89 protein-coding genes, 1 pseudogene and 1 other annotated feature (2 of these 91 only partly in view) are annotated in these 115,343 nt (G+C 49.5%); of the genes and pseudogenes, 81 read left to right on the plus strand and 9 right to left on the minus strand.

What is annotated here, in order from left to right; all coding sequences use genetic code 11:
- The 9 genes from NST26_RS15945 to NST26_RS15985 all read left to right on the plus strand — a co-directional run.
- Positions 1-454, plus strand: partial view of a hypothetical protein gene (locus NST26_RS15945; protein WP_339314312.1) — the 3' portion only. Its footprint begins 809 nt before the window's first position; 454 of the gene's 1,263 nt are visible here — the last part of the coding sequence; its start codon lies beyond the left edge, outside the window; the stop codon is at positions 452-454.
- A 118-nt stretch (positions 455-572) separates the two neighbouring features.
- Complete coding sequence (locus tag NST26_RS15950) at positions 573-1,562, plus strand: alpha/beta fold hydrolase (RefSeq protein WP_340979442.1); 990 nt, start codon at positions 573-575, stop codon at positions 1,560-1,562.
- A 256-nt stretch (positions 1,563-1,818) separates the two neighbouring features.
- Positions 1,819-3,288, plus strand: coding sequence for an N-acetylmuramoyl-L-alanine amidase (locus tag NST26_RS15955; protein WP_340979443.1), 1,470 nt, complete (start codon positions 1,819-1,821; stop codon positions 3,286-3,288).
- Positions 3,289-3,412: 124 nt separating this feature from the next.
- Entirely contained in the window at positions 3,413-4,660 is a 1,248-nt protein-coding gene (locus NST26_RS15960; protein ID WP_340952836.1) for an MFS transporter, read from the plus strand.
- 77 nt (positions 4,661-4,737) lie between these two features.
- Entirely contained in the window at positions 4,738-5,424 is a 687-nt protein-coding gene (locus NST26_RS15965; RefSeq protein ID WP_339314320.1) for a response regulator transcription factor, read from the plus strand.
- Complete coding sequence (locus tag NST26_RS15970) at positions 5,411-6,400, plus strand: sensor histidine kinase (protein WP_340952834.1); 990 nt, start codon at positions 5,411-5,413, stop codon at positions 6,398-6,400. Before NST26_RS15965 ends, NST26_RS15970 begins: the two co-directional genes overlap by 14 nt.
- Before the next feature lie 82 nt (positions 6,401-6,482).
- Positions 6,483-7,166, plus strand: coding sequence for an ABC transporter ATP-binding protein (locus NST26_RS15975; protein ID WP_036726914.1), 684 nt, complete (start codon positions 6,483-6,485; stop codon positions 7,164-7,166).
- Positions 7,163-9,826, plus strand: a complete 2,664-nt coding sequence (locus NST26_RS15980; RefSeq protein WP_339314324.1) for an ABC transporter permease — start codon at positions 7,163-7,165, stop codon at positions 9,824-9,826. Before NST26_RS15975 ends, NST26_RS15980 begins: the two co-directional genes overlap by 4 nt.
- A gap of 310 nt (positions 9,827-10,136) precedes the next feature.
- Positions 10,137-11,807: a hypothetical protein gene (locus NST26_RS15985; RefSeq protein ID WP_339314326.1), complete on the plus strand. Its 1,671-nt coding sequence runs from the start codon at positions 10,137-10,139 to the stop codon at positions 11,805-11,807.
- 12 nt (positions 11,808-11,819) lie between these two features.
- Here NST26_RS15985 and NST26_RS15990 read toward each other — a convergent pair whose 3' ends face one another.
- The gene (locus tag NST26_RS15990; RefSeq protein WP_340952830.1) at positions 11,820-14,111 is read right to left on the minus strand and encodes a helix-turn-helix transcriptional regulator; all 2,292 of its coding nucleotides are present in this window, start codon (positions 14,109-14,111) and stop codon (positions 11,820-11,822) included.
- 303 nt (positions 14,112-14,414) lie between these two features.
- On the opposite strand from NST26_RS15990, the gene NST26_RS15995 reads away from it, so the two are divergent.
- The 44 genes and pseudogenes from NST26_RS15995 (at position 14,415) to NST26_RS16210 (ending at position 69,446) form a co-directional block, all read left to right on the plus strand.
- On the plus strand, positions 14,415-15,341 hold the full coding sequence (locus NST26_RS15995; protein ID WP_051478139.1) for an ABC transporter permease: 927 nt from the start codon (positions 14,415-14,417) through the stop codon (positions 15,339-15,341).
- A gap of 15 nt (positions 15,342-15,356) precedes the next feature.
- The gene (locus tag NST26_RS16000; RefSeq protein ID WP_209870928.1) at positions 15,357-16,226 is read left to right on the plus strand and encodes a carbohydrate ABC transporter permease; all 870 of its coding nucleotides are present in this window, start codon (positions 15,357-15,359) and stop codon (positions 16,224-16,226) included.
- 42 nt (positions 16,227-16,268) lie between these two features.
- The gene (locus NST26_RS16005) at positions 16,269-17,837 is read left to right on the plus strand and encodes an extracellular solute-binding protein (RefSeq protein WP_340952827.1); all 1,569 of its coding nucleotides are present in this window, start codon (positions 16,269-16,271) and stop codon (positions 17,835-17,837) included.
- Positions 17,838-17,922: 85 nt separating this feature from the next.
- Positions 17,923-20,979, plus strand: coding sequence for a CBM96 family carbohydrate-binding protein (locus tag NST26_RS16010; RefSeq protein ID WP_340952825.1), 3,057 nt, complete (start codon positions 17,923-17,925; stop codon positions 20,977-20,979).
- Between the two features lie 49 nt (positions 20,980-21,028).
- Positions 21,029-21,805, plus strand: a complete 777-nt coding sequence (locus tag NST26_RS16015) for a glucosamine-6-phosphate deaminase (RefSeq protein WP_340952823.1) — start codon at positions 21,029-21,031, stop codon at positions 21,803-21,805.
- A complete protein-coding gene (locus NST26_RS16020) occupies positions 21,802-22,965 on the plus strand; it encodes an N-acetylglucosamine-6-phosphate deacetylase (RefSeq protein WP_340952821.1) in 1,164 nt (387 codons plus the stop codon). The genes NST26_RS16015 and NST26_RS16020 overlap by 4 nt, the downstream gene beginning before the upstream one ends.
- Before the next feature lie 787 nt (positions 22,966-23,752).
- Complete coding sequence (locus NST26_RS16025; RefSeq protein ID WP_340952820.1) at positions 23,753-25,639, plus strand: DUF4838 domain-containing protein; 1,887 nt, start codon at positions 23,753-23,755, stop codon at positions 25,637-25,639.
- Between the two features lie 34 nt (positions 25,640-25,673).
- A complete protein-coding gene (locus NST26_RS16030) occupies positions 25,674-27,233 on the plus strand; it encodes a glycoside hydrolase family 3 protein (RefSeq protein ID WP_340979444.1) in 1,560 nt (519 codons plus the stop codon).
- 278 nt (positions 27,234-27,511) lie between these two features.
- Positions 27,512-29,389 (plus strand): beta-L-arabinofuranosidase domain-containing protein, encoded by a 1,878-nt coding sequence (locus NST26_RS16035; protein ID WP_340952814.1) that lies wholly within the window; start codon positions 27,512-27,514, stop codon positions 29,387-29,389.
- 256 nt (positions 29,390-29,645) lie between these two features.
- Complete coding sequence (locus NST26_RS16040) at positions 29,646-30,206, plus strand: TetR/AcrR family transcriptional regulator (protein ID WP_340980850.1); 561 nt, start codon at positions 29,646-29,648, stop codon at positions 30,204-30,206.
- A gap of 20 nt (positions 30,207-30,226) precedes the next feature.
- Positions 30,227-30,979 carry a (S)-benzoin forming benzil reductase gene (locus NST26_RS16045; RefSeq protein WP_340952812.1) on the plus strand — a complete coding sequence of 251 codons (753 nt, stop codon included), beginning with the start codon at positions 30,227-30,229 and terminating at the stop codon, positions 30,977-30,979.
- The gene (locus NST26_RS16050; protein ID WP_340979445.1) at positions 30,963-31,982 is read left to right on the plus strand and encodes a hypothetical protein; all 1,020 of its coding nucleotides are present in this window, start codon (positions 30,963-30,965) and stop codon (positions 31,980-31,982) included. Before NST26_RS16045 ends, NST26_RS16050 begins: the two co-directional genes overlap by 17 nt.
- 594 nt (positions 31,983-32,576) lie before the next feature.
- Complete coding sequence (locus tag NST26_RS16055) at positions 32,577-33,956, plus strand: helix-turn-helix transcriptional regulator (protein ID WP_340979446.1); 1,380 nt, start codon at positions 32,577-32,579, stop codon at positions 33,954-33,956.
- A 180-nt stretch (positions 33,957-34,136) separates the two neighbouring features.
- Positions 34,137-34,352, plus strand: coding sequence for an aspartyl-phosphate phosphatase Spo0E family protein (locus NST26_RS16060; RefSeq protein WP_340952806.1), 216 nt, complete (start codon positions 34,137-34,139; stop codon positions 34,350-34,352).
- On the plus strand, positions 34,327-35,004 hold the full coding sequence (locus NST26_RS16065) for a response regulator transcription factor (protein ID WP_036726867.1): 678 nt from the start codon (positions 34,327-34,329) through the stop codon (positions 35,002-35,004). The genes NST26_RS16060 and NST26_RS16065 overlap by 26 nt, the downstream gene beginning before the upstream one ends.
- Entirely contained in the window at positions 35,001-36,011 is a 1,011-nt protein-coding gene (locus tag NST26_RS16070) for a sensor histidine kinase (RefSeq protein WP_340952805.1), read from the plus strand. Before NST26_RS16065 ends, NST26_RS16070 begins: the two co-directional genes overlap by 4 nt.
- Positions 36,012-36,102: 91 nt before the next feature.
- Positions 36,103-36,816 carry an ABC transporter ATP-binding protein gene (locus tag NST26_RS16075; RefSeq protein ID WP_340952804.1) on the plus strand — a complete coding sequence of 238 codons (714 nt, stop codon included), beginning with the start codon at positions 36,103-36,105 and terminating at the stop codon, positions 36,814-36,816.
- Positions 36,813-37,598: an ABC transporter permease gene (locus NST26_RS16080; RefSeq protein WP_340952802.1), complete on the plus strand. Its 786-nt coding sequence runs from the start codon at positions 36,813-36,815 to the stop codon at positions 37,596-37,598. Before NST26_RS16075 ends, NST26_RS16080 begins: the two co-directional genes overlap by 4 nt.
- On the plus strand, positions 37,595-38,344 hold the full coding sequence (locus NST26_RS16085) for an ABC transporter permease (protein WP_340952800.1): 750 nt from the start codon (positions 37,595-37,597) through the stop codon (positions 38,342-38,344). The genes NST26_RS16080 and NST26_RS16085 overlap by 4 nt, the downstream gene beginning before the upstream one ends.
- 249 nt (positions 38,345-38,593) lie before the next feature.
- Positions 38,594-40,840 carry a hypothetical protein gene (locus tag NST26_RS16090; protein ID WP_340952798.1) on the plus strand — a complete coding sequence of 749 codons (2,247 nt, stop codon included), beginning with the start codon at positions 38,594-38,596 and terminating at the stop codon, positions 40,838-40,840.
- Positions 40,841-40,952: 112 nt separating this feature from the next.
- Positions 40,953-42,677: an ABC transporter permease gene (locus tag NST26_RS16095; RefSeq protein ID WP_340952796.1), complete on the plus strand. Its 1,725-nt coding sequence runs from the start codon at positions 40,953-40,955 to the stop codon at positions 42,675-42,677.
- A gap of 11 nt (positions 42,678-42,688) precedes the next feature.
- Positions 42,689-43,975 carry an ABC transporter ATP-binding protein gene (locus tag NST26_RS16100; RefSeq protein ID WP_340952794.1) on the plus strand — a complete coding sequence of 429 codons (1,287 nt, stop codon included), beginning with the start codon at positions 42,689-42,691 and terminating at the stop codon, positions 43,973-43,975.
- Positions 43,962-44,354 carry a GNAT family N-acetyltransferase gene (locus tag NST26_RS16105; RefSeq protein ID WP_340952791.1) on the plus strand — a complete coding sequence of 131 codons (393 nt, stop codon included), beginning with the start codon at positions 43,962-43,964 and terminating at the stop codon, positions 44,352-44,354. Before NST26_RS16100 ends, NST26_RS16105 begins: the two co-directional genes overlap by 14 nt.
- A 179-nt stretch (positions 44,355-44,533) precedes the next feature.
- A complete protein-coding gene (locus NST26_RS16110) occupies positions 44,534-46,273 on the plus strand; it encodes an ABC transporter ATP-binding protein (protein ID WP_340952789.1) in 1,740 nt (579 codons plus the stop codon).
- A 149-nt stretch (positions 46,274-46,422) separates the two neighbouring features.
- Positions 46,423-47,169, plus strand: a pseudogene (locus NST26_RS16115) (SDR family NAD(P)-dependent oxidoreductase).
- Positions 47,170-47,214: 45 nt separating this feature from the next.
- On the plus strand, positions 47,215-47,562 hold the full coding sequence (locus tag NST26_RS16120) for a winged helix-turn-helix transcriptional regulator (RefSeq protein WP_340952787.1): 348 nt from the start codon (positions 47,215-47,217) through the stop codon (positions 47,560-47,562).
- 374 nt (positions 47,563-47,936) lie between these two features.
- Positions 47,937-48,773, plus strand: a complete 837-nt coding sequence (locus NST26_RS16125) for a class I SAM-dependent methyltransferase (RefSeq protein WP_340952785.1) — start codon at positions 47,937-47,939, stop codon at positions 48,771-48,773.
- Between the two features lie 92 nt (positions 48,774-48,865).
- Positions 48,866-49,897, plus strand: coding sequence for a hypothetical protein (locus NST26_RS16130; RefSeq protein WP_340952783.1), 1,032 nt, complete (start codon positions 48,866-48,868; stop codon positions 49,895-49,897).
- A gap of 23 nt (positions 49,898-49,920) precedes the next feature.
- Positions 49,921-50,223 carry a MazG-like family protein gene (locus NST26_RS16135; protein WP_340952781.1) on the plus strand — a complete coding sequence of 101 codons (303 nt, stop codon included), beginning with the start codon at positions 49,921-49,923 and terminating at the stop codon, positions 50,221-50,223.
- Positions 50,224-50,245: 22 nt separating this feature from the next.
- A complete protein-coding gene (locus NST26_RS16140; protein WP_340979447.1) occupies positions 50,246-50,830 on the plus strand; it encodes a GNAT family N-acetyltransferase in 585 nt (194 codons plus the stop codon).
- Positions 50,831-50,978: 148 nt separating this feature from the next.
- Entirely contained in the window at positions 50,979-51,167 is a 189-nt protein-coding gene (locus NST26_RS16145) for a hypothetical protein (RefSeq protein ID WP_036726849.1), read from the plus strand.
- 114 nt (positions 51,168-51,281) lie between these two features.
- A complete protein-coding gene (locus tag NST26_RS16150; protein WP_340979448.1) occupies positions 51,282-52,838 on the plus strand; it encodes a glycine betaine uptake BCCT transporter in 1,557 nt (518 codons plus the stop codon).
- A gap of 414 nt (positions 52,839-53,252) precedes the next feature.
- Positions 53,253-54,200, plus strand: coding sequence for an ABC transporter permease (locus NST26_RS16155; RefSeq protein ID WP_339256981.1), 948 nt, complete (start codon positions 53,253-53,255; stop codon positions 54,198-54,200).
- A 13-nt stretch (positions 54,201-54,213) separates the two neighbouring features.
- The gene (locus NST26_RS16160; RefSeq protein WP_339256983.1) at positions 54,214-55,083 is read left to right on the plus strand and encodes a carbohydrate ABC transporter permease; all 870 of its coding nucleotides are present in this window, start codon (positions 54,214-54,216) and stop codon (positions 55,081-55,083) included.
- Between the two features lie 64 nt (positions 55,084-55,147).
- A complete protein-coding gene (locus NST26_RS16165) occupies positions 55,148-56,734 on the plus strand; it encodes an extracellular solute-binding protein (protein ID WP_209871004.1) in 1,587 nt (528 codons plus the stop codon).
- 91 nt (positions 56,735-56,825) lie between these two features.
- Entirely contained in the window at positions 56,826-58,565 is a 1,740-nt protein-coding gene (locus tag NST26_RS16170) for a sensor histidine kinase (protein ID WP_339256986.1), read from the plus strand.
- Positions 58,562-60,187 (plus strand): response regulator transcription factor, encoded by a 1,626-nt coding sequence (locus NST26_RS16175; protein ID WP_339256988.1) that lies wholly within the window; start codon positions 58,562-58,564, stop codon positions 60,185-60,187. Before NST26_RS16170 ends, NST26_RS16175 begins: the two co-directional genes overlap by 4 nt.
- 99 nt (positions 60,188-60,286) lie before the next feature.
- On the plus strand, positions 60,287-62,503 hold the full coding sequence (locus tag NST26_RS16180) for an FAD-dependent oxidoreductase (protein ID WP_339256990.1): 2,217 nt from the start codon (positions 60,287-60,289) through the stop codon (positions 62,501-62,503).
- Positions 62,504-62,520: 17 nt separating this feature from the next.
- On the plus strand, positions 62,521-63,729 hold the full coding sequence (locus NST26_RS16185; protein ID WP_339256992.1) for a GDSL-type esterase/lipase family protein: 1,209 nt from the start codon (positions 62,521-62,523) through the stop codon (positions 63,727-63,729).
- Between the two features lie 188 nt (positions 63,730-63,917).
- Positions 63,918-65,381 carry an alpha/beta hydrolase family protein gene (locus NST26_RS16190; RefSeq protein WP_339256994.1) on the plus strand — a complete coding sequence of 488 codons (1,464 nt, stop codon included), beginning with the start codon at positions 63,918-63,920 and terminating at the stop codon, positions 65,379-65,381.
- A 230-nt stretch (positions 65,382-65,611) separates the two neighbouring features.
- Positions 65,612-67,033: an MDR family MFS transporter gene (locus tag NST26_RS16195; protein ID WP_339256996.1), complete on the plus strand. Its 1,422-nt coding sequence runs from the start codon at positions 65,612-65,614 to the stop codon at positions 67,031-67,033.
- Between the two features lie 36 nt (positions 67,034-67,069).
- Positions 67,070-68,242 (plus strand): FAD-dependent oxidoreductase, encoded by a 1,173-nt coding sequence (locus NST26_RS16200; RefSeq protein ID WP_340979449.1) that lies wholly within the window; start codon positions 67,070-67,072, stop codon positions 68,240-68,242.
- Positions 68,243-68,296: 54 nt separating this feature from the next.
- Entirely contained in the window at positions 68,297-68,983 is a 687-nt protein-coding gene (locus tag NST26_RS16205) for a TetR/AcrR family transcriptional regulator (RefSeq protein WP_340979450.1), read from the plus strand.
- 37 nt (positions 68,984-69,020) lie between these two features.
- Complete coding sequence (locus NST26_RS16210; protein ID WP_340979451.1) at positions 69,021-69,446, plus strand: SRPBCC family protein; 426 nt, start codon at positions 69,021-69,023, stop codon at positions 69,444-69,446.
- Between the two features lie 360 nt (positions 69,447-69,806).
- Here the strand turns inward: NST26_RS16210 and NST26_RS16215 are convergent, their stop codons facing one another.
- The 3 genes from NST26_RS16215 to NST26_RS16225 form a co-directional block, all read right to left on the minus strand.
- On the minus strand, positions 69,807-70,223 hold the full coding sequence (locus tag NST26_RS16215) for a VOC family protein (RefSeq protein ID WP_209874168.1): 417 nt from the start codon (positions 70,221-70,223) through the stop codon (positions 69,807-69,809).
- 73 nt (positions 70,224-70,296) lie between these two features.
- Entirely contained in the window at positions 70,297-72,063 is a 1,767-nt protein-coding gene (locus NST26_RS16220) for a sensor histidine kinase (protein WP_340979452.1), read from the minus strand.
- Positions 72,060-72,785 (minus strand): response regulator transcription factor, encoded by a 726-nt coding sequence (locus NST26_RS16225; RefSeq protein WP_340979453.1) that lies wholly within the window; start codon positions 72,783-72,785, stop codon positions 72,060-72,062. The genes NST26_RS16220 and NST26_RS16225 overlap by 4 nt, the downstream gene beginning before the upstream one ends.
- 209 nt (positions 72,786-72,994) lie before the next feature.
- Between NST26_RS16225 and NST26_RS16230 the strand changes: the two genes are divergently transcribed.
- Both NST26_RS16230 and NST26_RS16235 read left to right on the plus strand, forming a co-directional pair.
- Positions 72,995-74,035, plus strand: a complete 1,041-nt coding sequence (locus NST26_RS16230; protein ID WP_340979454.1) for a M23 family metallopeptidase — start codon at positions 72,995-72,997, stop codon at positions 74,033-74,035.
- A 77-nt stretch (positions 74,036-74,112) separates the two neighbouring features.
- The gene (locus NST26_RS16235; RefSeq protein WP_340979455.1) at positions 74,113-74,790 is read left to right on the plus strand and encodes an MBL fold metallo-hydrolase; all 678 of its coding nucleotides are present in this window, start codon (positions 74,113-74,115) and stop codon (positions 74,788-74,790) included.
- A gap of 20 nt (positions 74,791-74,810) precedes the next feature.
- Here NST26_RS16235 and NST26_RS16240 read toward each other — a convergent pair whose 3' ends face one another.
- Together NST26_RS16240 and lpdA are read right to left on the minus strand one after the other, a co-directional pair.
- Positions 74,811-75,374: a GNAT family N-acetyltransferase gene (locus NST26_RS16240; RefSeq protein WP_339257012.1), complete on the minus strand. Its 564-nt coding sequence runs from the start codon at positions 75,372-75,374 to the stop codon at positions 74,811-74,813.
- Positions 75,375-75,407: 33 nt separating this feature from the next.
- Positions 75,408-76,784 carry a dihydrolipoyl dehydrogenase gene (gene lpdA, locus NST26_RS16245; protein ID WP_340952755.1) on the minus strand — a complete coding sequence of 459 codons (1,377 nt, stop codon included), beginning with the start codon at positions 76,782-76,784 and terminating at the stop codon, positions 75,408-75,410.
- 162 nt (positions 76,785-76,946) lie between these two features.
- On the opposite strand from lpdA, the gene NST26_RS16250 reads away from it, so the two are divergent.
- Positions 76,947-77,537, plus strand: a complete 591-nt coding sequence (locus tag NST26_RS16250; RefSeq protein ID WP_340952754.1) for a TetR/AcrR family transcriptional regulator — start codon at positions 76,947-76,949, stop codon at positions 77,535-77,537.
- 59 nt (positions 77,538-77,596) lie between these two features.
- Positions 77,597-77,840: a binding site (T-box leader), on the plus strand.
- A 69-nt stretch (positions 77,841-77,909) separates the two neighbouring features.
- A complete protein-coding gene (locus NST26_RS16255) occupies positions 77,910-79,775 on the plus strand; it encodes an alanine--tRNA ligase (RefSeq protein WP_340952752.1) in 1,866 nt (621 codons plus the stop codon).
- A 55-nt stretch (positions 79,776-79,830) separates the two neighbouring features.
- On the opposite strand, the gene NST26_RS16260 is transcribed toward NST26_RS16255, so the two are convergent.
- Complete coding sequence (locus tag NST26_RS16260) at positions 79,831-80,187, minus strand: winged helix-turn-helix transcriptional regulator (RefSeq protein ID WP_017688258.1); 357 nt, start codon at positions 80,185-80,187, stop codon at positions 79,831-79,833.
- Between the two features lie 135 nt (positions 80,188-80,322).
- On the opposite strand from NST26_RS16260, the gene NST26_RS16265 reads away from it, so the two are divergent.
- The 6 genes from NST26_RS16265 to NST26_RS16290 all read left to right on the plus strand — a co-directional run bounded on the left by NST26_RS16265 (position 80,323) and on the right by NST26_RS16290 (position 86,153).
- Complete coding sequence (locus NST26_RS16265) at positions 80,323-80,979, plus strand: ABC transporter permease (RefSeq protein WP_340952750.1); 657 nt, start codon at positions 80,323-80,325, stop codon at positions 80,977-80,979.
- An 11-nt stretch (positions 80,980-80,990) separates the two neighbouring features.
- The gene (locus NST26_RS16270) at positions 80,991-81,896 is read left to right on the plus strand and encodes a glycine betaine ABC transporter substrate-binding protein (protein WP_340952747.1); all 906 of its coding nucleotides are present in this window, start codon (positions 80,991-80,993) and stop codon (positions 81,894-81,896) included.
- 13 nt (positions 81,897-81,909) lie between these two features.
- Positions 81,910-82,680: an ABC transporter ATP-binding protein gene (locus NST26_RS16275; protein ID WP_340952745.1), complete on the plus strand. Its 771-nt coding sequence runs from the start codon at positions 81,910-81,912 to the stop codon at positions 82,678-82,680.
- Positions 82,677-83,303, plus strand: a complete 627-nt coding sequence (locus NST26_RS16280; protein ID WP_340952742.1) for an ABC transporter permease — start codon at positions 82,677-82,679, stop codon at positions 83,301-83,303. Before NST26_RS16275 ends, NST26_RS16280 begins: the two co-directional genes overlap by 4 nt.
- A gap of 3 nt (positions 83,304-83,306) precedes the next feature.
- Positions 83,307-84,707, plus strand: coding sequence for an ester cyclase (locus NST26_RS16285; RefSeq protein ID WP_340979456.1), 1,401 nt, complete (start codon positions 83,307-83,309; stop codon positions 84,705-84,707).
- A 597-nt stretch (positions 84,708-85,304) separates the two neighbouring features.
- Positions 85,305-86,153, plus strand: a complete 849-nt coding sequence (locus NST26_RS16290; RefSeq protein ID WP_340952737.1) for a hypothetical protein — start codon at positions 85,305-85,307, stop codon at positions 86,151-86,153.
- Between the two features lie 206 nt (positions 86,154-86,359).
- Here the strand turns inward: NST26_RS16290 and NST26_RS16295 are convergent, their stop codons facing one another.
- On the minus strand, positions 86,360-87,964 hold the full coding sequence (locus NST26_RS16295; protein ID WP_340952736.1) for a M4 family metallopeptidase: 1,605 nt from the start codon (positions 87,962-87,964) through the stop codon (positions 86,360-86,362).
- A 522-nt stretch (positions 87,965-88,486) separates the two neighbouring features.
- Here NST26_RS16295 and NST26_RS16300 point away from each other — a divergent pair.
- From NST26_RS16300 to NST26_RS16335, 8 genes are all read left to right on the plus strand, one after another.
- Positions 88,487-89,455 carry a LacI family DNA-binding transcriptional regulator gene (locus NST26_RS16300; protein WP_209874150.1) on the plus strand — a complete coding sequence of 323 codons (969 nt, stop codon included), beginning with the start codon at positions 88,487-88,489 and terminating at the stop codon, positions 89,453-89,455.
- Between the two features lie 224 nt (positions 89,456-89,679).
- On the plus strand, positions 89,680-90,597 hold the full coding sequence (locus tag NST26_RS16305) for an ABC transporter permease (RefSeq protein WP_340958055.1): 918 nt from the start codon (positions 89,680-89,682) through the stop codon (positions 90,595-90,597).
- Positions 90,598-90,610: 13 nt separating this feature from the next.
- Positions 90,611-91,507, plus strand: a complete 897-nt coding sequence (locus tag NST26_RS16310; RefSeq protein WP_209874147.1) for a carbohydrate ABC transporter permease — start codon at positions 90,611-90,613, stop codon at positions 91,505-91,507.
- A 111-nt stretch (positions 91,508-91,618) separates the two neighbouring features.
- Positions 91,619-93,244 (plus strand): ABC transporter substrate-binding protein, encoded by a 1,626-nt coding sequence (locus NST26_RS16315; RefSeq protein ID WP_340952733.1) that lies wholly within the window; start codon positions 91,619-91,621, stop codon positions 93,242-93,244.
- 25 nt (positions 93,245-93,269) lie between these two features.
- Positions 93,270-95,741, plus strand: a complete 2,472-nt coding sequence (locus NST26_RS16320; protein ID WP_340952730.1) for a PfkB family carbohydrate kinase — start codon at positions 93,270-93,272, stop codon at positions 95,739-95,741.
- A complete protein-coding gene (locus tag NST26_RS16325) occupies positions 95,738-98,017 on the plus strand; it encodes a GH32 C-terminal domain-containing protein (RefSeq protein ID WP_340952727.1) in 2,280 nt (759 codons plus the stop codon). The genes NST26_RS16320 and NST26_RS16325 overlap by 4 nt, the downstream gene beginning before the upstream one ends.
- A 194-nt stretch (positions 98,018-98,211) precedes the next feature.
- Positions 98,212-103,953 carry an S-layer homology domain-containing protein gene (locus NST26_RS16330; protein ID WP_340979457.1) on the plus strand — a complete coding sequence of 1,914 codons (5,742 nt, stop codon included), beginning with the start codon at positions 98,212-98,214 and terminating at the stop codon, positions 103,951-103,953.
- A 111-nt stretch (positions 103,954-104,064) separates the two neighbouring features.
- On the plus strand, positions 104,065-105,486 hold the full coding sequence (locus tag NST26_RS16335; protein ID WP_340979458.1) for a glycoside hydrolase family 32 protein: 1,422 nt from the start codon (positions 104,065-104,067) through the stop codon (positions 105,484-105,486).
- A gap of 153 nt (positions 105,487-105,639) precedes the next feature.
- Here NST26_RS16335 and NST26_RS16340 read toward each other — a convergent pair whose 3' ends face one another.
- Positions 105,640-106,314: a FadR/GntR family transcriptional regulator gene (locus tag NST26_RS16340; RefSeq protein ID WP_340979459.1), complete on the minus strand. Its 675-nt coding sequence runs from the start codon at positions 106,312-106,314 to the stop codon at positions 105,640-105,642.
- Between the two features lie 215 nt (positions 106,315-106,529).
- Here NST26_RS16340 and NST26_RS16345 point away from each other — a divergent pair, with 215 nt between their 5' ends.
- From NST26_RS16345 to NST26_RS16390, 10 genes are all read left to right on the plus strand, one after another.
- A complete protein-coding gene (locus tag NST26_RS16345) occupies positions 106,530-107,486 on the plus strand; it encodes a sugar kinase (protein ID WP_340979460.1) in 957 nt (318 codons plus the stop codon).
- A gap of 31 nt (positions 107,487-107,517) precedes the next feature.
- On the plus strand, positions 107,518-108,183 hold the full coding sequence (locus tag NST26_RS16350) for a bifunctional 4-hydroxy-2-oxoglutarate aldolase/2-dehydro-3-deoxy-phosphogluconate aldolase (RefSeq protein ID WP_340979461.1): 666 nt from the start codon (positions 107,518-107,520) through the stop codon (positions 108,181-108,183).
- Position 108,184: 1 nt separating this feature from the next.
- Entirely contained in the window at positions 108,185-109,333 is a 1,149-nt protein-coding gene (gene dgoD / locus NST26_RS16355) for a galactonate dehydratase (RefSeq protein ID WP_340979462.1), read from the plus strand.
- A 147-nt stretch (positions 109,334-109,480) separates the two neighbouring features.
- Positions 109,481-109,936, plus strand: coding sequence for a GNAT family N-acetyltransferase (locus NST26_RS16360; protein ID WP_340979463.1), 456 nt, complete (start codon positions 109,481-109,483; stop codon positions 109,934-109,936).
- Between the two features lie 195 nt (positions 109,937-110,131).
- Positions 110,132-111,076, plus strand: a complete 945-nt coding sequence (locus NST26_RS16365) for an aldo/keto reductase (RefSeq protein ID WP_340979464.1) — start codon at positions 110,132-110,134, stop codon at positions 111,074-111,076.
- 21 nt (positions 111,077-111,097) lie between these two features.
- Positions 111,098-111,484 carry a MerR family transcriptional regulator gene (locus NST26_RS16370; protein WP_340979465.1) on the plus strand — a complete coding sequence of 129 codons (387 nt, stop codon included), beginning with the start codon at positions 111,098-111,100 and terminating at the stop codon, positions 111,482-111,484.
- Positions 111,485-111,726: 242 nt separating this feature from the next.
- Positions 111,727-112,692: an ABC transporter permease gene (locus NST26_RS16375; protein ID WP_340979466.1), complete on the plus strand. Its 966-nt coding sequence runs from the start codon at positions 111,727-111,729 to the stop codon at positions 112,690-112,692.
- A 13-nt stretch (positions 112,693-112,705) separates the two neighbouring features.
- Positions 112,706-113,587, plus strand: a complete 882-nt coding sequence (locus NST26_RS16380; protein ID WP_340979467.1) for a carbohydrate ABC transporter permease — start codon at positions 112,706-112,708, stop codon at positions 113,585-113,587.
- A 36-nt stretch (positions 113,588-113,623) separates the two neighbouring features.
- On the plus strand, positions 113,624-115,117 hold the full coding sequence (locus NST26_RS16385) for an extracellular solute-binding protein (protein WP_340979468.1): 1,494 nt from the start codon (positions 113,624-113,626) through the stop codon (positions 115,115-115,117).
- 60 nt (positions 115,118-115,177) lie between these two features.
- On the plus strand, positions 115,178-115,343 hold the 5' portion of the coding sequence (locus tag NST26_RS16390) for a sensor histidine kinase (RefSeq protein ID WP_340979469.1). 1,688 nt of this gene lie beyond the right edge of the window; only the first 166 of its 1,854 coding nucleotides appear in the window; its start codon is at positions 115,178-115,180; its stop codon lies off the right edge, out of view.

A 115,343-nucleotide genomic window follows, 5' to 3' on the forward strand; every position in this document is an offset into this window, starting at 1 on the left:
CTCTGAAAGACTTTTTGAATACCAATATGCTTCTGGAGAAGTGAACGAATTGCCGTTAGCTGCCAAGAGGGAAAAAGAACAAGCGCCGTGGGCTTGGACTCATTATATCCTGGAGGGAGATACGCTCACTATACTTCACACATCAGAGGAGGCGGTGACACTCAACCGTTATGACCTGTCAATCAAGATGGCTCTCCCCCAAGTGACTATACATGCGAGCCAACTCGGCAAGGGGAAAATCAGCCAGACCCAGGCGGCGAACGGCCGTGTGTATCTGCTGCTGCAAACCGGGAGCGATGTTATCAGGAACTACAGCATGCCAATTACAGCGGTAGCTGACATAACTGACGGCCATATTCTCTACAAAGGTACACCAGCGCTGGTCAAAGCCAATGGGAGACCCGTTAACCAGTTGGATGATGTCAGCTTATTGAATATGAGTATTACGCGATAAGTATCCCCCTGTTCATACTCCGTTCATATTCCCGTCATGTTGAGGACATCTTAAGCAGGTACACTCTACATATACCGCTAAGGCGAATCTACAGATAGAAGGACAGGAGAAGATGGACATGGCAGGAACCGCTGAAATAAATAAACCTGAAAAGGGACGCAAGAAACGGAGATTATGGTTGAAAATATTAGGTGGCATTATCGGAGTGCTCGTGCTGTTCATAGGCATCACCTTTATCGTTAATGTCATCAGTAACGGGATAGAGAAGAAGAAGATCGAATCGTACGGGCAATACGTCAATGTAGACGGGAAAAAGATGAATGTGCTGATTCAAGGCAGCGGTGAACAGACCATAGTTCTCTTGCCGGGGCAAGGAACCGCTTCGCCTGTGCTTGATTTCAAGCCGCTGATAGACCAATTGACGCCTTCGTACAAAGTCGTAGCCATCGAGCCTTTCGGCTATGGCCTGAGCGATGGGACGGATAAAGAAAGAACGACAGAGAATATCATCAGTGAAATTCATGAGGCTGTGCAGCAGCTTGGTCTGAAGCGTTACATTCTGATGGGACATTCCATTACAGGACTCTATGCTGTATCGTATGTAAATGCTTATCCGGATGAAGTTCAAGCCTTCGTAGGAATTGACAGTAGTGTGCCCAATCAGCCAGGCATGGATGTGAAATTGCCGCTGAAGGCCATGAAGTTTGCTAAAGATTCAGGTGTAATGCGGCTGCTAACGAAGCTCAGCGGAGATTCGTTTAAATCGCTTGACTATGATGAGCATACCAAAGAGCAGATGAAACTGATCACCAATGTACACGGCAATAACTCCACACTGATGAATGAGCTTAGCCACCTTGGTTCCAATTTCAAAAACGGCTCAAAGCTGAAATACCCGCAGGATTTGCCGGTCTTGCTGTTCGCACAATCCAATAACGAGAACAACAAGCAGTGGATTCCGCTGCATGAGGAGCAGGCGAAGCAGTCTTCACAGGGTAAATTGATCCCAATGGTAGGCTCCCATTACCTGCACCATACGAAGTACAAAGAAATCGTCGAGGAATTCAAGGAATACATGAAGACCGTTCAATTGAAGCAAGCCCAGTAGGGAGAATGGAATACTATAGTGCGGCGCCCCTCGGGGTGCCGTTTTTTCGTAGAAAGATAAGAATTTATATGCTTCGCGCTATAATTATCCTTCTATTTCTCGCTGAAACGGTACCGTCCTTTAAAAGGATGGCAAACCCGTTTCCACTTGATATAACTAATTATAAATGCTCAATTTCGCAACCTATTCCAATTATTGGAGTCTAATTTAAGAATCAGCAATTCTACAAATTAGATGAAATGGATGAGATGCACTTATGAAAAAATGTAGTTGGTTCTTCCTTTTGGCTGTTCTATTCTTATGCTTCCCGCTCAACGGGCAGGCCAGTGCCGCTGTGAAGACAAGTCCGACCATAATACTGGACGGGCAAGCGATCCCTATGCAAAAGAAAGACAAAGTCGAATTGATCAACGGCAGTGTGATGGTTCCCTTGCGGATCATTGCGGAGAATATGGGAATGGGGGTTCTCTGGAATCAACAGGTTGGAACCGTAACCATCCCGAAGGAATCCGGCAGTATAGTGCTGACGATCGGCCAAAAGAAAGCCCTGATCGATGGGGCCTCCCATTCGCTGGCCACCGCTCCCCGGAATCGTAACGGAACCACGCTGGTTCCGCTAAGGTTCATCAGCGAAGCCATGGGTGTCCAGGTGAGCTGGGACAACAGTCTCAAGGTGGTGGGCTTGACTTCAGCCCCGCTTCCGCCGGAGCAGCCGGCCATCACTCCTGCTCCGGCAAGCCCTGAAGTCCCGGACCAGCCGGTGCCCCTGCCCGCCGCAGCCGCGGCGACTTCCACCGTCCATAGTCTCAGCTTCAGTGATGACCGCCTGATGCTTGCTTTTACCGGCGATGTCCAGCCGTCTGTACATACCGGAAACGAACCGCTGCAGATTGTAGTGGAGCTGCCCCGGACGAACTTTTCCGCAGATTTCTTACAGACGGTATCGTGGGATAGCCGCACCCAATCCGGCGAGCAGACCGTTACCGGCGTTCCCAATGTCAACAAGCTGTATTACGGGCTATTCGAACCGGACGCCGCCACCTTGCGGATTGTGATTGCGCTCTCTGCGGATACGAAGTATACCAGTTACATCGAGGAGGATGCCGCCTCCCGGCTCCTGGTCGTCGATCTGAGCTCTGCCACAGCCGAATTGCCTCCGGCAGTGCCGGTCCAGCCGGGCAACGGGAAGAAGACCGTTGTTATTGATGCCGGCCATGGGGGTGCGGACCCGGGAACGATCGGCATTACGAAGAAGCTGGAGAAAGATTTCAACCTTAGCGTCGCCTTGAAGGTGGAGCGCCTGCTGCTGCAGGAGCCGGCGTTCAATGTTGTGATGACACGCCGTGAGGATACCTATCCGCCCAACAAGCAGCGGGCAGAGATGGCCAATGAGCTGCAGGCCGATGCCTTCGTCTCCATCCATGGCAATTCTGTCACAGGGTCGCCCAAGGTGCGGGGAACCGAAACCTATTATTACAGCCAGGAGAGTAAAGCCTTCGCCGATATCATGCATCGACATCTGCAAGGGACCACCGGCTTTCCGGACCGCAAGGTTAAATACAATAAATATATCGTATTGAAATATTCCAACATGCCCGCTACGCTGCTGGAGGTTGGTTTCTTGTCCAATGCCGCCGAGGAAGCCATCCTGTTCTCCGACGATTTCCAGAACCGGGTAGCGGCTGCTATCGTAGCGGGGCTGAAGGAATATTTCGGGATCGCTTGACCCCGTCTGTTCCTGCATTTATAGCTTTCAAGATCGCGGTCCGCTCCTTATAATATAGAGAGTGAAAGGAGAACCCCGCCTTAAGAAGCTGAGCGTATTTTATCGATAAATAGGGGGTTAAACGTTGAATCAGCATGACCAAAGCGCAAATCCGCCAAGCCTGTTCCGTAATCGCTTTCTGCAGACGATTTTATTATCCAGTGTGCTGCTGCAGATCGGGATCTGGGTGCGTAATTTCGCCATTCTGCTCTATGTTGCGGAGCGGACCAATAATGATCCCTACGCCATTTCGCTGATCAGCGTAGCTGAATTTGCGCCTATCTTTGTTTTTTCCTTCATTGGAGGAACCTTTGCGGACCGGTGGCGCCCGAAGCGGACGATGATCTGGTGCGATTCCCTGTCTGCGGTATCGGTGTTCGCCGTTCTGCTCAGCATTCACTTCGGTTCGTGGGAATCCGTGTATCTGGTCGCCTTCATCTCGGCCATTCTGTCGCAGTTCTCCCAGCCTTCCAGTATGCGGTTATTTAAGTTCCATGTACCAGAGGAACAGCTGCAGCAGGGGATGGCGCTCTTCCAATCGCTGATGGCCATCTTCATGGTTCTCGGACCGATGTTAGGCACTTTCGTATACAGCACCTTCGGCCTTGAGATCTCCATTGCCGTAATGGGCGTTGCTTTTCTGCTGTCGGCGCTCGTGCTTATTCGTCTGCCGGAGGATCATATGGAAGCCGGGACAGTTGCGGCGAAAGGGCAATTCCGTAAGGACTTCACCGAAGGCTTCCGGTATGTCTGGCAGAGCCAGGTGCTGCGGATGCTCGGACTTGCGTTTGTACTGGCGGGACTTGCCGTGGGCGCAGCCCAGGCACTGAATCTGTTCATCGTTACAGAGCGGCTTGGCCGAAGCAAGGAGTTCCTGCAATACATGCTTATGGTCAACGGTGCAGCCATGCTGATCGGGGGAGGGCTCGTAGCCGCCTTCGCCAAAAAAGTTCCGCCCCAGCTGCTGCTCGCCATGGGGATGCTGGCAGGTGCCGTATGTACGACCATTGTCGGGTTCTCGACAAGCATTCCGCTCACGCTGACCATCCAGTTCCTGAACGGGCTGATGTTCCCTTGTATTCATATCGGGATCAGTACGATGATTCTGAGATGGTCTAATAGCTCCATTGTCGGCCGGGTCAACGGGGTGCTGAATCCGATGTTCGTCGGGATGATGGTGGTGTCCATGTCGCTGTCGGGTGCGCTGAAGAGCGCTTTGCCGCTTAGTACCATTTACAGCGGAGCCGGACTCCTGTTCCTCCTGGGTGCACTTATGATGTTACCGATCATGAAGCATAAGGCGCCGGATCAGGCGCAGGCTGCCCAGTATTAATTTAATGATTTCTTTACAGGTACTCTTAATAAGAGTACCTTTTTATACATAACAGGCTACAACGGAGGCCCTTAAATATGACACAAATATTGCTGGTTGAAGACGATCCGGCCATTGCGCGCAACCTGGTGCTGCTGCTTCACTCGGAGGGGTTCACCGTCACGCACGCGCCTACGCGCAAGGAAGCAGCGGCTGCGCTTGACGGACATACGTTTGACCTGGCGCTGATTGATATCTCATTGCCGGACGGCAATGGCTTTACGGTATGCACGGAGATCAAGGAGGAGCAGGACATTCCCGTCATCTTCCTGACGGCTTCGGGCGACGAGGCGAGTGTGGTGACCGGGCTGAATATGGGGGCGGACGACTACATCACCAAGCCGTTCCGGCCACGGGAGCTAATCGCGCGGATGGGCACGGCTCTGCGAAAAAGCGGGCGCTCCGGGTCCGCTTTTGATCTCGGCGGGCTGCATGTTGATCCGGCCAGCGGAGTTGTGAAAAAAAACGGCCGGGAGGTATTCCTCTCCGCGCTGGAATACCGGCTGCTGCTCGTATTTGTGAACAATCCCAGAACCATTATTACACGGGGCAGACTGCTGGATGAATTGTGGGACGCGGCCGGCGAGTTCGTCAATGACAATACGCTGACTGTTTATATCAAGCGCTTGCGGGAGAAGATCGAGTGCGATCCGGCAAGCCCGAAGATCATCCTGACGGTGCGGGGGACGGGATACCGGCTGGGGGGCAGCGATGCTGCGCAATAGAGAGGTCCGGCAGTTTGCCGTGGTGTTCGTCCTCCTCGCCGCCGCCGCTGTAACGGCTGGATTCGTCATGAACACGGCAGCGGGCGTCCTGGCCATAGGCTGCGCTGCTGCTTTTGGCATAGCGTTCGTTGGATTTACCCGGGCCAGATACAGGAGCCTGGCGAGATTGTCCGATGAAATTGACCGGGTGCTGCATAATGCGGACCATCTGTTCATCGCTAATTCGGAAGAGGGCGAGTTATCCATCTTACATAGCGAGATTACCAAAATGACGCAGCGCATCCGCGATCAGAACCGCGAGCTGATCAAGGAAAAGGGTCATCTTGCCGATTCCCTGGCTGATATCGCCCACCAGCTCCGTACCCCGCTCACCTCGGTGAACCTGATTATGACGCTGCTTGCGAATAGTCCTGCGGAAGACGAGCGGAAAGCTTTTATACGGGAGACCGAGGAGCTGCTGATGCAGATGGATTGGCTGATTACCTCTCTGCTCAGGCTATCCCGCCTGGATGCGGGTATTGTTGTATTTCAAAGCGGGCCTATCGCCGTTAACGACCTGCTCCGCACCGCTGCTCGTCCGTTCCTGATCCAGATGGAGCTGCGCAATGTAGACTTAAGGATCGATTGCCCTTCAGGAGTAGTGATCCAAGGCGATCCGGCCTGGCTTCCGGAAGCGATCCAGAATATCCTGAAGAATTGCCTGGAAAGCGCAGGGGAGAATGGGAAGATTGAGCTGGTCTGCACAGACAATCCGCTGTATACCGAGCTGATAGTACATGACAACGGCCCGGGCTTCAGCAAGGAAGAAATCCCCCGGCTGTTCGATCGCTACTATCGCGGCAGTAACCCTAAGCATGCAGGGTACGGAATCGGCCTCGCCCTCTGCAAAATGATTATCACCCGGCAGGGAGGAACCGTTACCGCACATAATCATCCGCAAGGCGGTGCGCTCTTCAGGCTTCGTTTCCCTAAGTGACGGATCTCTCACCTGAAAGTCACAGAGATGTAAGCTTGCGGCTCTATGATAGGGACAGATCAGGTGAAGGGAGAATTGCAGCATGGAGTTTTTGAGAATTGACAAGCTGAGCAAGGTCTACGGGAAGGGAGATAACCGGGTTACAGCGCTGGACGAGGTGTCTCTGACGATTGAGAAGGGGGAGTTCACGGCGATCATCGGCTCCTCCGGCTCCGGGAAGTCTACCTTGCTTCACATCATCGGCGGAGTTGATGTGCCGACAAGCGGCAATGTTTATCTGGACGGACAGGATGTATATGCGCAGAGCAATGACAAGCTGGCGATCTTCCGCAGGCGGCAGGTCGGGCTGATCTACCAGTTCCACAATCTGATTCCCACGCTGGATGTGGTCGAGAATATCACCTTGCCGATTCTGATGGACAAACGCAAGGTCAACGAGGAGCGGCTCAACGATTTGCTTGAGCTGCTGGGGCTGACGGACCGGAGAACGCATCTGCCGAATCAGCTCTCGGGCGGACAGCAGCAGCGGGTATCCATCGGACGCGCACTGATGAATGCCCCGGCGGTCATGCTGGCGGATGAACCCACAGGCAGCCTCGACAGCCGGAATGGACATGAGATTATTAATTTGCTGAAATTAAGTAATCAGAAGTATAGGCAGACCCTGCTCATCGTTACGCATGACGAGAATATTGCCCTCCAGGCAGACCGGATTATCGGCATCTCGGACGGCCGGGTTGTGCGGGACGAACGGGTACGGCCATGAATATTTTCAATAAGGTTACCCTCCAGAGCCTCAAAAAAAGCCGCACGCGGACCATTGTAACGATTATCGGAGTAATCCTATCCACCGCTATGATCACTGCTGTCTCCACCTTCGCCGTATCCTTGCAGAGCTATATGATCAAGGGCTCCATTGCCAAATACGGCGGCTGGCACATCGGGTTCCCGGCTGTGGATTCCTCCTTCCTGCAGGAACGGACACACGATCAGGCCGTAGCCCGTACAGCATCCTTCGAAAATATTGGCTATGCAGCACTTAGCGGCGGCAAGAACCCGGATAAGCCTTATCTGTTCATTGCTGGCGTAAGTGAAGACGAAGCTTCCCCTGGTACCTTGCCCGTCACTCTGGTCTCCGGCCGAATGCCGGATAACAGCAGTGAGATTCTAGTCCCGTCACATCTGGCGGCGAACGGCGGGATCAAGTTCGCGGAGGGCGACACGCTCACACTGGGTGTGGGAGACCGGATGAACGGCAACCAGCGGCTGAACCAGCATGATGCCTATCAGGCGGATAAGGCCGCTGAAGCTTTGGTGCCCCGTGCAGAGCGAACCTACAAGGTCGTCGGAATCTGCGCAAGGCCTGCTTTTGAGGAATCCGCTGCACCAGGCTATACCCTGATTACCAGAGCCGATCCGTCAGAGCGGGTGGACAGCTTCAGCTTATATGTTACCCTGAAGCATCCGCGTGAAGTGAAGGCTTACGCAAGCAGCACCGCTTCAGGCCATACTTACATCTACAACGATAATGTGCTGCGCTTCATGGGCGTCTCAAGCAGCGGGTTGCTAACTGCTCTACTGTACACGGTTGGTGGGATCGTCGCTTTTATTATTGTGACCGGTTCGATCTTCATGATCTACAACGCCTTCACCATCTCCCTGAATGAGCGCACACGCCAGTTTGGCATTCTCTCATCGGTGGGAGCCACAGCGAAGCAGCTGCGTAACTCTGTGCTGTTCGAAGGTCTGTGTATTGGTGCGGCCGGAATACCGGCTGGCATTCTCTTGGGAATAGGCAGCATGGGACTTGTGCTAATGGCCGTATCCAGGAACTTCGGGAATATTCTCTATTCCGGCGTACCTCTGAGCTTGAAGGTGTCTGTTCCGGCCATTACGTGTGCGGCAGCACTAAGTATGGTTACGATTCTGATCTCGGCCTACATTCCGGCCAGGAAGGCGGCAGGCACTCCCGTGATGGAGAGTATCCGCCAGACGAACGAGGTCAAGGTTGAAGCCAAGGCCTTGAAGACGTCCAGCCGGGCGCAGCGTATCTACGGTCTCGAAGGCACCCTTGCACTTAAGAATTTCAAAAGAAACAAGAAACGCTACCGCAGCATTGTGCTGTCGCTCATGTTAAGCGTCGTGCTGTTTATATCGGCCAGCGCTTTTGTCACTGATTTGAAGCAGATGTCGGAACAGGCAGTAGCGTTCACCACCTATGATATCGGCTTCGCCACACCAACGATGAAAGACAGTGAAATGCTGGCGCTCTACGACAAGCTCAGAACCGCAGGCGGCATCTATGAGAGCTCTTACCAGACGCTGCTGAAAGTGACGGGGACAACCCAGGCAAGCGAGCTCTCGGATGCCTATTGGGGCACAGAGGGGGACTCGGGGAAAGCAGTCAATGATGGAAAAGCAGGAAATGCAGGAAAAACAGATGCTCCTTCGCCGGGCCGGTCGGATGAGCAGGCAACGCTGCCCGTAGATCTGCAGTTTCTGGATGACAAGGCCTATCTGAAGATTCTCGAAGGGCTGGGCTTGTCCGCAGCGGAATATACAGGTCCGGACGCCAAGTTCCTCGCCTTTGCCAAATCGATGAGTCCTGCCGACGATAAGCGGCTGAAGGAGTTTGACGAGTTCCTTAATTTGTTCAAGCGTTCATCCTCTACCCTGACCATTGCCCCTGAATCAGAGGGAGGGTCGAAGACTGGGCAGGGGCATGACGTAACGGTTACGTTCGTAGAGACTGTACCGCCGGATACCCTGCCGGTTACAGGAAGCCCCGCCTCTAGTCAACCGTTCTTCTTCCGGATAATCGCTCCTTATTCACTCATCGGCAAGTTTGAGACGGCGGACAGTCCGCCGGCAGTGAAGGGCCTGACCTTTCGTTCCAAGCATCCGGCACAGTCGGTCGCGGAGATGGAGAAGACGATCCAAGGTGCGCAAATTACGGATGAGTATAAGCTGTACAATGTGTATGCGATGATGGATGAGAGCCGCAATACGATATTCATCATCAACGTGTTCGCCTATACCTTCATTATCATGATCTCACTGATCGCGATTGCCAATGTGTTCAACACGATCTCGACGAACATTAAGCTGCGCCGCCGGGAGCTGGCGATGCTCCGCTCAGTGGGGATGTCCGACCGCAATTTCCAGAAGATGATGAATTTCGAGTGTGCCTTCTATGGCATGAGGGCGCTCTTGTTCGGGCTTCCCGCCGGGCTGGCCTTCTCCTGGCTGATCTACCGGGGCATGCTCATCGGCGGGGCGGACCAGATTGACTATGTCTTCCCTTGGGTCAGCATCGGAATCAGCGTGTTCAGCGTGCTCCTGATCGTATTCGTCACCATGCTGTATTCGGTCAGCACAATCAAGCGGGAGAATATCATTGATGCGCTGCGGGATGATATGACTTGATAGCAAGTAGGTTAGAACTTCACGCATGGGTAGGGACATGGGCGCGTGTCGTTACACTTAGCGGCAAACAGTTGGATTTTGTACACTTGCTGATATACGAATGAATCTTGGCGAGCTCGGATAGCTGAGCCAATTCAGCCGGTTTCGGCGCAGGACGGTATAGCCGCGCCCTTGCGGGATTGCAATTTTAAAAGAGACCTGTCTAATGTCTAGGGATTAGTGCAGGTCTCTTTTTATTACACAGGGAAATATGCAACTATCTCCCATTTTTGTCGTCCTATAATTATAGAAGAAAGAAGGAGGTTTCAATGTGATAAAGCGAAAACTTGTAGTCCCAGCAGTAGCTATTTCTTTTATTCTATCGTTGGCGGGCTGTACCGGCGGGGATAACAATGACCAAGCCCTACAAGGTAACAACTCTGTTCATCCCGTGTCCAGCCCCAATGACGACAGCAGTACGCAGACCCTAACAAACTACGACTTTGAGTCAGTCAAGAAAATCACGGTCACCAAATTACTCAACATGGCACCGGAGAATCCTCAAGATCCCATGGAATACACAGATCAAGAATCTATAGAAGTGATTACCCGCGCGATCCAAAGTGCAGCCCCCTTACCAGGGGTTCTAAATGTGACTGATGCCAACTACGATATCTTTATGGAATCCGCAAAGAAGAAATATGCGTTTCAGCTATGGATCAACGAGGAGAGCGAACAAGCCATGATTATGGATATGAGAGATACGCATACCGGATATACGCTGACTAAGGAAGCTACGGCTGAATTGAAGAAGAAGGTGTTCGCAGAATCAAGCTTGGAAGATCTGACGTTCAGAGCCGTGAGGAACTCTGCCGGAGATCTTGTGGCCAGGCCGATCGGTCTGCCGGAAAATAACTATTCGCTAAGCGGAGGCCCTGCCGTTGAATTACAGGGGATAAAATATAATACCGTGCATCTCTTTTACGGAGACCATAACGCAATCAACGCATTAATATCTCATGATCCTTCTACGGATGAAGTAGGTGTAAGATGGAGCGATACATTGAACTCATCAGACAATCGCTGGAATAATTCATTTATGAGCAGTTACAATATGCTATTTCCAATGGATGAAGACCATCTGTTGTTTCTGGAATCGGAGCTGACGGAGAAGGCAGGACAATACCACTTGTCCGCTTACAATGTAACCACGGGAGCTATTGAACGTCTCCGCGAAGACTTTTGGCCGCTTACACCTGATTACGATTATATCTATAAGCAAGAATGGAGAGCGGATGAGCAAAAGCTATTCCTGCAAAGCTACCTTGGCAATGTATGGATCTTTGATCTGAAAACAGGCAAGGATGATGTGCATCTATTGAAATATCCTGTCATCCCTCATTCGACGAGTGGAGCGCCTTCTCTCTTTCTTGCTCCAACGTTGGAGCGGTTTGTCCATGATGATGAGAGCGGACAATTGACATTCTACAATAATAAAGGCGTTCCGTTACGCATGGTAGCATTGCCGGCGAATCAATATGTGCCATCTGAGAAAATAAAGTGGAACCCGGCGGGGACCATTGCCTGGATGGATCAATCCTTGGATGACCGCAAGCGAATCCTGGATATCGATATTGATTATTTAAAAATAGCTCCGCAGGTCATACACTTCTACGATAAGGACGGGCTTCTTATTGCTTCCATTCAAGCGCAAGATAGCAATGATGATTCGGCAGTGGAGGTTACAGGATGGAGGGATGCTAATATTGCAGTGATTAAATCCTATACTTTAGAGCCTTCGCCCACGGGCTATTCAGCGCCGAAGGCGAAGGATACTTCTTACTTTCTCTATGATGTAAAAAACAACAAGAAGAAGGGAAGCTCTTCTAATTCTATACCGCCTGATACAACGGTTATTTCAGATCGTGAAGCCGTAGGCACGGGGAATAACGGAAACATTATTGTTAGTAATACGGAGATAATTTATAAAGACAGGAACTGAGATTCTCCCTCCTCATTCCTCCCCGGCCACCGAACCCAGCCCCTGATTATCCCCGCCAACCCGCTTCCGGTACTCGCCCGGAGTCAGGCCAGAGGCACGCTTGAACATACGGATGAACGAGTTCACATTCTGGTAGCCGACCTGAAGCGCGATATCCTGGATGCGCAGGTCGATATTCACCAGCAGCTCCTTGGCCCGCTCAATGCGCAGCGTGTTCAGGTATTCGCTGAAGTTGATGCCGGTCTTCTCCTTGAAGATGCTCGACAGATAGCCGGAGGTCAGATTCAGCTTGTCGGCTACGATATTGAGATTGATGTCTTCCCCGTAATGCTTCTCCAGATACTCCAGCACGAAGCTGATGACCGGGTCCCGGGTCTCCGAGCCGCTGCGGACCGCCGCAAGCACAGGAGTCACCAGCTCCCGGAGCCATTCACTATACTGCTGCGTGGAATAGAAGGCGGCGAACGGCTCACCGGACAGGGCCGCGACCAGCCCCATTTCAAGCTCCGGCAGATTCAGCTTCATGACGGTCTTGCTTGTCTGTTCTGCCACTCCCGCAGCAAAAGCCCGGAAATCCTCCGCAGCGGCATCCTTATTCTGCAGCTGCTCCAGCTGGCGGTCCAGCCACCCGAACACCGCCTCTTCGCTGCCGGACTGCAGCAGGTTATGCAGCTCTTCCCCATGGGTGACCTTCAGATGAAACGCCTTAGCCGACGAGGCCCGCGGCTCCACGATGATCTGTGTCTCCCCGTTCAGTCTGCGTTCCTTCAGCAGCTCGGACAGGTTGTGGTAAGCATCGGTAAACGGGGTTTCCCCCGAATACACCGGGCTGACCGCTATCGTGAGGTAGAGGGAATGCTCCTCTGCCAGCAGCTCCTGCAAAGTGCCCAGCACCTGAAGAATGGCGCTCTGCGGACCGGGATCGAAGAGCAGCAGCAAGAGCAGATCCTGCTCCGGCTGCAAGGCGACGTTCTCGGATTCCTCCCCGGTGAAGAGGCGCTGAATCAGCTGCCATAACGCCAGCGTATGCTTCTCAGGCTCCTCCGGCAGGCGGGTGAAGCTGAGCTTGAACAGGATGGAGGCATACGGGCGTTCGGAATGCAGGGCATCCTCCAGCTCATTCAGACTTGCGTTCAGCGGAATATTTTTCACCTTATGAGTATAAGCATACTGGCGGACCAGCGAATTCTTGTGCGCCAGATCGTTCTGGATGAACCGGTTGTTCTCCAGGATGGAGCTTAGGCGGTCGCCGATAATGGCGAACTCCTTGACGCTGCTCACCTTGCCGGGGACGCTGCCCGATTTGCGGTCGAACGCGGCGATCAGGCGCTGGAGCGGCTGGTTCAGCCGGTAGCTGAACAGGAGCGAGAACAGAAGGCTGACCAGCACCGCAGCAGCGAGCAGAACTGCGAGCAGCAGCCGCATGCCGCGCAGCCCGCTCGCGATGGCGGCAACCTCGGTGACCCGGACGTAGGTGAAGCCGGTCTGCGCCCCTTTTTGATAGAAATAATAGTTATCCCCGATTCGCTCATGCGAGCTTGTAGTAACGGCATACTCCAGCGCCGGCAGCTCCGTCTCTGCGGTGGAGAAGAGCAGCCGGTCCTGCGCATCCATTATATAGAAGGGATTCTTCCCGGCATCCCCGTACGCCTGCTCCAGCCGCTGCGGATTCAGCATCACAATGCCGTAGACCTCTTCATAAGGAATAGCCTTGATCATAACCGGCATCAGCCGCCCGAGCGCACGCGTGGAGCTCATTGTTGTTTCCGTAAAAGAGGCGGCAGGGAGGACCTTCAGATACTGGTTGTCCATGGTCTGGGCGCTCCAGAAATCCGCCGGATACTCCCCGCTGTAATAATATTTGCCGAACATGTCGGCCGCGCTACTCAGTCCCTCTTTCTCAAGAACATAGTCCTCCGCCTTGAAGTACAGAATGAAATTCTCAATATGCATAAAAGGATTCCCGTACAGCGTCATCAGATCCGACTTGACCTCGCTGAGAATATCATACCGCCGGTTCTCCTTCAGATGGCTGAGAATGCCCAGGTTGGCTGTCCACGTATCTGACTGGGTCAGCGCCAGAATCATATTCTGCGTCAGCCGGAAGTGATTCTCGTACCCTTCCACCGTCTGCTTTAGACTCTGCTCGTTCTGCCGGACCACCTCCTGATAGACCTTCCCGCTAAGATATAGATGAGAGAACAGATTGAATGAAGCCAGAAGCAGGATGACGCTCAGGAAGCTGAGCATGAGCTTGACGAACAGGCCGCTAAGGGCAAATTGGCTGGTAAGCGGTCTCTTCATATGTATTCCCCCTTCAGGTGCAGCCGCTTGGTTATCGTTTTATCCTATCATAGCGGCACAAAGCTGACACGCACAATATGCACTTTTGCTGATTTATACGCTATTCTAGGGAAATACGCAAATAGGGCGAAAAGATATATAACATGCTGATAGCGCTTCCCAAAGACTTGCCGCTATAATTCGGAGACAAACCCCGGAAACAGAGGGGAAGTTAGCTGACATTCAGCGAGCTGCATCATTAAGAACAAGAGGGGAATGCCTATGGCTCAAACGAGTGTAGTACAAGACAACTTGCGAAAGGAAATGAAAGATCCTTACCGGCGTCAAGGGCGTCTGCTGCGGACCTGGAACCATAACAAAACACTATGGCTGCTGTTCCTGCCGTGCCTGCTGTACTATCTGATTTTCCGGTATGCGCCAATGTTCGGCCTCGTCATTACGTTTAAGGATTATAATCTGTTTAAAGGAATCTGGGCCAGCGACTGGGTGGGGCTGAAGTATTACCGGATGTTTTTTGAGAATCCTGACTTTTGGCCGCTGATGAAGAACACCCTGCTCCTGGGTCTGTACAAGCTGGTGTTCGGTTTCCCTGCTCCGGTGATCCTGGCGATTCTGCTGAATGAAGTCCGTAAGGCTGCGTTCAAAAAATTCGTGCAGACGGTCAGCTATCTGCCGCATTTCATCTCGAATGTCATTGTGGCGAGCATGGTGATTATGTTCCTGTCGCCGACAGGAGGCCTGATTAACAATCTGCTGGGCACGTTCGGAATCGGACCGATTAACTTCATGAATGAGCCGGGGATGTTCCGGGGGATCTATGTTCTCTCGGAGATCTGGCAGCATATCGGCTGGGAGACCATCATCTATCTGGCGGCATTAACGGCGATTGATCCCCAACTCTATGAAGCAGCCGACATGGACGGGGCCAGCCGGATGCGCAAAATCTGGCATGTTACGCTGCCCGGCATCTCACCGGCGATTGTCATCACGCTGATTCTGAATATCGGCAAGGTGCTGGAGATTGGCTTCGAGAAGGTATTCCTGATGCAGAACCCGGCGATCTATGATACAGCTGACATCATCAGCACGTATGTGTACCGGGTCGGGATGGAACAGGGGAACTTCAGCTATGGTGCGTCCATCGACCTGTTCATGGGCATCATCAGCCTGATCTTCATCTATAGCGCCAATTACATCAGCCGCCGTGTCAGTGAGACAAGTCTATGGTAGAGAAGAGGTGTGGTGATGAGATCACCGAGAATATCCTTGTTTAATATTGTCAGCACGTTCTTTCTGCTGATCGTTGTGGTGATTACGCTCTATCCGTTCCTGCACATGCTGGCGGTGTCTCTGAGCAGCGATATCAATGTCATCAAGAACACGGTCTCGTTCTGGCCCAAGGGCTTCAATGTGAAGATGTACGAGCTGGTGCTTGGAGACCCGAAGATCTGGACGGCCTATAAAAACACGCTGATCTACACCGTGCTCGGCACGCTGATCTCGCTGGTGGTTACGTCTACCGGGGCCTATGCGCTCTCCCGCCGGGATATGGCGCTGCGCAAGACCTTCACGATGCTGATCGTCGTGACGATGTTCTTCAGCGGCGGGATGATCCCGACCTTCCTCGTGGTCCGCTCCCTGAATATGGTGGATACCGTATGGGGCATGGTCCTGCCGGGCGCGGTCAGCACCTGGAATCTGATTCTGATGCGTACTTTCTTCTCGGGCATTCCCAAGGAGCTGGAGGAATCCGGGCGCATCGACGGGTTGAATGATATCGGGATATTCATGCGTATCATCATTCCGCTGTCGAAGGCTTCCTTCGCCACTATTGCTTTATTTTACGCAGTGGGCATGTGGAATAACTTCATCTATCCGCTCCTGTATCTGCGCACTCCGGATCTGTTCCCGCTCCAGGTGCTGCTCCGCAATCTGGTGCTGGCGGGAAGCGCAAGCTCGGGGGATGTGACCGGGATCGGGGGAGACAACCAGGTCGTTGAAGAGTCGCTCAAATATGCAACGATTATGGTCTCTACGCTGCCGATACTCACGGTATATCCGTTTGTTCAGAAGTATTTTGTCAAAGGCGCCATGATCGGTGCAGTGAAGGGCTGAACCGGTCTGAACCATAACTACTACTTAAGGGAGAGATGAAGAATGAACAAATGGAAGTCTGTAATGCTACCCCTCGCGGCAGCGGCAATACTGGTGAGCGGCTGCAGCGGGGGCAATAACAATTCCGCTTCGCCTGCGGCTACGGCTGCACCTGGAGGAGAAGCTTCTCCGGCCACTTCGGAAGCGAAGCAGGCCCACACCTTCACCGCACTGCTGGACAACAATGCCACCTTCCCTTATTCCAAGGACTGGCCGGTCTGGGGCTGGATCAAGGATCAGACCGGGGTCACGCTGGAGGTGCAGACTCCTTCCGGGAAGCTGGCTGAAGCGCTGAATCTCGCGGTGGCCTCTAATGCGCTGCCGGATCTGATGTATATGCCCAACCGCAAGGAATCGAACAAATTCGGCCAGCAGGGAGCACTCGTGGACCTGATGGAATACATGGACAAGCTGCCGAATCTGACCGCCTGGATGAAACAATATCCGGATGAGGCGAAGGCGGCGCTCTCCGCTGACGGCAAAATGTATATGTTCCCGAACCAGGGCTTCGGGGAGACGAACCGGATGATCTGGATGTACCGCCAGGATGTTTTTGAGAAGGAAGGCATTCAGGCTCCCAAGACTTATGATGAGCTGCATACGGCTCTGAAGACGCTCAAGACGAAATACCCGGACAGTTACCCGTTGTCGCTCCGTTACGGACAGATCCCGGATGAGATGAACACGAATATGACGGTCAACTATGGAACGGGCGAAGGGGCGTACTACGATTTTGATGCAAAAGAATGGCGCTATGGGCCGACAGAGGACAGCTACAAGGAAATGGTCGGCATGTGGAAGCAATTCTATGATGAAGGGCTGATTCCGCCGGACTTCCTCTCGCTGCAGACCAAGCAGTGGCAGGACATGGTGTCTACCGGCAAGTCTTTTGTAACCGTAGATTATATCAGCCGTGTGGACTTCTTCAATAATGCGATGCGCAAGGAGAACCCTGAATTCAATATGCAGTTCATGGCTCCTCCCGCAGGGCTTGAGGGCGGCAAGCAGCTCAATCCTTACTTCCATTACATGGAGGGCGGTCTGACGGTAGCTTCCACCTCCAAGAATATCGAAGATATCATGAGTTATATGGACTTTTTCTATTCGGAAGAAGGCCGCACGCTCAGCAGCTGGGGTGTGGAAGGTGAGACGTATGTGAAGGAAGGCGATACGATCAAGTTCAAGCCGGAATTCACCGATGTGATTGAAATGCGGAAAGCAACGGGACTTCAGACCAGCGGAACCTATACGTGGATTGACTTCAATGCCCATCTGTCCCTGTTCTCGGATGACCTGAAGCACGCCTATGAAGAAGCCGTCAAATACGATCCGGCCAACATGCAGCCGCGTCCGGCCTTCACCGAGAAGGAGAATGAAGTCATCTCGATCACCGGACAGGCGATCAAGAAGCACCGTGATGAGAGCTTTGCCAAATTCGTGACCGGCTCCCGTAAGCTGGCGGACTGGGATAAATATGTTGAGGAGATCAACAATCTGGGCGTGGACAAGCTGCTGGCAACGTACAAGGAAGCGTATGACCGTGTTCAGAATATTCAATTGAGCAGCAACTAACCGGGTACTGACCGCAGGGAAGAACCGCTGAAGCACAGGCAAGGCATTCAGGGTAATCGCGTGACCATTAAAGGAGGCGCCGCTTATGAAGCAATGGCTGCAAGGCTCTGGCAAACGGCTTGGATGGATTCTATCGGTGGTAGGTCTGATTCTTGTACTCTCAGCAGTAGCGGTTCCGGGCGCAGCCCGGGCCGCAGGCACCATTACACTGGATGAACCGCCCGGGGGATATGTCTCCTCCGGCGGGCCGGTGGAGGTCAGTGGTACCTATAGCGGACTGTACGATGTCCGGCTATATGTGAACGGGACGGCCCAGTTCGAAGCGCTGCTGGATGACCCGGACGGGGATGACAGCGGCACCTGGTCTTATACGCTCGACACCTCACGTTACAACGGTTCGGTGGAGCTGGTGGCCCGCGGGCTGGATACCACCACCCGCTATGGGGTGTGGAGTCCGTCCGTCACCCTTGAGGTGAACAACCCGGCAGGCGTTGCGCCAGTGGTGACGATTACCGGACCGGACGAAGGGATTGCTGTGACCGGACAGGTGGCGGTCACCGTTCAGGCAGAGTCGATTACGCCAGTCTCGGCTGTGCAGGTCCGGGTGAACCGGGGACCGTGGCAGCAGGCCGCTTATAACGGCACGGAATATGTATATGCCTGGAATACGGCGGGCATCGGTGACCGCACGATCAGCCTGGAAGCCCGGGCCACGAATGCGCCCGGACGCTACGGCTACAGCCCGACCGTCTATGCGCAGGTCGGTGCGGGCACACATGAAGCGGCAGTGCCTCTGCCCGATCAGGACCGGGCCATGTGGATCTGGGAGCCGGAGAGCTATAAGCTGCTGCTGAATCCGGGTTCGCGGGAGGTGCTGGAGTCCTTCGTTACGGACACCGCAACCTTCGGATCAGAGCCGGTGACGACGCTGTATCTGGCTGTGGGCAACTACGCGGGCTACCGGGCGCTGGAGGAGCAGGAGGATGAGCTACGCTCCTTCATGCGCTGGGCGCATGAGCGGAACTTAAGCGTCCATGCCCTTGTCGCGGGCGGAACCTCCCCGGCTTATATGGGTGCTTATGAGCGCTACCATAGTCATGCTGTACGGGAGATCGAGCAGATTATCAACTACAATCTTGCGGTGGATGCGGATGAGAAGTTCGATGGAATCAATGTGGACATCGAGCCGTATATCTCCCCGGACTTCAAAGACCCAAGCAAGTTCCTGCAAAAGGAGTACCTGGATGGTCTCCAAAAAATGATTGACCGCCGGGATACAGCCGGTATCCAGCTGCCCTTCGGCCCTGCTGTCCCTAAATGGTATGATTCCTCCGAGCAGGGGGCGAATATCCAGTGGAATGGCACGACAAAATGGCTGTCCGAGCATATCCAGGATATCTCCGATTATATCTCGATCATGGATTACCGGGATTCCGCAGACGGCACAGCGGGCATCATTGCCGGCGCAGCTGGAGAGCTGGCTTATGCCGAGGCGATCGGCAAGCCGAATTCCGTAGTCATCGGGGTAGAGACGCTGGATATTGCTAACAGCGGTGACCCGGAGACCATTACCTTCCAGGAGGAAGGTCGCAGCCACATGGAAGCAGAGCTGGACAAGGTCTACGCCGCTTCCGGGCAGAGCAGCGCTTTCGGCGGAATCGCTGTCCATCATTATGATTCCTACCGGGCATTACCTTCATATTGGGGACCGGGCGGCGTCTTCTGGACAGCGCCGGAAGACCATGAAGCACCATCTGCACCTGCGGGTACGCCAACCGCTGTTGCCAGTGACTATCAGAGCATAAGGCTGAATTACGGAATGGCTACTGACAACTTGGAGGTAGACCGCTACATTATCTACCGCAGCACAGTACCCGGCTTCACGCCAACCTCTGCGGATATTGCCGGACTCGCCCGGGGCCTGAATTATCAGGACAAGGGACTGCTCCCGGATACCACTTATTATTACCGCATCGCCGCCCGTGATCTGGCGGGCAATATCGGGCCGGTCTCCAGCGAAGTGTCAGCTGTTACTGGAAGCACAGCGCTTAGGCCGATGATTGTGACGGATATGCAGCTAGCCTACACCGGGACTGCGGCTTCCGCTACCATGAAAGTGCGCGACTATACTACCGGGGTGGTGCTTGAAGGAGCAGTTATAGAAGGCCGCTTCACGTATTCGGCGGGCCGTTACGCGGCGGCAGTTACAGGAGCGGATGGGCGGGCTGCCTTCACTTCAGAGGCTATTCTGTCGGGGCGTCAAGCCGGATTCGAGCCGAGAAGAGTTCAGGCAGCCGGTTATTACTATGCCAGCGCCCATGACCTGCCGCATACTTCCGCATTACTGTCGCATGGCGGGCTTAGTGGATTAACGTTATCGGCAGGAGTGTGGGATAAGCCTTTTGCTGCAAGTGACAATGCCTATACCGTTACAGTCAACAGCAACGTAACCGTGCTACAAGTCACACCGGTTACCGTCAAGGCCTCGGATGCGGTACTTGTAAACGGAATGCCCGTGGCATCGGGAACAGCCGCGTCCGTTACGATCGGATCAGAGCCTGCCGAGGTATCGGTCCTGGTGTATCACGAGGATGGAACCGCAGATCTCTATCTGCTGCATATCGAGAGAAGTGCTCCGGCAGATCCGGTGATCCCGGTGACCATGGATGCCTATGTCCATGAGCACCAGCCCTCCGCTAATTTCGGGCAGGAGCCTGTGCTGGAGGTTGCCGATCTGCCGAATGCACAGGGCGGAGGCGACCGTATCGCCTTCATGAAGGCAGAGCTGAATCTCTCCGGGACGGCGGTGCAGTCCGTAACGCTGAACGTCTATGTTACCGCTGCTCCAGCTTCTCCGGTTACGCTTGCTCTGAAGGGCTACACCGGAGCGCAGTGGACCGAGAGTGGCATTACCTGGAATAACCGCCCTGTCAGCGGCGGAACGAATCTCGGAACAGTCCGGGTCACCGGGTCCGGGTGGTACAGCGCGGATGTGACCGCTTATGTTGTCGCGGCAGCGGCGGCTGGACTTACGCCGACCTTTCAGTGGAGCGACCCTAATACTACGGGAATCGTTGTAACGCTGGCCAGTTCAGAGAATTCGGATAACAAGCCATATCTATTAGTTAATGACGGGTTGTAAAAGAGAAGGGGCGGTCACTTCCGCCCCAATAAGGAGGAGAGGGTTCATCATGGAAGAGACGTTGACTCCGGCGGCGGAGCATCTAGTGGAGCGTATGCGCGTTCTGGTCTATAACGAGCGCAGCCAGATGGGAGCTGCGGCGGCAGGAGCGGTCGGGCAGTGCATCAGAGACTTGCTGGGGAAGTCTCAGTCTCCGATTCGCATTGTATTTGCCGCAGCTCCATCACAGAATGAGCTGTATGAAGGACTGGTCCGGGAGCAGGGGATTGACTGGTCCCGGGTGCACGCTTTTCATATGGATGAATATATCGGCCTGCCGGAGAAGGCCCATCAGCGCTTCGGGAACTATTTGCAGGAACGGTTGTTCAGCAGAGTCAATCCCGGACGGATCGAGTTGCTGGGCCGGACGGGCAATATTGAAGGGGAGTGCCGGAGATACGCGGAGCTGCTGAATGAAGCGCCTATTGATATCGTCTGCCTTGGCATCGGTGAGAACGGGCATATTGCGTTCAATGATCCGCCTGTAGCCGATTTCGCCGATCCGCTGCTTGTTAAAGCGGTTGAATTGGATGAAGCCTGCCGGACGCAGCAGGTGAATGACGGCTGCTTCGCCACGCTGGACGATGTCCCTACTCATGCGCTGACGCTGACCGTGCCCGCCTTGATGGCAGGTTATCATCTGTTCGCCATTGTTCCCGGCAAAGCCAAGCGGGCTGCGCTGCAGGCTGCGCTTCATGGCCCGCTCAGCACTGCGTGCCCGGCGAGCCTACTGCGGACCCATCCCGCCATTACACTATTTACCGACCGGGATGCCTTCGGCTCATGAACGGTGTGATCTCGGGAAGACATTACAGAACCGGCCTGCCGCTCGAGGTCCACGTTAACGGTGGCGTCATTGAAGCGGTTCATACCCTGGCCGAAAGTCCGCATATGGCCGATTGGCCCTGGCTTGCGCCGGGGCTGGTTGATTTGCAGGTGAACGGCGGCTGGGGGCTTGACTTCAATACGCTGCCGCTTGCACCGGAGACCGTGGCTGGACTCTCGCGCCGCCTGCTGGCCCGGGGAGTTACCTCGTATTGTCCTACCCTGATTACGAACGGGTCGGACCAGCTCGTCCAGGCAGCATCCGTGATTGCTGAAGCCGTGCGGACACAGCCGGATATCGCCGGGCTGATTGCAGGCATTCATCTGGAGGGGCCCTTCCTGTCCCCGGAGAACGGTCCGCGCGGGGCGCATCCCCTGGAGCATATCTGCCCGCCCGATTGGGAGGCCTTCTGCCGCTGGCAGGAGGCGGCGGAGGGGCTGATCCGGATCATTACCGTGTCGCCCGAATGGCCGGGAGCCGCAGCCTTCATCTCCAGATGCACCGCTTCCGGCGTGAGGGTCTCCATCGGACATACGGCGGCCTCACCGGAGCAGATCCGGCAAGCAGTGGCCGCAGGGGCGGTGATGTCTACTCATCTGGGCAACGGTACGCATCTTACTCTGCCGCGCCATCCTCACTATCTGTGGGAGCAACTGGCTGCCGATGAGCTGTATGGCTGCATGATTGCCGACGGCTGCCATCTGCCGGATGCGCTGCTGAAGGTGATCCTGCGGGTGAAGCAGAGCCGGGCGATTCTGGTCAGCGATGCCGTCTCGCTGAGCGGCATGGCGCCGGGTGCCTACCGGCTGCATATCGGCGGCGACGTGGTGCTGACGCCGGAAGGAAGGCTGCATCTGGCTGGCCATCCCCGGCTGCTGGCCGGATCGGCCATGATGCTGGCGGACCAGGTGGCCTACCTGGCCCGGGCCGGGTTGGCAACGCTGGAGGAGGCGCTCGACTGCGCTTCGCTTCACCCGGCCCGGCTGCTGAGGCTCCCGCAGGCTGCCGGACTTACCGCCGGTGCCCCAGCAGATCTGATCGGCTTCCGCAAGAACGGCGGAGCCCTGGACATTCAGGCAGTGTGGAAGAATGGCCGGATTACAGCGGCTGACAAGGATTAGTCTAGCAGGGCGGCCCGTAAGCCAAATGTAGTCGAAAAACCGATCACATTGCGACCAGGGGCGGCACGTGAGCCCAATGTAGTCGAAAAACCGATCACATTGCGACCGGGGGCGGCACGTGGGCCAAATGTAGTCGAAAAACCGATCACATTGCGACCGGGCGCAGCACGTAGACCAAATATAGTCGAAAAACCGATCACATTGAAACCGGGAGCGGCTCGTAGGCCCAAATGTAGTCGAAAAACCGATTACATTCTGACCAGGAGCGGCACGTGAGCTCAATGTAGTCGAAAAACCGATTACATTCGGAGCAGGAGCGGCACGTGAGCCCAATATAGTCGAAAAACCGACCACATTTGGACCGGGGACGGCCCGTAAGCCAAATGTAATCGAAAAACCGATCACATTGCGACCAGGGGCGGCGCGTAAGCCAAATGTAATCGAAAAACCGATCACATTGCGACTGGGGGTAGCGAGTAGGCCAAATGTAGTCGAAAAACCGATCACATTGCGACTGGGGGTAGCGAGTAGGCCAAATGTAGTCGAAAAACCGATCACATTGAAACCGGGAGCGGCTCGTAGGCCCAAATGTAATCGAAAAACCGATCACATTGCGACCGGGGACGGTGCGGAGGCCCAATGTAGTCGAAAAACCGAACACATTGCGAATCAGGGGCGGCGCGTAAGCCCAATGTAGTCGAAAAACCGAACACAATAATAGGCGGTTTCGTCCTTACTGATCCAATCCATAAATTTAAACCTGACGTTGTAAGAGGAGGAGAGAGCGATGCTTAGCTTAATACCCGAGCCGAAGCAGGTAAGGTTGACAGAGAAGGAGCCATGGCAGGCCGGCGGGGAATTCCGTCTGCGGTTGGCTATGGAAGTGGAAGATCCCCGGCTGGTGCTTCATTGCCGGCGGGCTTTTCCCGGCAGGGAAGTCACCGCCGCCGTCACGGGAGCAGGCGAGGGATACTCGCTGCTGATTGAGGAGATTGTGAGAATCGAGGGAACGGAGGAGACTGAGAGCACTTCAGCGCAGGCAGTGCCTGGAGAAGCGGGACCGACTAACGGCCGGGCTTCGGTTGCTGATCCTGCTAAGGCCGACCTGTCCCCACTGAAGGGCCGGGCGGAAGGCTACATTCTGGAGGTTAGCGCAAGCGGTGCAGCAATCCGCGCCCTTGACGCCCCCGGACTCTATTACGGCTTGCAGACGCTGCTGCAATTGCAGAGCCTGCACGGGGACGGCAGTATTCCGGCGATGTCCATTACGGACTGGCCCGATACGGAGCTTCGGGTGATGAATTTCGATCTGCGCCAGACCTTCTCGAAGCCGGAGCGGCTGATCGAATATCTGGCTGAATTCTCCCGCTACAAGACGAACGCGGTGCTCATTGAATACGAGGACAAGTTCCCATTCCAGACGCACGGGGAATTCGCCCATCCGCAGCACGCGCTTAGCCGGGAAGAGCTGGAGGCGCTCCAGGCTGGGGCCCAGGAGCATTATATCGAGATTATTCCGCTGCAGCAGAGCTTCGGCCATCTGGAGTATGTGCTGCGCTATGACACCTGGAAGCATCTACGGGAGACAGAGGAATCTACTGGCGAGATCTGCCCGTCCCATCCGCAGACCTATGAACTGATTACAAGCTTGCTGGCGGAGATGATGGATGCCCATCCTGAATCACGTTATATTCATCTGGGTTGTGACGAGGTGTACAGCCTGTGCGAATGTGAAGCGTGCCGGAAGGAATTCGGCGGCGTGAGGGAACGGGCCTTCATCTCCTTCCTGAACCGCCTGATCGAATTCACAGCCAGCCGGGGACGGCAGCCGATCTTCTGGCATGACATGCTGGACAAATGCCCGCCCGAGGAGTTGGCGAAGCTTGATCCGCGAAGCGCAGCGATGATCTGGATCTATAACGGCCGCAATATACAAAATGAAGTTACTTCCCTTACCCATAAGTTCAGAGCGCTGGGCATTGAGGTGATGGGTGCTCCTGCGGTCCGCAGCTTCGACTGGGCGGAGCATCAGAACTACCCTGTCATTGACAACCGGACCGACAATCTGCTGCAGTGGGCAGAGACCGCCGAGAAGCTGGATATCCGCTGTATGGTCGCTACGAACTGGACCGGGCCATTCAGCCTTGGCGTTCCTTATGGCGTATTCGAGACCACCTGGTATCCGATGCTGCTTCATGCCGATCTAGCCTGGAACCGGCGGGCAGATGCTGGTACGTTCATCGACCGCTTCCTGGAGCTGTTCCATGGTATAACTCCAGAGACAGGTCATGCGCGGCTGGGAAATTACCAATTAGAGGATTACTACGATATCATCTGGAAGCTGCGGGAGGAGGTGCAGCGGAATCACGGCTACGCTGAGCTGATCGCGATCATGCATGATTTCGAGGTAGCAACCGACCGCTCCAGGGCGATTCACAAGTATGCCTACCGCTGGGAGCTGTACCCGGGCGACAGCGCGGAATGGCGTTCTCTGCTGAACAATTACACCCGTAACCATAACGGACGCGAAGCGGTCCGGCCCCGGATGCTGGAGGCGCTTCTGCAATACCAGCCCCGGGATATGGCTGAGCATTTCGTGAAATCGCGCTTCTATCTGCATGATTACCTGGAGCGGACGCTCTACCGGGAGATCGGGCTGGCCCAGGGAGAATGAGCACTCAATATATCGAGAGGAGGATGGAGCAATTATGCAACTGAACGAAGCAAATCTAAAGCATGATCCGGCCGCCATGAGCCTGGAGGACAAAATAGCGCTTATGTGCGTAGTCGGCACCCCTTCTATAGCGGCAGAGCCGGAGTTCCGTGAACGGATGTCCGGAAACCGGTTCGGCGGGATTGGCCTGTTCCCTCATAATGTGAAGGATGAGCAGCAGACGCTGAAGCTGATGGCGGAGGTTCAGGCCATTGCCGGAGACTCCGGCATTCCGCAGCCTTACTATGTGTCGATCGATGAGGAGGGAGGCACGCTCTCCAAGTTCAAGACCTTCTATCCTTACATTCCCGGCAACCGTGCTGCCGGATTAAGCCTGGATGCTGAGACCGCCTATCTCCAGGGTGAAATCATCGGCAGCCAGCTCCACGCGCTGGGCATCCCGATGAACTGGGCGCCAGTGCTGGATGTGAATACGAATATTGACAATCCGGTTGTCGGGGTGCGCTCTTTCGGCGAAGACCCTGAAGTAGTAGCCGCCTTCGGCAAGGCTTATATTCAGGGGATGCACGAGACAGGTGTAGCGGTAACGGCCAAGCATTTCCCCGGCCATGGACAGGTCAGCGGCGATTCCCATGTCGTCCTCCCCGAGTGTGAACTGACGCTGGAGGAATTAATGAACGGGCCGCTGTTGCCATTTATCGCTGCCATCGAAGCCGGGGCCGATTCAATCATGATGGGACATCTCGTATTTCCTAACATTCCCGAGTCGGCAGGACTGCCTGCTTCACTGAGTCCCTTCTTTGCCGGAGACTTACTGCGCAGCAGGCTGGGCTTTGAGGGTATCATCTGCACCGATGACATCGAGATGGGCGCGATCAAGAAGAATTTCAACCCGGATGAGGTGGGCGTACTGGCCGTGCTGGCCGGCAACGACATGATTCTGATGTGTCATACGCCGGAATTCCAGGAGCAGGTCATCGCGGGTATCCGAAAAGCTGTTCTGGACGGCGTCATCGCCGAATCCAGAATTGACGAATCGGTCAGCCGCATCCTCCGCCTCTATGCGAAATTCCGGCAATACCGGGCGGCAGCCCGGCCCATTCCGCGCGAGGGATGGAATGAGGCGGCCCTGCAATATGCGCGCCGGACGGTCAAGGTCAGCCGCGACCCGCAGCAATTGCTGCCGTTGTCTGCTGAACGCTCATATCTGCTGATCTTGCCGCGCCAGGAGCAGTTGACCATCGCCGACAACTCCGGGGACAATGAGATCGGCCTTGCCGCGCTGCTGGAAGCCCGGGGCTTGTCCGTGCAGACAGAGTATTGCAGCATGAAGCCGGACGCCGCCGAAATTGCGAACCTGTGCGCCAAGGCCGCCGGCCGCACCGTCATTCAGGGGACACTGAATGCCCATCTGTTCCAGGGCCAGCTCGAACTTGCCGAGAAGCTTGCGGCGGCCGTTCCGCTCCTGAACCTGGTACTGCGTAACCCGTATGACGATGCTTACCTGCCGCAGAACGCCGGAAGCATTCTTCTGTGCTCCACCTCCGATTATTCGCTTCAGGCTCTAGCGGAAGTGTTGGTTAGACAGGCTTAATAACTCACTCAAGAGCAGACTCTCATGCCATACTTGGGGTCTGCTCTCATTTGTGTTGATAGAATAACATAGTATTATTGTTGATATATGGGAAATAAGACGGTGTTCGTCACAGAGGAGGATCTGCAGCATCTCTGATCCAGCGCACAATCGGCCGGAATTGATCGGTATGGATCAATTTTATCGTTGTATCCATCATTGGTTTGCGGGACGGGCTGCTTTATAATTTCATTGTGCAAGCAATGCAAGCAATGTCATTCTATTAAGGGGCTGCAGCAATGAGAGAACTGAAGGGCAAACAGGTCATTCTTCAAGATCATGATTTGAGACGCAGAGAGGACGCCAACCGCCGGTATCTGATGAAACTGACAAATGACAATCTCCTCTTTAACTATAAGGTGGAGGCAGGAAGATATGACGGCAGAGATATTCCAGCGGATGCACACGGGGGCTGGGAGACGCCGGTCTGCCAGATCCGCGGACATTTTCTGGGACACTGGCTGTCTGCGGCAGCAATCCGTTATCATGAGACCGGGGATCTGGAACTCAAGCTGAAGGCCGATCTTATCCTGGACGAGCTGGCTGAATGCCAGAAGGACAACGGAGGGCAATGGGCTGCGCCGATTCCCGAGAAATATCTGCACTGGGTGGCCCAAGGCAAGGCGATCTGGGCGCCGCAATATAACATCCATAAGCTATTTATGGGTCTTGTCGATATGCATCATTTCACCGGGAGCCGTAAGGCGCTTGACATCGCAGACCGATTCGCCGACTGGTTCGTCGATTGGAGCAGTACCTTCACCAGAGAGAAGTTCGATGACATACTGGATATGGAGACAGGCGGTATGCTGGAAGCTTGGGCTGATCTGCTGGAGCTTACCGGGAACGATAAATACACTGTTTTGCTGGAACGGTATTACCGCAGCAGATTGTTCCGCCCGTTACTCGAAAATAAAGACCCGCTGACCAACATGCACGCCAACACGACCATTCCCGAGGTACTCGGCTGCGCCAGAGCTTACGAGGTTACCGGCGAGCAGCGCTGGATGGATATTGTCACGGCCTACTGGAAATGTGCGGTCACTGAGCGGGGGATGCTGGCTACCGGCGGCAATACGGCAGGTGAAGTATGGATGCCGAAAATGAAGATCAAGGCCCGCCTTGGAGATAAGAATCAGGAGCACTGTACAGTGTATAACATGATCCGTTTGGCAGAATTTCTTTTCCGGCACACCTCGAATCCGGCCTATGCGCAGTATATCGAATATAATATGTACAACGGAATTATGGCGCAGGCCTATTACCAGGAATACCATCTGACCGGCAACAAGCACAGTGATCCGGCAACTGGGCTGCTCACGTACTTCCTGCCGATGAAAGCCGGGCTGCGGAAGGACTGGAGCACGGAGACAGACAGCTTCTTCTGCTGCCACGGAACGATGGTCCAGGCCAATGCGGCGCTCAACAGAGGCATCTATTATCAGGAGCAGAACGATATCTATGTCTGCCAGTATTTCCGTTCGGAGCTGACCACCGAGATTCACGGAGAGAGCGTGCGGATTCAGCAATCCCAGGATCATATGAGCGGAAGTATGCTGAACTCCTCGAACACAGCCGGGCAGCAGGAGCTGAATGAGATTACTGCACTTCATGAGAACATGCCGGATTACAGAAAATATGATTTTACCGTCCATACCAGTTCTGCCAGCGAGTTTGCCGTCCATCTGCGAATTCCAGACTGGATCATGTCAGAAGCTGTGATCTATGTGAACGGGGAGCTGCACGGGAAGTCTGCGGATCACTCCGCCTTCTATACGATACTACGAGAGTGGCAGGACGGCGACCGGATCAGCATCATTCTGCCTGTAGGCATCCGTTTCATCCCTTTGCCCGACGACGAGCAGACCGGCGCGTTCCGCTATGGCCCTGAAGTACTGGCTGGCATCACCGAGAATGAACGGATCCTCTACACCCCGTTAGCGGATGCAGCCGGTGAGATCATCATGGAGAACGAACGGGAATGGGGGAGCTGGCGTTACTTCTTCAAGACCACCCGTCAGGACCCCGGCATCCAGCTCAGAAGAATCCGCGATATCGGGTATGAGCCTTATCAGGTGTATTTCCCGGTAAAATCCCCCCACAAAGTGGGGTTTTAGCTTCGATGTCTATTCAGGTACTTTGCGGGGACCCCGGAACATATACATTCTTGTCTATTTAAATAAGCATAGGCGTTATTTAGCAGAACAACCACCTGCATCCTTGCAGGTGGTTATTTTATGTGTAAATATATTTTTTGAACGATCGGTCGTTAAATTATTGACAATTCATTAGTTTAATCCTTATAATGACATTAATTCAATCGAAGGGAGCCTGAGGGTTATCAAGAAAAAAGAGATTACATCCAGTTACATCATCCAGGCAGCATTTGAGCTTTTTGCTGAGTATGGAATAGAGAAAACGAGTTTGGGTTTAATTTCAAAAAAAGTGGGGATCACCAAATCCTCTATTTATTATCATTTTGCTACAAAAGAAGAGCTGATCAGCCGGACCTTTGAGCATATTTTCCGGGATCATCATTTTACAGCGTATTTTGATACGGAATCCGTTAATAAGGACAATTTTGCAGAAATCCTAATCAGCGGCGGTCTAAACATGCTGCCAAGCAGCGAGGAAGAGTATCGCTCCACTTTAAGGGTGCTCAGTGAGTTTGCCATGCTGGCTGAACGGGATGAGCAATTTCGAGCTCCATTCTTGAGAATCCAACAAGATTTTGTAACCGGTTTTGTTCAACTTCTGTCGAAGGGCGCTGAATTTGGCCTTATTGCTTCTTCAACCATCGGGGTTAACGCAGCCATTCTTGCTCTGCTTATAGATAATTTATCCAGATGCAAGATGATGAGGATGGATCTCGAATATGAGCTGATTTGGGAAGAGGCTGTCCGAAGAATGATACTTCGTGAAGATCACCAATAACTTACAGGGGGCAGATACACTTGAAACATATTATTATTACAGGTACATCCAGAGGAATCGGTGAATCCCTGGCTAATCAATTCATCGACCCGTCCCACCATCTGATATGTATATCCAGAACGGCTAACCAAGGACTCATGGAGCGAGCGAAGCAACTGTATTGTCAAATGGATTATTTTAATTATGATTTAACGGATATCAGTGGTCTCGATCAGCTTTGTGAAGAAATATTCAGCCGAATTGATCTTCATTCCAGCGGGGAAGCCGTCTATCTAATCAATAATGCCGCCATGCTGACGCCTGTAAGCCCGATTGATAGGTTAGAAACGGGACAGATCATAGAGAACCTCCACTTGAATCTGTTAGCACCCATGGTGATTACCTCCAACTTTTTACGACTTACTAAGCATCTGAATGTGGACAAAAGAATCCTGAATATCTCCTCAGCTTCTGCAAAGTACATACTGCCTTCACAAAGCGCCTACAGTACTGCCAAAGCTGGTTTAGACTCTTTTACCAAGTGTATAGACATAGAACAGAAGCTGGCTACGTATCCGGCAAAAGCAGCAGCAGTGTATCCCGGCATGATCGATACAAGCTTGCAATCGGAAATACGGTCTGTAACCACTGAGCTGTTCCCCTATGTGAATGAATTCATTCAGCTCTCTGCGGAAGGGAAACTGCAATCACCGGAATACACAGCGTCTAGATTAATTGAAATTCTTGTACATGATGATTTCGGAAAGACTGTTATTATTGAAACCATCGATTAATGCTGAGAGAGAGGTGATTAACATCAGTCCCTCCAGAAAATTAAGCAGCTTCAGCCAGCTTGATGACTTCATAACATACGGCGGGTATATGGAAATACCGGAGAATCGCGGACGGACACCTGAAGAGCTTCTACTTGACTGTCAAGCCAGCTCCAGAAGCAAGCACGGTCACAGCCTGGAATTTGAGTTCCGGCAATGCAGGTTAACGGTGGTTTACGCAAAAAAAGGCTATTTCGGATCGCAGCTTGACTTCAGCCGCAGAGGACGAAGAGTTACGGGGAGTGACATGCTCCAATGGCAGGATTTTTCCAATTACCTGGCAGAGCTTGGGTTGACCACCGTCAACTTCACTCAGAAAAGCAAGAGGATTAGAGCGCAGCTAAGCAACGGATTGCGGGTTATTTTCCAATACTCGGCGGACCATGGCGATTATCTGCTGGATCAGATCACCAGCCGTTACGGCAACCAGAGAAAATTGAACCGCATTATCGCTGAACCAATGATCCTGGATATGCAGAGCATGGGTTATACGGTCAGCGAATACCTGAAGCACGGCGGTTTCTTCAAGCTGCCGGGGCAGCAGGACCGCCGCTTCACGGATCTACTCATGCGGTGCACCACCAAAGAAAGCCACAGCAGTATAACAGGCACTATATTGGGATTTCAATTTAAGCGTTGGCTGCTGGAGATCTTTTATGATGAGAAGCTGCAGTTCACAGGCGAGAATATGAAATTCATCGGGGAACACGGAGAGGATAGGAAAGAGGAAGGGCAACAGGATAACGAATTCCGCACATGGGGAGATTTCCAGGCGTTTGCCCGGTATCACGGCATTCAGATCTTAGAGCAATGCCGCAGTCTGGATGTCATGATCGTCTTCCTGGATACAGGGGCCAATGTGCATTTTAATTATTCTGAAGACCTGGAGGATTATGTTGTCACTGTGTTAGAGGGCGACGGAATGCGCTTGCGCGACAGCTACAGGAGAATTTATAAGGATTAATGCGTGTATTCATATGAAAATAAAAAAACCACCGTTGAAGGGCTTTCCCTTAACCGGTGGTTTTTTGCTGATAAACGAACTCCTGCCATGATCACCTACAAAAAGTAGGTCAAATGGAAATTCAATTGCCATTTTTTTGCGCATCTGCACGGTGATTTGAGTATTTCCATTCATCTACTTCACGGGGATCAACACCACACAAGTGACTGATTAGAAGCGCCAATGTAACGTTCGGGAGTACCACACCGTACTCAATATTCTGGTAGTTGCGCAAGGTGCATTTCATGGTGTCGTTAATCTGATGTACGATGGATTCTTGGGTGTACCCTGCGGCTTTCCGTGCATCCTTTATCCTCAAAATGCAATATCTCCCTCAACTTTTCGGTATGTTTTTATGATAGGGGAGGAGACCCGTTAATTTAACGCTTTATAATACACGAAATATATTGCGTATAATGTTTTTAGGTATATAATAATAGATGTAAACGGGATAATTAGTAAAATATCCCTTTATATTGACCGCCGTTTGATTCAGCCTTAGTATCAACTATACGTATGCTTTTAATCCTATTTTATGGGAGGAGGTGTGTTGGTTTGGGATCGGTCAATTCGATTCGGGAAGAACTGCTCGCGTATATGAACAGAAATCAAATGATACATTCCCATTTTGCAGAGTTAGCGGGTCTCAATTCAGGTACGCTCAGCCGGATCTTAAAAGGTAAACATCCAATCTCTATGGCACAGCTTGCTGCGATTACTGCTGGAATGAAGCTGCCGGAGGACTATTTTTTTGAAGACTACATAGAGGAATGCTTTTCTTTTGTAGTCTCCATGCGGCGGATACGACCCTTTATTTTCCGCTCAGCTGAGTTAGAACGTCTGGACTGTCTTGAACAGATTGTGAACCGTCTGCTGGAGGATTTGTCTTATGCATCTTTACTGTTTGAATTCGCTGAACTTTTGTATGGGGACAATAAAAGCCAAGCTGCAAGGATACTGTATCAGGGTGTGAGCGAAGCCGAAAAGTATCAGCATTCCGAACGGTTAGCATTATGCCAGTACCGTATATTTCAGATTGAATTAGAAGAACAACAGGATCTGGAGGAGAGGTTACGTGCAGCCACTCAATTTGAGTTGTATGTCAACCGCTTAGACGCAGCCGATCAGCTCGATGCAATGAAACAGCTAATGCATATTTATGGTCTGGTACACAAGTGGAAGAGAGTAGACGAACTCGCTAAGGAAATGCACCGGATTGCATCCGTTCAATATGAGCTGGAAGGCCGCAGATCTAACACAATAGAAGAAAGGGTGAAGCGTCCTGATCGTCCTTTTTACTATTATATCCTGTACGCATACTTAGCCAGATCTACTGCCAGCGAAGAGTGCGGCGACTACAAGAGGGCATTATCCTTTGTGAAATTGTATGCAAATGGTGAACGCTGGGTTCAGGAGAACGATGAAGAATCCCGGCAGGTCATTGCACAATTTACGGAATGGGCCGTTGCTAACACTTATCTGTACCGGTTAATGTCCGGAGATTTGGATGTAATACATGAGTACGCAGACTATATAGCTATTCAAGAGGATGAAATATTTGTGGCAGTGCGTTATATGGTTCAAGCGGCGAATGTATTTAAGCTTTTCGCGGCATACATACCTTATGAATCCAGCAAGACAGAGTTCGGTGAATACAATCAGGCCATCCTGCAAGAGAGCTACGCGCAATTCCTCATCGACCTTGCAGTCTATTTTTTCAATCACAGCAAGAGTAAGGAACAGGCATTGCACACGGTAATGAAAGGCTTGGAAATATCAATTAGGATCAATAGCAGCCGAAATATCATTGTTTTTATGAGTCTTTATGAGCAATATAGGGATTTCGCGGATCAGGAACTGCAGGAAAGATTCAAAAATCTATCAAGTGAGGTGTATCAGCCTGTAGTGTTTCAATTGTTATTTCAACGACGATAACCTTGGTGACTACACTGGGACATGGTTGGGGAACTTAATCATTTTCGCGAAAATATACAGGGGTGCTCCTGACATTTCGGGGGGCGCCTTTTTTGTTATGTTCTGAAGGTATTTTGTGCAATGCAAAAGACATCCTATTATCTGTCATAAAACCCTAAGATAGCATAAAGGGAGGATTCTATGGTGAACAGAAATATGCTCGTGCAAGTCCGGATTGAACGTGCCCGGAAGCGGCTACACATTCTGGCGGAGAAACATCATGATCTTCAGCACCCTGCGGTCCTTAAGCAATCCATGGTATTGGATGAATTGATTAACCAGTATAATATGGAGGGAGAGCAGCAGAGATTAATAGAGAGCAGGAAATCACTTGAGAACAAACATACTTTATATTGAAGATAATGAGAAAATCGGCACTTGGGTCAAAGAGGAGCTGGAGCAGCGGGGATATTCGGTACAATGGCTGCAATCTGGTGAGGGAGCCGAGGCTGAGGTTACGCAATATGATGTCGTTATTCTGGATATCATGTTACCGGGCTTAGATGGATTCACTATAGGCAAACGGTTGAAAAAGGCGGCCCCCGCCGTTCCAGTGCTGCTGTTGACCGCCCGGACCTCCGTCGACGATAAGGTAGAGGGCTTACAATTCGCGGATGATTATGTGACGAAGCCCTTCCATACCGATGAATTAGTAGCCAGACTGGAGGTATTAATCCGCCGGAGCGGCGGAGTCTCTTCGGACCGCATTACACTGGGCACTCACATTGAAGTGGACACGAAGCTTCAGACCATTTATGACAAGCGTACAGGAGAAGAGATTATTTTGACAGGGAAGCAGCATCAGATCCTGATGTATTTCCTGCGCCATCCGAATCAGGTTCTGCCGAAGGAACAGCTCTATGAAGCTGTCTGGGAGGAAGCCTATATCCCTGGCGACAAGACCTTGCTGGTTCATCTCCACCGGCTGCGGCACAAGCTGGAGCGTGACCCGGAGACCCCGGAGATTATTGAGACGCTGAAGGGAATCGGCTACCGGGTGAAGCTATGAAGCAGCCCCGTTCCTTGTTCCGGCATTTTCTGAAGCTGCACTTTCTGTTCATCTTGCTGCCGCCCCTTGTGCTGATGGTATTCTCATCCTTCTTTGGCACTTCCGGGACAGAGCCAAGATTCAATACATTGAACCTGTTTTACATTACAGTGCTTATATTCACTTGTATAATTGTCGCGTTCGTTGTTCTATCCTGGCTGTTCTTCTGGAGACTCCGCAAACGTCTGACCCGCTTACAAGAAGCTATGTCCGCTACTCCAACTAATGTGGATTCGTGGCCTGAGCCTGTCCTGCTTCAAAAGGACCGCATGGATGAAATAGACCAGTTAGGCGGTTCCTTCAACCGGATGATCCGGCAGCTGGAAGACAGCCGCAGGCGGGAGCAGGAAGAGGCCGGGCTGCGGCAACGGCTCATTGCCAACATGTCCCACGACCTGCGGACGCCGCTGACCATCATGCGGGGACATGTCACCCGGCTGAACAAAGAACCTTTGAGTCCAGAAGGACAGAGCTCTTTAGCCGAGATCAACCAGACTATTACCCGGACCGGAGAACTGATGGATGATTTGCTCTCATACACCTTGCTTACCTCAGGAAAATATCCCTTCGAGCCTGCTCCCACAGACATGGGGCGCCTGGTAAGAGCCTCGGTTGCTGCGTGGTATCCGGTTTTTGAAGAACATGGCATTCAGGTCGATGTTGATCTGCCCGCAGAAGAGACCTTCCACTGGACAGCAGATCCTCGGTGGATGACCAGGGTGCTGGATAATCTGTTTCAGAATATCATCCGCCATGCAGCGGACGGCAAATATGCTTCTATCGCTGTGGATGTGCAGCAGGAACGGATTCTTGTCGCTGACAAAGGCCCTGGCATGGATCATTCTGCATACGGTGGTGGGGCGGGAATAGGGCTATCGACCGTACATTACATGCTGAATACAATGACCCTGAAGGCTGATTTCAACTCCAGCGGGCACGGGACGAGGGTAGTCATTGGCAAAATGTAACCTGAAATTAACCCGGAAGTAAACGGCCTGCCCACCGGGATGTAACCTTGCATCTGTATACTTAGCACCATAACGAAAGGATGTGTTATGGTTGCTTACCATCAATAACTTAGTCAAACGCCGCGGTACGCAGGAGATTCTATCCGGGATCACCTTCGAAGCCAGACCTGGAAGAGTCACAGGATTCCTGGGACCCAACGGGGCCGGCAAAAGCTCTACACTCCGTATCCTGCTCGGATTGGATCATGCCACCTCCGGGAGCGCCTTGATTCATGGCAGGCCCTTCGCAGAATTAGAGCACCCACTGGCAGCCGTAGGTGCCGCGCTGGACGGATCTGGAGCCCATCCGATGCGGACAGGACGGGCACACCTGCGCTGGATCGCTTGCGCCGCCGGTCTGCCCCGCTCACGGGTCGAAGAGGTGCTGGATATTGTCGGTCTTACCACGGCAGCGGGCACTAGAGTCAAGCAATATTCGCTCGGCATGGGGAGAAGACTGGGAATCGCAGCAGCGCTGCTTGCAGACCCGGAGATTCTGATTCTGGATGAACCGGTGAACGGGCTCGACCCGGAAGGCATCCGCTGGATTCGGACATTTCTGCGTAAGCGAGCAGAAGCCGGGAATACGGTGCTGCTCTCCAGTCATCTTATGGGCGAGCTGGCCGAAACGGTGGACGATGTGGTGATCATTAAGCAGGGAAGAATTGTCGCAGACGGCACCTTGCAGGAGGTAACCGGCAGTCATTCCACGCTGGAGGATGCCTTCTTCGCCCTGACCTCTGAACAGGCAGGTGATGCTTGGTGAAGGCATTCCATGCAGAAATCTCGAAATTGCTCTCGCTGCCGGGGATTTGGCTCGCCCTGCTTATTGGAGCATTGGCTCCTGCGGTCATTGCTGCCTTGGACGCTATAGCAGAAAAAGAGGCGATTATAGCTGGAGTCAGCACACGGCTGCCCGAAATGGGCTACAGCGGATTAGGTCTTGGTGTGCAGGGCGTTATTATCCTAGGCGTGCTTGCAGTCAGCAGCGAGTACCGGACAGAGAGCAGTGAAGGGGCCGGAGGGCAGCAGATTTCCACAAGTCTGATGGTTGTGTCATCGCGGCTTCAGTTGTTTCTGGCAAAAGCAGGCGCTGTATCTGTCATCAGCATCCTCCTGTGTATCCTTGCTGTGATTCTGATTGTGCCAACCACACGCTATATATTAGGTGACTATGCCCCGCTACTTGAATGGACCCGGCTTGCCGGTGCCGTCTGCTACTGGACCTTCACTGCACTGTTGGCCTTCGGGCTGACGCTGCTGACGAAGCAGGGCATGATCCCGCTTACCGTGCTCATGATTAATTCATCGCTGGTATCCTTCAGTGTCCTGCTGGCCAAGGTGACGAAGCTGGCATTCTATTTGCCGGACCGGGCCGGCATGGAGATGTTTATGTTCACTAAGAACAGTGCCTCGACCGAGGTTACAGGCAGTCTGTTCGACAGCTATCACACCCCGGTTACCGGCGGCTTGATCATGTTTGCCTGGGTGGCCGTGCTGCTTGGGATTGCAGCTATTGTGTTCCATAGGAGGGATGTTGCAGCATGAATGTCTCATCCGGCAGGAAGACTATACGAATCCTTAGGGCTGAACTGGACAAGCTGATGACATTGCCATGGATATGGACCGCAGTTACGGTTACATTTCTTGTTCATCTGCTTTTGACTGCGGCCTTCACTTCCGCCTCTCTGCAGGAAGGAGCCGCAGCACCCGGAATCCTGAATACAGGACTTGCCTCGATGAGCTATCTTCAGGCAGGGTTCATTATTCTGGGGATCTTGGCGGCTTGCTCCGAGTATACGGGCGGACAGATCCGCACAACGTTAACGGTAATCCCCTGGCGCGGGCACCAATTATTGATGAAGCATCTGGCACTCACCCTGATTACGATTCCTGCGGCGTTTATCCTTACGGCCTCCGGTGTCCTATATGCGGGCTGGAGGCTAGGCGGCCGTGCAGCAGGGATTGAACCTCATGAAGTCATACAAGCATTGCTGGGGGCAACGGGCTATCTGACCTTGACCACACTGCTTAGCGCGGCGATAGGAGCTTTATTGAGAAGAACCCTTCCGGCCCTGGTGATCCTGCTTGGCTATTATTTCATTATCAGTCCATGGTCGCGGGGGCTTCTGCCGGCCTATTTCCCGGATACGGCTGGACGATACATGTACCTCCTGCCTTCCTCTGGCGAAATGAATGTCCTTACGCCTGTGCAGGGGGCCGGTATTTTAATGATCTGGACAGTATCCCTTGTGGCAGTAGCGATTGTTGTCTACCGTATCCGGGATGCTTGAAGCCAGAGAGAGGATGAAGAGGGGGGTCTTCTGGACGTAGAGAAGCCAAGTATATTAACATAAAGGCAATAAGTCATGGAACGGTACAAGAATGTACCGTTTTTTGGCGTCCAGGAAGATCGCATTACACCCAAGTACCTGACAGAGGTCATCCCGCATGAATGATGAATTCCCGCTTGCCGATTCATCTAAGTGACTTAAGGTGAAGGCTATAGTGAACACCGAACCATGTAGAGGAGCGAGAAGGCGATGAGAAAATCATATTTGTCCTTATTTACTCTGGTATTTTGGATTCCTGCAGTGATCCTTAGCATCCTGGTCTGGAACGATTATTCCGGTTATGTGCGCAGTGCAGCGGACCGCCTGCTCCCGGTCAAAGCGTTGTACTATCTGGACCAGGGCAAGAAGGTGCTTGCGGTCACGGACAGCAGCAACGGGCTAATGGCAACGTTGTATGACGCAGGCACCCATAAGGCTGAGCAGGAGGTGGAGCTGCGCTCAGACATCCACCGGCAGCGGCTGGTCTCTTATCAGGCCGGTAAGCTGGTGATCGCAACCAAGGATAAGGCAGGCCTGCAGGTGAATGTTATTGATCCGGCGGGGGGCGCGAAAGAGCTGGTACAAGGAAGCTTTAATATCCCGACCTTTCTGAGCTCCGACGGGCATGAGTGGCGGGGCAGATTACTGTTCGCCGGGGCGGATAAAAGCTCAGCGGTCCATGTGGCGGAAGTCAGCCAGGCTCAGCTCCACTACGCGAATCTGAACGGCTCAGCCGCTCTTCCAGCACGGCCGGTCTCCATTCGTGAAGCCTTCTTCAGCTTCCAGGAGGGGCATTCTCTTCCCGTCTATGAGGTGGGACTCAAGGACGGGCGCACTGCTTATGCTTCTGCCCTCTTCGGCAAGGACGGCATACCTCTACTTGGGCTGAAGGGCGCGCAGGAGAGTGCTCCCGAAGCGCAGAAGAGGGTAGGACAGGAGTTTGCCGCGCAGCTCGGACTGGACAATACCCGGCTACTGCGGGTAAGCAGCGAATATCCAAAACAGGTTCACTATTACAATGAGGCCGCAGGTAAATGGGGCGAAACCGTTAAGACCCCGGAGCCGGTCTATCAGGCCAGGCTCTTCCCGCTGAACGATCAAGAGACGCTAATTGCCGGGTCCACTGCGGAAGACGAGCTTAAGGGTAAGCTACGCGGGTATTTGTATCATGCGCAGAGCGGAGAATTTACGAATGTGAACGCCGCGCTGGAGACATTATCCTACGATAAGCTGCAAGATCCGAAGCTGAGCTTCTATAAAGAAGCGAATAATGATACACTGTACTATTCAAGTCCGGATTCATTGGGAGGCTGGCTGCTAATCAAGGAGGGGCTTAGCGGACAGATCAGCAACGGGGAGCTGCAGCAATGGCAGATGGCTGCCGGGGAGGATCAATTATCTGCAGCGACCTTCAAGAACTATGTGCTGACATGGAATGCCCTGGTTGTGAACTGGGTGATCTGGCTCGCAATTCCTTTACTGATGGTGGTGGGACTACTCCGGCTGCCACAGCTTTTAATCCGCAAGCGGTGGCAGAAGCTGGCCGAGGGGGTTCTGATTCAAGGCACGGTTATCAATCTGGCCGAGACGGGGATGCTGGTCAACGAACAACCACAGGTCCGGCTTACCGTCCGTTTCACGGACCAGGGCCAGAGCAAGGAGGTCCAGATCCGGCAGGTCATCTCTTATCTGAACCCGATCCGCCCAGGCGATCAGGTGATGATCAGCTATAACCGGAGCAAGCATACGGCGATCCTGGTACGGGAGAGCGAGCTTAAGAACCAGGCACCGCCCCGAATCATTCATGATGCGGTCTTAAGACAGATAGAAGCCTGCGGACCTCTAAAGCGCGGGCAAGCACTGCTGCTGCATTTTGAGGCAGCAGGCCAAAGCTACAGTGTGCCTGTGGTACAGCCCTCCGGCTTCGTCTACCGTACCGGAGAACGGGCAGATCTGATAATCACAAGCGGCAACGCCCGTTTGTTGAGATATGGTCCTGCGGAGCGGAGTGATCAGGCAACCCAGCTCACCTTAGAGGCTGAAATTACAAGAGTTCAGCGGTTGCCGGTGAAGATCGCCGGCCAGGATCTGCTGCTACTTGAGATAGTGATGGTGAACGGAAAGGAACGTCTGCGCAAGGTGAACAGCCAGTTCGTCCCGGAGAATCTGGAAGTCACTGTAGGCGCAGTAGTTCCCGTAACTGCGAAGCCGGAGGAGGTTGCGCTTCAATCGCGGCTTCTGCAAGGCAAGCAAGGCAGTGCCAGCGTTCGATCGGTCGACTACCGGGGAACGACCGGCGACCGGCCGCTTGCCACGATCACCGTCGAACGCAGTGGACAGAGCTACCGGATCAGGCAATCTATAGAACCGGTGTATGGCGTTGAAGCCGGGGATGAATTATGGATTGCCTACGATGAGCGCACCGGGGAAGCCACTATTGTTAATTATGCGACTTAGTCATTTATCATATGGATGCGGGAAGATATTCTTATGAATAAAGGAGTTTGTAACTCTCCCTGCTGAGGCAGTGGAGAGTTTATTTATTTACGTCAGATTGGAGTTGTACATTATGCAAATGAACTTTTTCCATCAAGGGAATCAGCGGAGAACCTTCGGCTGGGCGGATATTCTCGTCATATCCTTGTTGTTATCCATCCTGTATGCCGCGGCAAAGTTAGGCTCGGGGATGCAGGTGCCTTTAGATCCAGAGGAACTGTCCTCGCTCAGTCTGGACCCTAAGTGGCTGCCTTATTATGCAGGGCGTTCCCTTTTGCGGATGTTTATCGCTTTTGGAGCATCCTTGATATTTACCTTCGTGTACGGCCGCATTGCGGCGTATAACCGGACAGCCGAGAAATTCATGATTCCCGCCATTGATATCCTACAATCCGTTCCGGTGCTTGGATTTCTTTCGGCCACTGTCCTGGCTTTTATGGCATTGTTTCCGGGGAGCCTGCTGGGAGTGGAAATGGCTTCAATCTTCGCTATTTTCACCAGTCAGGTCTGGAATATGACCCTTAGCTATTATCATTCCCTTAAGACGATCCCCCGCGATCTGAAGGAGGCTGCCGCAATGAATCAATTGGGCAGATGGCATCGTTTCACGAAGCTGGAAGTGCCATTCTCGATGATCGGCCTGGTCTGGAACAGCATGATGTCGTTTGGCGGAGGCTGGTTTTTCCTCGCAGCCAGTGAGTCGATCAGCGTGCTGAACCAGGATCTGCATCTGCCCGGCATCGGGACGTACATGGCCTTGGCCGCAGATGAAGGTAATATTAAGGCCTTGATCTATGCGATCCTGGCGATGGTGGTGCTGATTGTGATGGTGGACCAATTCTTCTGGCGTCCGATTATTGCCTGGAGCCAGAAATTCAAGAATGAACAGACTGAAGCAGGCGAAGCGCCAACCTCCTGGGTGTTAGAGCTTCTGAAGCGGGCCAGCTTTGTTCATGATCTTAACCGTAAGCTGCACGGCGGCGTTCATGACGGATTCTTGCGGCTCTCAGCCACAATCTTACATGTGAAATTGCCGCATGTCCCATCACGGGTCAAGACAATCTTCAAATGGCTAATCTTGCTTGTGGCCGCTGTACTTATGCTCCGATATTTGTATTCGGGGATTCTCGAGATTGCCCGCTTAAGCTGGAGCGAGCTGATTCATGTGGTATTCCTCGGCCTGCTGACCGGGTTACGCGTTGTTGTTTCGACACTTCTGGCTGTGATCTGGACGCTGCCCGTGGGTGTGTTCATTGGAACGAATCCTCGGCTATCACGAATTGTTCAGCCTGTTGTGCAGGTGTTGTCTTCTTTTCCGGCGAACATGGCATTTCCGATATTCACGATTCTGTACTTGAAGTTCGGGATATCGATGGAGATTGGGGCCATTCCGCTGATGATGCTGGGGACACAATGGTATGTATTATTTAATGTTATTGCCGGTGCGATGGCCATTCCTTCCGATCTTAAGGAAGCTGCGGTGACTTTGAAATTGACACGCTGGCAGACCTGGAAAAAACTAATTCTCCCCGCCGTCTTTCCATTTCTTGTAACCGGCTGTATTACGGCAAGCGGAGGCGCCTGGAACGCCAGTATTGTATCCGAAATTGTATCGTGGAAGGATCAGGATCTGCAGGCAGCCGGGTTAGGTACATTCATTGCGCAAGCCACCACGAACGGGAACTGGCCGGAGATCATCTGGGGCATTCTCGTCATGTGCCTGCTTGTTGTCATCGTGAACCGCCTGGTGTGGCGCAAGTTGTATGCATTAGCCGAAAACAAATATCACTTGGATTAGAGGTGTAGAACATGACCAAAGCATTGATTGAATTAAAGCAAATCACCAAACGTTATGATCAGCCGAAGCAGGCAAATGTGAGTATTCTGGAAGATATCAACCTTCAGATTAAAGAAGGTGAGTTAGTCTCGATCCTGGGACCTTCAGGCTCGGGGAAATCGACGCTTCTGCGCATCATCGCAGGTCTTGTGCCGCCTTCTCAAGGCTCGGTGCTCTATAATGGACAAGAGATTGCCGGTACGAATCCGGGCGTCGGGATGGTGTTCCAATCGTTTGCATTATTCCCTTGGCTTACGGTCCTTGAGAATGTGAAGCTGGGACTTGCGAACAAACCGCTGCGCGAAGCCGACAAAATGCGTAAAGCACTCGCTGTCATCGATATGGTTGGTCTGGACGGCTTTGAAGGGGCATACCCCAAAGAATTATCAGGAGGGATGCGCCAGCGTGTGGGCATCGGCCGGGCGCTCGTCATGGAGCCGGATATTCTTCTGATGGATGAACCGTTCTCGGCTCTTGACGTATTGACCGCAGAGAATCTGAAGCGCGACTTGCTGGAGCTGTGGACGGAGCGGCAAATCCCTACCAAATGCATTATTATGGTCACCCACAGTATAGAGGAAGCTGTCTATATGTCAGACCGGGCGATCGTCTTATCCAGAGATCCTGCCCGTGTGATCTCCGATATTCCCATTGCGCTGCCGCACTGGCGGGATAAGCAAGATCCGCAGTTCACATCGCTTGTGGACCAAATCTATTCCATACTGACCCAAAGGGAAGTGAAGCCTGCCGGTCCGGCCGAAGAAAAGCAAAATACCATCGAGAAAATACCACCGGTTCCGGCAGGCGCCCTCACAGGCTTCATTGAACTGATTGACGATCTGGGTCAACAAGTGGACTTGTACAAGCTGGCCGATCAATTAAGTCTGAAACTGGAAGATTTCCTGCCGATCGTCGAGGCGGTGGAAATGCTGCAATTTGCTACGGTTCTGCATGGAGATATCGAGTTGACAGAGCCAGGACGCCAGTTTGCCAATGCAAGTGTTCTCTTCCGGAAGGAAATTTTTAAAGACCAGGTGCTGGAGCATGTTCCCATCATGGAGAAAATCATCTGGATTCTGCAATCGAAATCAAATAATAAAATGGAAGGAGCCTTTTTCGTGGAGATTTTCGAAAAGCATTTTGAGGCAGAGGAAGCCGCACTTCAACTGGATATCCTGATCGACTGGGGCCGGTACGCGGAACTGATTGCCTACGACAAAAAAGCAAAGGTGTTGTATCTGGAAAATGATTCAGATTAACTTGGACATTCGCGCGGAGGAGGTTCCCGGTTTAAGAGAAGCCGTGGGCTGGTCAAGAAGAGACTCTGACTATCCTGCCCTGTTTCAGCGGTGCAATTTCTGGGCCGGAGCTAGAGATCCCGGAGGGAGACTCATCGCTTTTGGCTATGTTGCCGGAACGGGTCTGGAGCACGGGTATATGGAGGACATTATCATCCATCCAGATTATCAGAGGCGCGGAGTAGGACAGCAGCTTGTTAAGGAGCTTTTGAACGAGTCTATTCGACGCGGATTGACCATAGTAACCCTCACTTATAGCCGTGAGCATAAGGAATTCTATGAAAAGTGCGGATTCTCGTCTACAGCGGCCGGGATCTGGAAAGCGGAGGAAGGAAAGTAATTCATACAAGAACTGAGAAGCCAGCGAACTCTTATGGACGCTGGTTTTTTGGAGACCTTAAACCGACAGTAATTCTATAATATGTAAGGTAATTTACTATTATTAGGCAGGTTAATTCCATCATCCCGATCCGTTATGATTACATAAGCTGCGCCCTTTGAAGGAGGTTATGCGGACTTATGAATCCGACCCGGACATTGATTAAGGAGATATTGTCTAATAGTAAGAGAATCCTTGTTATGATCCTACTCTTCAATATTTTAGCCGCATTCGTCTCGACTGTTCAGCCCCTCCTGTTCAAAGACCTATTCGACGACATCCTGCCTGACAAGCAGATCGTTACGGCTGCATTCTATATGCTCCTGCTTATTCTGATTCCCGTAATTTACGCAGCTTTGAACAGCGTCACCTCTTATTATAATAATGAGCTGGGCAACCATTTATCCAAGAATCTGCGCCTGCGGCTGTTCTCTGACGTACTCCAGACCCGGCCAAGAAACGTGGACAGCATCGGCAAGGGGGAAATCATTAACCGGATCACCTTGCAGGTGGGGATGCTATGTGAAATTTTCGTGGTAGACACCCTGATGTCCTTGGTCTCGAATGCTATTCTGCTAATCGCTACCCTGTGGATCATGTTCTCGATGAGTACCGAGCTTACACTCGCAGCCATCCTCTCATTCCCTCTATGTATGTATGGCTTCAAGCGCTTCAGGAGCAGGACGGAGCGCCTGGATAAGCAGTATCATGGCATTTTGGATAAGGGCATCAACTATTTGAATGATTTCTTCACGAATCTGAAGGCGGTCCACAGGTGTAACGGACATCAGGCGGAGCAGAAACGCTGGAGGGAGTGGAATGACGAGGCGTGGAAGATATCCCGGCAGTCTAGGCTATTTCATCATGTGGTGTTGAACCTGGTCGCGGATACGGTCATTTCCATCATTACGGGCATCATTTACGGCTATAGTCTGTTCCTGATTCTGAGAGGCCGCATCTCACCAGGCACATTGCTGGCTTTCATTGTGATTCTTCCAAGACTGTATCAGATTTTCAAGTCGCTGTTTACGCTGAACATCGATAGGAGCCGCATGACGGTCATTATTAATAACCTGAATGACATCCTTGAACTGGAGAAAATTTCATCGGGAGCTACAGCTCCCGACTATCACAGTGTCCCCCTCCTGCAGCTGAGGAATGTCTCGTACCGGTACGCTCCGGCAGATTCTTTTGGGATCACGGACTTTACTCTGGACATTCAGCCCGGAGCCTTCGTGGGGATTGTTGGATTAAGCGGCTCAGGGAAATCTACGATATTCGAGCTAATCCACAGGTTCATTGAGCCGGATGAAGGGGAGATTTGCCTGGACGGCGTTCCGATCCAAGAACTGGACATTCATGAACTAAAACGATATGTCGGCTATTCCCCGCAAAAGGGAGTGTTATGGAACAAGTCCATTCTCGACAACATTATTTATCCATTGCAGAAGGAAGACATGAATGAAGAGACCTGGCGCAAATTCAGCACTGCTGTTGATCTTGCCCATGTGAATTCATTCGTACAAGCCATGCCTGAAGCGTATGATAAGCAGGTGGAGAACCATGGAGACAATCTCTCCGGCGGCGAGATCCAGCGGATTCTTTTAGCACGGGCTTTCATGAGTGAACCCCGGATTCTGATGCTGGATGAATACACCTCAGCTCTCGACGCCTTGACAGAGAGTGACTTGAACGATACCTTGTTGAGCCTGAAAGGGAAGCAGACGTTCCTGGTGATTGCACACCGGCTGTCCACCGTGAAGAATGCAGATGTCATCCTGGTCGTGGATAAGGGAAGAATTGTTGAGCAAGGCAGTCCAGCCGAATTACTGGTCCAACAGGGAATGTATTACAAGATGGTGGAGAAGCAGAAAATTTAGCGCTTCAGCAGAATAACACAGCTTGCACCGCCTCAATTATCACCTTTTGGTGACTATATCACAAAAAAGTGGGTACTGTTTTTCTTGTAACTTTTCCCCCATACTAGCGTTCATAGGAACTACAAACCATAAAAGGAGTGTATAATAGTATGGGTAGATTTGATGGGAAAGTAGCAGTTGTAACCGGAGGAACAAGCGGCATCGGGCTTGCGGCGGCAGAGCAGTTCGTACGAGATGGGGCTTACGTGTTTATCACAGGACGCAGACAACGTGAATTGGATGAAGCGGTACAGCAAATTGGTCAGAATGTTACAGGCGTTCAAGGTGACATCTCCAAGCTGGAAGATCTGGACACCTTATTCGATACCGTCAAGCGGGAAAAGGGACATTTGGACATTCTGTTTGCCAATGCCGGACTAGGGTAATTCCTGCCGTTAGGCGAAATTACGGAAGCCCACTACTACAAGACCTTTGATGTCAACGTGAAAGGAACTATTTTCACCGTTCAAAAGGCACTACCCTTGTTCCCTAACCAAAAAGGTTCCATTATCCTGACAGGCTCTACAGCCGGCTCAATGGGGGTACCCGCGTTCAGTATCTACGGCGCCTCTAAGGCAGCGATCAGACAGCTCGTCCGCAACTGGATTCTGGATATCAAAGGAACTGGAATTCGGATGAACGTCCTTAGTCCGGGTTCAGTCGTCACACCGGCGTACGATGAATTGTTCGGCTCCGAGCTTGACAATTACCTGGAACAGGCCAAAACAGATGTCCCGCTCGGCAGAGTAGGGCAGGTAGAAGAGATCGCAAATGCAGTCATGTTCCTGGCCTCTGAGGAGAGCAGTTATTTGAACGGCATTGAATTATTCGCAGACGGTGGAGTGGCTCAAATCTAAATCAGCTTAACGTTTGTGTATCAACTCAGGAGATGATGGATTGTTATGAAAATCTTTCACTGTGAACTGGAAGTTACACTAGAGGTCATCGGAGGGAAGTGGAAGGGGCTTGTGCTGTACTATTTAATCCAAGGACCGATGCGTACAGGGGAACTGAAGCGGCTTGTTCATAATATTTCGCAAAAGATGCTGATCCAAACGCTTCGGGAGCTGGAGACGGACGGATTAATCCGCAGAACCATGTACAATCAAGTACCGCCTAAGGTGGAATACTCAATGACAGAGCTGGGTCAATCCCTCGAACCCGTATTAAGACTGCTTTGTAACTGGGGAGGGAAGTATGCAGGACAATCCTACACTCCTGGCGAGATTAAGATTTTAAATTTGGAATAAGTATTGTTAATAAACTATAGTTCTAACTAGAGGAGCCTGCTGCCAGCAGGCTTCTTTTGCGTATATGCCGCTATACATCAGAGGAGGAGACATAATGACAGCAATAGACTACGCTAACCTATCCAAAGAAGGACAATGGGGTGACCAGGGGGACGTCTGGCGACGGCCGGAGACCCAAACTTCTCTGGAGTCACGGCTCTCCCACACTGAGGAACTTAAGTTTGGGAAATTTAGGATGCCAAATAAGCCGAGGCTTAGTATAATAAGTGCAGACGGATTCCAAGGAGGAGGTGGTTGTATGAGTGCAGGCGATATTAGCGACATTAGCGATATTACTCCGATTACCCAATTGAATATGAAAAGGAGAGGCTTTCATGAGCTACAACCCCGAAATCCCGAGAAGCCGGTATGACAACTATGGTGACCGTGAATGGACACGGCTTACGAAGGATGGTCCAGGCGAGCTTTTGTATCAGGTGCATCTGGACATTCTACAGCGCTATATCAAGCCTGGGGACCAAGTGTTGGAGATTGGTGCAGGTTCAGGCAGGTACACCAAAGATCTGGCTACCATGTGTTCTGAGTTGACCGTCGCTGATCTGTCCAGCCATCAGATTGAATTCAACAAGTCCAAAATGCAAGAGCTGTCCCTGGTGGACAGAATCAAGGCGTTCCATGTGCTAGATGTGCTGGATATGAGCGTGTTTGCAGATGCTTCTTTTGACTCAGTAGTATGTATTGGCGGTGTCATCAACTATCTCTTGGACAGAGAGGCGGATGGTATCCGGGAGCTGCTAAGAGTACTTAAGCCGGGCGGCCTCCTGATTGTCGGGTCGATGAGCTTCATCGGCGCTTCCATCTATTATCTCGAAGGCATCCGCTATGAGAAGGACCAGTTCGGGATCGATGCTACAAGATGGCTCATGAATACAGGGGTTCAGGACGAAGATCATTATCCAGTTCCCAGCAAGCATTACGTCCATATGATGAGAAGCTCTGAACTGGATGCTTTATTTGCACAGTTTCCGGTTAATATTCTGGAGAGAAGCTCTGCCGGACTATATACGCAAGCTGGAGATGCTGCCTTAGAGAACGCCCGGGCTGATCAGGAATTCTGGAAGCTGCTTGTCGAACAGGAGATCGCGTTCACCAAACTGCCGGGCACGCTGGATTGCGGCATGAATCTCATCTACGTGGTGCGTAAGCTATAAGGCTGCCGCTCAATAAGCATGACTTAATCAAAATCCCGTCTGCCACAAACAGGCGGGACTTTTTATATCCGAAGGAACGGGGGATCACGGAAATGGGAGTATGGACTAGCTCAATGAATGGAGCACCTTGGACAAAAGGTAAAATGGATCAAGCGGTGAAGGAGCTCAGACAGCGGGCGATTATTTCGTATGTCATCGATGTGGACAAGCTCCAGGATCTGCAGGAATTAGATCAGCATGTATTTGCCGAACGCCCGGATCTGGTCTTGTCAATTAGCCAAGCCGACAGGAAAGTGCGCTATTCCGAGGAATTGCTGCAGACCTTAGCGGAACTACAGCACATCACAGCTTTAGAGTTGAATCTGTTTCATAGTGTGGATCTGAGTGTGCTTGGCAAGTTGCAGCGACTGCAGTTTTTATCCATTTCGGCCAAAAAGCCGATAGACCTAAGCTTCCTCGCAAGCTTCAAGCAGCTGCAATATCTCTCGGTCCATGGGCAATTTCAGGACTTAACGCCGATAGGCGATGCCGCCAGCCTGGACACCTTAATCTTGCGCACTACGATTCATGAGCTGGAATTTGTCCGCCGGTTACCGAACCTGCTGTGCCTCTTCATTCACGACTCCATCTTGAAAGGATCACTGGATGCGCTTGCAGATTCTACCGTCCCCATGCTGAGTCTGGCAGCTATCCGCAACTTAACGGAGGTGGATGCCCTGGAGTCCATGAGCAATCTTACATACCTGAACTTATCCTTGCCGAAGCTTGAGGCTTTGTGTGACTTTTCGAATATGCCGGGGCTTATACAGCTTGAACTCGATCAGATGAAATCCCTGGAGGATATTGACCCTTTATGGACCGCAACGCAGCTTGAAATGTTACAGCTAAGAGAGATTTCAGCAGCCGTGACCGCAAAGGAGTTAGAGCCTTTGACCGCAATGAAGCATCTGAAGCAGATCGACTTCCAGTTCCTTGATCTCAAAAAAGGCAGGATCGCAGCCTTACGTGAGTCGTTTGCCCAGGCAGGCAAGAGCCACCTATTGTATGAGAATATCGCCGAAGCCCAGCGGATTAAGCCCATGTCGCTAGTGCATTTACGCAAGCATACGGGATTAGATCAATAAATTAGCGGATAGGAGTGATCACAATGATTGATTTAGCACAACTCCAGAAGAGAGTATATCAGAATAAGCTTGAGAAGGGGTTCAATGTCACAGATATTTATCAGGAATTCTGTCTGACCCACGGGGAACTGTCTGAAGCCTGCGAAGCCTACCGGAAGAAGAAAGATGACCTCGGTGAAGAATTAGCGGATGTTGCCATCTACCTGATTGGACTGTCGGAGATCCTGGGGATTAACCTCGAAGAAGAGATCATGAACAAGATCACTAAGAATGAAAGCAGAGTCTATGAGAATAGGGATGGAGTGCTTGTGAAGGCGGAGGAATAATCTGAAAATAAGGAGTACATCAATGAAATATTATAAGAAATTAACCGAAAAGAAGTGTTACTTAAGCACGGTAGCTACTGACGATGCGGAGGCTTGGACCCGCTGGTTCAATGATCTGGAGGTAACAGCGCCGCTTGGGAATGAAGCCTATCTACTAACGTCTCTGGACAAGGAGCGTGAGGGGATAGAGCATGTACTTAAGTCTGGAACGCATATGTTCAGCATTGTGGATCTGGAGAGCGACTTGGCCATTGGACGCTGCCTGCTGTTTGATGTCAATCTGGTTGACCGGAATGCCAAGGCAGGGATTTTTATCGGCGATAAGGAGTTTTGGGGAAAAGGCTTCGGCTCTGACGCCATGAGACTGCTGCTCGATTACGGATTCAATCTGCTGAATTTGAACAACATTATGCTGGGGACGTTCGCCTTTAATGAAAGAGCCATTCAATGCTATAAGAAGGTCGGATTCAAAGAGATTGGGAGAAGAAGACAGGCACGCATTATCGGAGGCGTGAAATATGATGCAATCCTGATGGATATGCTGGCCGAGGAATTCGAATCGGTATTCGTGAAGCCGATCATCGCAGGCTCGCCGGTCAGCCAATAGGTTAGCTGAAATGACAAAACACACCGCTAAGGACCTGGCGGTGTGTTTTGCATTAGTGTGAGCTTCGTGCATAAGTACCCCGATAGTATGGAAAAACTTCTATAGTGCAGATAAACAGCATGAATAGATTTCTCAGGAGGTTAGCGTGATGACAACTCAGGACCCGAAGGAGCTTTTGAAGCTGAAGCATGAGCAGGACGAGGAGAAGAGACAGTTCACTAGCTTTGCCCGGGCTGTATCCGAAGATGGGGAAGTAGAAGCAGGTCAGGAATTCAGTCATGACCGGGTGCCTGACGACCAGAACCGTATGAAATCGGTGGAGAACAGACAGAACTGAGCAGGACCCTGACGGAAAAGTACAATGGATGGACCCCTCAGGAAGCCTTCCATGCTTTCCTGAGGGGTTTTTTGTTTATTATTGTATACATACACTACTCATGGAGGTTCATATATGGTTTTTATCATTTCAATTACCATCGTAGCGATTTTTGCCATATGGGGAGCAGTGGCGCCTGACCAGATGGCCAGTACCGCTAATGCCGCGTACACTTTCTCCATCCATAATTTCGGCTGGTTCTATTTGCTGGCTACTCTGTTCTTCTTGATCTTCACCTTCTATTTAGCCTTCAGCAGGTTTGGCAGTATCCGGCTGGGAGACGATGACGATGAACCGGAATATTCCACAGTCTCCTGGCTGTCGATGCTATTCAGCGCAGGAATGGGGATCGGGCTGGTCTACTGGGGAGTGGCTGAACCACTGTCCCATTATTTATCTCCGCCGGAGGGCGTAACAGGAGGGACGACAGAAGCAGCACGGATCTCCATGCGCTATTCTTTTTTCCATTGGGGACTTCACCCATGGGCCATCTATGCCGTTATTGGATTGACGCTTGCTTATTTCCAGTTCCGCAAAGGGTATAAAGGCTTAATCAGCTCAGCTTTCATCCCTTTACTAGGGGAAAGGCTCGTTTCCGGCTGGCTGGGCAAGGCCATCGATATTTTGTCGGTGATTGCTACGATTTTTGGAGTAGCGACTTCGCTGGGTCTCGGGGCTCTGCAGATTAACGGAGGTCTGCATTATTTATTCGGACTTCCGAACACCGTAGCCGCTCAGATTGCAATTATTGCGGTTGTGACCGTGCTGTTCCTCATCTCCGCTACCAGCGGTCTGGACAAGGGTATCAAAATCCTCAGCAACACCAACCTGGTGATCGCCGTTCTTTTGATGCTGTTCGTATGGATGACGGGTCCGACCTCGTTTATCTTTGATACCTTTACCACCACATTAGGCAGTTATTTGCAAAACATCGTCAATATGAGCTTGAGGTTAACGCCTTTTTCCAAGGGAACTTGGGTAGGGGCGTGGACCTTATTCTATTGGGCCTGGTGGATTGCCTGGGCACCCTTTGTCGGAACGTTCATTGCGAGGGTATCCAAGGGACGAACCATTAAGGAGTTTGTCATTTGTGTGCTGATTATACCGAGTCTGTTCGGTTTTATCTGGTTTTCGGTATTCGGGGGAACGGGCATGCAAATGGAGCTCTTCGATGGTGTCCAGCTGGCTGAAGCCGTTAAAGGAGACACGACCACCGCCCTTTTCGTCATGCTGGAGCAATTGCCCTTAGGCACCATAGTATCGTTAATAGCTACGATCCTGATTATGATCTTCTTCATTACATCAGCCGATTCGGCTACCTTTGTACTGGGCATGCTGACGTCAGACGGCAAGCTGAATCCCAGCGCAAGAGTCAAACTAACCTGGGGAATTCTGCAATCCTCCATCGCTGTTGTGCTGCTGATTAGCGGCGGCTTGGGCGGCCTTCAGACTGCTTCCATTGTAGCTGCGCTGCCATTTGCCATTGTTCTGATCGGCATGTGCTTCTCCCTGCTTAAAGCGCTCAAGGAGGAGGACAAAGAGCGCCGTCAACGGGAAAAACGCCAACGTCAACAGCTGAAGCAGCTGCTGGAAGAGCAGGAGGCTATCCAAGCTAAGGCGGATTCCATTTGACCCGATGTTATCCTTATAACTAAAATTATACAAAGGTGTGTGTTAAAGATCACAACGGATAATCTAAGGATAGAAGCTAACAGAATGGAGGTACTTCATAGAGGCAAGCTAACGCGTGTATCAGCAGAGGTGCCCGGCCCCCTGGATACTAGCTCTCACCGTCGCCTCGCTCACTGTCGTTTATTTTATCAGTGCATTTCCGCTTGTCTCAAGGTACTCATGCAGCAGATTTAGCCTGAAATAATATACAATGGCTGAACCCTCAGGAACGCGATCCTAGCGTCCTGAGGGTTTTTTCGTAAAGCCTCCATTCACAATTCAGATTAATATCTTATAAGAAATTCTAGAAATCACAGAAATTTATCCGGGCAGGGGGTGCTACTATACAACTATAAATAGAGACGAGGTGATGATATGCAAGCGAAATTGGCAGCGGACGCCATGCCCCTACCCCAAAAGCGGAACTCATGGATAAGAACGATAAAAAAGTATAAAGTGATGTACGCGCTCCTGTTCCCGGCGTTAGTTTATTTTGCCGTATTCAAATACATTCCTATGGCGGGAATCATTATTGCTTTTAAGAACTATAACCTGGCTTTAGGACTATGGGACAGCCCGTGGGTGGGATTTAGAAATTTCACGGATTTTATGAACGGCGTTTATTTCTGGGACATCATGAGAAACACGATTATCATATCGCTGTATAAGCTGTTGTTCGGTTTCTCGGCTCCGGTCCTTCTGGCTTTGCTGCTGAATGAAGTGTATACCCAATGGTTTAAGAAAATCGTACAAACGATCACTTATTTGCCCCATTTTCTGTCATGGGTCATTGTGTATGGAATGATGGTGGCGTTATTGGCCCCGGGGGATGGGCTGTTCAACATGATTTTGAAGGAGGCTGGTGTTGAACCCATCTCATTCCTGACAGAACCTGCCTGGGGCCGGCTGCTGATTATCTTATCTGAAATATGGAAGGATATTGGCTGGGGCGCGATATTGTACCTTGCCGCATTAGCAGGAATCGATCCAAGCTTGTATGAAGCGGCCAGAATGGATGGCGCCTCCAAATGGAGACAGCTCTGGCATGTAACCCTTCCCGGCATCCGGGGAGTTATGATTCTGATGCTGATCCTCAAATTAAGCCATATTCTGGATGCCGGTTTTGACCAGATATTCATGTTTGCCAACAGCTTCAATCAGGAGAAGATCGACATTATTGACACCTGGGTCTACCGTGAAGGGCTTGAGCGGCTGAAGATTGGCCTGGCTACGGCTGTGGGATTGTTTAAAGCGGTCATCGGATTTGTTCTAGTGCTGGCGGCAAATAAGCTGGCCAAAAAATTCGATGGGCAAATCTGGTGAGGGGGTGATGCCAATGATCAATTTGACAACCGGGGAAAAAGTCTGGCAAACCGTCGTTTATTTTATTCTGATTTTGCTGTCCTTGATGTGCTTACTGCCCTTTCTCTATGTGGTTGCTGTTTCAGTGACCCCGGAATCAGAAGTGTTAAGAAGAGGAATTGTGATTATACCAGAGACCTTTACCTTTCTGGCCTATAAAGAAGTATTCATTTCTCACGGGATCGGGCAGGCGTATAAAATCACCTTGTTTCGGACGATTGTAGGCACTTTGCTGAATGTGTTCTTTACGGTAATCGCAGCTTATCCCTTATCTAAAAAATATTTGCCGGGGCGAAGCCCGTTCCTGCTCTTCATTGTCTTCACCATGATGTTTGGGGGAGGATTAATTCCGACTTATTTATTAGTCCGCTCTCTGGGATTGCTGAACAGCCCATGGGTACTGATCATTCCACAGCTTATTAGTGCCTTTAATCTGGTCATCATCAAAGGGTTTTTCGAGCAATTGCCCGCAGAAATCGAGGAATCCGCGAGGGTGGACGGTGCAAGTGAGCTTCAGTCGTTATGGCGGATCATTTTACCCCTGTCACTGCCCGTCCTGTCCACAATTTCTTTGTTTTACGCAGTCGGGCATTGGAACAGTTACTTCGATGCGATTGTGTATATCAATGATTCGGGCCTAATGCCGCTTCAAGTGATCTTGCGCAACATCCTGCTTAACGTCGCCACACAAAGTGCGGATTCGCTTGCCAATTCCGGCACGGTTAGTACGTTCGCTGTGCAAATGGCTGCAGTTGTCGTGACTACGGTTCCGATTTTGATCGTCTACCCGTTTATGCAAAAGCATTTTACCAAAGGTGTGCTCTTGGGATCAGTTAAAGGTTAAAGGCATTCCAACCTGAGTTGTTACGGGGAAACCGTGATAATATAGAAGCAAAGGAGAGGTCATTATGCAACGTAAAGCAATTACATTGGCTATGCTGACAGCAATAGTGGGTATGGGAACGGTATTGTCAGGATGTGGGGGACCAAAAGAGGAACCGCCGGCAGCATCGGGGAATTCAGAGGGCCAGCAGAGTCCCTTTGAAACCAAATTGAAAATTACGATGTTTAACCAGGGTACGTTCAATGCGGCTGCTCCGATTCCTCCACGTGAAGAAGATATTCAGCGCCAAATGCTGGAGGAAGCCGTAAACATTGACCTCGAAATGATGATTCCCCAATCCGGGCAAGCCACGACTAAATTAAATACGCTCATAGCCGGCGGAGATATTCCGGATTTGATCTTCTTGAAAAGCCGGGCGGATCTCGCGCAATATTATGATCAAGGCGTTCTTGCGGATCTGACACCGTATCTTGATCAATTTCCTGAATTGCAAAAACGTTTCAGCAGCGACTCCTGGGAGGCGGTGACCTATCAGGGACAAACCATTGGGGTTCCGGGTTATGATAATGTAAACGGTATCAGCCGAAGCTACTTCATCCGCCAGGATTGGCTGACAAAGCTGAATATGGAGGTGCCAACAACACCTGACGAGCTGTTTGAAGTTATGAAAGCCTTTACAGAGAAGGACCCGGACGGTAACGGCAAGAACGATACGTACGGATTCATCGGCGGTATGAATAAAGAAGGTAATCTGCAAACCTACGGCTTCGATAGTCTGATGTGGATGTTCGGTGTCAATCCTCCCTCAGCCATTGATGTGAAGGACAATGAACCGGTGTTCCTGTATACCGATCCCAAAATGAAAGAAGCACTCGCTTATATCCATAAAATGATGGAAGCCAAAGTTGTAGATCCGGACTGGGTGACGATGAATACGCCCGATTTGCTCGACCAAAAGTTATTTAAGGGGAAAGTGGGCTTCATGATCAGAGACGCCCGCAGGCTGGAGCCGGATTATCAGCAGAAAATGAAAGAAATCAGCGGAGAGGTACCGGAATGGATCGTTATTCCTCCAATGACAGGTCCTTATGGTGATCAGATTGTAGAGAGAAAATCGTTCCAGGGCAATTCATGGGCCATCTCCAAGAAAGCGGATAAGGAGAAAATCATCCGGATCTTGTCCATGCTGAATTATTTCTTCACGGACCAGGAAGCCTATCCGAATTTTGCCTACGGAATCAAAGGAATTCACTGGGATGTGGTGGACGGCAAGATCAAAAATAAAACCTCCGAATTATCGAAGGACATGAAAGAAAAGTACCTCTGGGTCGATCATTACAGAATGCCGCGCCGCGGGGATGATGCGGAGTACTTCAGCTTCCAGAATCCCAAGACGGCAGAAGCGTTTGAGAACAATCAGAAATACGTGGCGCCCACGTTGCCCGGGAACTTATTGACTGAAGACCCGAACGATTCATTGGCAGCTGACCGCCAGCGTTACATTAATGAGAGCCTGGTCAAATTTATGACTGGCAAGGAACCACTTTCGAACTGGGACAATTTCCTAGATACATTGGAGACCAAGTTTGACATGCAGAGATATAAGGAGTCTGTAATCAAACAATTTAAGGAAGCAGGCTTAATCAAGTAAAAATTAAACGAAGAGAGCGGCTATCCTTAGCCCTCTCTTTATTGTCATATGCTATGATTTGTTCCATACCGATGCAGAAGGAAGATGATCGATGCGAAGAAGAATCAGCCTGCCCTTAAAATTATTTTTGATCGTCTTTGCCTTTGTATTAAGCTGCATCATCTTGATCAGCCAATTATCTTACCGCTATGTCCAGAAGGAAATAAGAACCACGGATGTGTATTACACCAACCAAATTCTTGACAAGATAGACCAGTATTTCACCGTTAATTTCTCCTCCTTCCAGACGATCCTGTTCTCGGTGGAATCATCGGTGAAAGCCAATATTGACAATACGGACGTAATTAAAAAGCAATTAAGAGAGCTATATGAACTCAACAGCAGTTATGTCAGTAATATTTATCTGATCCAAAGCGATTTATCCATTCTAGGCGGAAGCACGGCTACCCGGATATTCGATGAACCTTTAGCTGAAAGAGAACCCTTGTTTGCTGCCGCTGACCAGAACAGAAGGACAACCTTTGTCAGCGACCCTTACAAATCTAAATATTCCGGCTGGACCGTTACCATGGTCCGGTATCTGAACGGCACTCCGTTTCCTATGGCTATTGCGGTAGATCTGGATCTCAATGCCATTGAAGAAACCTTGTTCAAGATTAACAGACAAGAACAAATGAATCTGGCTCTAATCACCGCATCGGGTAAAATCATTGCCGGATTTTCGGAAAATAAAGGCTCCCTGAATATTCAAGACCATACGTTTTCAATCGGTGAAACATCAGCGGAACAAATTCTGGATACCGCAGAAACAAGCCTTCAATTGCACACCAAGGAGGGAACTCAGGTCTCCCTTCTGAAAAAACCGACGGAAAAGTTCAACTGGACCATTATCTCAATCAACGATGAATCACGCTTGAAAGCGGCTTTGTCCAGATTGGAAACCTATTATATCGAGCTTCTGGCTGCGGGCTTTCTCTTAAGCCTGTTCGTATCCTTTTTTATTGCCAAATATATAAGAACTCCGCTCTACGCACTCAAAACAAAAATGAAACGGGTGGAGCAGGGTCTCCTGACAACTACTATATCTATTAACCGAAACGATGAGTTTGGCGATCTCTCCCGGGCATTCGATCGTATGCTGCAGCAAATTGTGGAACTGATCCGGGGAGCAGAGCTTCATCATGACCTTGAACGCAAGCTGGAAATTCAAGTGCTGCAGTCGCAAATTAACCCTCATTTCCTGTATAACACGCTTGGTTCTATCAGCAATGTCATACGGCTCGGACAGATTGAGAAAGTAGATGTGGTGATCGAGTCTCTGATTTCAATCCTGGAATACGGGATCGCCGACGCTTCGGAGAAGGTCTCACTGCGCCAGGAGCTGCAAAATGTATCGGACTATATCGCGATCCAAAACATCCGTTATAACCGGAGCTTTCAATTGATTGAAGATATCGAAGCAGGATTAACAGACTTTCCGGTATTTAGAATGCTGCTGCAGCCGCTTGTGGAGAACAGTATCTTCCATGGTTATAACGGAGGGGGGATTGAAGGCCCTATTACTATTCATGCGTACAGAGAGGGCGGCAGGGTCATCATAGAAGTCGTTGATCAAGGCGAGGGTATTCCGGCTGATACCATACAGCATATTTTAACTTCAGAACCCAGTGATGTGGAAGTGAAAAGGAAAAGAATCGGATTAAACAATATTCATGACCGGATCAGACTTCACTACGGAGAACAATTCGGACTCCAAATCGCGAGTATACCTAAGGAAATAACCCGTGTTCAGGCCGTATTCCCGGTAGGCTTGTTTAAAGGAGATGCATGATGGTGAGAGAATACACCTGCTTCATTGTTGATGATGAGGATCTGATCCTTCAGCGGCTGGAATTGTTTTTTCAAGAGCTCTCCCTTAGGGATAAGCGATTTCATCTGGTGGGCAAAGCGAATAATGGGCTGGAGGGGATAGAGGAGATCGTAAAGCTTAAGCCGGATATCGTGATATCTGATATTGTGATGCCGCGAATGGACGGGATTTCCATGATAGAGCAGCTAAAGTTAACGCTCCCCCGTACCCAGTTCATTCTTTTGACCGCTTATTCCTCCTTTGAATACGCCCAGAGAGCGATTCAAGCGAACGTAATGGAATACATTGTTAAGGTTCCGCTCAGGGAAGCGGATTTGAACCGGGCTTTAGATAAGGCAGCCGGGAATTTAAATGAGGTTAAGAAAAAAGAAGCGGAATTTCAATCGTTAAACGTATCCGTGCTTGAAAATAAATATAGAGTCCGCAAGCAGTTTTTTAACGAGCTGATCAGAGGCGAAATTCCTTCTCACCGGGCATCGGATTTTGCCAACCGCATGCAGTTTCATTTCTTCCAAGCCAGCTATTGCTGTATTATTGTCGAAATGAACAGGTATGAAAGTTTCCGGAACGCTTATTCAGCGTCTGATCAAAGCATCCTGAGGTATGCGATTACGAATATCATCGAGGAAACAGTGATGAATGGGGGCAGTGGTGTAGCTGCGGATTTATCCGCTAACCGTTTTATTGGCTTCCTATCCTGGGAGAATAACCGCAGTGATCTGGAAACGGAATATGATTGCCAGGCATTAGGGGGGCAGATCGTCTCCCATTTGCACCAATACTTGAATGTAAGGGTATCTGTCGCTTTTGGAGGTCCGCACCGGGGCTGGGAATCGATCAAACAGGCTTACACGGAAGCACAAAAGGTGAGTGATGATTTCTATTATCATACGGAGAAAGCAGTAAAAACACCTATGCACCGCTTCCAATACCACAATGACAGAAAAGAAGAATTTCAGCAGAGGCTGGCTGAATTTCTTGACGGGCTGAAAAGAAAGGTCTCCAAGGATGAGCTGGAGCAGGCCTTTGCTGATCTGAACCAGTTCGTTACGGACCATAAAATCCATAAGTCCATCATGGTGCCTATGCTGCGGGACTTGTACAGAGACATTACGGTGAAGTTTAAATCAGGAAACAAGCTGACCACGGAGGTAGCAGAGTTTCCCATCGAGTGTATGTCTTTCCGGGAGCAGCTTGCCTATATTGGCGACTTCACCTACGACTATGTACACGCCGGCCAGCTTTTACACCGCGCTGAAATCATGAGTGCTATACAGTTTATAGAGCGTAATCTGAAACAGCGGTTAACGCTCGAGGCGATTGCCGAGGAAGTGAATTTAGCTCCATCGTATTTTAGCAGCTTATTCAAAAAAACAATGAACGAGGGCGTGATCACTTACATCAACCGTAAAAAAATCCAATTAGCTCTCGAGCTGTTAAATGTTCGGGATTATTCAATATTGGAATTGTGCGAGGAAGTAGGGATTGTGAACGAAGGTTATTTTTGCAAATTATTTAAAGAATATACGGGGGATACGCCCAAGCAATACCGGATTAAAATGACCCGGTATGAATCCGGATAACCTTGCAACAATCGTATAATTTTTTCGTGAAATCATGTAAAAAAAAGCTCCCCAAAAAGCTTACCATGAGAGAAGGATCTAATCATGGAGGTTATCAAAATGGAGCTTATTAAAGCAGACGTAACCGTCGTAGGCGGAGGTATTGCCGGGATCTGCGCAGCCATTGCTGCCGCACGCCAAGGGCTGCAGGTCTCACTTATAAATGACCGGCCGGTCCTTGGGGGAAATGCGAGCAGCGAGGTCAGGGTTCATATCAACGGGTCGGCATATCTCGGAAACAGTCCATCCTATTATGCGCGCGAGGGCGGATTGGTGGAAGAGCTCAAGCTGAAGATTTTTCACTATAATCCGTTGTACAACAAGAAGCTTATGCTTTCACTTTCGGATACGGTCTTGCTCGACATGGTCTATGGTGAGGCTAACATTGCTCTATTCCTGAATACATGTGTGCATGAAACGGGGATGGAGAACGGCAGAATTAAGTGGGTGGAGGGTCTTCAATTAGCTTCCGAAAGAAAATTCCGTTTCGAAAGCCGGACCTATATCGATTGTTCCGGAGATGGCATTGTCGGCTATCAGGCAGGGGCTCTCTTCCGGCAGGGGAGAGAGGCGAAGCATGAATATAAGGAAGAATTGGCACCTGAAGTGGCGGACCATTATACCATGGGCGATACGATCCTGTTTCAGGCCCGTGACGTAGGATATTCCGTTCCCTACCAAAGACCTGGCTTTGCGTATGATATTACGAAGCTGGCTTTTTTCGATAGTATCAGACAAGGCTTAAACCACCGGTCTTTTCCAAGAAAAATCAACGGGCTTGGAGGATTGTGGTGGCTGGAATACGGCGGGCATCTGGATATTATCAAGAATAATGAAGACATCGCCTTGGAGCTGCGGAAACTGGTGTACGGAATTTGGGATTATATCAAAAATAGCGGCGAATTTGATGATGTAGCCAATCTCATCCTGGATTATGTATGCCCGATTCCGGGAAAGCGGGAGTCCAGGCGGTTTATTGGTGATCACATGCTGTCCCAGAACGATCTTACCACAAAGCCGCATTTCGAGGATGCTGTATCCGTTGGCGGATGGTATATGGACTTACATGCCAATAAGGGCATCTACGATGAGGGGCCGGCTACAGCCTGGAATTTCGTGCCCGGATTGTACAATATCCCTTTCCGCAGTTTGTATTCACGAAATATTCCTAATCTTATGTTCGCCGGCCGCAATATAAGTGCTACCCATGTGGCCTTCGGATCAACCAGGGTAATGGCAACCTGCGGTTGCATGGGACAGGCGGTGGGAACGGCTGCTTCGTTATGCTTGAAATATGAGGCCGACCCTGCGGCTATAGCTGAGGAACATATGAGCGAGCTGCAGGCGCTGCTGCTCCGGGACGGACAGACGATTGTAGGGCTTCAGGAGGAATTGGACCCGTACTTCGCTGACGGATTAACGGTTCGTGCTTCATCTCAGCGCAGCTACGACAATCTTCATCCAACCGAAGAGCTTTCCCTGGAGACAGGGTTATGTCTGGTCCTGCCGATTCAGACATCCGTAGCTGAAAGCGTACGGATCAAAATTAAAAACAGGTCCGGGCATCCGGAAACCCTGCAGGTGAAGCTGTTCGGCGGGGAACGGAAGGAAAATTATATTCCCGTCAGCGGGTTGAAAGAGTACAGCTTGGAGATTGCAGCCCGTCATGACGACTGGATTACGCTGAGCTTGGATTGCAAGACACCGGCTGACGACAAAATTTACATCGTACTGGAAGGTACGGCGGGCCTTGCCGTATACGGCAATGAAGAGAAAATGACCGGAGCGGTCAGCTTCTATTATAGACCGGAAGAGCCGTCCGGACTGAAGAAATGCAATAAGAGCATTTGCTTCAAGGAGCTGTTGCCGGCCCAGGATATGTATAATCCGGGGAATGTCGTCAACGGCTTCTCCAGACCTTATGGTCTGCCGAACAGCTGGATTTCTGAGCGTACGCAAGGACACGAATGGCTGGAATTTGGTTTGGCCAGCCCCAAAAATGTGGACGAAATCCAGCTTATTTTCAACCCGCAGCTGAATTTGGAGCATTTCGACGATCCGATTGAGTCTCTGATCCAAGATTATGAGTTGACCTTAACCTTAGAAGACGGAAGCGAGCGGACAATCATAACCCGCGGCAATTATCTCACCTTGAACAAACATAAGGTGGACGCGAAAGCGGTCACCCGAATTCGTTTTGATTTCTATGCAACGTATGGTTCGCCTTATTTTGAAGTGTTTGCTGTAAAATGCTTTGCTCCTAAAAACGATAAGTGAGGTCAGGTGAAGTCGAGATGAAGGATGTATTCCCTCGAAGAGGGCTCCCTAATGTCATTCAGAAGCTGGAAAATGGGGATACGGTCACCATCGTCTATTTCGGTGGCAGCAATACGCGTTCTGAAGGATACAGGGTCATGACGGCGGATTGGCTCCGTGAGCAATATCCTAAGGCGGATATCCGCGCGGTGAATGCAGGTATTAACGGGACAGGCTCGGATCTGGGCTGTGCCCGTGTGGAGACAGATGTACTACGTCACCGGCCTGATCTGGTATTTGTTGAATTTGTCGGTAACGATGGCGGAGATCCCGAATCCAAGGCGCGGATCGAAGGGATTGTCCGTCAGATCCGCAAGCGGAGCCGGTTTACCGATATCCTGTTCGTGTATACGCTGAAGGAGCGGGATGTGGCCTTGTTCCAGTCCGGGGAATATCAGAAGGGCGCTCTAATGCAAGAGGAAGTGGCCGACTATTATGGGATTCCTTCTATTCATCTGGGGGTAGCGGTCAGTCACCTGGTGTCGGAGGGACAACTCGTGTTCACCTCAAGAGAAGACGTATCCATTCCCGGCGCCGTTATTTTTACGCATGATTCGATCCATCCGACCATTCCCGAAGGACACCAGATTTACACGGATACGATCACCCGGTCCTTTGAGCTCATTAGAGAGCTTCAAGATCAGCCGGGAAGGTTCGTACATCACCTGCCTCAGAATCCGCTGGTCCCCGCTAATCCTTGGGAGTATGCGGCCATGCTGCCACTGGATAGTCTGACTACTTTTTCTGCAGGATGGTCATATCTGACACCGGGTGATTCTGCTCTAGCTCGCGAGTACAGCTGGTTGTTTCCCGGCCTGTGGCGGGCAGCCGATCCTGGAGAGGCGGTCACGGTGCAGTTCGAGGGCACCCGTATCGGATTATTCGATATCGGAGGACCTGATTCCGGCAGATTGAAGGTAACGGTGGATGGCGGAGAACCCTTTATTGTCGATCGCTTCACATTCTACAACGATCATAATCGTAATCAGTATGTATTCCTGCCGGAGCTCCCGAACGGGCAACATACGGTTCGCTTCGAGCTCGATACCGGCAAGACAGACAAAGCGGCCGTGTTCGAGGCATCCGGCAATGAACGGAGCAGTGAGCATTTCCGGCAGCATCCGGATTGGTATGATCAAACGGTGATCCAGCTTGGGAAGCTGTTACTGGTGCAGCCTCCCTTATAATGGCTCATTAGACATTGTACAATGGCTGAACCCTCAGGAACGCTATCCTAGCGTCCTGAGGGTTTTTAGCTTTTGATGCATTTCTTTTGTCCGTTCATATTCAGTTCATATTGACGTCACGGGGAATACACTTTCATTGGTTAAGCTTACATCTTAGCAAAAGAAGAAGTAGAAAGAGAGGGTGTCAAATGAGATTATTTGAGATACTTTTAGTTCTATCCTGTTTCGCGCTACTCGCAGATCTATTGTTTATCAGAAGAGGGGCAAAGACAACAGGACTGGTTTTGGGGATAGGAAGCAGCGTTATATTGGTAGTTCAATTATTTGTAGAGGGATACAGATGGCAGTTGCTTTTGGTATACATGATGACGGCGTTACTCATACTCATCGTTATACTCAGGCATTTAGGCAAGATGGGGAATATAGGGAATATAAAAGCAGGGAAGCTGTTGAAATATAGTTCATCTTCCATCATCGTCATTCTGCTTGTTATATCTACCGGCTTGTCTGTATACTTGCCAGTCTTTCATTTGCCGAAGCTTGAAGGTCCGGAGAAAGTGGGTACTCAAACCTTTCATTTTACGGATCAGAACAGAGATGAAGTCTTAACTGCAGATCCAAGCGATAAGAGGGAACTAATGGTTCAAGTGTGGTATCCTACTGCAAATAGCAGTAACAAGAAGAGTGAAGCTCTTTTTCCCAAAGATAAAGAAATGTTCAAAAAGTATATCCAGACCTATTCTAATTCATTAAACCTACCAGACTTTGTATTCGATTACTGGAAGTATAGTAAAACCAACTCTTATGAAAATGTAGAAATATTGCCTTCTACAAGTCCTTATCCTGTGGTACTGCTATCTCACGGTATGGGAACCAGTCGGGTTCTCCATGCATCACAGGCCGAGAATCTCGCCAGTCACGGGTATATCGTGGTCACTATCGATCATACGTATAGCACCTTTGCTACCATTTTTCCGGATGGCCGTGTAACGGACTATACCACCAAGACGACTACCGTAGAAGATCGCAGAAGAATCGGTAAGATATGGACGAAAGATGTGGAGTTTGTAATCGACGAAATTGAAAAGCTGAATTCAGGTGCAATCGAAAGTCAATTTAAAGGAAAAATCGATCTAGATCATCTGGGCGTAATGGGGCATTCCTTCGGGGGGGCAACAGCGTTCAATACTACTTATGTAGATCCTAGAATCAAGGCCGGAGTCAATATGGACGGGTCACTGATCGAAGTGGACAATAGAGATGATCTAAACAAGCCGTTTATGTTCATAAGATCCGGAGTTTTTAAAGACTGGTTGACAGATTTCAAGAAGGATACCAATCCGGATAACGAAGTCACTAAACAACTTGAAGAAGAGCTGCACATTATTAAAAATGTGATCAATCAGGGAGGGCCTGCGATTTATATAGAGGGTACCCAGCACTTCAATTTCACGGACCTTCAATTCTATTCTGAACTGATTAAACTGACTGGAATCACAGGAGATATTAATGGTAAAAGAGGATCAGACGTCGTAAATCACTATGTCCTCGATTTCTTTAATAAGGAATTGAAAGGAGAAGGGGGACAACTATTGGAGGGGCCAAACGACAGTTATCCCGAAGTGAAATTTATAAAGCCGGAAGAGCTTTAAGACGAGGCCATTTCAATTAAGCATAGTGTGGAATCATATACGATTTTGATATAATTACAAACGATTTCGGGAGCAGCCCCTTTCTTTATTCTATTCTGAGAATAGAAATAAGAAGGGGGCTTTCTCCAATCTATAACGAACGTTGTTCTTGACGAACAGTGTTCGTTATGTTATAAATGTATCACCTTAACTAATTCATACGCTTATGAAAGGAAAGGAGGAGAGAGTTTATGTCAGAGACAAATAGTAGCCGCGGTGTTCAAGCAGCTTTTTCCTTAAAGCAGATACTGCCCATACTTCTCGCAGTTGCTTCAGGGATGTTCCTGGTGATCTTAGACAGCACCATCATGAATGTAGCTGTACCGAAATTAGTAAGTGCCTTCGATACCAATCTTAGTACGATTCAGTGGGTCATAACGGCGTACACCTTGTCTTTATCGGCAGTCATTCCGTTAGCCGGCTGGTTCTCTGACCGTTTTTCGCCCAAACGAATGTTTATGGTTAGCATTGTGTTATTCGTTCTCGCTTCTGTGCTGTGTGCAATGGCAACCACTCCTACTCAGCTTATCGTTTTCCGCATCATCCAAGGTCTGGGCGGGGGCATGGTGGCTCCAATCGGGATTGCCACTGTATTCATGGTCGCTCCTCCGGACAAAAGAGGATCTGTAATGGGCATCCTCGGTATCCCGATGCTGCTTGCTCCTATTCTTGGCCCCTTATTGTCGGGCTGGCTGATCGAGTACATCAACTGGCACTGGATTTTTTTCATCAACGTTCCGGTTGGCATCTTGGCTTTATTCATGGCCTGGAGGTACTTACCTGCATCGGATGCAAAATTGAACAACAAGCTGGATGTAATCGGCGCGCTTTTGGCTCCGGTTGCCTTTACTTCCATTGTGTTTGCTGTTCATCAAGCAGGTGAGAAGGGGTGGTCCAATCTATGGACTTTAGCTCCACTGGCATGGGGTCTCATTATACTGGCCTTCTTTATCTGGAATGAGCTGCGGCAAAAGCACCCGCTGCTGGAGCTAAGAGTATTCCGTTCACCTACCTTTGTACATGGCATCTCTGTCGCCTGGCTGAATCAGATCGCTTTATTCGGAAGTATTCTGTTATTCCCGCTGTATTTACAGCAAGTGAGGGGGTTAACTCCTCTTGAGGCTGGATTATATGTGATCCCGCAAGCCCTGTTATCTACGGTCGGGATTAATGCCGGCGGCCGGTTGTTTGACCGTTTCGGTGTTCGCCCGGTTGCCCTTATGGGTATTCTGTCACTTTGCGGTTCCTTACTTGCTCTGACGCAGATTGATGCTCATACCAGTACGTTATACATCATTTGCAGCTTTGCTTTTGCAGGGCTTGGGCAAGGATTAACAATGATGCAGATCAATACACATGTCCTCCGATCAGCTCCCAAGGAATTAATAAGCCGTGTTACGCCCATAACTACTTCAGCACAGCAAATCATGTCCTCCTTCGGTGTTACCATCACGATGGCTTTTCTGGCCAAACAAATCAGGGGACTTCCCGCGCAGCATTCACCCGATCAATTAGGTCATGCCTTCGGCTCAACCTTCTGGATTACTTTGGGGTTTGCAGTTAGTGCATTGGTTTTATCTTTGTTTTTTGCAGGCAAGAAGCAGGTTTCTTAAGAAAATAACTATCTATACAAAAGGAGATGTCTACACATGACAACTGTTAATTCTACAGAACAACGCCGGATCGCAATTATTGGAGGTGGACCAGGGGGGCTAACGCTTGCCCTGATTCTGCAAAAGCATGGTATTACCTCGACAATCTATGAACGTGAGCATAAGGACCTAAGCCATGAACGCGGAGGCTCCTTAGATATCCATGAAGAATCCGGGCAGCTCGCTTTGAAGGAGGCGGGATTATATGAAGCTTTTCTGCAGGCAGCACGGTTTGAGGGCGAAGACTTCCGGCTCATGGATAAGACGGGAACCATATACCTGGATGAAGTGGCCGATGAAGAGAGCTCGGAAGGGCAGAGACGCCCGGAGATTGACCGTGGTGTGCTTTGTGAATTGCTTTTAAACAAGTTAGATCCGTCTACCATACAGTATGGCTATAAACTGGAGAAGGTTGTATCTCTGGGCGAGGGTAAGACGGAGCTTCATTTTGAGAATGGACATATCGCTGTGGCCGATCTTGTCATTGGGGCGGATGGTGCCTTTTCGCGTGTTCGTCCTCTGCTTACGGATACAGACGTGGAATATTCAGGTCTGACAATGCTGGAGCTTAACGTTATTGCAGAGCAACACCCGGATCTGGCCGCATTTAACGCACGTGGCAAGATGTTCGCCCTGGATGATCACAAAGGGATTCTGGGCCAGCTGAACGGCAACGGACGGATCAAAGTATATGCAAGTTTCAAGGTAGAGCGGAACTGGTTAGACGAAATCCGGAACGATAATCCGCAGGAGACGAAGGCCAAGCTGCTTGAGCTGTTTCACGATTGGAGCGAACCGCTCAAGAATTATATCCGGTATGCGGAAGATGCGGTTGTACCCAGACGGATTTACATGCTGCCCGTCGGGTTTCGCTGGGAACGCAGCGCTGGTGTCACGTTAATCGGTGATGCGGCTCATGTCATGTCTCCTTTTGCCGGAGAAGGGGTGAATCTTGCGATGCTGGATGCGCTGGAGCTGGCTCTTGCCATTGTAAGAAATAAGGACACAGCTGGGGCAATTGAAGAATATGAAGAGAAAATGTTCCAGTATGCCTCAGAGAAAGCACATGTGTCTAACGAAAACCTCATCCTGAGCTTCTCGGAGAATGCCGCTCCAAAGTTCGCTGAACTCATGCAATCTTATCAAGACCTGTATGAGCAACAAGGATGATGTTATCTTCGGCGATGTATTTACTATTGGCTTCCGGCATGTTATAAGAAAAGTATGATGAAACCTAAACGTGAAATTGTGAGCCGCCGTAACCGGCCAGCCAAAGAACCCCTTAGTCATGAATTGATTGTCAAGACCGCGTATGAGCTGCTGAAGCAGGAAGGGACCTCCGGCATGAGTATGAGGAAGGTAGCCAAGCAACTGGACACTGGACCTTCCTCCCTGTATGTTTACGTCAAAAATCTGCAGGAATTGAGCTCATATGTGCTTGACCTTGGTCTCGGAGAGTTGAATCTGCCGGAGCTGACGGACGATAATTGGAAGGAGCAGTTATTTCAAGCGCTGCAGGCTTATGCGGAGCTGCTTATCGAGCAGCCCGGATTAGCGGAGCTATCCCTACAGACGATTCCCATTGGGAATCATGCTTTTCGTCTGAATGAGTATTTACTTACCGTCCTCCAGAAGGGCGGAATCACCTCTACGGCCGCTGCTTGGGGAACGGACCTGTTGCTCCTGTACGTGTCTTCCATTGCGTTGGAGAAGGCTAAGAGAGCAAGCGAACTGATGGAAACTGCCCAGAGTTACTATAATGAAGCAGATCCGGTACGGTTTCCGCTCATGAACAGTCTGAAGACTGATTTATTCTCGGGGGATACCGCCTCCAAGGAGAGGTTCTTCTGGGCCATTGAAGTAATACTCCAGGGGATATTGCACAAACAGTTGGGAGACAATGGTAAGTAACCAAGCGACGAAGTTCATGAGAGAGGTGTCTATTGAAATGGAAGAGAATCAAACGACGAAAGTAACCGTACAAACTGTGGTACAAGCCCCTATCGAGAAGGTATGGCGCTACTGGACTGAGCCGGAGCACATCACAAAGTGGAATCAGGCCTCCGAGGACTGGCATGCGCCAAGAGCCGAGAACAATCTGCGGCCTGGCGGTACCTTTATGACACGGATGGAAGCGAAGGATGGCAGCATGGGCTTTGATTTTGGCGGCGTATACGATGTCGTGAATCAGCATGAGGTGATCAGCTACACCATAGAAGACGGAAGAAGAGTGGAGATTACGTTCGCCCGTCAAGGGATTGAGACGAAGATCATTCAAACATTCGATGCGGAAAACGCCAATCCCGTCGAGCTCCAGCAAGCAGGCTGGCAAGCGATCATGGACAATTTCAAATCCTATACTGAAAAAAACTGATTAGAACAAAATCACCCTAAGGGATGAACAAGATTACCTTCGCGCGGCCTGAATGTATGCTGTTTTTCACTTACATTCAAGCCGCATGCCTACTTACGAGCCCAATGTATGTTGTTTTTCACATACATTCGGTCCATATGCCTGCTTGCGAGCACAATGTATGCTGTTTTTCACATACATTCGGTCCATATGCCTGCTTGGGAGCACAATATATGTTGTTTTTCACATACATTCGGTCCATATTCCGCTGTACCGACAATTGTATTCGGTTTAAAACACTAAACTATCAAAGAAGACGCCGGGGAAGATGCCCGGCGTCTTTCTTTTGCAGCCTTAGTACGAGTGTATTCGTCGTTAGCCTCAACCCTGTGCCGCATCCATGTTCATATAGTTAATCGCCCACAGATGGCCGTCCAAATCCACGAAGCCCCAATGATACATGAATCCATGATCTTCAGGCTCAGCGTGCAATTTCCCGCCTAAGGAGAGTGCGGTGTTCACGATTTCATCAACCTTGTCCCGGCTCTCGAATTCCAAAGCAATCGTCATCTGCGCATACTTGCCCGTATCGACGGCTTCCTTCTCCGTGAGTGTAAGAAAGAAGGCTTGATCGATCAGCATGACCTGCAGGTTGTCGCCGATCAAGAGGGCTACCGAAGTCTCGTTATCCGGATATTGCGGGTTGAGCTCAAAGCCAAGTCCAGTGAAGAACACTTTCGATTGGGCTACGTTTTTAACAGGCAGGTTGAGGCTCGTGAATGCGGACGTTAATGCCATTAGCAGAACACCTCTTCGTCATATATTTTCAAATATTTTCTTATGATTATACCACATTGGAACCTCTGGATTATTATGTTCCAGCCCTCGAACGGGCATCCCATATCAAACGTATTTCTGTCCCCTCTTCGGGATTCGATCGAACCTCAATTCGCCCTTGCATGGCCTCAATCAGCCCTCTGGTTACCGCCATACCCAGGCCTGAGCCGACATCGGGCGCCGCTGTGTCTGTACCGCGGTAGTATCGTTCGAACAGCTTCCACACCGTCTCCTGATCCATCCCGCGTCCATCATCCGCAAATTGAACGATGAAATCACCTGCCTCTTTACCTGGCTGCACCCTTACAATCAGCTTCGTGTCCGGCGGATTATGCAGCAGGGCATTAGCGGTCAGATTATCAACGATCCGTTCAAAGGAGGGAATGTGTACATAACCCTGTACCTCAACCGGGGCGGGATGGAACGTAATGCGGCCCACTCCAAAAGCCGGGTTCCGCTCAGCACGCTGTACCAAATCCTGCAGCAGAGCATTGATATCCGTTAGCTCAACAGGAGGCTGGTATCCGCCGCTGCGCAGACGATATGTCATGGCCAGGTCGCTTACCAGCCTGTCCATGTACATGGACTTGTCCACCATAATGCCCGCGAATTCGCGTACCTCTTCCGTAGTCCACTGGTATTTCTCTGCCTCCAGCATGTGTGCATAACCCTGGAGCGAGGATAGCGGTGTCTTCAGATCATGGGTAATTCCAGCAATCCATTCCTCCCGCAGAGAGTCGGTCTGTTTGCGGAGTTCTTTATCCTGCTTCAGGGTAGCGGATAACGTCTGGATGGAATGTAACACTTCCGTATATACCCGATAGTTTCGCCGCCATCTCCCGTTCTTCTTCTGGCTAAGCGGCCTGCCGCGGGGGCCGGCCGGCTCCTCATATTCTCCCCTTTCAAGCCGCTGCAGCCATTGCAGCATATGGAGCATCGGATAACCGAACAGGTTGGCATACCAGACAGCAAGCAGGATCAGCAAGCCGATAATAGATACCAGAAGCGCAATCAGGGCAGGTCCAAAAATAAACCCGAAGGGGTTCGCGTTGCTACCCGCCGAATTGCCCGCAAGAGGAACACTAAGCATCCAGGTGGAATGGTTCTGCTCATCATAGCTGGTCACTGCCGTCATTCCATACCGGGAGGGGTAGCGTGTACGCAGAATCAGATCCTGGATGCTGTAGCTGTCCGGGATACCTGTTACGGGCTTATTGAAAGAAGCAACCTCCCGTCCCTGTTCGTCCAAAATCTGCAGATAGGCATCCGCTATACGAATGATGTCCTGCTGCCCGGAGGCCAGTTCTAGCTTGTTATTGGCGTAACGGCCCCCGTTATATGCTTGATCCAACATGGTTACAGCCTGGTTGTTCTCTCCATACAGCAGGGTGAAATTAATCCCTTCTCTTTCACGAATAAGCAGATATAGCTGGTAGGGAAAAGGCTCTTGTCCTTGCCAATAAGATATGAGCTCTCCAGGTTTATAGTGATTCGGCACATCGGGAGGGGTATGGAAAGCATCCAGCACACGACCCTGCTCATCGAGAACCTGCAGCCAGCCGTTGTTTTCTTCAATCCGCTTCAGCAACCCCGGATCATACTTAACACTGCCGTCCGGCAAAATCTCTGCTGTACTGATTAGCTGGTCGAGTCCGACAGTGGCAAAATCTTCAACAAGACTGGCCTCATGTAGCTGCTGAATGACCCAGTAAGCTATACTTCCTGCGATGACCAGGATCAGGACCACCGTACCCGCAAGCAGGCCAATGAACCGCGTCATCAATCTGCGTCTTACACTCATCGCCCAGATCCCATGTCGGACTGAATGAGCTTATACCCTAGCCCGCGGACGTTCACCAATAGTTCAGGGTTGGACGGATCAGCCTCAATACGCTCACGAATCCGGTGAATATGTACCATGACGGTGTTGTCATCCGAAATGGCCTCCGATCCCCAGACCCGTTCATATAATTCAGACTTGGTGAAGATCCGATTGGGATGCTTGCAAAAGAACAGCAGCAACTGATATACCAGCGCAGGGCAGTTCACGAGTTGACCTTCGACTCTGAGTTCACCGGCTGGCTCCATGACCTGAAAGCGTCCAAAATCATAGATGCCTTCCTGCGGAAATTTTTCTGCTTCCGTCTGTCTGGGCAAATACCGTCTCAGCAGGGATTTGATCCGTGCGACTACTTCCAGCGGGTTAAAGGGTTTAACGACATAATCGTCTCCGCCAACCGCGAAGCCGGTCAGCTTGTCATAATCGGTGGTTTTCGCAGTCAGAAAGAGAATAGGGGCATCTGTCATTTGCCGCAGAAAAGGGCAGATTTCCAGCCCGCTTCGGCCTGGAAGCATCACGTCCAGCACGATGCAGTGATAGGTTTTCTTTTCACAGGCAGCAATTGCGTCTTCACCGGTAGTGACCGTATCAATATCCAGGAATTGCTCCTTGAGCAATACCGTTCGGAGCATATGCAGAATCGCCTGTTCATCATCAACAAGCAGGATTGAAACTTCATCCATGGCGAAATAGAGCCTCCCAGCTTTTTATATAAGTATCATACCATTCTGAAACACTGTGCTGCTTGCCGGTAACCTTAACGGATGCTTAATTTTGGAGAGGTAGCCCGCCGCAAAGTTAAGATAGACGTAAGAGTTCGTTAGACGGCAGATAAGATTGATGTTGTACACTGGACTGTAAAGATATCGTTCAAACAAAGGAGTGCAGGGAAATGACTAGAGGATATTCGAAAAGCTGGAAGGGGCTTGCCGCAGCGCTGGGTACGTGTGTGATGTTGTCTGCGTGCGGCACTTCGGAAGCATCTGAACCACAAGAGAAATTACCGGTAGAACAGACAGCCAGTGCCGCCCCATCAGATGAAATTACGAATGGAGCCGAGAAGGACGCAATGATTACACCTGACAATTTCATGGATACCTTAATGAAGGGATCGAAGGAGGACATCTACAAGCAGATGAGCCCGGAGCTACAGGAAATCATATCGCTGGACGAATTCAAGACGACTACCGCTAGCTTTATGGAAGGCGTTGCTTCATGGGAGAAAGTTACGGAATTTAAAATGAACAATCTGGTTGAAAGCTCATGGAAGGATCAGACGGGGACCAAGGGGATTCAAGCCTCTTTTGCCGAAAATCACCAGATTGCGGGGCTGCTGATTCAGCCGCTTGAAACGCATGAAGCAACGGACAAGGCGCTGACCAAGACAGCATATCAGTTTCCTATGAAGGGCGAATGGTTTGTGTTCTGGGGCGGGAATGATGTGTTATCCAACTATCATTATGCTCATGAAACCCAGCGTTACGCACTCGACATTATCCGCACACAGGATGCTTCAAGCTATCAAGGGGAGGGAAAGGACAACGAGGACTATTATGCTTTTGGTGAGCCGCTCTATGCAGCCGCAAATGGCAAGGTGGTTGAAGTCAAAAATGACATTCCGGATAACACGCCGGGCGTGATGAACGCTGAAGAACCGGCAGGGAATGTTGTGGTCATCGATCATGGAAATGGGGAGTTCAGCATCACAGCACATCTCAAGAAAGGCAGTGTAGCCGTCAAAAAAGGGGATAACGTACAGCAGGGGGATCTCATCGGACAGCTTGGTAATTCAGGGAACTCCAGTGAAGCACACCTGCATTTTCAAGTATCGGACGGACCTGACATCTTCACTTCCCGTTCGGTTCAGATCCGCTGGGCCGATCAGAGTCAGAAGCTGACACGAGGGAATTCTTTTCAGGGACTGCCCGAATAGAGAGTGTAAAAAGTGTTGACTTGCGGCTTCCTATAAGTAATATAATATACCTACTTATAGGAAAGGATGATGAAGGAATGTCCATGTCTCGTCCGGATACCGGAATTAAAGCGATAGAGCTACAAATGGGATCTTTTATTGTATATCCAACACTGTTGTGGGATGAACGGAATCTTGTACTTGTGGATACTGGCATTCCCGGGCAATTTGAAAAGATACGTAAGTTACTTGAAGCAGAAGGTTTTGGACTAGATAAGCTGACGCATATCATCATTACGCATCAAGACAGCGATCACATTGGCAGTCTGCCGGAGCTTATTCAGGCAAGGGGGAACGAGGTGACGGTGCTCGCACATGAGGAGACTGTACCCTATTTGACGGGTGCCCTTCCGCTTATTAGAGGTACAACTTTTGCACCGTCCGTGCACGTTCATACAGCACTAAAGGATAGAGATATTCTGCCCCTGGCCGGCGGTATTCAAGTCGTCTTTACACCTGGACACACACCAGATCATATATCGCTATATCATATCCCAACTCAAACGTTAATTGCCGGCGATGCATTAAATTCAAAAGCTGGTAAGCTCCTGTCCTTTGACAACTATTACACGTTGGATCATCCGACTGCGTTGAAGTCGATTGCCAAACTGCTGGAGCTGGATATTAAAAAAGTGATCACATATCATGGTAACGAAGTTACACATAGAATCAAGGAAAGTCTCCAGAAAATAGTAAATACAACAACTTCTATTTGACCTGAAAGTTTCTTTTGAAATCAGTTTTGTTTGTTAAGCCACTCCGATCGCAGCATTGCATATTGAAATTCATCTACCCAAATGCCTTTGGACATGTAATTTTCGAGCAGGTGTCCTTCACGTCTCATGCCTAAACGCTCTAGCACTTGAATCGATTTTGTGTTCCTCACATCGGTAAAAGCGATCAGCTTATGTTTATTTAGTAAGCCAAACACATAGTCAATCAGGGCACGAAGCGCCTCATTCATGTATCCTTTTCCTTGATGCTCAGGTGCTAGAGTGAATCCTATCTCAACCATTCGGGGTTCATCTGCGAGTGTGTGAATGGCACAATCACCGATTAATTGATCTGACTCCGTTAGAGCAATTGCATATTGGAACCAAGTCCCGGGCTGATCCGGGGAATGTACTATTTGTCTGCTGATAAATGCTTCAGCTTCTTGAAGCGTATAATGATCCCAGGATTGAAAACGGGAAACCTCTGGATTCGTCCGGTATTGATAAAAAGAATGTACATCCTGCAAATCAAACTTTCGAATAACAAGCCGGTCGGAAACGCAATATACTTCGTTTGATTTCTCCATAAGTAAACCTCCTGCATCAATAATTATCGTTTGTTACAATCTGCGATGGGCTTGTTCTGCGGCCTCCATGATGATTTCGCCTAACGTTGGATGCGGATGAATGGTCATGGCCATATCTTCTACCGTCGCTCCCATCTCAATCGCAAGGGATAGCTCAGATATAAGAGTAGATGCTTCAGCGCCTACAATCTGTGCACCTAATACAAGACCAGACACAGCATGAGCAACGATTTTGACAAAGCCTTCGGTTTCTTTCAGAGCCAGCGCACGGCCATTAATAGAAAAAATAGATTTTCCAACGACAACAGGAATCGATTGTTGTTTACACGCCGTTTCGCTAAGACCAACGCTCGCAATCTCCGGGTGAGAGAACACAACCAGCGGAAGAGCTTTGTAGTCGATGACAGAGGGTTTACCCGCGATCGCTTCTGCTGCAATTTTTGCTTCATATGAAGCTTTATGAGCCAAGGCAGGGCCTTGAACAATATCTCCAATGGCATAGATATGCGGGATAGATGTTCTGCACTGCTTGTCAATCTCGATCAAGTCTTGTGGAGTAGGGGACAGACCTATATTTTCAAGACCCAAGGTTCCATCTGTGTTCGGTTTCCTGCCCACCGTAATTAACGCATATTCAGCTTGAACAACATGGTGTTGATCCTGACGCATATAATGTAGATTGATGTGACTCGTATATTGGTCTGCTCCTGTAACCTTAGCTTCCGTTAAGATGGTTATCCCGTCCTTCTTCAGTTGACGAACGACAGGTGCGACAAGCTCTGCTTCAAATCCGGGTAAAATCTGTTCACCGCCCTCAAGCATCGTAACTGTGGTTCCAAATCTCGCAAACATCTGACCCAGTTCCACGCCAATATAACCGCCGCCAACTACAACAAGGCTCTTAGGAATACCGGCTAGCGATAGCGCCTCAGTGGATGAAAGAATCCGTCCGCCGAAAGGAAGAGCGCTGATTTCAATCGGACGGGAACCGGTTGCCAGGATGAGATGTTTGAAGCCTATTCGGTGCTCATTCTGTTCAGCGTGATGAATTTCAACGGTATTCGCGTCTATCAAGCTGGCTTCTCCTTCGATAACTGTCACACCTGCTGTTTTAAGTAAAAACCGAACTCCTCCAGACTGCTTATCCACCACAGCTTGCTTAAACAACTGAGCCTCCTGAAAAGAAGAAGCTTCGTCAACAGTATACCAGTGTCTTCGCAAATGAATACGCTCCGCTTCAGCAATCAGCGCTTTGGAAGGAATACAGCCTACATGTGTACATACCCCTCCGATCTGGTGGCGCTCCACAATGACTGTTTTCATACCCAATTGTGACGAACGTAATGCGGCTACATAACCGCCAGGCCCCGATCCAATGACCAGGGTATCTACAGCTTCTAATGAGTTCATAATGAGTACCTCCAAAATAAAATATGATGATCGTAATATATTATAATCATCATATTTTAAAAGAGTCAACACTTCATAATAAATTGACATCAAATAATATGATAATTATAATATTTTAAAAACATTCATAAATACAGACTTATACAAAAGGGAGAGAGCAGGATGCCTTATCCGAAAGGACACAAGCTCAAAGTTCGAAGCCATATTATTACCAGCGCAGCCAAAGCATTTCGCACCCACGGCGTGCGGAATATTAGTCTTCCACATATTATGAAAGGTGCTGGACTGACGCACGGAGGATTTTACTCCCATTTTGCAAATAAAGATCAGCTTGTGATGGAGACCTGTCATTTCGCAATTAGTGACACCATCGACACACTTCAGAGAATTGCAGACCAAAATAAAAATGAAGATCAGACGCCGATTGAGGCCGTCATTGATTTTTACTTAAGCCCTCTGCATCGGGATCAGACGGAAGCCGGTTGTATCTTACCTGCTTTATCAGGAGAGGTTGCCCAGCTACCGGAAAATATTAGGCAAGCGTACACACAAGAGCTGCAACGTTTCATCGCGTTTATTACAAATATGGCTGGGATCGATCCCTCTAATAGTTATGCGTTGGTGAGCAGTATGGTGGGTACTGTGGCACTGGCAAGGGCAGTTAGTGATGAGAAGTTCAGTGATGCTTTATTACAGGCAGGTCTTGTGCAGATCAAACAAATGGTAAGCGCCGGCTCCAGGTTCCCCAGTTAGAACGGAATTGTTATTTGACGAAGTAAGTTGATTGTGCTAGCATTGCTTTAACTTAAAACGAAAAGGCTATGATGAGAAATAGTAACTATTAGGGATCTCACAGAGAGAAGATGGTTGGTGCGAATCTTCATTGATCTAATAGTGAAGCAGTCTCGGAGCTGTGGACCGAACAGAGGAATCTTAGTAGGCTTCAACGGAGTTCCACCGTTATTCAGGAAACAGTATCGGAGCAATCCCGTACTGATAGAGCGCAGAGCAATCTGAAGTTAGGTGGTAACACGGACATAATCGTTCGCCCTAAGTTGACAAGAAACATGTCAGCTTAGGGCTTTTTTGTTTTAAGCATAACTAATATTTGATGGAGGTATTACAATGACACCAGATGAGTTGAGACAATCCTATGTTGATTTTATGAAAAGAATAGGGGCTAGCCAAGTGCCTTCTTCTAGCTTGTTACCGGAAAATGATCCCTCAACGTTGTTTACAGGAAGCGGAATGCAGCCGATGGTTCCCTATTTATTGGGGGAAAAGCATCCGATCGGCAATGAGATTGCTAATATTCAGAAGTGCTTAAGGACAGTGGATATTGATGAAGTAGGGGATACGTCGCATCTGACATTTTTTGAAATGATAGGCCGGTGGGAGTTCAAAGCAAATGAACATAACTATAAGCAAAAGCAAATCGACGCTATTTGGCATTGGCAGATCATCGAATTAGGAATGGATCCGGGCAGGCTGTATATCAGTGCTTTCGCAGGAAGTGACGAATTGAATATACCGAAAGATACGGAAGCCCTTGGGCTCTGGTCAGCAAAATTCAAATCCGTCGGGATAGAACCCATCATTGAAGATGATCCCTGGCAATATGGGGCATCCAGAGGCGGGAAAATATTCTTATACGATGAAAAAGAAAATTGGTGGAGCCGGGCCGGAAGTCCTCTCCATATGCCGGTTGGTGAACCGGGTGGACCCGATAGTGAAATGTTTTATGATCTTGACCCAAGCGGTGATCCACTGGATCATCCTGCTTCTGAAAGCGACAGATTCCTGGAAATTGGGAACAACGTATTTATGTGTTACACAAAAGGAGAGACCGGATTCGTAAAAATGCAAAATCCCAATCTGGATTATGGAGGCGGATTAGAAAGGGTGGCTACAGCCCTTAACGGGGACAAGGATATTTACAATACGGCTTTCTTCCTTAATCCCAAGAACAAGTTGATGGAGCTAAGCGGTAAATCCTATGCTGACGATCTAAAGTCCTTTAGAATCATACTGGATCATGTGAGAGCGGCTACGTTTCTCATTAATGACGGTGCAGAGCCGGCAAATAGTGATGCAGGGTATATAACAAGAAGGCTATTAAGAAGGGCCATCCGTGCGGGTAAAAAAATAGGGATACAAGGAAGCTTTGTGGGTCAGTTGTCTGAAGTTTATATCGATGAAGCAACAGCTTATGAAGATTTGATCCGCAATAAAAAGAAAGTAATTGAAATCGTAAATAAGGAAGAAAGTCTTTTCTATAGAACATTACAGCAAGGAGAATTTGAAATACAGAAGCATCTGAAGAATAAGGGTAAAGTTACGGGGGCAGATGCCTTTTATTTTTACGAAACCTATGGATTTCCCTTGGAGTTGACAGAAGAGTATTTAACTGAAAGTGGATATAGCATGGAAGACAAGGCGTCTTATACAGAAGCGGCAAAGAAACATGCTGAAATGAGCAGAACTGCTTCTGCGGGTAAATTTAAAGGTGGCTTAGCTGAACATTCCGCAGAAACAACCGCGCTGCACACGGTATCTCATTTGCTACTTGCGGGGTTAAGGGAAGTTCTAGGTGATCATGTTCACCAACAAGGAAGTAATATTACTTCCGAACGATTACGGTTTGACTTCAACCATGATGAAAAACTTACCCCCGAGCAAATAGCTAAGGTGGAGAAGTATGTGAATGATGCAATTTCATCGAAAGCAGTTACCTCTATTTCAGAGCTGCCTAAACTTGAAGCGAAAGAAAGTAATGTGGAAGGAAACTTTTGGGATAAATATCCGGATATCGTTAAGGTGTATACCATCCAAGATCACGAAGGGAAAGTGTGGAGCCGGGAAGTATGTGGAGGGCCTCATGTAGAAGATACCACAAACTTAGGAACATTCCGTATTGCAAAAGAACAATCTTCGGCTGCTGGAGTCAGAAGGATTAAGGGAGTAATTAAAGATAAAGCAATTCGGATTTAATCCGAATTGCTTTTTTACTGCTAATAGAAATATTGCAGAGAGTATCAATCTGACATCATTCACTCTGATGAATATCGTTCGGAAGTTCATCATTGAGTTTCTGGTACCCGAGTCCCCATGTTTCCATAGAGAATATAATTGGCTTCAGTGAATTTCCTAAGTCACTTAAGCTGTATTCGACTCTCGGAGGGACTTCTGCAAAAACAGTACGAATGACAATTCCATCCTCTTCCATTGAGCGTAAATTTTCAGTGAGAACCTTTTGACTGATCTCCGGGATACTTTTACGAAGTTCTCCGAATCGTTGAGTTCCCTTCAAAAGATCCCTCATAACCAATAGCTTCCACTTGTTACCTATCAATCCAACTGTCGTTGCGACGGGACACAACGGCAACTCTTTTTTTGAAATCACTACATTATCGCCTCCAATAGTTACTAATAGGTTCCTATATAACAAAAAGGTGCCTACTTTCAAAACCAATACATTGCTTATATTATAATTCTGTCGATGAAAAATCAAATGAAAATGATGAAAGGGGGAGGGAGTTTGAGAGAAAGTTTATGGATGCAACTGAGTGACTATTTTTCGAATCATATGTCAACGTTCTTGAATTCTTGGAAAGAGCATTTAGAGATCAGTTTATTGGCATTGATGATTTCTACACTTATAGGAATGATCTTAGGTACCTTATCAACTAAATATAGTCGTTCCGAAAAATGGATCACCTCGTTATTTCAAACATTACGAATCATTCCCAGCCTAGCAATCTTACTTCTGTTGCTTCCTATCATGGGTACTGGAATTAGGCCAGCCCTTGTCGCTCTCATTATTTTAGGAATCCCTCCAATCTTAATGAATACAGTATCCGGATTACAAAGTGTGTCCATGTCTTTACTTGAATCTGCACAAGGTGTAGGGATGTCTGAACGACAAATCAGATGGAAAATCCAATTTCCAGTGGCTGGACCATTGATTTTGACAGGGATTAAAACCGCTGCGATTGAAATTATCGCCAGCGCTACCTTGGCTGCCAAAATTGGAGCTGGTGGATTAGGAGAGATCATTTTTACCGGTTTAGGACTCAATCGAACGGATTTACTTTTAATTGGTGCTATCTCAGTAGCGATTCTGGCTATTGGGATAGGCTTCATTTTAGATGTGTCTGAACGTGTATTGTTTAGATATAAATTCTTGCAAAGGTAGGGTTCACACAAATGAAAAAGAACATAAAGAAAAAATTAGTTTTAACCATTTCAATCACACTTGTTTTGTCCATAATGTTGAGCGCATGTGGTAATAAAACGAATAATCATGGATCGACAATACGAATTGGTTCAAAAGACTTTACTGAGAATTTAATTGTCGGGGAGCTATATGCATTGGCTTTGGAGAACGCGGGATACCAAGTAGAGCGGGTTCCTAATATTGCGGGTTCTATCATTCATTCATCGATTGTTAATAACGATATCGATATGTATCCAGAGTACACAGGTACTGGGTTGTTGGCCGTATTACAGATGGATTTGATGACAGATCCGGATGAAGTGTATACAACAGTCAAGGAAGAGTACAAAAAGCAATTCAATATCACATGGCTCGATTATTCAAAAGCAAATGATGGAGCGGGTCTCGTTATGCGAACGGAAGTATCACAAAGATTAGGGATCAAGACCATTACTGACCTGCAAAAACATGCCGGGGAGATTCGATTTGCTTCCCAAGGAGAGGTGGACCAGCGCGCTGACGGTATTCCAGCACTGGAGAAAGTGTATGGCAAGCTCAATTGGAAATCATCCAAAGTATATGATAACAGTTTGAAATATGAAGTGCTTAGAAACAACGAGGCTGATGTTGCGCCCGCATATACTACTGAAGGTCAGTTGGTAAACAAAGACGAGTTTACTCTATTGGAAGATAACAAACAAGTATGGCCCCCTTATAACTTGGCGCCTGTTATCCGTGATAATGTGCTTTCAACGGATTCCGGCATCGCTGAAGTGATCAACAAGGTTAGCTCGGTATTGGATACAGACACCGTAACCGCACTAAACGCGAAAGTGGACGTAGACAAAGAAGAATATGAAGATGTGGCCAAAGAATTTTATGATTCCATTAAATAAGGATGGCGTTAACATGAATCCAACAGCAATCGAATTCCATGATGTGAGTAAAACATATTCAGATTCCAATGAATATGCAGTGGATCATGTGAACCTGTCGATAAGTGAAGGGGAGTTTATTACCATCCTCGGCTCCTCTGGATCAGGAAAAACAACTTTATTGAAGATGGTGAATCGGCTTAACGATCCTTCCCACGGAATTATTAAAATATTTGGGGAGGATATCGCTGGAGTTGATCCTGTAATACTTAGAAGGAAAATCGGCTATGTTATTCAGCAAGTAGGCTTGTTCCCCCACATCAATATTGAACAAAATATAGCTACCGTTCCTCGTCTTTTGAAATGGGACAAAAAGAAAATCGAAGATCGGGTACAAGAATTGTTAGCTTTGGTTGAATTAGATTCAGAGAACTTCAAACGACGTTATCCTTCACAATTGTCCGGAGGGCAGCAACAGAGAATCGGTCTTGCGCGAGCATTGGCAACCGATCCCAATATTATGCTGCTGGATGAACCCTTTGGGGCCTTGGACGCTATTACGCGCTTGAATCTCCAGGATGAACTCTTAAAGATTCATGGGGGAATGAAAAAAACCTTTTTGTTCGTGACTCATGATATTAATGAAGCATTCAAGCTAGGAACCAGAGTTGTGATTATGAATCAGGGTAAGGTTTGTCAATTCGATACCCCGAGAGAAATTATAACTCATCCTGCAGATGATTTTGTGTACTCACTCATTCAATCTTCGAAGGAGCAAGAACGCTTCTGGGGGAACTTAACATGATCAACTATGCCATTAAACATCCGGATAAGTTGGTACAAGCATTATTGGAGCATGTGGAGATCCTCATTCTGACCATGCTGCTCTCTGTGCTCATTGCCATCGTTTTAACCATCTTAGCTCTGGCCTCTGATAAGGTATCTAGATCACTCATTTACATGTTTTCAATTTTGTATTCTATTCCGAGCTTGGCTTTGTTTGCAATCATGATCCCTGTGACCGGATTGGGGAAAACGACAGCCATTACCGTGCTCATTGCTTATAACCAATATATCCTTCTACGTCAGTTCACTGCAGCTTTGAATCATGTTGAACCATCTGTTATTGAAGCTGCTACAGGGGTCGGTATGAGCCGATTTCAGATCTTACTTCAAGTTCAGGTACCCTTAGCAATCAAGCCTCTGTTTGCAGGCCTTCGACTTGCTTCGGTAACAACCATTGGCATGGCAACCATCGCTGCCTTCATTAATGCAGGAGGGCTAGGTACGATATTAAATGATGGATTACGGACCATGAATATCGATAAGATTTTGTGGGGGGGCTTATTGTCAGCAGGACTTGCCATTGTGACGAACGCAATATTCATGCTGTTTGAGAAACGAATCCATTTGAGATCGGAGAAATAAATAATGAAGGCAGTTGTATTGGAAAGGGTCTGTACCCCACAAGAACTACAGATCACTGAAGTACCTATTCCTATAGTCAAACCTGGGTGGGTACTTGTAAAAATCAGGGCGTTTGGAATAAATCGCTCGGAAATGTTTACTAGACAGGGGCATTCACCGTCCGTTCAATTTCCGCGTATTATGGGGATCGAATGCGTAGGGGAGATTGAAGACCCTTCTGATAGCACATTTATAAAGGGAACAGCCGTCGCTTCATTAATGGGAGGGTTAGGCCGTGCATTTGACGGAAGTTATGCTGAATATGCACTTATACCTTCGGACCAGGTGTATCCTATTCCTAGGGATATGAAATGGACTGAACTTGCAGCGATACCGGAAATGTATTATACCGCGTATGCATCCTTATTTGAATGTCTTCAATTGACTTCAGGAGAGATGCTGCTTATTCGTGGTGGGACAAGTTCCGTAGGCTTAGCAGCACTTCAGCTAGCTAAGAGTGTAGGAGCAACAGTCATATCAACGACTCGAGACAAAGAGAAATTTGCACTTCTCCAACAAGCTGGAGCAGACTATGCACTGCTCGATAATGAGCATTTGAGAGAACAGGTGTATGCTATTGCTCCAAATGGGGTAAACAAGGTTCTAGAGTTGGTTGGTACACCAACTGTAAAGGAGTCCTTGCAATTCATCTCAGAACGAGGGATATGTTGCATGTCAGGAATATTAGGAAATGAATGGACTCTTGATGCCTTTGAACCTTTAGTGGATATACCCACAGGTGTGTATTTTACAGCGTTCACCAGTGAAGTTATCAAAGAAAGTACACTGATCCCTTTATTTGAGCATCTCCAAAAACATGGTATAGTCCCACCTATTGCCCGAGTCTTTACACTCGAGGAGATTGGAGAGGCACATCTTTTAATGGAAAGTAACACCGCAAACGGTAAGATCGTTATATCTTACGAAATAGAAAGGGGTTTAAATATGACGATTACAGAAAACAAACAATTGATGCATCGTTTCACGAACTTCATTAATACGGCAAGCAAGGAACTTGCTGAAGAATTGATTTCTCCAGATGCTGTTTTTTATGTACCTATGCAAAAAGAACCAATGAATGGTCCAAATGGTTATCTCTCCATAATTCATATGATGAGATCTGGTTTTTCCGATATACAATGGACTGTTAAGGAGCTGGTAGCAGAAGAGGATCTAATAGCAGCTCATTTTGTCATGAAGGGCACACAAGACGGAGTGTTTCTCGGGTTTCCACCAACAGGAAAGAAAATTGAAGTAAATGCAATGAATTTTTATCGGATCTCTAATGGCCAAATTATTGAAGAGTATGGTCAACCCGATATGCTTGGCTTGCTCCAACAAATAGGGGCAATTCCAAAAGCATAATTATATCACCACTTGTAAATAAATTAATTGATCTCAGAAAATGCTGCTATTAAAAGCGGCATTTTTTTGATTTCTAATTTACTTTACAAAGAAGGTGTAGGAGACAAACAACAATCAGATTGGAATTTTTGACAGGCAGCACAGGGCGTTGACGATTGGTATTATGCTCGTTCTAACCACCGTAGCTTTCGAGGGGCTGGCTAATACGACATGGACTTGAGGGCATTCAAACAGCCCATGTTTACGTTTGGCACTGTTATGCTTATGATTGCCGTAATGTTAATGATGTCAGCCATGATTATTAAAAGCAACTCCTTAGAATTTGTTTTTTGTCGGAAGACAAGAACATGGTACTATTGCCGATTTGATAAACATCTAAATATAACGTCAGGTGAAGGCAGCAGTTGGAGAAAATCTGGAGCTTGCAGATTGAAGTTGAAGAGACAGGAGATTGAAATCTTTGAAACCTGCGCAAGTTGCAAGTTTTTTTCGGTTGAGAGGAGCGAATGGCAATTTAAGAGCCAACAAATTAATTGACCACAGGATGGAAAAGACTTATTATTGCTATAAAATGGTCTGTAAGGAGTGAAATAGGAGTTGTTGGAACTTGATGGTATGGATACCGACTCTTTAATAGCTATGCTAAAAGCTTCATTCACCTTAGACAATTTTACAGCAATGATAGATATCTCTGATAAGATTATTGGGATGATCGCAGTAATACATGCTACAGCCCCCAAGGGATCTGAGACCCAAAGGTTAAAGCGTTCTCTAGTGTATTACTTTGGGTTTAGTCTTTGTGCGAAGGGCATTGCTCTCCAAAAACTTGGGGATTACAAAAACGCCCGCCAGTGTATAGAAAAGTATTCAAATTTGAGCTGGGTTCAACTTGATGACGAGGAATCATTGGCAGAAATTGAATATTACAAAAGTACAGCTAGAGCAAACACCTTCGTTCTTGACTTACTTGAGGGAAAGGAGGAAGTATTGCCTGAATACGTGAAATTTTTAAAGATGGGTGCAAGGGAAGAGTTGACCGCCGGGTTGCTAAATATCTTGGACTCCGCTTTAAGATACAACTACCAGGTGGACTGGGCATTGGAAGAACTGCAAAGTGACATTGAGAAACCTGATGATACCTCACCTGCTGTAGATGTTAGGTACTACATAGAATATATTCATCTACTATCAATTTATTGGTTTAAACGGGGGAAGTCAGCCATTGCAATAAACCTAACACTGGAAAATATCATATTAAGTGGTAAACTATTTGATAGAGCAGGTTTTAGAAAAGCTATTGCTTTTTATGAGCTTGTTAGAGCTAAGGCCAATATTTCACAGCTACAAGAGTATCATGCAATTATGCGAAATATTTTAGAAGGGGAGTTCAATGATGAAAATGTTGAAAAAGAAGCTTTTGTTATTGACAACCGTATTGCTGATTAGCTCATTAACCATTTTGACTGCCGCAAGTGCCGAAGATGTCACTTTATTTCAGTCCACAACAGTAACAACAAATAGCCACGGCATGGGCCATTGATTTGTCTGAGATGATTTACAGAGCCATTCAGTAAATCAATCCAGAGCTTATTATTGTTGATTTACATCATACAGGCCAATGATCCTCAGGATCATTGGCCTGTTATTCTGTTTTAGTAGACGCCTACCGCATTGTAAGCTTTGGTTACAGCAGTTACTTGAGCCGAGCCTGCTCCAAACAATTCAGTGGCCGATTGAATGATGGCTGTACGTGCAGCAGAGAAGTTGGAGGAGGTTGTAAGATAATATACAAGTGCATTGTAATAGATTTGAACGGCATCCTCACGGCCAATGCCTGTGACTGTTACACCGTTAAACGTACCGCCTTGAGCAGCCAGATAGAAAGCTTTATTATTGATGCCGCTATTCGTATGCACACCACCTTCGTCTGCCGAGCCGGTATAACGGTCGCTGTATTTGTCAGGCTGGCCGTACAATGGCGGATTAGCTAGTGAGCGGAGTGCGTCACCCGCTACACCCGGTGTATATATTTTATCACCGATCAGCCAGTTCGCACCTTCAATTGAATTTCCGATGATGTCGGAGAAGGACTCATTAAGTGCCCCCGGTTCTCCGTAGTATTCAAGATTGGATGTTTTCTCAGTCACACCGTGCGTCAGCTCATGGCCGACCACGTCCAAATCACCGGACAGCAGTGTAAAGGTAGATCCATCCCCATCACCGAAAACAATTTGCGCACCATTCCAAAATGCGTTGTTATAGGAAGTGTAGTAATGAACGGTCGAACGGATCTGCAGTCCGTTGTTGTCCAGGCTGTTGCGGCCGAAATGCTGGAGATAATAATCATAGGTTCTCTCAGCATAGGTGTGGGCATCAACCGCGGCTTTGTCTGTCCAGACATTGTTAGTGCTGGTTAAGAGCGTCCCCGGAAGAGAAGTCTTGTTCTTGGCGGTATAGGTCACAATGCCCTTGCCGCGGGTGCTGTCATAGAGCTGGTAGGTTGAACCCGAGAGGCGTGTCTCGAACGTTTTGGTATCTCCAAACACTCCAGTGCCCGTACCCGTCAGGTTCTCTAAGATGTTATATTTGAACAGTACGCTGCCATTCTCCGCAGAAATGAAGTACCGTATCCGCAAAGGCTCGGGTTCCAGCACGTTCACTTCCGTTTTATAGGCTAATTTAGGTTCTCCGTCAACGATAAAATAATACAAATCCGCTGTAGGAGTTATTTGCGGCTCACCTAGCGGTCCATGTTCCAGCGTGGCATCCTGGCTGGCTGCCAGAATGGCCTCTGCTCCGGATATGGTTTGGAGTTGAATCAGCGGCTGCGGAATGGTCTGGTATACATCTTCAACTACACTTCCCAGCAGGGAGGTAACGTTGCCCGTTTTGTCGATATGCAGGGTCTGATCGGCTCCATATACCGGTATCCCCGAGATATACTGGCTTAACCGGTAATGCTGGCTGCCGGTCCTGCTGTTTGTTTTTTGCTCTGTAATTTTGAATTTCTCCCGGACATCCTCCTTAGCCGAAAGATGCAGGTTCCCTTTAACATTCTCAAGATATCCCCATACTTTGTCCTCAGAAGCGGAGCCTGCCGGGGCTTTCCAGGCTTGGTCCGTAATTGAAATAGGGGAAGAGCCTGAGAAGAGCTCTATGGGATTATTCTGCTCATTGTTTTCAGCCGCAGTGCCCACCGAGGCAAAGGATCCAAGTGCTACAATACCTGCAAGAAGTGAAGCTACAGTCTTTTTCATATTTAATACTCCTCCGATCAAATTGGTTGGTTTTAAGTTGTGCCGGGTTCTTATAATCATCCTTTATCAAGCCTGTGTACTTACTCAAGCTGCGATCTGGGGTGCAAGGACTAAGGCGGCGAACAACCTTAATGTACGGAGGGAAGTGTGGAGAGGGCAAGACCCCTTTCGTGAAATTTACAACTACATCCTTGTTCACAGATCTCCAAATTGGATATAAATGATAAAAATGTAATTATAGTGTTTTCAGTATATTTAGGTTTTTGAATAGTAACTATGATCAGAATCACAATTAATGCAATAAAATTAGTAAACAATCATTATGCAACATTGAAATTGGACATGGCGGCTTCAAAAGAACTGAAGCTTGTCAGTCTACAGCATTATTCCTGGGAGCAAGACAGCCCCGATGTGTGTCTGCACTCGTGACTCGCCCTCCTTTTGAAACGTTTCCAAAATAAATATTGAAACGTTTCCATTTTGGTGATATTATATTTTCCAGAGAGAGTTCGGAGGTGTTATATGACAAGTATTAAAGATGTTGCAAACTTAGCAGGCGTTGCTGTAGGAACCGTATCCAGAGTCATTAACAACTCTGGCGCTGTTAAACCCAAGACACGCAAAAAAGTGGAGGAAGCGATACAAGAACTGAATTACTTCCCTAATGAAGTGGCCCGGAATTTCAAGATGCAGAAATCCAAGATGGTAGCTCTACTGCTTCCGAGCATCTGGAATCCATTCTTTTCTGAATTGGCTTATTACATTGAGGATGAGCTGGATCGGGAAGGCTTTAAGCTTATGTTATGTAATAGCGGAGGTAAGCCTGAGAAGGAGCTGTACTATCTGGAAATGCTCCGGCAGAACAAAGTGGCGGGGATTGTGGGCATAACTTATAACGATATCGAGAATAATGTGAGCAACAACATTCCGATTGTAAGCATCGACAGGCACTTTAACAAGAAGATTACCTGTGTGACCTCAGATAATTTTGAGGGAGGACGTCTTGCTTTAAGGGAGCTGGTGAGAGCAGGAGCCAGGAAACCGGCTTTTATGGGGAGTGTTACTTCCGTTTTCAGCGAAACCATGAACCGCAGGCAAGGATTTATCCATGAAGCGGAGGCTTTGGGTATCGATTATGTGATCTATGAGAAGCCGGATCCAATAGTAGATGACAATGCCTATATTCACGAGTTCCTCAACGAGCATGGCGATGTAGATGGAATTTTTGCCATTACCGATATGCTGGCTGCCAGCTATATTGACAAAGCACGCAGGAAGGGTATTCGTATACCAGAGGATGTGAAGGTCATCGGTTATGACGGTATTCAGGATAACCCTTATTTTCATCCTATTCTATCTACAATCAGGCAACCGGTAGAAGAGATGGCACGTATGACAATTAGACTGCTCTATAACAAGATTGAAGGCATTCCCTTAGATAAACAAGTGTATCGTATCCCTGTTAAATTCAAACAAGGTGAAACGACATGATCCCTTTAATCGAAAAACTTCAGCTTATTCTGTGGATGCACTCTATGAACTGATGTTTTTCACTCTAAATTGGAAACGTTTCAATATTGATTTTTATGAAGTACTTGATAGAGATCTACCGACTGAGTTTTTCTAAATTTAAATTGGAAACGTTTCAAAAAAATTATTTGCACACGAAAGGGAGAATATGCGTGAATTCAACAACCAACCGTGTGGATCATTCCATGATCCAACCAAAACGCAAACCGTGGAGCAGGTTCAAACGCGATTACGAACTGTACCTGTTTTTACTGCCAATCATTATTCTTTACCTCGTATTTAAGTACTATCCGATGTATGGGGTGCAAATTGCATTTAAGGATTTCTCACCCAGCCAGGGGATCTGGGGAAGTGAATGGGTAGGATTTCAGCACTTTGTAGATTTCTTTGATTCCTATAACTTCTGGACCATTATCACAAACACGCTCTCACTCAGTTTTCTTTCACTGTTATTTGGCTTCCCGGCTCCAATCATCATCGCAATTATGCTGAATCAGATGCTGGGCAAGTCCTATAAGAAATTTGTACAGACCGTGATTTACGCGCCTCACTTTATCTCTACTGTAGTACTCGTTGGCATGCTCAATGTTTTTTTGTCTCCAAACAGCGGAATCGTGAATCATATAATTACCTCGTTTGGCGGACAGCCTATTCTCTTCATGGCTGATGAGGGTTGGTTCCGTCCCTTGTATATTTTATCAGGAATCTGGCAGGAAACAGGCTTCGCCACAATTATCTATCTTGCTGCACTTGCGGGAGTCAATCCCGAGCTGCATGAAGCGGCCATTATGGATGGAGCGAGCAAATGGAAGCGTGTCTGGTATGTAGATATTCCCAGCATCCTGCCGACGATCGTTATCCTGCTGATTCTCGCATTGGGCAACATTATGAGTATCGGTTTTGAAAAGGCGTTTTTGATGCAGAGTGATCTAAACTACGCCACCTCCAATATTATCCCTACCTATGTATATGAGATGGGGATTCAGAAGGCCCAATACAGTTTTTCTACGGCAGTCGGCCTGTTCAACTCCCTTATTAATATTATCCTGATCTTCACCGTTAACCGGATCGCTAAAAAGATGACAGAGACCAGTCTGTGGTAAGGAGGAAATGATGATGAATCAATTAGTGAAGCGAAAGAGCAGAGGGGATGTATGGTTTGACATCATCAACTACATTCTGTTGACCATTATTATGCTGCTAGTACTGTATCCATTGTATTTTGTACTGGTTGCCTCATTCAGTGACCCCAATTACATTTACTCCGGTGAGGTCTGGCTATTCCCGAAAGGCTTCACACTGGACGGTTATGAACGGATATTCAGTGACTCCTCCATTTGGATCGGATATGGCAACTCCATTCTTTATGCAACGCTGGGAACATTAATTGGAGTAGCCGTGACGGTATTTGCAGCCTATCCGTTAGCCCGGAAGGATCTGGCCGGGAAGTCTGTGATTATGTGGTTTTTGCTGGTGACCATGTTTTTCAGCGGCGGGCTGATTCCCACTTATCTGCTGATTAAGGATCTGCACCTGCTGAATACGATGTGGGCGCTGGTCATTCCCGGGGCAGGCGGTGTTTTTAACGTCATTATTGTAAGAACCTTTTTCCAGTCATCCATACCAGACGAAATGTGGGAAGCGGCTTCCATTGACGGGTGTTCCAACACCAGATTCTTCTGGAGTATCGTTCTGCCGTTGTCCAAGTCCATCCTGGCAGTAATGGTGCTCTACCATGTGGTCGGCTTCTGGAACGGTTTCTTCGATGCCTTGATCTATCTGAACGATGAGAGCAAGTATCCGCTGCAATTAGTGCTGCGCAACATCCTTGTCCAGAATCAGGTCAACTCCGGCATGATGATCGATGTGGAATCCTATGCCGCCAAGATGCGTGTGACAGAGCTGATCAAATACGGGGTCATCATGGTATCCAGTCTTCCGCTGCTGATTTTGTATCCTTTCCTCCAGAAGTACTTTGTTAAAGGCGTAATGATCGGCTCCATCAAAGGATAGTACTCTGACGCGGTACTTGAAAGGGGGGATGCACCGCATATTCAGAGCAATAGGTGAAACCAAAACAGGAGTAATTAGCAGGCGGAATGAACAAAAGGGAGGTTATCGAAAATGAGTTCTTTATTTAAAAATGCGGGGATTCTGGTATTGGCCGGAGCGTTTGCGCTGAGCGGATGTTCGGGTAACGGTAACGGGACAAACAATCAGGCGGAGAATTCCAATCAGAAAGACAATTTCAATGCAACTGGTCTTCCTGTTGTAAACAAACCCGTGTCGTTAAGAATGGTAGCCCCGAAGGCGGCCCTGGCACCAGAGTTCTCAGAGATGGAAATCTTCAAGCGGCTGGAGCAGGAAACCAATGTGAAGATTGATTGGGAGAACATCCCGGATACCGATTATACAGAAAAGAAAAACCTGCTGCTTGCAAGTGGCGATTTGCCGGATGCCTTCTATGCCGCCGGATTCACTGATTACGAGCTGATCAATTACGGTAAAGATGGAACACTTATTCCGCTGGAGGATTTAATTGATCAGTATGCACCTAACCTGAAAGCGCTTCTGGATCGCCGTCCTGATATCAAATCATCGATCACAGCGCCGGATGGGCATATCTACGGGCTGCCGTCCTGGGAAGAAAACAATCTTGGAACCAACCCTTTCTTCCACGTCATTAATAAAAGCTGGCTGGATAAGCTGGGCCTAAAAGTACCGGAAACGCTGGATGAATACACGGAAGCGCTGCTTGCCTTCAAAACAAAAGATCCGAACGGCAACGGCAAGCAGGATGAAATCCCGTTAAGCTTCATGCATATGCAGTGGTGCATGGATATTGCCGGACTATTCGGGGCCTTTGGTCTCCCGGATAATCTGGAGCACCGTGTCGTCCGTGAAGGAAAAGTCATTTTCACCGCAACTCAGCCTGAATATAAGGAAGCCCTGAATTATTTCCATGAAAAATGGTATAAGCAGGGCCTGATTGATCCGGAATCCTTCACCCAGGATGCTGCACAGTATCTGGCCAAAGGCAAAACGACAGATGAGACACTGGGATCTTATATCTGGTGGGAAGTCGAAGAAGTTGTCGGAACCGAACGTGCCAAGGATTATGTACTCTTATCTCCGCTCAAAGGCGCGAATGGAGAGCAAACGATTGGACGCGCGAATGGCGGAGGTCCAGGCCGAGGGTCGTTTGCCATTACCAAAGCGGACAGCAATCCGGAAATCACCATGCGCTGGATTGACCAGCAGTATGAGCCTTACATGGCTGCTCAAATCCACTGGGGACCGCTGGATGTCGTGTACAAGAAGGACGAAAACGGAAAACTGGTGAATTTACCGCTTCCTGAAGGAGCCTCAGCAGGTGAATTCCGCCAGAAGGTTGCTCCGGGATCGGGCGCACCTGGTGTCATTACTATCGATGACTTCGGTAAAGTGGTGGACATGGAACCCCGGGCTCAGCAGCGCGCTAAAGATCTCGAGCAATATTACAATCCATATATGGAAAAGGAAAACTATCCGAGTATCTTCTTCGAGCCGGAAGAACTGGACACCATCAACAAGATCGAGCCAGAGCTGATTAAATATGTAAATACCCAAAGAGGAAGATTCATTGTAGAGGGCGGCGCAGATAAGGCTTGGGACAACTACATTAAAACACTGGACAAGATGGGCCTGAATGAACTGATGGAGATCTACCAAAAAGGGTTGGATCGATATAATGCAAATCTGAAAAAATAAATAGAAGTTAGGTGGGGGAGAAACTGTGCTTGATGTCATCGCAATAGGAGAAGTGTTGATAGACTTTACACCGGCAGGCCAGACAGCAGGAGGTAACGGGCTGTTTGAATGCAATCCAGGGGGGGCTCCGGCAAACGTAGCCGCAGCACTCTCACGTCTGGGTGCCAGATCAGCACTGATCAGCAAAGTTGGGGAAGACCCCTTCGGTTCATTGCTGCAAAATGCACTGCATAATAACGGGGTAGATGTAACAGGGGTGTCGGTTACCAATGAAGCGAGTACAACATTGGCCTTTGTTCACCTGGATGACCAGGGGGACCGCTCTTTCAGCTTCATCCGGAAGCCGGGGGCAGATACCTTCTTACACGCGCAGGATGTTCCGCTGGGGCAGATTGAAGCTTGTCAGGTGCTGCATTTCGGCTCGCTGTCCATGACCCATGAGCCTGCCCGCACGGCAACCCGGACGGCAGTCCGCAGAGCGAAGGAAGCAGGGGTTCTACTGTCGTTTGATCCTAACATCCGGTTTGCGTTATGGGAGAGTAAGGAGGAGGCCAGACAGAATATTCTCTGGGGGATGAATTATGCCGATGTGTTGAAAATCTCGGAAGAAGAGCTAGCTTTTGTTACTGGCAGCAGCAATCTTGAAAAAGGCGTACAAGAACTCCAGCAGCAATATGACATCGGACTCCTCGTCGTCACTTTAGCGGAAAAAGGCTGCTATTACCGGTTGGCTGGTCAGGATGGATATGTGCCGGGCTTTAAGGTCAAAGCAATCGACACGACAGGAGCAGGCGATGCTTTTCTAGGCTGTTTGTTATACAAGCTTTTAGAAAGCGGAAGTTCCCTGCAGGAGCTGACCAACCAGCAAATTACCAGTATGCTGATTTTTGCCAATGCCGGCGGAGCGCTAGTAACCACACGAAAGGGGGCTCTTGGTTCTATGCCGACGACAGAAGAGATTAACCAGATGATAGAGTCTGGGAACCACAATAATGATGAGCAATTCAGACCAGGGTTTCACTTTTCACCACCCTCCAGCTGGGCCAATGACCCGAACGGATTAGTCTATTATGAGGGAAGCTATCATCTATTCTATCAGCATCATCCTTACGATAATAAATGGGGACCAATGCACTGGGGCCATGCTGTCAGTGAAGACCTGATTCAATGGGAGCACGCGCCTATTGCTCTATTTCCGGATGAGCACGGAGCAATCTTTTCGGGATGCTGTGTAGTGGATTGGAATAACAGCAGCGGCTTATTTGAAGATTCGGATGGACTTGTCGCGATCTTTACGCATGCCGATCACCATCCGGATACAGGGCAGCCGCGCCAGCGGCAGAGCCTGGCTTACAGCAGCGATAAGGGCATGAACTGGCATAAATATAACGGAAATCCGGTGCTGGCCGAGGAAGAACTGATAGACTTCCGGGACCCCAAGGTGTTCTGGCATGCGGAAAGTGAACGGTGGATTATGGTGATTGTCGCTGGAGATCATGCCCGGTTCTACGCATCCGAGAATCTGCGTGAATGGTCGCTGACCGGTGAATTCGGTAGAGAAGAAGGATCACATGACGGCGTCTGGGAATGCCCTGATCTGTTTCAACTGCCGGTGGATGACACCGGGCGTTCGAAATGGGTGCTGATCATCAGCATCGGAGATCATCCCAATTGTCCGGAGGGATCGCGCACACAATATTTTATTGGAGAGTTCGATGGAAAGACGTTCATCAATGACAATCCTGCGGATCATATACTGTGGCTTGACTATGGAAGAGATAATTATGCGGGAGTTACCTGGTCCGATATTCCGGAGCAGGACGGACGCCGCGTAATCATCGGATGGATGAGCAACTGGAAATATGCCAACGAGACGCCTACCGGCTCCTGGAGAGGTGCGATGACTTTGCCCCGTGCCATGTCCCTGACCAGTAAGGACGGAAGTGTCGTGCTGAGCCAAATGCCTGTCCGGGAAATAGAGCAGCTGCGGAATGAATCTATGAGCTGGAACGATATCACAATTACGCCGGCGACTCCTTTTAGACAGCAGATGAATAGTGATCTGTTAGAAATTGAAGGAGAGATTGATATCCTATCCGGGGACGCGGTATATATCCATCTGCAATCTGTCGGACAGCAGAGCGAAATTATTATCGGATATGACCCTGCTCAGGAATGGCTGTTCACGGACCGTTCAAAAAGTGGTCTGACGGATTTCCACCCGGCGTTCGCAAGCCGTCACGGTGCCAGGCTGGCCGCTGCGAACGGCAAGCTTAAGCTGCACATCTGGCTGGATCGCAATGCAGTTGAAGTTTATGCAGCTAATGGTCTGGTTGTGCTAACCGATCAGATTTTCCCGGATGCTCCGATTGAGAATATCCAGGTAAGCACACAATCAGGACAGGCTGTTCTGAACTCGCTTCAAATCCATACGCTGAAGTCCATTCAGATTCCAAGTGTTAGTACAAGGCAGTCTCAAGGGAGGAATGACGAATGAGCGGCCATGAAGGTGACCGGGGACTAATGATGCATTGGGCTTTCGATGAAGGAAGCGGAGCAAGCGCTATGGAGAGCGTCACTAAGACGGTAGATGAGATTCATTATGTATTCAATAATGCGGAGTTTACCGACCCTTGTACTCCGCCGTGGAGACAGGGAGTAGCAGGAAGTGCTCTCCTCTTCGATGGTTACTCAACGTATATTGCTCATTCTGTCCACGGAGAAGAGCGTAACGGAGAGCCGGAATTTCTATCGGCTCTCAGCATTGGAGTATGGATTGCCCCGCGCACCTATGAGTGGGGACATGAAGGCAAACTGGCTGCCATAGTGAACCGCTACAATAACAAGACTAGGCAGGGATATCTGCTCGGCATGTTCCGTCATGGCTCCTGGTCCTTCCAAATCGGGCTTGAGGGAGGAGAATGGAAGGAAATCTGGGCGCCGGATGGTTATGAACTTCCCAAGAATGAGTGGTCTTATGTGAACGCCGTATTCGATGGAGAAGCGGGTGAAATCAAGCTGCTGCTGAACGGCACCGAAATCACATCGGCTGCTGTGCCCCGCGGTTCCCGCATAGCGGAGGCGATGGACACGGATTTGTTCATCGGCAGGAATAATCACGGCAGCAGGCTTGCCGAAGTGTTCAGCCTTCATATGTTCAGCGGGATCATGGATGAGATGAAGATTTATAACCGTGCCCTGAGTAACGAAGAAGCAGCAGCTTTTTATCAGGAAGTGTTGGATTCCGCACATGGAGGCGTCCGGCCGAAGTTGAATTATGACGACATTAAGCTGGATCGTATACCTCTGCTTAAGGACCGGCACAGGCCGCAGTATCATGTCAGCCCTCCGGCACATTGGATGAACGAGCCTCATGCGCCAATATATTTTGACGGGCAATATCATTTGTTCTATCAGCACAATCCGCAAGGACCGTACTTTCATCATATCCACTGGGGACATTGGGTGAGTGAAGATCTGGTGCATTGGCGTGATCTCCCTGTAGCGCTGGCGCCTGAGAGGGATCAGCTCGCCCCGGATGGGATCTGGTCGGGAAGTGCGGCTTATGATGCAGAGGGGCTGCCGGTTCTGTTCTTTACAGCAGGCAATGATAGTGCTTCACCGAATCAGAGGGTTGCACTTGCCCGTAGCACTTATCCGCAGGACGGAGACCCGGATCTCATTACGTGGATTAAACACCCGGAGCCGCTCATCGTGCAGCAGAAGGGGATGGGCGCATTCGGAGATTTCCGGGACCCGTTCGTGTGGAAGGATGAGGACGGCTGGTATGCCCTGGTAGGATCGGGAATTGAGGGCGAAGGCGGGGCAGCATTAGCATTTGCCTCGCAGGATATGCTGAATTGGACGTATAAAGGTCCTTTCTATCAGGCGGATATTCAGAAGTTCCCTTATCTTGGCCCCATCTGGGAATTGCCTGTACTTCTTCCCTTAGGCACTGACAACAAAGGGGACAGCAAGCATCTTCTGCTGGTTAGTCCTGTAGGAAAGGGTGCCGATGTTGAGGTATTCTATTGGATCGGGCAGCTGGAGAAGGATGAGCTGTCATTTATTCCGGATCAAGAAGAACCGCAACTGATAGATGTTGGTGATTTCCATTTTACCGGTCCGAGCGGCATGGTTGATCCGAAAACGGGCAGAAATATTGTGTTCACAATTGCCCAAGGGGACCGTACGTCAGAGATGGAATACAAATCGGGCTGGGCTCATAACGGAGGTTTGCCGTTAAGCGTGTATTTAAGAGATGATGGGCGATTGGGAATAGAACCGATTCAGGAACTGGAGTCGCTGCGGGGCACCAAGCGGCTATCCCTCCAAGACAAGTCGTTGGCTGAAGCTAATCTGCTACTGGGGGATGTACAAGGCGACATGCTTGAGATTCAGCTGGAACTGGAGCCGGGCAATGCCGGACAACTCGGAATCAAAGTCCGGTGTACACCGGATGGGGAAGAAGAGACACTGCTGGTTTATGACTGTAATGAAGCTAAGTTCCTTGTGGACCGCACGAAAACGACACTGCACCCGGGTGAAAAGTGTAGCGGGATTCAAGGAGGCAAGCTGGAATTGTTAGGAGAGAATCTGAAGCTGCACATCTATTTGGACCGCTCTATGGTCGAAGCATATGCCAACGGATTGAAAAGTCTGACCACCCGGGTGTATCCGAGCCGCAAGGATGCTCTGGGACTTGAGATCTGGGGCGATGGGGAACCGCTGGTTAAGTCCATGGAAATATGGGATATGCAGTCTATATGGTAATGGGAGCGCCTAGGCGCTCCTTACTATACCATGGATAATGCAACAAACACTTAAGCCACTTTGCTCCCTCGATATGAAACCGCTTCATTCACGTCTCTCTTACTTCATGACTATGCATCCTTGTATCCGGAGAGTCATTTCAAAAATACGTATGAATGATTTCATGAATAAGAAATGATGAAGGAGGCTCGTTGATGAAAGAAGCCAAAAGAAACAAAGCATGGATCTCCAGAATGGTTGCAGGGGTGATGGTTCTTCAGCTTGTAGCTCCCGGAATCTCGGCTGCAGCCGGAGCTGGAGTAGGCACTCGGGAGACATTCACCCCTAAGGCTGACGCAGGATTGTCGGTTACGGATGCGGTCTATTCAATTACCCAGGCTGACGAGGGGTTGTCAGTTACGGATACAGTCTATCAAATCCAGAATCACGGATTTGAAACCGGGGATATATCAGGCTGGACCGTTGTCAGAGGCCAAGCGTTCGGCCAGGACAGTGTATCGAGTGAATCCACCTGGTGGGCGGAACAAATCCCGTACAATCAGGAAGGGGCTTATCATCTAAACGGCTGGAAACATGACGAAGCTGCGACCGGTGTGCTTCGTTCCAGCATTTTCGAGCTCGGCGGCAGCGGATGGATCAGCTTCAAGCTTGGCGGTGCCAAAAATCCAAACAAGGCTTATATCAATGTCGTGGAGGCTGAATCGGGACAAGTGATTGCGAGGTATGGCAATAGCGCTTTTGCCGATGTCGGCTTCCCGAACCCCGCACAAGGCTTGCGGCTTGCCAATATGGAGCAATATAAGGCGGATCTTTCCGAATATCTGGGCCAAAAGCTGTATGTAGAGATCATCGACAATGCTACCTCGGATTGGGGAGTGGTATTTGCAGACGCCTTCTTCATGTACCATGAGTCCGAGCCTGCGGAAGGAATTACCGCCACGGATATCAAGCCGGATTTCAAACGCTATCAAATTGAGAATCCCGGCTTTGAAACCGGGAACTTAACAGGCTGGACAGTTGTCGAAGGCGAAGCGTTTGGACCGAACAGCGTGTCAGACGAAACCACCTATTGGGTTGAACAAATCCCTTATAACCAGGAAGGCACTTATCATTTAAATGGATTGAAGTATAACGAGAGCGCAACAGGTAAGCTTCGGTCCAGCACCTTCGAGCTGGGCGGAACAGGCTGGATTACCTTCAGACTGGGCGGAGGCAAGCATACGGATCAAGTGTATGTGAACGTTATCAATGCGGACACAGGTGAACTAATTTCCAGGTATGGCAACACCGAATTTAACGAGTCCGGGTTCCCGGATCCGGCACAGGGCCTGAGACTTGCGAATATGGAGCAGTATAAAGCCGATCTCTCCAAGCATATCGGGAAGAAGCCGTATGTGGAGATCGTCGATAATGGGCACGCGGATTGGGGAGTAATCTTTGCGGACGCCTTCCACACCTTCAATGAGCATGTACCGGAAGAAGGAGTTATGGCGGATAACATTATACCGACCGAAATCCAGAATCACAGCTTTGAAACCGGAAATTTAGAGAGCTGGACTGCTCAGGGCAACGCTTTTCAAGTGGACAATGATGCCCAAGCTGGTAAAGAAGGTAACTATTATGCCAAGTCCACTTTGGAAGGACAGGGTTCGATTACCTCCAATACCTTTACGCTTAGAGGGACCGGGACAATTAACTTCACTGTTGTAGACATCGTCAACCCGCAGGAAGCCTACGTCGCATTATATGATGCCAGCACGAACACGTTGCTTGAGAAGACCGGGGATGTCCATGCGAATGAGAAGATTTCCTGGAAAATGCAGAAGCACTATAATAAGAGGCTTTATATCAAAGTTATCGATCCATCCAATCAAGCACGTATCTCCGTTGACGCTTTTCAAGCGAATAATACGGGAACCATTTTCTACATGAACCTTGATGAAGGCGCAGGAAAAAAGGCACATGAGGAAGTAAGTAATCTTGATCATGATGTAAACTACGTATTTAATAACGCCAGATATATGGATTCCAAAGATCCAAGATGGACTCCACGCGGAGTAAAAGGCGGCGCTTTGCTATTCGATGGATACTCAAATGATATCGAGGTTAATGCAAAGGATGCCGTTCCAGTAAGTGACGCGTTAACGATTGAGGCTTGGGTCGCTCCACGCAGCTACGAATGGGGAGACGGGAACAAGCTGTCTGCTATCGTGAACCAGTCTGATCAGGATAAGACAGAAGGATTTGCTTTGGGGATGTACCGGCACGGCACATGGTCAATGCAGGTCGGCATTGGCGGACAGTGGATTCAGGTATGGGTCAAAGACCATCCACTCGAAAAGTATAAATGGAATTACGTAGCAGCTACGTTCGACAAAAAGGACGCAATCATTAAATTATATCTAAATGGTCAGGAAGTAGCTTCTCAGGCAACTCCTGTCAACGTTCCGATAACCCCTTCTACGGAAAAGCTGATTATCGGAAAAAACAATAAATCTGCAGAGTTTGCGGGATTGTTCTCCTACAATATGTTCAGCGGACTTATCGATGAAGTGAAGCTGCAGAACAAAGCGCTCACGGGTCAAGAGATCCTTGCTGAGTATGAGAATGTGAAGGCGCTTCACAGCGGTGCGGTTCCGGAAATTCCAAATGGTGACATTGACGAGGATCCCAGTGTGTTTGACGGTGATCAGCACCGTCCGCAGTACCATGCGATGCCTCCGCAAAACTGGATGAATGAAGCGCATGCACCGATTTACTATAACGGCAAGTATCATTTATTTTATCAGCACAACCCGCAAGGTCCATTCTGGCATCAAATCCACTGGGGACATTGGGTGAGTGACGATATGGTCCATTGGGAAAATGTGAGGCCTGCACTTGCGCCAGAAGCGGGCACGCTTGATCCTGACGGTGCGTGGTCAGGCAGCGCAGCGTATGACCGTGACGGCAATCCTGTCCTGTTCTATACTGCCGGCAATGACTCTTTGTCACCAAATCAAAGAACGGGCCTGGCGACTCCAGCTGATCTGTCGGACCCTAATCTGGAGCAATGGGTGAAATACCCTGAGCCGGTAACGGAGCAGAACGGCAATGGCATCCATAATGAGTTCCGCGATCCTTTTGTATGGTATGACCAGGAGACCGACAAATGGTATCAGCTGGTGACATCCGGTCTTCAAGACTTCAGCAGCGGTACAGCTCTGGTATACGTGTCTGACGATATGTACAACTGGGAGTATAAGGGACCTTTATATGTTAGTAACAGAAATCTTTATCCGGAGCTCGGTACGGTATGGGAACTGCCGGTATTATTACCGTTAGGTGAGGATAGTACAGGGCAGCAAAAATACATTTTCATGGTTAATCCCCATGAGAAGCCGGAACAGGTTCCCCCGGCTGACGATGTGCAAAGAGATGTTGAAGTCTTTTACTGGATTGGAACCTGGGATAGAGATAACTTCAAGTTTATACCTGATCAGGACGCTCCCTCCAAAATGGATGTGGGGGATGGTTATTTGACTGCAGAGAGCGGGATGGTTACACCTGACGGAAGAACGGTCGTATACTCCATGGTGCAAAATGTAAGAACGCCGCAGGCTGAATATCAGGCTGGATGGGCTCATAATCTGGCACTGCCGGTTTCCCTGAGCCTGGATGAGCATGATGAATTGCGCATTGAGCCCATTGAGGAATTGCAGAGTCTCCGGGGAGATAAGGTGGTTGATTTCTCGGACAAAAATTTGGCTTCTGCCAATCAATTGATCCGGATTGTCAAAGGCGACATGCTGGAGATTGTGATGGAAATTGATCCGGGCGAAGCCCAGAAATTCGGTCTTAAGGTACGGCGCTCCGATAACAACCAGGAAGAAACGCTGATTTACTATGATAAGGCGAACGGGACCTTCAATGTGGACCGGACCAAGAGCAGTATTGATCCGGATGTGCGTGTGGACGGCATTCAAGGCGGATACGTGGATCTGGACGGAGAGAACCTGAAGCTGCATATTTTCCTGGACCGCTCTGTTGTCGAAGCCTTTGCAAATTACAAGAAAAAACTGACAACCCGCGTCTACGTGGGAAGATACGATTCCTTGGGCTTGCAAGTTTGGGCCGACAACGATATTACAGTCAAGTCGATGGAAGTATGGAATATGAATGCTTTGACGGGTGAACCGGCTGCTCCGGTTGATGTGCCTGACAACTGGGACAACTCTGTATACACCGATATTACGGATCTGCCTAACCACGATTTTGCTACAGGAGACTTAACAGGCTGGATTACGGAAGGAGATGCCTTCCAGGATGTGCATGTGACCGATGCCAAGTTCTTCTGGGACACGATCTACTTCAATCCGTCGCATAAAATTCCGGGAGGATATCATTTATGGGGCTTCAACGAGGCGGCCGGCGGTGACAGCTTGACGGGAACGCTGAAATCGCAGAATTTCATCCTTGGCGGGAACGGTAAGCTTAACTTCCTGGTCAGCGGCGGGCGTGATATCGATAAGCTGTATGTTGCGCTGGTCCGGGCATCGGACGGCAAAGAGCTATTCAAAGAGACTGCGACCAACTATGAGGAGTATCAGCGGAAGATCTGGGACGCTTCGCAGTATATCGGCGAGGAGCTCTATATCAAGGTGGTTGACCAATCCACAGGCGGGTTCGGACATATTAATGTCGATGATTTCAATGTACCGATTAAGGTGCAGAATCCGGTGAATCCGAATAACCCGACTGATCCAACTGATCCGCCAGATCCAGCCCATCCAAGTGAACCAGCCCACCCGGCCAACCCGACTGACACAGCCGTTCCAAGCAATCTTCCGGGGAAGCCGGTGGTTCCGGTAAGCAAACCGGAGAGTCAGGGCAATTTGGCATTCGAACTGGCAAAGGGCGAGCGGCAGGTGCTATTTCCTGTGACTATGGCGGCTAATGACGGCAAGAATGCTCTGAAAGTTAAGAACACAGATGTGGAAATCGAAGTTCCTGCAGAGGTATTAAAGGGGTTACAGGCGCTGATTACTGACAGCGAGCTTGGGCAGTCGAAAATCTCTATTGAAATGGATGCATTATCTTCAGAGCAAAGTAAAGAGCTGCTTGCACAAGCCGGAAAAAAGAATCATGCGGACATCTCCGCAATAGGAGAGGTCTATGACTTCAAATTGGCTATTGTAAAAGCCGATGGAACGATGCTTACACTTGAGAAATTCTCCAAACCGGTCACCATCAGGCTGAGTGCAAAAGAGAATTCCCGCCAGGATCTGACGGGTATCTATAACATCGCTGCGGACGGCAGAGTGGAGTATAGGGGCGGAAGCTATTCAGACGGTAAATGGAATGCACAAGTGAACCATTTCAGTAAATTTGCCGTCCTTACCTATGACAAAACCTTTGAAGATGTGAATGCCTCTTATTGGGCCCATGATGTTATCAAAAGGATGGCAGCGAAGCAAATTGTTCTGGGCGTGAGTGAGACGGATTTCGCACCGAAGCAAAAAGTAAGCAGAGCGGAGTTCGCTTCCCTGATCACCCGGGCACTTGGAATAACAGGGACGAACTTAACCGCATTCAAAGATGTAGAATCCACGGAATGGTACGCTTCTTCCATTGCCGTAGCATACGAAGCGGGAATTGTAACGGGAAGAAGCACAGATACCTTTGCCCCTGAGGAAACCATAAGCCGTGAAGAAATGGCATCCATGATCCACAAGGCGTATTTGTTTCATACACGGCAGAATCCTGTCTTCGGTCAAAGGAGTAATTTCAAAGATGCCGGTACGATTAGTGCATGGGCTGTAGATGCAGTAGCTGCCTTACAGGAGCTCGGATTAGTTACCGGGCGCGGCAACCAGTTATTCATGCCACATGAAACCGTAAATCGTGCGGAAAGCGCGCAAATCATCTCGCTGTTGCTGGATACAGTCAATCAATAATGGCGAAGGAAAAGCCGGGGAGGCAAGGTGATGTCCGCCTTCGCCATGACTCCGGCTTTCTCTGCTTTATACCGAGTATCATCATACTTAAGGAAGAGGGAGGAATTATTAATGAAAAAATTTTTTTATCGTCCAGACAACGCTTGGGTGGGGGATGTAATTCCTTACTATGAAGATAGAGAGTTTAAACTGTTTTATCTGCACGGGTGGAGAGACAATTACCGCGAAGGTCTTGATCAGGGCTGGCATCTTCTTGGCACGAAAGATTTTGTGAATTACCGGGAAGAAGGAGCCTGCAAAATCGAAGGCGGGACCGGACATATTCTCAAAGTGGACGATGTCTATCACATGTTCTACTGTATCTTTCCCGAAGGGAAACAGTTTGCCTGCCATGCCGTTAGCAAGGATCTGCGAACATGGGAGCCGATTCCTGAAGACACTTTTGGTCCGGACGGCGAAATTTATGAGCTGGCGGACTGGCGTGATCCCTTTGTGTTCTGGAATGAAGAAGAAGGGCAATACTGGATGCTGATCGCCGCACTGGCCAAAGGACCGACTAACCGTAAAGGCTGTACCGGTCTCCTGTCGTCCAAGGATCTCAAGCATTGGGAGTACCGGGAACCGCTCTATGCACCGAAGCTGCATGTGGGAGCGCATGAATGCCCTGACCTGTTTCGGATGGGAGAATGGTGGTACCTGATCTACTCTTCGTATACAGGGCGTTTTGGCACCTTTTACCGAATGAGCCGTTCCTTGAATGGACCGTGGATTACACCGCAGGAAGAAGCATTTGATGGACGGGCTTATTATGCGGCCAAGTCGGTATCGGATGGGCAAAAGCGTTATCTATTCGGCTGGAATCCAACGAAGGATGACGACCTGTTCGGCTGGAACCCGCCCAAAGCTCCAGGCAAAGATTATGACACCTGGGATTGGGGCGGCAATATGATTGTGCATGAAATTATTCAACGTCCGGATGGGACATTAGGCGTGAAGGTTCCGGAAACGGTTGACTCTGCTTTTGCTGAACAGGTACCTGCGAAGTTTGAGGGAATCATCGGAGATTGGTCGATCACGGACGATGTGCTGCTCTGCGAATCTCCGTATGCCTTTGCAGGTTGTATCTCACAGGAGGAGCTGCCTGACTTGTGCAAAATTTCTGCAACCGTTCGTTTCTCGGAGATGACTCAGGGTCTGGGGATCATGCTAAGGGCAGATAAGGGTCTGGATATTGCCTACTATATCACGCTGGAACCCGAACGAAGCCGGATTACCTTTCGTGGACCGATAATGCAAACGGAGGAGGGGGGCAAAACCTTTCCTTACGATGTGGAACTGGAACGTCCACTCAAGCTGATGCCGGATCAGGAGTATGAGCTGAAGGTGTTTATCGATCATACAATTTGCGAGATTTATGTCGGTGGGGAAGTGGCGCTGAGTGCCAGAATATACGATATTCAACATGGTAAACTTGCCGTTTTCGTTAGCCAGGGCACAGTGGAGTTTAGCCGGCTCAAAATCGAAACTGTATAATTCAAGGTGGAGTCAGCATTTAAACAGAACCAACTACTAGACACAACCTGTTAGTGATGGAACTGTGTTAGTAAAGAAGAAAAAGACCCGTGCCCCGCACAGGTCTTTTTCTTATAGGGGACCGGACATATTGCTTCTTATTTACTTTGATAACTACTGCTTAAGAGTAGTCAGCATACTCTGAATATGGCTTTCCATTAGCTGTCGGGCTGTTTCGCTTTGCCGCTCCTCGATGGCAATGGCGATCAGAACATGGTAATTGGAAGCCTTGGTCCGCATATTGGGCAGCGTATTGGTCTGCTTGCGTCCTTCGGCCAGCAAGGGAAGAATCGAATGGAGCATCCGCGCCACCACCGGATTGGCTGCCCCTTCGGCGATTAACTGATGAAAGGCGAGGTCGGTCTCGAAGAAGGAGCCGCCTTCCTCCATTTGCTGCACCATACGATCTGCCAGTACCCGCAGCCGGCGGATCTGATCCTCATCGGCCCGCTTCGCGGCTAAAGCAGCAAGTTCCGGCTCAATGAGCAGTCTGGCTTCCAGCAGATCCACGATCGATATGTTATCTAATTCCTCTAAGCCAGCCGCCGGATCATCCAGCAGCAGCGGATCATTCCGCACATACATCCCGCGCCCGTGCTCAATGCTGACATTCCCCTGACTCTCTAATATCCGCAGCGCCTCACGTACTGTAGTGACACTAACAGAGAAATCAACAGCCAGCTGCTGAAGAGTAGGGAGCCGGTCTCCCGGAGCCCATTCCCCACCTATAATTTTCTGCTTCATAAGTTCTATTGTCGCTTGAAACGCGGTTTGTTTATTCTGTTTCATAATTAGCCGTCCCTTTGACTTGGAATACATTCATTCTAGCATATGAGCTTCGTGACAATAAACAGATACGTCTGAGCATTGATTTAGTATTGACTGGCGAAGAGCAAGATAATATGATCATAGCGTAAAGATCATATCTATAACTAAAATTCATGTAAAAGATACGATCTTTACGAGGAGACTCAATTAGTGAAACAGCAGAAGGAGGAGGGGCAATGGAGGTCGTAACCTTTGGGGAAACCATGGTGCTTCTGGCACCGGACCGGATGGTTCCCCTGGAGTATGTGAACGGTTTTCAGAAGCATGTTGCCGGAGCAGAGACCAATGTGGCCATTGGGCTTACCCGGATGGGGCATACCGTCGGCTGGTTCAGCAAGCTCGGAAATGATCCGTTTGGCCGGTATATCAGGCAGTTCGTCAGAGGACATGGCGTTGATACTTCCGAAGTCAGGGTTACAGATGAAGCGCCGACGGGAGTGTTCTTCAAAGAACAAATCTCCCCGGACAAAATACAGGTGTACTACTATCGCAAATATTCGGCGGCCAGCCTGATGCAGGCGGAGGAGCTTAATGAGGCATATGTGGGAGGTGCGCGCATCCTGCATGTTACGGGTATTACTCCGGCGCTTAGCCATGAGTGCAGGAGATTAACCTTTCGCGCCCTCGAAGCGGCCAAAAAACACGGTACAGCCATTGTATTTGATCCCAATATCCGCTGGAAGCTGTGGAACAGAGAAGAGGCTTATCGTGTTCTTAACGAAATCGCGGCTCTGGCCGACTACGTGCTCCCCGGTATGGAAGAGGGACAGTTCCTGACAGGATGTAGTGACCCTGCAGAGATCGCAGACCGGTTGCAGAAAGCTGGTGCCGGCGCTGCCGTTATCAAGCTCGGCGCGGACGGGGCTTATTACAGTAACGGACGAATCTCTGGAACTGAGCCCGGGTTTCCCGTGAAGAGAATCATTGATCCGATGGGTGCCGGAGACGCTTTTGCCGCAGGGTTTATAAGCGGATTGCTGCGTGGGGAGGAGCTCCCTTCTGCCGTGCGGCGCGGCAACGCTGTAGGTTCCATTGTTGTCGGGGTAAGCGGCGATGTGGAAGGTCTGCCGGCCCTGCAGGATGTGGATCTTCTCCTGGCAGGGGAAACTGGCATGGAGGATATTATCCGGTAAGTGAGGCACATTCCCAAGGAGGAGGAAGGACATGGACAAAGAAACGCAAATCGAGCAGCTGATAACCTCCGGTCTGGTCGCCGTTATCCGCAGACCACCGCCTGAACGGGTTGAGCACATTGCTGCGGCACTGGCAGAAGGCGGGGTCGGGGCGCTGGAGATTACAGCCGATACCCCGGAAGTATATCGGCTGATCGCGGACATGAAGGCGAAATATGGGGATCGCCTGCTGGTAGGGGCGGGAACCGTACTGAAACTGGCGCAGGCCGAACAGGCGATCGCGGCGGGAGCCGATTTTATTTTCTCCCCCAATTTGAATGAGGCGATTGTAGCACTGACCTTACAGCACGGACGAATCTCGATTCCAGGTGTAATGACACCGACCGAAGTGGTCAGAGGGCATGAAGCGGGTGCAGACCTGCTTAAGGTGTTCCCGGGCGGTTCACTCGGTGCCTCCTACATCAAGGAACTGCAGGGGCCACTTGGCCACATCCGCATGATGCCGACAGGAGGCGTGACCCTTGCGAATGTCGGAGACTTCTTTGCTGCCGGAGCCGTTGCCGTCGGTCTTGGAAGCGCTCTCGTCGACCGGGAGGCGGTGGAGCAGGGCGACTATGGGCAGATCACAGAGACGGCCCGCCAATTCGCCAAGGAAGTCCGCAAGGCCAGAATGAACAACAGCAAAGGAGCAAAATAAGATGAAAATAACCGGATTTGAGACCTTTATCGTTCCTCCACGCTGGCTGTTTCTGAAACTTGAAACCGATGAAGGTATATCCGGCTGGGGGGAGCCGGTGGTCGAAGGCAAGGCGCATACGGTGCAGGCCGCAGTGGAAGAGCTAATGGATTATGTGATTGGGCAGGACCCCCAGCGGATTGAAGACCTGTGGCAGCTGATGTACCGGGGAGGCTTTTATCGTGGCGGGGCTATTCTGATGAGCGCGATAGCGGGGATCGATCAGGCGTTATGGGATATTAAAGGGAAAATCTACAATGCGCCTGTGTACCAGCTGCTGGGCGGCGCTTGCCGCAATTCCATTCGGGTGTACTCCTGGGTAGGTGGAGACCGTCCCATTGATGTGGTCAAGGCGGCGCTGGAGAAGAAGGCCGCCGGGTTCACGGCGATTAAGATGAATGCCTCGGAAGAGATGCAGTTCATTGATACCCATGACAAGATTTATGCTATCGTCGAGCGGGTCGCCGCCATTAGGGAGGCCTGCGGACCAGAGTTCGGAATTGCTGTTGATTTTCACGGACGGCTTCACAAACCGATGGCACGGGGACTGGCCAGAGAGCTGGACCCCTACCGCCTGATGTTCATAGAAGAGCCGGTGCTGCCGGAGAACAACGAAGTTCTGCGGGAGATCGCACATCATACCAGCACTCCGATCGCCACGGGTGAGCGCATGTACTCACGCTGGGAATTCAAAAATCTGCTGAAGGACGGGGTGGTTGACATTATTCAGCCCGACTTGTCCCATGCAGGAGGGATCACGGAATGCAAGAAAATCTTCGCCATGGCTGAGGCATTCGACGTCGCAGTCGCGCCACACTGCCCGCTTGGGCCGATTGCTCTGGCCGCCTGTCTTCAGGTGGATGCAACGTCTTACAATGCAGTCATTCAGGAACAAAGCCTGGGCATCCATTATAATCAAGGCAATGACCTGCTGGATTATATCACCGACCCGGCCGTCTTTGCCTACAGTGACGGGCATGTCCATATTCCTTCCGGACCGGGTCTTGGCATTACCGTGAACGAAGAGTATGTGCGGAGGATGGCGAAGGACGGCCACCGCTGGAGAAATCCGGTATGGCGGCACCGCGACGGCAGCATTGCTGAGTGGTAAGGTTTAGCATTTATAGTCCCATTGAAGCCGCTAATTTAGCGGCTTTTTATTTTAGATGTTGTCAGAAAACCTGCCATGGGAGTAATATGATATACATAAAGTAGACAGGTATAATTCATACTTAACATTAACGTAGGAGTGGTTGCAGTGAAGATTCTTGTAGATGAACTAAGTGGAGCACAGGTGATTGGATTAATTGCAGAACATCTGCAAGGAATGGCAGAGGACTCTCCGCCAGAGAGCATTCATGCCCTTAATCTGGACGGGTTGAAGCAACCGGAAATTACCTTCTGGTGCGCTTGGGAGGATGAAGAGCTTCTGGGCTGCGGGGCAATCAAGGAATTGGACAAGGAGCATGCTGAGCTCAAATCGATGCGGACCGCTAAGAAGCATTTGCGCAAAGGTGTAGCCAGAAAAATTCTTGCTCATATTATTGAAGTAGCCATAAGCCGCGGATATAAACGGATCAGTCTGGAGACTGGCTCCATGGATTCATTCATCCCCGCACGCAAGCTGTATGAAGATTTCGGCTTCACGTATTGTGAGCCATTTGCAGATTATATCCCGGATCCGAATAGTAGTTTTATGACGAAGGAACTGTAGTTTATTATAAAAACACTTGAAGAACAGCATTCTGTAGTTGCAAAGGATGCTGTTCTTTGAGGTGTTCTTGCATTGTAAGAATAGAAAGATATTGGATTAATAGTATTGACTTAGAGTGCGCTTAAACTCGTATACTGGTCACGTACGATGCAAAAAAGTGGAAGTTAATTCAGTTTGTTAAAGGGAGGATATCGTGTGAAACATTTTACATTGGGGAATACAGGAATGCTGGTAAGTGCTTATTCTTTGGGCTGTCTGAATTTTGGATCGCGAACCGACAAAAAAACCTCTTTCCAGCTGCTTAATCATTTTTTTGAAGCAGGGGGAAACTTTCTGGATACAGCCAATAATTATGCGATCTGGAACGAAGGCTGTGTTGGCGGAGAAAGCGAGTCTTTGCTTGGCGAATGGATGAAAGAAAGAAAAAACAGACATCAGATCATTTTAGCCACCAAAGTGGGAGCGAAACCGGTCGTGCCGAAAAGCGAAAAAATGGAAGGCTTAGGCCGCCAAGCAATTGAGAAGGCAATTGACGAAAGTTTGCTGAGGCTTGGAACAGATTATGTAGATTTATACTATGCTCATGTAGACGATAACGAAACTGAACTTGAGGAAACCTTGGAGACCTTTGATTCCTTGGTCAAATCGGGTAAAGTAAGGGCTATAGGCTGCAGCAATTACCGGCTGTCCAGGCTCCTTGAGGCCAAAGCGGTCAGTCAGTCAAAAGGATGGCAATCCTATTGCTGCATCCAGCAGCGGTATACGTATTTGCAGCCTAGAGCGGATGCGGATTTCGGAGTGCAGGTCAGTACCGATGAGGATTTACTTGCTTACTGCAGTCAGCACGATGATTTTACGCTCTTGGCTTATTCCCCCCTCCTTGGAGGCGTGTACAACAAAAAGGAAGCTGTCCTACCCGATGCATACCGGAGAGAGGATCAGATGACCCGATTGCATACGCTAAGGAAGGTTGCCGGAGAGCTGGGAGCAACACCGAATCAGCTTGTCCTGGCTTGGATGCTGCACAAGCACCCGAGAGCTCTTCCCGTTGTTGCTGCAAGCGGTCTGACGCAATTGGAGGAAAATCTGGGGGCACTTCAGCTACAAATTAGCCCGGAACAGCTTGATCAATTGAACTGATGTTGAAAGGAGCGTAAGGTTATGACCGATAAAGAACTGACCATTCAGCAGGCAGCTGAGATGACGGGGTTAAGCGTACACACCCTTCGTTATTACGAAAGGATCGGTCTGATGGACCCCATCCCTCGTGCCGAGAATGGTCATCGGATGTATCGGGAGCATGATTTTGAATGGATCGTATTACTCGCAAAGCTTAAGACTACAGGAATGCCGATCGCACTTATGCAACAGTTCGCTGATATGATGCGGCTTGGCAATGAGGGCATTCCCCAGCGCAGACAACTTCTGGAGGAGCATGAGCGGAAATTAATCGAGCAGGCTCAAACGATTCATCAGACTTTGGATATTCTGCGGGGTAAAATTGATTACTACCGTTCTTGGGAAGAGGATACCAAACGGGAGGCCTGAAAGAATAATAGAAAGACTCAGAATACTGGATGGACTAGAAGCTGGCTTATTAGCCAGCTTTTTTGTATGTAAAGTTGCGCAGATGGAGAGTTTCGGTTTGGAATATTGTTGTTCCCGGCCAAGTGGTCAAGAAATTCACCTAAAAGGTCATGCAAATGCCCTTAAAGCAACTGCCAAATGGCAGGTACAATGAGGAAGTCACACGGATAAGAAATTATGACTACGGGTAAAGGAGGTAGCCTATGGATTCAGATTTGGCAGCGGCGGATCGCAAGCCCGGTAACCATCCCCTTCGTACGGTCAAGCCGGAGCGGTTTCAGGCCTTGAAAAAGTACTGGGACTTATACCTGATTATGCTGCCGGGACTCGCGTATTTTATCATCTTCAAATATGTGCCCATGGGAGGCATCATCGTTGCCTTTCAGGATTTCAGTGCCTTTGCCGGCATCCGCGGCAGTGAATGGGTGGGACTTGCGCATTTTAAAAATATGTTTTCGGACAGCGAGTTCTACACGGTATTCAAAAACACGCTGCTGATCAGTTTATACAAGCTGATCTGGGGGTTTCCGGGTCCGATCATCCTGGCCCTGATGCTGAATGAAGTCCGGCACATGCTGTATAAGCGCGGGGTTCAGACGCTTGTCTATTTACCGCATTTTCTGTCCTGGGTCATCATCGGAGGCATTCTGATCAACTTGCTGTCCCCGGCAACGGGCATCGTCAATCAGTTTCTGGGCATGCTCGGCTTGGAGCCGATCTTCTTCCTGGGCAGTCAGGAATGGTTCAGAACGGTGCTGGTGGTCAGCGATATCTGGAAAGAAGCGGGATGGGGGGCCATCATCTATCTGGCTGCGCTGGCATCGATCGATCCACAGATCTACGAGGCCGCTGTCGTAGACGGCGCGGGCAAATGGAAGCAGTTGCTCCACGTTACCCTGCCATCGCTCATCGGGACCATCGTGATCCTGTTCGTACTGCGCCTCGGGAGCGTTCTGGATGTCGGCTTCGAACAGATTTTTGTGCTCTATAATCCGCTGGTCTACAATGTGGCCGATGTTATCGAGACTTATGTCTACCGGACCGGAATCACGCAGGGCCAATTCAGCTTTACTACCGCTGTAGGGTTGTTCAAATCGGTCATCAGTCTGATATTGGTCGTCCTCGCCAACAAAGCCGCCAGAAAGCTTGGCCAGGACAGCTTATGGTAGAGGGGGTGAATCTATGAGGCTTACTAGGGGGGAACGTCTGGCATCGGGGCTTAATTACCTGATCCTGGGTTTCATTGCTCTGCTTGCGCTTTTGCCATTCCTGCATATCGTGGCCCAGTCTTTCAGCAGTCATCAGGCGATAACATCCGGCAAGGTGACATTATGGCCGGTGGATTTCAGTTTTGAGGCGTATGTGAAGGTACTGCGCGAGCACGCCTTTGTGAACGCCTTCAATGTCAGTTTGCTGCGTACGGCCATCGGCACGCTGGTGAATGTGGTGATCACTTGTATGCTGGCCTATCCGCTGTCCAAGGCTTATATCAAAGGACGATCAGCCATCATGTTCCTGATTGTGTTCACGATGCTGTTTAACGGGGGCATGATTCCAACCTTTCTGGTTGTGAAAGCGACCGGGCTGCTGAATTCCTTCTGGGTCTATATCATTCCTGGAGCGGTTAGCGCGTTCAATGTTATTATTATGAGAAATTTCTTTCAAGGCGTGCCGCCCGAATTGGAGGAATCCGCCAAGATTGACGGCTCCTCCAATATCGGAACGCTCGTCCGGATCGTTGTTCCGTTATCCATGCCGGTCATTGCAACGATTACCTTGTTCCATGCGGTTGGACATTGGAACGCCTTCTTTGACACCGTCCTGTATGTGACGGACCGGAATCTCTTCCCGCTGCAGGTGTATCTGCGTGAGCTGATCATGTTCAATCAATCGAACATCAGCAATAACAACGGGTACTCCGCTAATATCGACAGCACCCTGCTGGCCTTGGAGTCCTTGAAGGCTGCGGCGCTAATTGCCAGCACAGTTCCGATCCTGCTCGTGTATCCGTTTCTGCAGAAGCATTTTGTCAAAGGGATTATGCTTGGATCCGTAAAAGGCTAGAACTGCATGTAATATGAAAAGAGAGGGGATTGTCACATGAAAGTCTCAATCTTGGTAAAAAGATCCGTGTCCATCCTGGTGGTGACCTCCATGCTGCTGGTGTCCGCGTGTTCATCCGGCACGAAGGAGGAAGGTGGCAAAGGGAAGGAACAACGCCAGGCCATTGATATCGTATTAAGTAATGCCGGACGGAAGTTCCCGCCGGGCATGGACGAGAACAATAATCCTTACATTGATTACATCCGCGAGAACACGGGCCTGGACATCAAGCTGATCACCCCTCCTGCGGACGGTTACGGGGATGCCCTGAACGTGATTATGGCCTCCGATGATCTGCCGGATATGCTCCTGTCCTATGACGCCAATTGGTTCGAAAGCTATGTTCGGCAGAAGGCCCTTACCCCTCTGAATGATTTAATCGACGAATACGGACCGAATCTGAAGAAAAGTATCCCGGAGGAAGCCTGGAAGGTCGTCACCGTGGACGGAAAGATCTATGGGATTCCCAGCTTGAACCCGATCCCGGGCAATGAAATCATGTTTGCACGCAAGGATTGGCTGGACCGTCTGGGGCTCAAACCACCGACAACGCTCGAAGAATACAAACAGGTGATTCGCGCTTTTGCGCAGGATGATCCCGACGGAAACGGCAAAGATGATACGTTTGGCCTGATCCTGCAGGAAAACCTCGGCAGAGTAGCTCCGTTTATAGGGGCATGGGGAATCCAGCGGGGCCAATGGACTGAACGGGACGGGCAATTGGTGAATTCCAGCACACTGCCGGAAATGAAGGAAGCACTCAGCTATCTTGCCGATCTCTATAAGGAAAAGCTGATTGATCCCGAGTGGGCTCTAAATAAGATGGCTAATGTTGACGAGAAAGTCGCCAGCGGCAAAGTGGGCCTGTTCTCCGGGAACTGGTATGATACCCGTGGCCCCATCTTAACCAACCAGAAGAATGATCCCAATGCAGAGTGGATTCCCCTCGAATATCCAACCGGACCTGACGGGAAGCAGGGAACCTGGGGCAACAGCTATGTTGCCGGGTTTAATGTGATTCCGGTTACGAGCAAACATCCGGAGGCTGTTATTAAGATGCTTGATTTCATGATCGGAGACGGATACCGCACACTCATGCTCGGATTTGAGGGCGAGGTATGGAATATGGAGGACGGGAAGGTGGTTACGAACTTTGATGAGCACAACAAGCATATTTACCGGCTAACGCTCGGCGAAGCGATTGTACCGTTCAATTCTGAAGTATCCAGAGAGCGTCTGGACTCGCTCGGTATGGAGTTTAAGCTGAATGAGATTGTCGACAAGATTAACGAGGTTGCCATCCGTAATCAATATCTGGGCGTACCGACGCCAGGAATGGGTAAATACGGGCCTAAGCTGTCCAAAATGGAGGTCGAAGCATTCACGAAAATCATCATAGGCCAGCAGCCGGTAGACAGCTTTGATCAATTTGTTGAAGACTGGAAGAAAAACGGCGGCGAGGAAATGACGAAGGAAGTCAACGGGCAATGAACAGGACGGATAACAGGGTCTAAGCTATAATGAAGGCATGCAGAATCGTGGGGGAATCGTATGAAGTGGCTGACGCAATTCCGCAACGTCTTGAAGCAGTCGATTCAGTTTAGGCTTACCTGTTATTTTCTTCTTATCCTGCTGCCGCTGGTGGCGTTCAGTATGTTTGCCAATGTAAAGTCTCAGCGGATTTTGGAGCAGGAGCTTGGCGAGCGCACACTCAGTG

It is taken from the genome of Paenibacillus sp. FSL R7-0128 (assembly GCF_038002245.1).
Lineage (GTDB): Bacteria > Bacillota > Bacilli > Paenibacillales > Paenibacillaceae > Paenibacillus_AQ > Paenibacillus_AQ silagei.

Excerpts from the sequence above, each read along its gene's own strand:
- NST26_RS15950 (WP_340979442.1), top strand. The coding sequence starts at position 573 with ATGGCAGGAACCGCTGAAATAAATAAACCTGAAAAGGGACGCAAGAAA.
- NST26_RS15955 (WP_340979443.1), top strand. The coding sequence starts at position 1,819 with ATGAAAAAATGTAGTTGGTTCTTCCTTTTGGCTGTTCTATTCTTATGC.
- NST26_RS15965 (WP_339314320.1), top strand. The coding sequence starts at position 4,738 with ATGACACAAATATTGCTGGTTGAAGACGATCCGGCCATTGCGCGCAAC.
- NST26_RS15970 (WP_340952834.1), top strand. The coding sequence starts at position 5,411 with ATGCTGCGCAATAGAGAGGTCCGGCAGTTTGCCGTGGTGTTCGTCCTC.
- NST26_RS15975 (WP_036726914.1), top strand. The coding sequence starts at position 6,483 with ATGGAGTTTTTGAGAATTGACAAGCTGAGCAAGGTCTACGGGAAGGGA.
- NST26_RS15980 (WP_339314324.1), top strand. The coding sequence starts at position 7,163 with ATGAATATTTTCAATAAGGTTACCCTCCAGAGCCTCAAAAAAAGCCGC.
- NST26_RS15990 (WP_340952830.1), bottom strand. The coding sequence starts at position 14,111 with ATGAAGAGACCGCTTACCAGCCAATTTGCCCTTAGCGGCCTGTTCGTC.
- NST26_RS15995 (WP_051478139.1), top strand. The coding sequence starts at position 14,415 with ATGAAAGATCCTTACCGGCGTCAAGGGCGTCTGCTGCGGACCTGGAAC.
- NST26_RS16000 (WP_209870928.1), top strand. The coding sequence starts at position 15,357 with ATGAGATCACCGAGAATATCCTTGTTTAATATTGTCAGCACGTTCTTT.
- NST26_RS16005 (WP_340952827.1), top strand. The coding sequence starts at position 16,269 with ATGAACAAATGGAAGTCTGTAATGCTACCCCTCGCGGCAGCGGCAATA.
- NST26_RS16010 (WP_340952825.1), top strand. The coding sequence starts at position 17,923 with ATGAAGCAATGGCTGCAAGGCTCTGGCAAACGGCTTGGATGGATTCTA.
- NST26_RS16015 (WP_340952823.1), top strand. The coding sequence starts at position 21,029 with ATGGAAGAGACGTTGACTCCGGCGGCGGAGCATCTAGTGGAGCGTATG.
- NST26_RS16020 (WP_340952821.1), top strand. The coding sequence starts at position 21,802 with ATGAACGGTGTGATCTCGGGAAGACATTACAGAACCGGCCTGCCGCTC.
- NST26_RS16025 (WP_340952820.1), top strand. The coding sequence starts at position 23,753 with ATGCTTAGCTTAATACCCGAGCCGAAGCAGGTAAGGTTGACAGAGAAG.
- NST26_RS16030 (WP_340979444.1), top strand. The coding sequence starts at position 25,674 with ATGCAACTGAACGAAGCAAATCTAAAGCATGATCCGGCCGCCATGAGC.
- NST26_RS16035 (WP_340952814.1), top strand. The coding sequence starts at position 27,512 with ATGAGAGAACTGAAGGGCAAACAGGTCATTCTTCAAGATCATGATTTG.
- NST26_RS16060 (WP_340952806.1), top strand. The coding sequence starts at position 34,137 with ATGGTGAACAGAAATATGCTCGTGCAAGTCCGGATTGAACGTGCCCGG.
- NST26_RS16070 (WP_340952805.1), top strand. The coding sequence starts at position 35,001 with ATGAAGCAGCCCCGTTCCTTGTTCCGGCATTTTCTGAAGCTGCACTTT.
- NST26_RS16085 (WP_340952800.1), top strand. The coding sequence starts at position 37,595 with ATGAATGTCTCATCCGGCAGGAAGACTATACGAATCCTTAGGGCTGAA.
- NST26_RS16090 (WP_340952798.1), top strand. The coding sequence starts at position 38,594 with ATGAGAAAATCATATTTGTCCTTATTTACTCTGGTATTTTGGATTCCT.
- NST26_RS16095 (WP_340952796.1), top strand. The coding sequence starts at position 40,953 with ATGCAAATGAACTTTTTCCATCAAGGGAATCAGCGGAGAACCTTCGGC.
- NST26_RS16100 (WP_340952794.1), top strand. The coding sequence starts at position 42,689 with ATGACCAAAGCATTGATTGAATTAAAGCAAATCACCAAACGTTATGAT.
- NST26_RS16105 (WP_340952791.1), top strand. The coding sequence starts at position 43,962 with ATGATTCAGATTAACTTGGACATTCGCGCGGAGGAGGTTCCCGGTTTA.
- NST26_RS16110 (WP_340952789.1), top strand. The coding sequence starts at position 44,534 with ATGAATCCGACCCGGACATTGATTAAGGAGATATTGTCTAATAGTAAG.
- NST26_RS16120 (WP_340952787.1), top strand. The coding sequence starts at position 47,215 with ATGAAAATCTTTCACTGTGAACTGGAAGTTACACTAGAGGTCATCGGA.
- NST26_RS16125 (WP_340952785.1), top strand. The coding sequence starts at position 47,937 with ATGAGCTACAACCCCGAAATCCCGAGAAGCCGGTATGACAACTATGGT.
- NST26_RS16130 (WP_340952783.1), top strand. The coding sequence starts at position 48,866 with ATGGGAGTATGGACTAGCTCAATGAATGGAGCACCTTGGACAAAAGGT.
- NST26_RS16135 (WP_340952781.1), top strand. The coding sequence starts at position 49,921 with ATGATTGATTTAGCACAACTCCAGAAGAGAGTATATCAGAATAAGCTT.
- NST26_RS16140 (WP_340979447.1), top strand. The coding sequence starts at position 50,246 with ATGAAATATTATAAGAAATTAACCGAAAAGAAGTGTTACTTAAGCACG.
- NST26_RS16145 (WP_036726849.1), top strand. The coding sequence starts at position 50,979 with ATGACAACTCAGGACCCGAAGGAGCTTTTGAAGCTGAAGCATGAGCAG.
- NST26_RS16150 (WP_340979448.1), top strand. The coding sequence starts at position 51,282 with ATGGTTTTTATCATTTCAATTACCATCGTAGCGATTTTTGCCATATGG.
- NST26_RS16155 (WP_339256981.1), top strand. The coding sequence starts at position 53,253 with ATGCAAGCGAAATTGGCAGCGGACGCCATGCCCCTACCCCAAAAGCGG.
- NST26_RS16160 (WP_339256983.1), top strand. The coding sequence starts at position 54,214 with ATGATCAATTTGACAACCGGGGAAAAAGTCTGGCAAACCGTCGTTTAT.
- NST26_RS16165 (WP_209871004.1), top strand. The coding sequence starts at position 55,148 with ATGCAACGTAAAGCAATTACATTGGCTATGCTGACAGCAATAGTGGGT.
- NST26_RS16170 (WP_339256986.1), top strand. The coding sequence starts at position 56,826 with ATGCGAAGAAGAATCAGCCTGCCCTTAAAATTATTTTTGATCGTCTTT.
- NST26_RS16175 (WP_339256988.1), top strand. The coding sequence starts at position 58,562 with ATGATGGTGAGAGAATACACCTGCTTCATTGTTGATGATGAGGATCTG.
- NST26_RS16180 (WP_339256990.1), top strand. The coding sequence starts at position 60,287 with ATGGAGCTTATTAAAGCAGACGTAACCGTCGTAGGCGGAGGTATTGCC.
- NST26_RS16185 (WP_339256992.1), top strand. The coding sequence starts at position 62,521 with ATGAAGGATGTATTCCCTCGAAGAGGGCTCCCTAATGTCATTCAGAAG.
- NST26_RS16190 (WP_339256994.1), top strand. The coding sequence starts at position 63,918 with ATGAGATTATTTGAGATACTTTTAGTTCTATCCTGTTTCGCGCTACTC.
- NST26_RS16195 (WP_339256996.1), top strand. The coding sequence starts at position 65,612 with ATGTCAGAGACAAATAGTAGCCGCGGTGTTCAAGCAGCTTTTTCCTTA.
- NST26_RS16200 (WP_340979449.1), top strand. The coding sequence starts at position 67,070 with ATGACAACTGTTAATTCTACAGAACAACGCCGGATCGCAATTATTGGA.
- NST26_RS16205 (WP_340979450.1), top strand. The coding sequence starts at position 68,297 with ATGATGAAACCTAAACGTGAAATTGTGAGCCGCCGTAACCGGCCAGCC.
- NST26_RS16210 (WP_340979451.1), top strand. The coding sequence starts at position 69,021 with ATGGAAGAGAATCAAACGACGAAAGTAACCGTACAAACTGTGGTACAA.
- NST26_RS16215 (WP_209874168.1), bottom strand. The coding sequence starts at position 70,223 with ATGGCATTAACGTCCGCATTCACGAGCCTCAACCTGCCTGTTAAAAAC.
- NST26_RS16220 (WP_340979452.1), bottom strand. The coding sequence starts at position 72,063 with ATGAGTGTAAGACGCAGATTGATGACGCGGTTCATTGGCCTGCTTGCG.
- NST26_RS16225 (WP_340979453.1), bottom strand. The coding sequence starts at position 72,785 with ATGGATGAAGTTTCAATCCTGCTTGTTGATGATGAACAGGCGATTCTG.
- NST26_RS16230 (WP_340979454.1), top strand. The coding sequence starts at position 72,995 with ATGACTAGAGGATATTCGAAAAGCTGGAAGGGGCTTGCCGCAGCGCTG.
- NST26_RS16235 (WP_340979455.1), top strand. The coding sequence starts at position 74,113 with ATGTCCATGTCTCGTCCGGATACCGGAATTAAAGCGATAGAGCTACAA.
- NST26_RS16240 (WP_339257012.1), bottom strand. The coding sequence starts at position 75,374 with ATGGAGAAATCAAACGAAGTATATTGCGTTTCCGACCGGCTTGTTATT.
- lpdA (WP_340952755.1), bottom strand. The coding sequence starts at position 76,784 with ATGAACTCATTAGAAGCTGTAGATACCCTGGTCATTGGATCGGGGCCT.
- NST26_RS16250 (WP_340952754.1), top strand. The coding sequence starts at position 76,947 with ATGCCTTATCCGAAAGGACACAAGCTCAAAGTTCGAAGCCATATTATT.
- NST26_RS16255 (WP_340952752.1), top strand. The coding sequence starts at position 77,910 with ATGACACCAGATGAGTTGAGACAATCCTATGTTGATTTTATGAAAAGA.
- NST26_RS16270 (WP_340952747.1), top strand. The coding sequence starts at position 80,991 with ATGAAAAAGAACATAAAGAAAAAATTAGTTTTAACCATTTCAATCACA.
- NST26_RS16275 (WP_340952745.1), top strand. The coding sequence starts at position 81,910 with ATGAATCCAACAGCAATCGAATTCCATGATGTGAGTAAAACATATTCA.
- NST26_RS16280 (WP_340952742.1), top strand. The coding sequence starts at position 82,677 with ATGATCAACTATGCCATTAAACATCCGGATAAGTTGGTACAAGCATTA.
- NST26_RS16285 (WP_340979456.1), top strand. The coding sequence starts at position 83,307 with ATGAAGGCAGTTGTATTGGAAAGGGTCTGTACCCCACAAGAACTACAG.
- NST26_RS16295 (WP_340952736.1), bottom strand. The coding sequence starts at position 87,964 with ATGAAAAAGACTGTAGCTTCACTTCTTGCAGGTATTGTAGCACTTGGA.
- NST26_RS16300 (WP_209874150.1), top strand. The coding sequence starts at position 88,487 with ATGACAAGTATTAAAGATGTTGCAAACTTAGCAGGCGTTGCTGTAGGA.
- NST26_RS16305 (WP_340958055.1), top strand. The coding sequence starts at position 89,680 with ATGATCCAACCAAAACGCAAACCGTGGAGCAGGTTCAAACGCGATTAC.
- NST26_RS16310 (WP_209874147.1), top strand. The coding sequence starts at position 90,611 with ATGAATCAATTAGTGAAGCGAAAGAGCAGAGGGGATGTATGGTTTGAC.
- NST26_RS16315 (WP_340952733.1), top strand. The coding sequence starts at position 91,619 with ATGAGTTCTTTATTTAAAAATGCGGGGATTCTGGTATTGGCCGGAGCG.
- NST26_RS16325 (WP_340952727.1), top strand. The coding sequence starts at position 95,738 with ATGAGCGGCCATGAAGGTGACCGGGGACTAATGATGCATTGGGCTTTC.
- NST26_RS16330 (WP_340979457.1), top strand. The coding sequence starts at position 98,212 with ATGAAAGAAGCCAAAAGAAACAAAGCATGGATCTCCAGAATGGTTGCA.
- NST26_RS16335 (WP_340979458.1), top strand. The coding sequence starts at position 104,065 with ATGAAAAAATTTTTTTATCGTCCAGACAACGCTTGGGTGGGGGATGTA.
- NST26_RS16340 (WP_340979459.1), bottom strand. The coding sequence starts at position 106,314 with ATGAAACAGAATAAACAAACCGCGTTTCAAGCGACAATAGAACTTATG.
- NST26_RS16345 (WP_340979460.1), top strand. The coding sequence starts at position 106,530 with ATGGAGGTCGTAACCTTTGGGGAAACCATGGTGCTTCTGGCACCGGAC.
- NST26_RS16350 (WP_340979461.1), top strand. The coding sequence starts at position 107,518 with ATGGACAAAGAAACGCAAATCGAGCAGCTGATAACCTCCGGTCTGGTC.
- dgoD (WP_340979462.1), top strand. The coding sequence starts at position 108,185 with ATGAAAATAACCGGATTTGAGACCTTTATCGTTCCTCCACGCTGGCTG.
- NST26_RS16370 (WP_340979465.1), top strand. The coding sequence starts at position 111,098 with ATGACCGATAAAGAACTGACCATTCAGCAGGCAGCTGAGATGACGGGG.
- NST26_RS16375 (WP_340979466.1), top strand. The coding sequence starts at position 111,727 with ATGGATTCAGATTTGGCAGCGGCGGATCGCAAGCCCGGTAACCATCCC.
- NST26_RS16380 (WP_340979467.1), top strand. The coding sequence starts at position 112,706 with ATGAGGCTTACTAGGGGGGAACGTCTGGCATCGGGGCTTAATTACCTG.
- NST26_RS16385 (WP_340979468.1), top strand. The coding sequence starts at position 113,624 with ATGAAAGTCTCAATCTTGGTAAAAAGATCCGTGTCCATCCTGGTGGTG.